The 91,097-nt window shown below is 53.8% G+C and carries 85 protein-coding genes and 3 riboswitches (1 of these 88 only partly in view); of the genes, 62 read left to right on the forward strand and 23 right to left on the reverse strand.

The genetic code is table 11. The annotated features are described in order from the left end of the window. From pgeF to B5F80_RS03305, 32 genes are all read left to right on the forward strand, one after another. Positions 1–680, forward strand: the 3' portion of a protein-coding gene (gene pgeF, locus B5F80_RS03150) for a peptidoglycan editing factor PgeF (RefSeq protein WP_087477363.1). It extends 148 nt beyond the left edge of the window; only the last 680 of its 828 coding nucleotides appear in the window; the start codon falls outside the window, past its left edge; the stop codon is at positions 678–680. Positions 681–684: 4 nt separating this feature from the next. Then, positions 685–2,817, forward strand: a complete 2,133-nt coding sequence (locus B5F80_RS03155; RefSeq protein WP_087477364.1) for an ASKHA domain-containing protein — start codon at positions 685–687, stop codon at positions 2,815–2,817. A gap of 36 nt (positions 2,818–2,853) precedes the next feature. Then, the gene (locus B5F80_RS03160) at positions 2,854–5,313 is read left to right on the forward strand and encodes a homocysteine S-methyltransferase family protein (protein WP_087477365.1); all 2,460 of its coding nucleotides are present in this window, start codon (positions 2,854–2,856) and stop codon (positions 5,311–5,313) included. 12 nt (positions 5,314–5,325) lie between these two features. Further along, on the forward strand, positions 5,326–6,147 hold the full coding sequence (locus B5F80_RS03165; protein WP_087477366.1) for an MBL fold metallo-hydrolase: 822 nt from the start codon (positions 5,326–5,328) through the stop codon (positions 6,145–6,147). Between the two features lie 9 nt (positions 6,148–6,156). Then, positions 6,157–7,137 carry a Gfo/Idh/MocA family oxidoreductase gene (locus B5F80_RS03170; protein WP_087477367.1) on the forward strand — a complete coding sequence of 327 codons (981 nt, stop codon included), beginning with the start codon at positions 6,157–6,159 and terminating at the stop codon, positions 7,135–7,137. Positions 7,138–7,342: 205 nt separating this feature from the next. Further along, complete coding sequence (locus tag B5F80_RS03175) at positions 7,343–7,879, forward strand: ECF transporter S component (protein ID WP_087477368.1); 537 nt, start codon at positions 7,343–7,345, stop codon at positions 7,877–7,879. A 16-nt stretch (positions 7,880–7,895) separates the two neighbouring features. Continuing rightward, positions 7,896–8,723 (forward strand): pyridoxamine kinase, encoded by an 828-nt coding sequence (locus B5F80_RS03180; RefSeq protein ID WP_087477369.1) that lies wholly within the window; start codon positions 7,896–7,898, stop codon positions 8,721–8,723. A gap of 13 nt (positions 8,724–8,736) precedes the next feature. Continuing rightward, positions 8,737–9,393 carry a TatD family nuclease-associated radical SAM protein gene (locus B5F80_RS03185; protein ID WP_087477370.1) on the forward strand — a complete coding sequence of 219 codons (657 nt, stop codon included), beginning with the start codon at positions 8,737–8,739 and terminating at the stop codon, positions 9,391–9,393. 235 nt (positions 9,394–9,628) lie between these two features. Then, positions 9,629–10,087, forward strand: a complete 459-nt coding sequence (locus B5F80_RS03190; protein WP_087477371.1) for a low molecular weight protein-tyrosine-phosphatase — start codon at positions 9,629–9,631, stop codon at positions 10,085–10,087. A gap of 54 nt (positions 10,088–10,141) precedes the next feature. Further along, positions 10,142–10,861 carry a TraX family protein gene (locus tag B5F80_RS03195; protein ID WP_087477372.1) on the forward strand — a complete coding sequence of 240 codons (720 nt, stop codon included), beginning with the start codon at positions 10,142–10,144 and terminating at the stop codon, positions 10,859–10,861. A gap of 109 nt (positions 10,862–10,970) precedes the next feature. After that, positions 10,971–11,327 carry a molecular chaperone Hsp90 gene (locus B5F80_RS03200; RefSeq protein ID WP_087477373.1) on the forward strand — a complete coding sequence of 119 codons (357 nt, stop codon included), beginning with the start codon at positions 10,971–10,973 and terminating at the stop codon, positions 11,325–11,327. Between the two features lie 91 nt (positions 11,328–11,418). Continuing rightward, positions 11,419–12,327 (forward strand): PHP domain-containing protein, encoded by a 909-nt coding sequence (locus tag B5F80_RS03205; protein ID WP_087477374.1) that lies wholly within the window; start codon positions 11,419–11,421, stop codon positions 12,325–12,327. Further along, on the forward strand, positions 12,324–13,070 hold the full coding sequence (locus B5F80_RS03210) for an N-acetylmuramoyl-L-alanine amidase (protein ID WP_239386293.1): 747 nt from the start codon (positions 12,324–12,326) through the stop codon (positions 13,068–13,070). Before B5F80_RS03205 ends, B5F80_RS03210 begins: the two co-directional genes overlap by 4 nt. Before the next feature lie 138 nt (positions 13,071–13,208). Then, positions 13,209–16,499, forward strand: coding sequence for a transcription-repair coupling factor (gene mfd / locus B5F80_RS03215; protein ID WP_087477376.1), 3,291 nt, complete (start codon positions 13,209–13,211; stop codon positions 16,497–16,499). After that, on the forward strand, positions 16,492–18,075 hold the full coding sequence (locus tag B5F80_RS03220) for a polysaccharide biosynthesis protein (protein ID WP_087477377.1): 1,584 nt from the start codon (positions 16,492–16,494) through the stop codon (positions 18,073–18,075). Before mfd ends, B5F80_RS03220 begins: the two co-directional genes overlap by 8 nt. A gap of 30 nt (positions 18,076–18,105) precedes the next feature. Then, complete coding sequence (gene mazG, locus B5F80_RS03225; protein ID WP_087477378.1) at positions 18,106–19,113, forward strand: nucleoside triphosphate pyrophosphohydrolase; 1,008 nt, start codon at positions 18,106–18,108, stop codon at positions 19,111–19,113. Between the two features lie 44 nt (positions 19,114–19,157). Continuing rightward, a complete protein-coding gene (locus tag B5F80_RS03230) occupies positions 19,158–19,436 on the forward strand; it encodes an HU family DNA-binding protein (protein ID WP_087477379.1) in 279 nt (92 codons plus the stop codon). Positions 19,437–19,546: 110 nt separating this feature from the next. Then, entirely contained in the window at positions 19,547–20,707 is a 1,161-nt protein-coding gene (locus B5F80_RS03235) for a glycosyltransferase (protein WP_087477380.1), read from the forward strand. Positions 20,708–20,776: 69 nt separating this feature from the next. Continuing rightward, a complete protein-coding gene (locus B5F80_RS03240; RefSeq protein WP_087477381.1) occupies positions 20,777–22,153 on the forward strand; it encodes a divergent polysaccharide deacetylase family protein in 1,377 nt (458 codons plus the stop codon). A gap of 12 nt (positions 22,154–22,165) precedes the next feature. Further along, positions 22,166–22,951 carry a TSUP family transporter gene (locus B5F80_RS03245; protein ID WP_087477382.1) on the forward strand — a complete coding sequence of 262 codons (786 nt, stop codon included), beginning with the start codon at positions 22,166–22,168 and terminating at the stop codon, positions 22,949–22,951. Positions 22,952–22,970: 19 nt separating this feature from the next. Then, positions 22,971–23,720, forward strand: coding sequence for an SDR family oxidoreductase (locus tag B5F80_RS03250; protein ID WP_087477449.1), 750 nt, complete (start codon positions 22,971–22,973; stop codon positions 23,718–23,720). A gap of 53 nt (positions 23,721–23,773) precedes the next feature. Continuing rightward, positions 23,774–24,694, forward strand: coding sequence for a hypothetical protein (locus tag B5F80_RS03255; RefSeq protein ID WP_087477383.1), 921 nt, complete (start codon positions 23,774–23,776; stop codon positions 24,692–24,694). Positions 24,695–24,709: 15 nt separating this feature from the next. After that, positions 24,710–25,048 carry a DUF1232 domain-containing protein gene (locus B5F80_RS03260; RefSeq protein ID WP_087477384.1) on the forward strand — a complete coding sequence of 113 codons (339 nt, stop codon included), beginning with the start codon at positions 24,710–24,712 and terminating at the stop codon, positions 25,046–25,048. Between the two features lie 133 nt (positions 25,049–25,181). After that, positions 25,182–25,607, forward strand: a complete 426-nt coding sequence (locus B5F80_RS03265; protein WP_087477385.1) for a thioesterase family protein — start codon at positions 25,182–25,184, stop codon at positions 25,605–25,607. Between the two features lie 14 nt (positions 25,608–25,621). Beyond that, on the forward strand, positions 25,622–26,425 hold the full coding sequence (murI, locus tag B5F80_RS03270) for a glutamate racemase (RefSeq protein ID WP_087477386.1): 804 nt from the start codon (positions 25,622–25,624) through the stop codon (positions 26,423–26,425). A 59-nt stretch (positions 26,426–26,484) separates the two neighbouring features. Next, complete coding sequence (locus tag B5F80_RS03275; RefSeq protein WP_087477387.1) at positions 26,485–27,027, forward strand: hypothetical protein; 543 nt, start codon at positions 26,485–26,487, stop codon at positions 27,025–27,027. Positions 27,028–27,040: 13 nt separating this feature from the next. Then, positions 27,041–27,715 (forward strand): coenzyme F420-0:L-glutamate ligase, encoded by a 675-nt coding sequence (locus B5F80_RS03280; RefSeq protein WP_087477388.1) that lies wholly within the window; start codon positions 27,041–27,043, stop codon positions 27,713–27,715. A 17-nt stretch (positions 27,716–27,732) separates the two neighbouring features. Beyond that, positions 27,733–28,323, forward strand: coding sequence for an XTP/dITP diphosphatase (locus B5F80_RS03285; protein WP_087477389.1), 591 nt, complete (start codon positions 27,733–27,735; stop codon positions 28,321–28,323). Next, positions 28,320–28,811, forward strand: coding sequence for a metallophosphoesterase (locus B5F80_RS03290; RefSeq protein ID WP_087477390.1), 492 nt, complete (start codon positions 28,320–28,322; stop codon positions 28,809–28,811). Before B5F80_RS03285 ends, B5F80_RS03290 begins: the two co-directional genes overlap by 4 nt. Positions 28,812–28,848: 37 nt before the next feature. Then, positions 28,849–29,625: an adenosylmethionine decarboxylase gene (speD, locus tag B5F80_RS03295; protein WP_087477391.1), complete on the forward strand. Its 777-nt coding sequence runs from the start codon at positions 28,849–28,851 to the stop codon at positions 29,623–29,625. Between the two features lie 129 nt (positions 29,626–29,754). Then, the gene (locus B5F80_RS03300) at positions 29,755–31,359 is read left to right on the forward strand and encodes a DUF4153 domain-containing protein (RefSeq protein ID WP_087477392.1); all 1,605 of its coding nucleotides are present in this window, start codon (positions 29,755–29,757) and stop codon (positions 31,357–31,359) included. Positions 31,360–31,420: 61 nt separating this feature from the next. Beyond that, positions 31,421–32,050 carry a class II aldolase/adducin family protein gene (locus tag B5F80_RS03305; protein ID WP_087477393.1) on the forward strand — a complete coding sequence of 210 codons (630 nt, stop codon included), beginning with the start codon at positions 31,421–31,423 and terminating at the stop codon, positions 32,048–32,050. A gap of 152 nt (positions 32,051–32,202) precedes the next feature. Here B5F80_RS03305 and B5F80_RS03310 read toward each other — a convergent pair whose 3' ends face one another. Further along, positions 32,203–33,918 carry an NFACT family protein gene (locus tag B5F80_RS03310; RefSeq protein ID WP_087477394.1) on the reverse strand — a complete coding sequence of 572 codons (1,716 nt, stop codon included), beginning with the start codon at positions 33,916–33,918 and terminating at the stop codon, positions 32,203–32,205. A gap of 213 nt (positions 33,919–34,131) precedes the next feature. Between B5F80_RS03310 and B5F80_RS03315 the strand changes: the two genes are divergently transcribed. From B5F80_RS03315 to ribE, 19 genes are all read left to right on the forward strand, one after another. Further along, positions 34,132–35,007 carry a YicC/YloC family endoribonuclease gene (locus B5F80_RS03315; RefSeq protein ID WP_204246335.1) on the forward strand — a complete coding sequence of 292 codons (876 nt, stop codon included), beginning with the start codon at positions 34,132–34,134 and terminating at the stop codon, positions 35,005–35,007. A 10-nt stretch (positions 35,008–35,017) separates the two neighbouring features. Continuing rightward, a complete protein-coding gene (locus tag B5F80_RS03320; protein ID WP_087477396.1) occupies positions 35,018–35,296 on the forward strand; it encodes a DUF370 domain-containing protein in 279 nt (92 codons plus the stop codon). A 17-nt stretch (positions 35,297–35,313) separates the two neighbouring features. Beyond that, positions 35,314–35,928, forward strand: a complete 615-nt coding sequence (gene gmk, locus B5F80_RS03325; RefSeq protein ID WP_087477397.1) for a guanylate kinase — start codon at positions 35,314–35,316, stop codon at positions 35,926–35,928. Positions 35,929–35,962: 34 nt separating this feature from the next. Continuing rightward, positions 35,963–36,172: a DNA-directed RNA polymerase subunit omega gene (rpoZ, locus tag B5F80_RS03330; protein ID WP_087477398.1), complete on the forward strand. Its 210-nt coding sequence runs from the start codon at positions 35,963–35,965 to the stop codon at positions 36,170–36,172. 20 nt (positions 36,173–36,192) lie between these two features. Then, positions 36,193–37,407, forward strand: coding sequence for a bifunctional phosphopantothenoylcysteine decarboxylase/phosphopantothenate--cysteine ligase CoaBC (gene coaBC, locus B5F80_RS03335; RefSeq protein ID WP_087477399.1), 1,215 nt, complete (start codon positions 36,193–36,195; stop codon positions 37,405–37,407). A 77-nt stretch (positions 37,408–37,484) separates the two neighbouring features. Continuing rightward, a riboswitch (SAM riboswitch) is annotated at positions 37,485–37,587 on the forward strand. A gap of 55 nt (positions 37,588–37,642) precedes the next feature. Then, positions 37,643–38,833, forward strand: a complete 1,191-nt coding sequence (gene metK, locus B5F80_RS03340; RefSeq protein WP_087477400.1) for a methionine adenosyltransferase — start codon at positions 37,643–37,645, stop codon at positions 38,831–38,833. Between the two features lie 125 nt (positions 38,834–38,958). After that, the gene (gene priA, locus B5F80_RS03345) at positions 38,959–41,319 is read left to right on the forward strand and encodes a primosomal protein N' (RefSeq protein ID WP_087477401.1); all 2,361 of its coding nucleotides are present in this window, start codon (positions 38,959–38,961) and stop codon (positions 41,317–41,319) included. Between the two features lie 92 nt (positions 41,320–41,411). Then, positions 41,412–41,870 carry a peptide deformylase gene (gene def, locus B5F80_RS03350; RefSeq protein ID WP_087477402.1) on the forward strand — a complete coding sequence of 153 codons (459 nt, stop codon included), beginning with the start codon at positions 41,412–41,414 and terminating at the stop codon, positions 41,868–41,870. Further along, positions 41,870–42,811 (forward strand): methionyl-tRNA formyltransferase, encoded by a 942-nt coding sequence (gene fmt, locus B5F80_RS03355; RefSeq protein ID WP_087477403.1) that lies wholly within the window; start codon positions 41,870–41,872, stop codon positions 42,809–42,811. The genes def and fmt overlap by 1 nt, the downstream gene beginning before the upstream one ends. A gap of 4 nt (positions 42,812–42,815) precedes the next feature. Next, a complete protein-coding gene (locus tag B5F80_RS03360) occupies positions 42,816–43,580 on the forward strand; it encodes a DUF116 domain-containing protein (protein WP_087477404.1) in 765 nt (254 codons plus the stop codon). Beyond that, complete coding sequence (gene rsmB / locus B5F80_RS03365) at positions 43,577–44,908, forward strand: 16S rRNA (cytosine(967)-C(5))-methyltransferase RsmB (protein WP_087477405.1); 1,332 nt, start codon at positions 43,577–43,579, stop codon at positions 44,906–44,908. Before B5F80_RS03360 ends, rsmB begins: the two co-directional genes overlap by 4 nt. A gap of 1 nt (position 44,909) precedes the next feature. Beyond that, positions 44,910–45,938, forward strand: a complete 1,029-nt coding sequence (gene rlmN, locus B5F80_RS03370) for a 23S rRNA (adenine(2503)-C(2))-methyltransferase RlmN (protein WP_087477406.1) — start codon at positions 44,910–44,912, stop codon at positions 45,936–45,938. Between the two features lie 69 nt (positions 45,939–46,007). Further along, entirely contained in the window at positions 46,008–46,715 is a 708-nt protein-coding gene (locus tag B5F80_RS03375) for a Stp1/IreP family PP2C-type Ser/Thr phosphatase (RefSeq protein ID WP_087477407.1), read from the forward strand. Positions 46,716–46,754: 39 nt separating this feature from the next. Further along, positions 46,755–48,680, forward strand: a complete 1,926-nt coding sequence (gene pknB, locus B5F80_RS03380) for a Stk1 family PASTA domain-containing Ser/Thr kinase (RefSeq protein WP_087477408.1) — start codon at positions 46,755–46,757, stop codon at positions 48,678–48,680. Between the two features lie 13 nt (positions 48,681–48,693). Then, positions 48,694–49,551: a ribosome small subunit-dependent GTPase A gene (rsgA, locus tag B5F80_RS03385; protein WP_087477409.1), complete on the forward strand. Its 858-nt coding sequence runs from the start codon at positions 48,694–48,696 to the stop codon at positions 49,549–49,551. Positions 49,552–49,553: 2 nt separating this feature from the next. Beyond that, a complete protein-coding gene (gene rpe / locus B5F80_RS03390) occupies positions 49,554–50,198 on the forward strand; it encodes a ribulose-phosphate 3-epimerase (RefSeq protein ID WP_087477410.1) in 645 nt (214 codons plus the stop codon). Between the two features lie 57 nt (positions 50,199–50,255). After that, positions 50,256–50,392, forward strand: a riboswitch (FMN riboswitch). Positions 50,393–50,491: 99 nt separating this feature from the next. Beyond that, positions 50,492–51,628, forward strand: coding sequence for a bifunctional diaminohydroxyphosphoribosylaminopyrimidine deaminase/5-amino-6-(5-phosphoribosylamino)uracil reductase RibD (gene ribD / locus B5F80_RS03395; protein ID WP_087477450.1), 1,137 nt, complete (start codon positions 50,492–50,494; stop codon positions 51,626–51,628). Next, positions 51,609–52,250, forward strand: a complete 642-nt coding sequence (locus B5F80_RS03400) for a riboflavin synthase (protein WP_087477411.1) — start codon at positions 51,609–51,611, stop codon at positions 52,248–52,250. The genes ribD and B5F80_RS03400 overlap by 20 nt, the downstream gene beginning before the upstream one ends. A gap of 32 nt (positions 52,251–52,282) precedes the next feature. After that, positions 52,283–52,747 carry a 6,7-dimethyl-8-ribityllumazine synthase gene (gene ribE, locus B5F80_RS03405; RefSeq protein ID WP_087477412.1) on the forward strand — a complete coding sequence of 155 codons (465 nt, stop codon included), beginning with the start codon at positions 52,283–52,285 and terminating at the stop codon, positions 52,745–52,747. A 67-nt stretch (positions 52,748–52,814) separates the two neighbouring features. Here ribE and B5F80_RS03410 read toward each other — a convergent pair whose 3' ends face one another. Next, on the reverse strand, positions 52,815–53,249 hold the full coding sequence (locus B5F80_RS03410) for a DUF6173 family protein (protein ID WP_087477413.1): 435 nt from the start codon (positions 53,247–53,249) through the stop codon (positions 52,815–52,817). A gap of 189 nt (positions 53,250–53,438) precedes the next feature. Here B5F80_RS03410 and hslO point away from each other — a divergent pair, with 189 nt between their 5' ends. The 8 genes from hslO to B5F80_RS03450 all read left to right on the forward strand — a co-directional run bounded on the left by hslO (position 53,439) and on the right by B5F80_RS03450 (position 62,314). Continuing rightward, positions 53,439–54,323, forward strand: a complete 885-nt coding sequence (hslO, locus tag B5F80_RS03415; RefSeq protein WP_087477414.1) for an Hsp33 family molecular chaperone HslO — start codon at positions 53,439–53,441, stop codon at positions 54,321–54,323. A gap of 4 nt (positions 54,324–54,327) precedes the next feature. Next, positions 54,328–55,122 carry an S-methyl-5'-thioadenosine phosphorylase gene (gene mtnP, locus B5F80_RS03420; RefSeq protein ID WP_087477415.1) on the forward strand — a complete coding sequence of 265 codons (795 nt, stop codon included), beginning with the start codon at positions 54,328–54,330 and terminating at the stop codon, positions 55,120–55,122. Position 55,123: 1 nt separating this feature from the next. Further along, positions 55,124–56,179 (forward strand): S-methyl-5-thioribose-1-phosphate isomerase, encoded by a 1,056-nt coding sequence (gene mtnA / locus B5F80_RS03425; RefSeq protein WP_087477416.1) that lies wholly within the window; start codon positions 55,124–55,126, stop codon positions 56,177–56,179. Positions 56,180–56,196: 17 nt separating this feature from the next. Then, on the forward strand, positions 56,197–57,438 hold the full coding sequence (locus B5F80_RS03430; RefSeq protein WP_087477417.1) for an adenosylhomocysteinase: 1,242 nt from the start codon (positions 56,197–56,199) through the stop codon (positions 57,436–57,438). Between the two features lie 21 nt (positions 57,439–57,459). Further along, positions 57,460–58,740, forward strand: a complete 1,281-nt coding sequence (locus B5F80_RS03435) for an amidohydrolase (RefSeq protein ID WP_087477418.1) — start codon at positions 57,460–57,462, stop codon at positions 58,738–58,740. A gap of 262 nt (positions 58,741–59,002) precedes the next feature. Beyond that, positions 59,003–60,502: a metallophosphoesterase family protein gene (locus B5F80_RS03440; RefSeq protein ID WP_204246332.1), complete on the forward strand. Its 1,500-nt coding sequence runs from the start codon at positions 59,003–59,005 to the stop codon at positions 60,500–60,502. Between the two features lie 6 nt (positions 60,503–60,508). Further along, complete coding sequence (locus B5F80_RS03445; protein WP_087477420.1) at positions 60,509–61,642, forward strand: YibE/F family protein; 1,134 nt, start codon at positions 60,509–60,511, stop codon at positions 61,640–61,642. Positions 61,643–62,062: 420 nt separating this feature from the next. Further along, positions 62,063–62,314: a hypothetical protein gene (locus B5F80_RS03450; RefSeq protein ID WP_087477421.1), complete on the forward strand. Its 252-nt coding sequence runs from the start codon at positions 62,063–62,065 to the stop codon at positions 62,312–62,314. Between the two features lie 888 nt (positions 62,315–63,202). Here the strand turns inward: B5F80_RS03450 and B5F80_RS03455 are convergent. Beyond that, on the reverse strand, positions 63,203–64,537 hold the full coding sequence (locus B5F80_RS03455; RefSeq protein ID WP_087477451.1) for an S-layer homology domain-containing protein: 1,335 nt from the start codon (positions 64,535–64,537) through the stop codon (positions 63,203–63,205). A 576-nt stretch (positions 64,538–65,113) separates the two neighbouring features. Continuing rightward, positions 65,114–66,352 (reverse strand): [Fe-Fe] hydrogenase large subunit C-terminal domain-containing protein, encoded by a 1,239-nt coding sequence (locus tag B5F80_RS03460; protein ID WP_087477422.1) that lies wholly within the window; start codon positions 66,350–66,352, stop codon positions 65,114–65,116. Positions 66,353–66,653: 301 nt separating this feature from the next. Between B5F80_RS03460 and B5F80_RS03465 the strand changes: the two genes are divergently transcribed. Continuing rightward, positions 66,654–67,640, forward strand: coding sequence for a site-specific integrase (locus B5F80_RS03465; protein WP_239386294.1), 987 nt, complete (start codon positions 66,654–66,656; stop codon positions 67,638–67,640). A gap of 56 nt (positions 67,641–67,696) precedes the next feature. On the opposite strand, the gene B5F80_RS03470 is transcribed toward B5F80_RS03465, so the two are convergent. Then, complete coding sequence (locus B5F80_RS03470; RefSeq protein ID WP_087477424.1) at positions 67,697–67,990, reverse strand: LysM peptidoglycan-binding domain-containing protein; 294 nt, start codon at positions 67,988–67,990, stop codon at positions 67,697–67,699. Positions 67,991–68,188: 198 nt separating this feature from the next. Between B5F80_RS03470 and lexA the strand changes: the two genes are divergently transcribed. Beyond that, entirely contained in the window at positions 68,189–68,809 is a 621-nt protein-coding gene (gene lexA / locus B5F80_RS03475) for a transcriptional repressor LexA (protein ID WP_087477425.1), read from the forward strand. A 116-nt stretch (positions 68,810–68,925) separates the two neighbouring features. Here the strand turns inward: lexA and B5F80_RS03480 are convergent, their stop codons facing one another. From B5F80_RS03480 to B5F80_RS03555, 16 genes are all read right to left on the reverse strand, one after another. Continuing rightward, entirely contained in the window at positions 68,926–70,236 is a 1,311-nt protein-coding gene (locus B5F80_RS03480) for an MFS transporter (RefSeq protein WP_239386295.1), read from the reverse strand. Positions 70,237–70,350: 114 nt separating this feature from the next. Then, positions 70,351–71,622 (reverse strand): hypothetical protein, encoded by a 1,272-nt coding sequence (locus tag B5F80_RS03485; protein ID WP_087477427.1) that lies wholly within the window; start codon positions 71,620–71,622, stop codon positions 70,351–70,353. 192 nt (positions 71,623–71,814) lie between these two features. Further along, positions 71,815–73,545, reverse strand: coding sequence for a proline--tRNA ligase (locus tag B5F80_RS03490; RefSeq protein ID WP_087477428.1), 1,731 nt, complete (start codon positions 73,543–73,545; stop codon positions 71,815–71,817). A 4-nt stretch (positions 73,546–73,549) separates the two neighbouring features. Beyond that, positions 73,550–74,617 carry a flavodoxin-dependent (E)-4-hydroxy-3-methylbut-2-enyl-diphosphate synthase gene (gene ispG / locus B5F80_RS03495; RefSeq protein ID WP_087477429.1) on the reverse strand — a complete coding sequence of 356 codons (1,068 nt, stop codon included), beginning with the start codon at positions 74,615–74,617 and terminating at the stop codon, positions 73,550–73,552. 15 nt (positions 74,618–74,632) lie between these two features. Continuing rightward, the gene (rseP, locus tag B5F80_RS03500) at positions 74,633–75,655 is read right to left on the reverse strand and encodes an RIP metalloprotease RseP (RefSeq protein WP_087477430.1); all 1,023 of its coding nucleotides are present in this window, start codon (positions 75,653–75,655) and stop codon (positions 74,633–74,635) included. Between the two features lie 15 nt (positions 75,656–75,670). Beyond that, the gene (locus tag B5F80_RS03505; RefSeq protein ID WP_087477431.1) at positions 75,671–76,816 is read right to left on the reverse strand and encodes a 1-deoxy-D-xylulose-5-phosphate reductoisomerase; all 1,146 of its coding nucleotides are present in this window, start codon (positions 76,814–76,816) and stop codon (positions 75,671–75,673) included. Positions 76,817–76,830: 14 nt separating this feature from the next. Continuing rightward, positions 76,831–77,658: a phosphatidate cytidylyltransferase gene (locus tag B5F80_RS03510; protein WP_087477432.1), complete on the reverse strand. Its 828-nt coding sequence runs from the start codon at positions 77,656–77,658 to the stop codon at positions 76,831–76,833. Positions 77,659–77,676: 18 nt separating this feature from the next. Next, entirely contained in the window at positions 77,677–78,444 is a 768-nt protein-coding gene (locus B5F80_RS03515; protein ID WP_087477433.1) for an isoprenyl transferase, read from the reverse strand. Next, the gene (locus B5F80_RS03520; protein WP_239386296.1) at positions 78,441–78,620 is read right to left on the reverse strand and encodes a hypothetical protein; all 180 of its coding nucleotides are present in this window, start codon (positions 78,618–78,620) and stop codon (positions 78,441–78,443) included. The genes B5F80_RS03515 and B5F80_RS03520 overlap by 4 nt, the downstream gene beginning before the upstream one ends. 65 nt (positions 78,621–78,685) lie before the next feature. Then, positions 78,686–79,246 (reverse strand): ribosome recycling factor, encoded by a 561-nt coding sequence (gene frr / locus B5F80_RS03525; protein ID WP_087477435.1) that lies wholly within the window; start codon positions 79,244–79,246, stop codon positions 78,686–78,688. A 52-nt stretch (positions 79,247–79,298) separates the two neighbouring features. Continuing rightward, positions 79,299–80,024: a UMP kinase gene (gene pyrH / locus B5F80_RS03530; protein WP_087477436.1), complete on the reverse strand. Its 726-nt coding sequence runs from the start codon at positions 80,022–80,024 to the stop codon at positions 79,299–79,301. Positions 80,025–80,116: 92 nt separating this feature from the next. Then, entirely contained in the window at positions 80,117–80,764 is a 648-nt protein-coding gene (gene tsf / locus B5F80_RS03535; RefSeq protein ID WP_087477437.1) for a translation elongation factor Ts, read from the reverse strand. Positions 80,765–80,870: 106 nt separating this feature from the next. Then, entirely contained in the window at positions 80,871–81,620 is a 750-nt protein-coding gene (gene rpsB / locus B5F80_RS03540) for a 30S ribosomal protein S2 (RefSeq protein ID WP_087477438.1), read from the reverse strand. Between the two features lie 204 nt (positions 81,621–81,824). Next, complete coding sequence (locus tag B5F80_RS03545; RefSeq protein WP_087477439.1) at positions 81,825–82,802, reverse strand: 3D domain-containing protein; 978 nt, start codon at positions 82,800–82,802, stop codon at positions 81,825–81,827. A 372-nt stretch (positions 82,803–83,174) separates the two neighbouring features. Beyond that, positions 83,175–85,274: a polyphosphate kinase 1 gene (ppk1, locus tag B5F80_RS03550; protein WP_087477452.1), complete on the reverse strand. Its 2,100-nt coding sequence runs from the start codon at positions 85,272–85,274 to the stop codon at positions 83,175–83,177. A 6-nt stretch (positions 85,275–85,280) separates the two neighbouring features. After that, positions 85,281–86,825 (reverse strand): hypothetical protein, encoded by a 1,545-nt coding sequence (locus tag B5F80_RS03555; protein WP_087477440.1) that lies wholly within the window; start codon positions 86,823–86,825, stop codon positions 85,281–85,283. Positions 86,826–87,126: 301 nt separating this feature from the next. Here B5F80_RS03555 and B5F80_RS03560 point away from each other — a divergent pair, with 301 nt between their 5' ends. Continuing rightward, entirely contained in the window at positions 87,127–88,659 is a 1,533-nt protein-coding gene (locus B5F80_RS03560; protein WP_087477441.1) for a Ppx/GppA phosphatase family protein, read from the forward strand. A 98-nt stretch (positions 88,660–88,757) separates the two neighbouring features. On the opposite strand, the gene thiC is transcribed toward B5F80_RS03560, so the two are convergent. Beyond that, positions 88,758–90,059 carry a phosphomethylpyrimidine synthase ThiC gene (gene thiC / locus B5F80_RS03565; RefSeq protein WP_087477442.1) on the reverse strand — a complete coding sequence of 434 codons (1,302 nt, stop codon included), beginning with the start codon at positions 90,057–90,059 and terminating at the stop codon, positions 88,758–88,760. A gap of 92 nt (positions 90,060–90,151) precedes the next feature. After that, positions 90,152–90,259: riboswitch (TPP riboswitch) on the reverse strand. A 129-nt stretch (positions 90,260–90,388) separates the two neighbouring features. Then, a partial coding sequence (locus B5F80_RS03570) for a UPF0236 family protein (RefSeq protein ID WP_204246334.1) occupies positions 90,389–91,097 on the reverse strand: 709 nt, incomplete at its 5' end.

Genomic DNA, 91,097 nt, shown 5'->3' on the forward strand with positions numbered 1-91,097 from the left:
ATCCGCGGCATGTCCTGGAAAACCGCCGCCGCTATTTGTCGGCCCTGCACGTCGTGCCGGAACACATCATCTGCTGCAATCAGGTACACGGCGTCAACGTCGTTCAGGCCGGACGAGCCGACCGGGGCCGGGGGGCCTTGGAGCGGGAGAGCGCAATTCCGTCGTGCGACGGCCTGATGAGCGATGAAGCCGGCGTGCCGCTGACGATGAATTTCGCCGATTGCACGCCCTTGCTGTTCTGCGATCCCGTGCACCATGCTGTCGCCGTAAGTCACGGCGGCTGGCGGGGAACGGCGGGAAACATCGCGGCAGAGACGCTGCGGCGCATGGGCGAGGCCTACGGCACGAAGCCGGATGACGTGCTGGCTGCCATAGGGCCGGCTATCGGGCCCTGCTGCTTTGAAGTAGGGCAGGAAGTCGTCGATGCATTTGCCAAGCTGTTTTCTCCCCTGGAGATGGAAGAACTGACCCGGCCGGCAGGGAATAAATACTATTTCGATTTGCCGAAGGCGAATCGGCTGCTTTTGCTGCGCGCCGGCATTCGGGCGGAGCATTTGGAAGATGCAGGCCTTTGCACCTATTGCCGCGACGACCTCTTTTTCTCGTACCGAAAAGCCAGCAAGGCCGGCGAACAGACGGGTCGCCATATGGCGGTTATCATGTGGAACGAAGGAGACTGAGGCCGTGAAGGATATTCGCATCATTGCAGGACGAGATATTCGGCCTGACGCTGCTACGTCCCTGGCCTTGGCCGGATATGGAACGGACGCAGCCAGTCAGGCCCAGGGCAAGGCCTTATTCGCCGAGCTGGAACGCCCCGTCCGTCAGGCTGTCCGGCCGAAAGCCGCCCTGGCCTTTGCCGACGACGGACAGGGCCGCAGGGGATTGTATGCCGTCCTGACCGCAGGGCCTGCCGTAAGCCGCCAGGCCGCTATGTACGTCGCCCGCAAGGAGTATTCGGAAGCCGTCCTGTTCAGCGCGATGGCGGACAGCTGCTTGTTTTCTTTTGAGAAACAGCTGGGTGAAACGATACGCAGCATTTGCCGTGAACAGGGCTGCGGCATTGCCAGTCGGCATGAGGCCGGCGTGGACTGCGGCTTTTCCCTGCAGGAACAGGCGGTGCAGGCCGTCGAAGCTGGACGTACCTTAGGCGTGACCCTGACGGAGCATCGTATGCTGCAGCCCGAGAAATCCATGGCAATTTTATATGAATTGACAGATGACCCGGACGTATTTCATATAGAACACGATTGCCGGCGCTGCGGCAATGCGTCCTGTGCCTTGCGGAAGGAAGAGACGCAGGAAGAGTATATTCGTTGTCCCAAGGGCATGCGTATCAGCCGATGGCTGCGGCAGCAGGGATATATGGACAGCTTTCCCTGCGGTGAAACGGGCCGGTGCGGAAAATGCCGCGTCCGCGTCGCAGAAGGGACGGTCGCCGTATCGCCGGAGGACCGCGAACTGTTTACGCCTGCTGATTTGGCTGCCGGCTGGCGGCTGGCCTGCAAAGCCGTGCCGTCAGAAGACGTGCAGATTGTGATTCCTAAAAGAAACCGCGGAGTTCTGGCGGCTCTTGGCCGCGACGGCGACGATTATGAAGCGGATATCGGGCACTCGTACAGCCTGGCCGTCGATATCGGCACGACGACGCTGGCCCTTTCCCTGGTAGATACGACGGCAAGACGCACGGTTCATACGATTACGGCGGCCAACAGCCAGCGGGTCTTCGGCGCCGATGTCGTCAGCCGCATACAGGCGGCGAAGAATGGCAAGGGGCCGCAGCTTCGCAAGGCCGTCTGCCATGATTTGCAGCAGATGCTTCGTCAGCTGTGGAATGCCTATCCCCAGGCCAAAGACCGCTGCCTGAAGGCTGCCGTTGCCGGCAACACGACGATGCTCCATTTGCTGATGGGCTGGGACTGCGGCGGGTTAGGTTCCTGGCCGTTTCGTCCCGTATCTTTGGGCGGAGATTGGTACTCGTGGAAGGACGTATTCGGCGAGTACGACGGGTTTTCCAATCAGCCTGTCGCCTTGCTCCCCTGCATCAGCACCTATGTAGGGGCTGATATAACGGCCGGCATTTGGGCCTGCGGCCTCATGAAGCCGGAAGAAACAACGCTTCTGATCGATTTAGGGACGAACGGCGAAATGGTTCTGCGCAGCGAAGCAGGCCTCCTGACGACGGCGACGGCTGCCGGCCCGGCTCTGGAAGGGGGAAGCCTGCAATGGGGAACGGCCAGTGTGCCTGGGGCCATCTGCGGTGTAACGATGAACGGCGTCTGGCCGAAGGTGCGGACTATTGACGGCGCGCCGCCTGTCGGCATTTGCGGCACCGGCGTTATCGAGGCCCTGGCGGGCCTCATTGAAACAGGTCTTGTCGATATGACGGGCAAGCTGAAGGAACCGTATTTTCGGCGGGGCTTTCCTTTGGCGACGACGCTGGACTGTGAGCAAATCGTCATGACGCAGAAGGATATCCGCGAGATTCAGTTAGCGAAAAGCGCCATCCGTGCCGGTATAGAGACACTTCTCTGCGAAGGCCGGATGACATACGAAGATATAGACCGCGTGTATATTGCCGGAGGGTTCGGCTATTATTTGCAGCCGGCCAAGGCCGCGGCCATTGGATTGCTGCCGCCGCAGCTGGTTCATAAGACGGCAGCGGCCGGCAATACGTCCCTGGCCGGCGCTGCCGCCGTACTGGCAGACGAATCGGTTTTGGACGATATGAAGAAAATCTGCCGTCATGCCGGCGAGGTCATACTGGCCAATAATGACTTTTTTCAGTCGGCATACATCGAACACATGAATTTTTAACGCTGCGGCGTTATGTATATATAAGGGGTAATGAAAATGACACGAGAAGAATTTCGCCGCCTGCTGGAGCAGGGAATCGTAGTCCTGGACGGGGCGACGGGGACGAATTTGCAGCAAGCCGGCATGCCTGTCGGCGTATGCCCGGAGCAGTGGATATTGGAACATAAGGAAGCCCTGCTGGATTTGCAGCGCCGCTTCGTGGAGGCAGGGACGCAGATCCTCTATGCGCCGACCTTTACGGGAAACAGGCTGAAGCTGGCCGAATATGGTCTGGAAGACAAGCTGACGCAGATAAACGGAGAACTCGTCGCCCTCTGCAAGGAAGCGGCCCAGGGCAAGGGCTATGTTGCCGGCGACATGACGATGACGGGGCAGCAGCTCTATCCGATGGGCGAGCTGACGTTTGACGAATTAGTATCTATTTATAAAGAGCAGGCGAAGGCCTTGTATGACGGCGGCGTCGACTTGTTTATTGTCGAAACGATGATGAGTCTCCAGGAGACGCGGGCCTGCGTGCTGGCCATTAAAGAAATCTGCGATTTGCCGATTATGGCCAGCCTGACCTTTGAAAAAGACGGCCGCACCCTGTACGGTACGCCGCCGGAAGCAGCCGTCGTCGTGCTCCAGTCTCTCGGCGTCGACGCCGTCGGGGTGAACTGCTCGACGGGACCGGAAGACATGGCAGCTATGATTCGGACGATGTACGATTACGCTGATATTCCCTTGCTGGCCAAGCCTAACGCTGGATTGCCGGAATTGGAAGACGGCCGGACAGTGTATCGCATGACGCCGGAAGAATTTGGCCGCGACGGCAAACTTCTCGTCGAAGCGGGGGCCCGCATCGTCGGCGGCTGCTGCGGCACGACGCCGGAACACATCAAGGCTTTGAGCGGCGCCGTGCGGGATATGCCGCCCCGACCGATTCGGGCCGTACGCCGCCGTGTACTGGCCTCGGAACGGCAGGTAACGGAAATTTCCTTATCCGGGCCCTTTCAGATTATTGGCGAACGCATCAATCCGACGGGGAAGAAGGCCCTGCAGGCGGAACTGCGCCAAGGGAAGCTGTCGTTAGTCCGCCAAATGGCCCGGGAACAGGAACAGAACGGCGCGGCGATTCTCGACGTCAACATGGGCACGAACGGCATCGACGAAAAGGCTATGATGGTCAAGGCTATTTATGAAATCACGGCCGTATCGGGATTGCCCCTGAGCATCGACTCGAGCTATCCTGAGGTCATTGAAGCAGCGCTGCGCATATATCCCGGCCGTGCCCTGATCAATTCTATTTCCTTTGAACGGGAGAAGATCGACAAGCTCCTGCCGATTGCCAAAAAATACGGAGCCATGTTCATCGCCCTGCCCCTGTCGGACGAAGGCATCCCCGCTACGTTGGAAGAAAAGCATGCCGTATTGGATTCTCTGCTGGCGGAGGCCTACGCCCAGGGCTTTACGAAAGAAGATATCGTCGTAGACGGGTTAGTCGCCACTGTCGGCGCGGCGCCGACGGCGGCCCTCGACTGCCTGGCGACGTTTGTCCACTGCAAACACGGCCTGGCCCTGCCGACGGTATGCGGCTTATCCAATATTTCCTTCGGCCTGCCTGGCCGGGCCTACGTCAACATGACCTTTTTGGCGATGGCGATTGCCAGCGGCCTGACTATGGCGATTGCCAATCCGTCGCAGGACATGCTCATGAACGTCGCCGCGGCATCGAATATGCTCATGAATAAAGAGGGCGGCGATATGGCGTATATCAAGCGGATGCAGTATTTTACCGCAAAGGAAGAAGAGCGGAAACGGCAGGAAGCGGAAACGGCACAACGCTCTCAGGCAACTGGAGGGCAAGCTGCCATCCTCTCTTCCGACAAAGCGGCTGCCGATCCAGTATATCAAGCCGTCCTCGATGGGGAACGCGACGCCGCTGTCCGCTATGCTGAAGAAGCCGTGGCTCGGGGCATGTCGCCGGAGCAGGTTATCGACGAGCTCCTGATTCCGGCCATTAACCGCGTCGGCGAGCTGTACAACCAGCAGGTGTATTTCCTGCCCCAGCTCATCGCCAGTGCCAGCGCTATGGAACGGGCTATTGCCCTGCTCGAGCCGCTTATTGAAAGGAAAGGCCAGAAAGAATCGGCTACGGTCGTCATCGCGACGGTAGAAGGCGACGTCCACGACATCGGCAAGAACCTCGTCGGCCTGATGCTGCGCAACTACGGCTACCGCGTCGTTGATTTGGGAAAAGACGTGCCCGCTTCGGCCATCGTCGCCGCGGCGCTGGAAGAAAAGGCTTCGATTATCGGTTTATCGGCCTTGATGACGACGACGATGATGCGCATGAAGGACGTCATCGCCGAAGCGGCGGCGAAGGGCTACGGCGGCAAGATCATCATCGGCGGGGCCGCCGTAACGGCCAGCTTTTCCGACGAAATCGGCGCCGACGGCTATTCGAAGGATGCGGCGGACTGCGTCAAGCTCGTGTCGGATTTGTTGTCCTGTTAGGAGGAAACGCCTGTGAAGCTGCGAATATTAGTAGACAATTATACCTTTATCGACCAGTACTACGTCGGTGAGCCCGGCCTTTCCTACTATTTGGAAGAAGACGGCAAGACTTGGCTGTTTGACGCCGGCTATTCGGATATATTCCTGAAAAATGCCTTTGCCATGGCCCTGCCGATGCATGCCCTCGACGGCGTCATCATTTCTCACGGCCATAACGACCACACGCGAGGCCTGCTGTACCTGAATGAGTGGTATGAGAAGCTGGGACGCTACGGCGTGCCCCTGCTGGCCCATCCGGCAGCCTTTGCGCCCAAGCGCGTCAGGACGCTGGACATCGGCTCGCCCATGACGGCTGAAGCCCTTTCAGGCGTCTTCGCCCTGCGCCTGGAAAAGAAGCCCTTGTGGCTCAGCCCTAAGCTGGCGTATTTGGGAGAAATCGAAAAGACCAATTCCTTCGAAGGACATCATCCTATCGGCAAGACGAAGGTCGGCGGACAGTGGGAAAGCGATTTCGTTTGCGACGACACGGCGCTGGCCTATCGGTCGGAAGAGGGGCTGGTCGTCATTGCCGGCTGCTCTCATGCCGGTATCTGCAATATTATCGAGCAGGCTAAGCGCGTCTGCCGGGACGAGCGGATTGCCGCCGTCATCGGCGGATTCCATTTGATGAATCCGGATCCAGATGTATTGGAGCAGACCGTCGCCTATTTTAAGGCCCTTCAGCCCGGCGTCGTCTACGCTGCCCACTGCTGTGATTTCCCGTCGAAGTGTGCCTTAGCCGACGTCGTGCCGGTCAGGGAAGCCGGCGTAAATTTGGCGTTGGAATGGGTATAGGAGGTCGTCATGAATCAACTGCGGTATAACTGGGCGATAATCGGCTGCGGTACTATCGCCCATGAATTTGCCCAAGGTGCGGAACGCCTCGGCGGCCGCATATATGGCGTAGGGAACCGGACCCGGGAGAAGGCCGTAGCCTTTGCCTGGCAGTACGGCATAGAAACAGTGTACGACCGGCCGGAAGACGCGGCGCACGATCCCAACGTAGACATCGTCTATATCGCCACGCCCCATAATCGTCATATCGAATACATCCTGCCGGCGCTGCAAGCGGGAAAGCACGTCTTATGTGAAAAGGCCATTACCCTCAACAGCGGCGAGCTGAACCAGGCCATGGAAGCGGCACAGGAAAATGGCTGCATTTTAGCCGAAGGCATGACATTATATCACATGCCTTTGTATGAAGAACTGCGGAAGCGCTTCGAAGGGGGAGCGTTAGGCCGGCTGCGCCTGGTGCAGGCCAGCTTCGGCAGCTATAAGCCGTACGATATGACCAATCGCTTTTTCAGTAAGGAACTGGCTGGGGGCGCGCTCCTCGACATCGGCGTGTACGCCTTGTCCTTTGCCCGCTGGTTTTTATCGTCCAAGGCGACGCAGGTCCTCTCGCAGGTCTCCTTAGCGCCGAGCGGCGTAGACGAGCAGTCCAGTATCCTCCTGCAGAATGAAGCGGGAGAAATGGCCGTGTTATCTTTATCGCTTCACGCCAAGCAGCCTAAGCGGGGCACGGCTGTTTTCGACAGGGGATATATAGAAATCTATGATTATCCCCGCGGCAGTAAGGCTGTCGTTACGTATACAGATGACGGCCGCCAGGAAATCATAGAGGCTGGCTATACGGACATGGCTTTATGTTATGAAATCCTGCACATGGAGCAAGCCGCAGCAGGCGAAGGCAACGCCATGTATTTGCAGTATACGGCCGACGTGATGGAAACCATGACGACGCTGCGGCGGCAATGGGGATTGACTTATCCCGAAGAAGTATAACGATATTCATGAAAAAGGCTCTGATCAGGGCCTTTTTTTGTATGCTTTTTGGCAGCAAAAACAAAAAATATGGGAATGTCTGAGTGATTTGACAGAAAAAACGCAATCTGTCCTATTTACTGTGGTGTTTTATTGTAATAAAATTAGGTACAGATTAAAGAACATCGTCTTGTGCCGGCGTCGAGACCGAAAGGAAGGATGCGTTATGTATTCGCATACAACAAGAAGACAACAACCTGTTTCGACAAAATCACTTTGCATGACTGCCGTTTGTATGACTGTCGTATTTATGATGACGTTTATGGCGCGTATTCCCATTCCCTTTGGCTATGCACACTTAGGCGACGCCGTTATTTTTCTGCTGATCCTGTTTCTTCCGCGCCGTCAGGCTGGATTCGCCGCATCTATCGGCTCGGCCTTTTCGGATTTGTTAGGCGGATTTCCTGTATGGATTGTTCCGACGCTGGTCATTAAATGGGTTATGGTAGAGATAGTTTTCCGTATGGCTGCAATGCCGGCAAAGGGAGAAGGTCTCTCGGTCTTGTCCCTGCGGACGCTGCTGGCCTTTTCTGTATCGGCGTTGTGGATGGTCGTTGCCTATGCCGGATCGGGCGCCTTGCTATACGGTAGTGCCGGCGCCGGCTTGCTCATGACGCCGGGACTTATCGGCGAAGGCATTGTCAACGTCGCGGCGGCCGTGGCCGTCGGAGCGGCATTGCAGAAGGCGGCGGCGTGTTTTTAGGGAAACGAGGTAGCGTATGAAGCATCAGAAAAAAATTGCCTTGATCAACGACGTGACTGGCTACGGACGCTGTTCCGTCGCCGTAGAGCTGCCGATCATTTCGGCGCTGAAAATACAGGCCTGCGTATTGCCGACGGCGATCTTGTCGGTTCATACGGGATTTCCGACGTACTACATCGACGATTATACGGACCGGATGAAGTCGTACATGGAAAACTGGAAGGAAAACAATTTGACCTTTGACGGCATATCGACGGGATTTCTCGGCTCGGTGCAGCAAATCAAGCTGGTGCTGGACTTTCTGCGGAACTTTAAGAAGGAAGGCACGACGGTCATCGTCGATCCTGTCATGGGGGATTACGGCAAGCTCTATTCCTCGTATACAGAAGAACTGTGCCGCGGCATGCGGCATCTGCTGCCCTATGCCGATGTCATCACGCCGAACCTGACCGAAGCATGCCGACTTTTACAGATTCCTTATCCTGAAGATGGCCGTACCACGCTGGCAGAGCTGCGCGATATGGCCGGAGCATTATCGGGGTTAGGGCCGGGAAAACTGGTCATTACGGGGATTCACTGCGGGGAAGACATCGGCAATTATATTTATGAACGCGGCGCAGAGCCGCAGCTGCTGAAGACAAAGAAAATCGGCAGCGACCGATCGGGAACGGGCGACGTTTTCGCCGGCATCGTGTCAGGCATCGTCGTGCAGGGCCGTCCGCTGACAGAAGCCGTCCGTACGGCCGCCGATTTCATCACTAAGACCATGATATACACGGAAGAATTAGACTTGCCGCACAACTGCGGCTTGGCTTTTGAAGAATTTTTGACAGAATTGAAGTAGGGAGGAAAAATTCATGATAGTGTATGCCTATGACAAGGGAGAATACATCACTCTCGAAGAAAGCTTAAAACGCCAGCCGGAAGGAAAACGCGCTATATACGTGAACCTGACCAACCGCTGCACGTGCTCGTGCACCTTTTGTCTGCGCAGCATGAAGAAGATGGCCGAAGAAACGACGCTGTGGCTTAAAAAAGAACCAACTGTCGCCGAAGTACAGGCCTTGCTCGACGCTGCGCCGTGGGACTACGTGGGCGAAGTCGTATTCTGCGGATTCGGCGAACCGACAGAACGGCTGGAAGATTTAAAGAATTTGCTGGCTTATGTAAAGCAGACCCATTCCGATGTGCTGACGCGGCTGAATACGAACGGCCTGTCTGACCTGTCCTATGGCCGCGATACGGCACCGGATTTTAAGGGCCTCCTCGATACCATTTCTATCAGTTTGAACGCATCCAATAAGGAACGCTATTTGGAATTGACCCGCAGCCGCTTCGGCATACAGTCCTATGACGCCATGCTGCAGTTTGCCCAGCGATGCAAGCAATACGTGCCGAACGTCGTCCTAACCGTCGTCGATCACGTCGAAAACAGCGAAGAAATCGCCAAATGCCGGGCCATATGCCAGGAACGAGGCCTGACACTGCGCGTGCGCGTCTACGAAGACTCGTAAAAACGTGCCGGTTGCATAATTTATATATCTAAGAATCAATATACTGTTCGGTTTCGGCCGGGCAGTATTTTTGTATGGAAATTATTATTTTGTAGAAAAATATATTTAGTACAGATAGCAATGACAATCGTTTGACAATCAGAAATATGATATGCTATTCTCAATACGTGCAGCAGCTTATAGTAACGGTTCAATATTTTCAAAGAAATATGCTGACTTCAGGAGGAGAGAATAGATGATAAAGGTGCTTTTTGTTTGCCATGGGAATATTTGTCGGTCTACCATGGCGGAGTTCGTTATGAAGGAATTGGTGCGGCAGCGGGGGTTTGCCGATTCGTTTTATATTGCTTCGGCGGCGACGAGCCGGGAAGAAATCGGAAACGATACCCATTGGGGAACGAAGGAGAAACTGCGCGAGCAGGGAATTCCTTTTACGAAGCGCAAAGCCGTGCAGATTACCAAGGCCGATTACGAGGCGTACGATTATATTGTCGGCTTTGACCGGGAAAACGATTATGAAATTCGCCGCATTTGCGGGCCAGACGATGACGGCAAAGTATACTCTCTCTTGTCCTTTGCCGGTCTTGACCGCGAAGTGGCCGATCCGTGGTATACGGGGAATTTCGATAAGACCTATGAAGATGTCGATATGGGCTGCCGGGCGTTATTAGCGTATATATTGCAGAATAAGTAGGTGGAAACTTTGAGACGATGGTGAAGCTGATGTTTTCATGAGGGAGGGAAGAAGATGCGGGAGGTAAGCTGTTGGGACGGTTTGTGTGTCGGAATCAGCGGGACGACGCTGAAATGGCTGGCCTTGATTTCCATGACCATCGATCATATAGGCGTGTTTTTCTTTCCCGGATGCATGGAGCTGCGTATGATTGGCAGGGCAGCGTATCCTATCTTTGCCTATATGATAGCCGAAGGCTGCGCTCATACGCGTCGTAAGCAGCGATACTTTCTTTCTGTTTTGGGAGTAGGACTGCTGTGCTCTGTCGTCAGTTATATAGCCGATGGTAATTTGTACCAATCTATTTTCATTACCTTTGCCTGTTCGATTGCCCTTATTTTCGGATTATCTTATGTGACGCAGTACCGTCAGGTCCGACGGAGCGCTTGCCTGGCGATGTTTGGAACGGCAGGAGGCCTCGTTTTCTTATATGTTCTGTGTCATGCTTCCTTTGTGCCGGGCTTTGCTATAGATTATGGGTTTTGCGGCGCCGTTACGCCCGTCATGATTTGGCTAGGAACGACGAGGACGCAGAAACTGGCTGTTCTGACGTTCGGGCTGTGCTGTATTTCTCTGGAGCTGGGCGGCGTTCAGGCCTTTTCCTTAGCGGCACTGCCTCTTTTAATGTTATATAACGGCCGGCGCGGAACGAACGGCGGGAAATATATATTTTACCTGTATTATCCGGCTCACTTAGCCATTTTGTACGGCATTGTCCAAAGGCTTCGGCTATGATACCGGGATTGGCTGTTGTATAATATGCGTAAATTGTCTTTTGTCTCTTTTATGATGTGGTATAATATGTATATGTAAGGATATTCCGTTATAGAAAGAGGTGCCGTATATGGATAAGCAAATATTGGATTTTGTAGTAGAACAGACGCATGCGCTTATGGCCGCCCCGTCATGCAGCCAGGAAGCGAAAGCCGCGGCCCAGGCTTGGCTTGATGCCGTTGGGACAGACCGGGAAGCGGAAGAAACGAAGAAGTATATTGCCGAGCTGGAAGGGGATATCATGCCGATCGACATGCTGATCCAGTTTGCTGAATCAGACGGCGGCGTCCAGGTTTTCGGCGAAGAAACGGCGAAAGCTATTGCAGCCCATGCCAGAGACATTCAGTCTAAGGGCGCTGTATATTGTGATTGTCCGGCCTGTTCGGCGGCTGCTGCAATTTTGGAAAAGAAAGACAGCCTGTTATAATTCAATATAGTTTTCTAAATGACACCTATCTACGGTGTCATTTTAGTATTCGGATATAAATTGATATATGAGATTGGAAGGATGGTACATTGTGGAAACATGGCTTGATTTGCATATGCATACGAAATACAGCATGGACGGGGAGTTTGAGCCGGCTGATTTGATGCGGCAGTGCGCTGGCGCCGGTCTGCGGGCGGCAGCCGTTACGGATCACGACGCCGTAGGCGCTCTGGACGAGGCAAAAGCCGCGGCGTCAGCCTTGCAGCTATCCTTTATTCCGGGAATCGAAATCAGCTGTCAGCATAAGGGCAAGAATTTCCATTTGCTGGGATATGGCATTCGCTATCAGGCTCCGGTCTTTGCCGAATTGGAACAGGATCTGCACGCCCAGCGACTGGCTATTTCCGAAAAGGTCCTCGATGCCGTCGAAGGATTAGGCATCTATCTGAATCGGCAGGCCATATGGGACATGGCTTCCAGCGGCGTCGTCGCTTCGGTCAATATTGCTAAAACGGCGTTAGAAGACCCGCGCAATGACGGGAATCCCCTGCTGGCCCCCTACCGGCCCGGCGGCGCTCGCAGCAATGCGCCGTATGTCAATTTCGGCTGGGATTTCTGCGGCCAGGGAGGGCCGGCCTTCGTTCCCATGGTTCTCATGCCGTTCTCCCAAGCCGTCTGCATCATACAGGAACACGGCGGCGCTGCCGTGCTGGCCCATCCGGGAGCGAACATGAAGCAAAATCGGGACATAACGGAAGACTTAATCGCTCAAGGCATAGACGGCATCGAAGCGTACTGCAGCTATCACGACGACGATACGGCGGCTTTTTATGCAGCTATCGCTAACGAGCACGATTTGCTTGTTACGATTGGCAGCGATTATCACGGGCGGGCTAAGCCGCATATTCGCTTGGGGCAATACGGTCATCCTGCGCCGCAGGCTACGTTCGACGCGCTGTGCCGCATCATTCAGGACAGAGACGGGGACGTATGCCTATGAGCCAGATGAAATTTTATATACACGCGCTGGTTTGCTGTATCTGCTGGCTGGGCGCTCTAACTGTCGCCGGTGCTGAGGCGAAGCCGGCAGATGCAGCTGCTGTACAGACAGAGGCAGTACAAGCCATTCCGGACAAGGAAAAGCTGCCGCATGCTAACAGAAAAGAAGAAATGCGCCGATATGATCCCGCTGCTGACAGAAGCCCAGCTGAAGACATTCCCGTTGTCGAAACGAATTTTTCCTTTGCCGAACCGCTTCTGGTGCGGCCCGATACGAAAGGGATCGTCATCCATCATGTAGGCGTGCCGTCCGGCGACACGTCGGCAGAGGCCATTCACAAGGCCCATTTGGCGAAAGGCTGGGCCGGCATTGGCTATCATTACGTAATCCGAAAGGACGGTACGATTGAACGAGGCCGTCCGCTGGTCACCGTAGGCGCTCATGCTCAGGGCCATAATTACGATACGGTAGGCATCAACGTGACGGGCAATTTCGATACGGAACGGCCGACACCTGAGCAGATTGCCTCGCTGGAGCAACTTCTGGTTTTTTTGTGCCGCATCTACGATATCGAGGCGGGCGTTACGACGATCGAAGGCCATCGCGACGTGAACGCGACGGATTGCCCCGGCGACAACTTATACCGTCTGCTGCCGCAGATACGTCGCGACGTCAAGGTGCAGACGGCAGAAAAAGAGCTGGAAGACGCCGATATATGGGAGCTTCTCAAGAAAGACCGGTAATCCCGGCAAGTCATGCCTATGCGTTTAGCAGGAAAATATGATATAATACAAACCGTGTATATAGTAAGACAACGTAAAACATTACTAAATAGGGCTTTAGCGTACTGTCTAAAGCCCCATTTTCTATGAGGTCAAGCAATGAATCAAGTATTTCAATGGATGAATGACGATGAAAATATTAAAAAGGCAGCGGAGCAGTTTCATCAGCCTGGACGGCACAGCATTTACGGGCTGGGCGGCTCGGCAAAAAGCGCCTTTACGGGAAACGCGCTGGCAGACATAAAGGGGCCGGCGCTGCTCGTCGTGCCGGGAAAAGAACAGGCCGCGGCCTGGCAGACCGATTTGCAGTTCTGGCTGCCCGACATGGCGGTTTTGGATTTTCCTTTTGTCGACAAAGCCGTCTTTACGACGACGGCGAAGAGCATCGAACGGTCGGCGCAGCAGATGCGCGTTCTCGGTTTTCTGCGCGAAGGCCGGCCCGGCGTCGTATTGGCGACGGCGGAGGAAGCTTTTCAGTATGTACTGCCGCCGCAGCGCATTGACGACGGCGCAGTCGATATAAAGACCGGCGCGGAGTACGAACGGGACATGCTCCTGCAGCGTCTCGTAGACGGCGGGTACGAGCGAGTCGATCTCGTCGAGCGGCGCGGTCATTTTTCCGTTCGCGGCGATATTATTGATATATATGCGGTCAACCAGCAGGACCCGCTGCGCGTCGAGTTTTTCGGCGACGACATAGACAGCCTGCGCTTTTTCGACGTCAACAGCCAAAAGTCGAAGGAAGCGGTGGAACAGGTCCGCCTGCTGCCGATTTCACTGGAAGAAGAACAGGACGAACGGGCCTGCACGGTTCTCGATTACATCGGCGACGGCGTCATAATCTGGGACGAGCCCAACCGGATACGGGAAAGCCTGAAAAAGCTTTTGAAGGAGTCCGACGATTATAAAGGCCGCCTCTGTCCCTGGCAGAAGGCTGTGACGGCAGAACGGGCGGCTAGTCAAATCATGCTGTCCCTTATGGCCCAATCCGTGCCGGACATGCCGGCTGACTCTTCGTCGAGCTTCGCCGCAAAGATGATGGCAAGCTTTCAAAAGCAGTTTACCCTGCTGAAGGATGAGCTGAGCCACTGGCAGAAAAACGGCAATACGGTTCTCTTCGTATTGGGGAGCCGCGAGCGGACGGCGTCTTTGACAGCTTGGCTCCGTCAGCAGGACGTGGAGCCGCAGTTGTATGCCGCAGACAAACCCTTGCAGAAAGGGGCCGTGTACACAGCAGACGGCGAAATCCGCAGCGGCTTCGAGCTTCCCTACGCCAAGCTCGTCGTTTTGGCCGAGCGGGACGTATACGGCATGCAAAAGCGCCGCCTCCGCCATCATGCGGCCAAGGGACAGGAAATCAACGTATTTACGGACCTGAAGCCCGGCGACTACGTCGTCCACGAGTCCCACGGCATCGGCCGGTACGAAGGCATTAAGACCATCGAGCTGGACGGCGTGCATAAGGACTATTTGGAAATCCATTATGCCGGCCAGGATATCCTGTACGTGCCGACAGATCAGCTGAAACTGCTGCAGCGCTATATCGGAAATGAAGGGACGACTCCGAAGCTGCACCGAATGGGCGGCAACGAATGGCAGAAGGTGCGGAAAAAGGCCCAGAAATCGATTACTGATTTGGCGGAAAAGCTCGTCGCTTTGTACGCTAAGCGGGAAATCGTTCCGGGATATGCTTTTCCGGCCGATACGTCCTATCAGAAGGAGTTTGAAGACGCCTTTCCCTATGAAGAAACGGACGACCAGCTGCGGGCTGTCCAGACGATCAAGAAGAGCATGGAAAAGCCCTTTCCCATGGATTGCCTCGTCTGCGGCGACGTAGGCTTCGGCAAGACCGAGGTCGCCATGCGGGCCATTTTCAAGGCCGTCATGGGGGGCAAGCAAGTCGCCGTCCTCGTGCCGACGACCGTATTAGCCCAGCAGCACTTTCAGACCTTCAGCGAACGGTTCGGCCCCTTCGGCGTAGCCTGCGACGTACTGAACCGTTTCCGCTCGTATAAAGAAAAGAAGGACATCTTGGCCCGTACGCTCCGCGGCGACGTCGACGTCCTCATCGGCACGCACAGCCTGCTGAACAAAAAGGTAAAATTTAAAGACTTAGGCCTGCTCGTCGTCGACGAAGAGCAGCGTTTCGGCGTGGCCCAGAAGGAAAAATGGAAGGCCTGGGCCGCCAATATCGACGTGCTGACCTTGAGCGCGACGCCGATTCCCCGGACGCTGCACATGTCCTTGGTCAACCTGCGGGAAATGTGCATTATCGAGACGCCGCCGACAGACCGCCTGCCGGTGCAGACCTATGTGACGGAGTACAACGCCCGTATCGTCCGCGACGCAGTCATGCGTGAAAAGCGGCGGGGCGGACAAGTATTTTTCGTCTACAACCGCGTCGAATCCATCGAGACGATGAAGGACGAGCTGCAGGCCCTGCTGCCGGATATTACCATCGGCATCGCCCACGGCCAGATGGCAGGGACGCTGCTGGAGCAGATCATGTTTGATTTTTACGAAGGAAGATACGACGTGCTCCTGTGCTCCAGTCTGGTAGAGAATGGGCTGGACGTGGCTAACGCCAATACGATTATCGTGTACGATGCCGACCATTTCGGCTTGTCCCAGCTGTACCAGATGCGCGGCCGCGTCGGCCGGAGCCATCGCATGGCTTACGCCTATTTCCTGTATCGCCGCGATAAGGTGCTGTCGGAAGTGGCAGAAAAACGGCTGCAGGCTATTAAAGAATTTACAGAGTTGGGATCAGGCTTTAAGATTGCCATGCGGGATTTGGAAATCCGCGGCGCCGGCAACCTGCTGGGCCGGGAACAGCACGGCAACATTGCCAGCGTCGGGTTCGCCATGTACTGCCATATGCTGGAAGAGGCTATTGCCAAGGCCCAGTCCGGCAAGCCCGCCGAGCCGGAACGGCAGGATACGGTCATGGAAATCCATGTCGACGCGTTTATTGACGACGAGTATATCAGCAACGGCGGCCAGAAAATCGAAATGTACCAGCGCATGGCCCTGCTGCGGACTGAAGAGGAACTCAACGCCCTGGCGGCAGAGCTGGAAGACCGGTACGGCAAGCCGACGAAGCCCGTGCAGACGCTGCTGCAGGCGACGAAGCTGCGCTTGCAGGCCCAGGATCAGCACATCGTGTTGATTTCGCAGAAGAGGGACGTGCTGGAACTAAAATGGCAGTATCCCAACCTGCTTCCCAAAGCGAACCAGCTGGATATATCCCTGCGCCGCCGCGTGCGGCCCGTGCCGGGTAATCCGCTGATGCTGCGCGTGTCCCTGGCTAATACGCCGGATATACTGACGCTGCTCTCCGAGCTGCTGACTACGTTTTCGAAGCTGAGAAAGGGGAATCCCCTTGAGTAAAACTTCTTTTTTGCAAGGCGCTATGGTTCTGACCGTCGCCGGTATCGTCGTAAAGATACTCGGCGGCGCGAACCGCATCCTGTTGTCCCGGCTGTTGGAAGGCGAAGGCATCGGCTTATATCAGATGGCCTATCCCTTGTATATCTTATTTCTCAGCATTGCCGGCGCGGGCATACCGATCGCCGTCTCCATCATGGTAGCCGAACAGACGGCTAAAGGGAACTACAGCGGCGCCAAGCGTATTTTCCATATTACCCTGGCCGTCATGACCTTGGCAGCCTTAGGCTGCGGCGTCGTCATGGCTTTTGGGGCGAAGGCCCTGATTGCCTACGGACTGGTCCGCGATGACCGGGCGTACCTGCCCCTGCTGGTGCTCGCGCCGGCCCTGACAATTTCCATCGTAACGTGCTGTTTCCGCGGCTACTTCCAGGGGCTGCAGCTCATGACGCCGACGGCAGTGTCGCAGATGGTCGATCAGTTTGTCCGCGTGTGCACGATGCTTGTCCTGGCCTGGCTGCTGTTTCCGTACGGATTGGAAATCGCGGCGGCTGGCGCTACCTTCGGCGCCGTGCCGGGGGCGGCGGCCGGATTGGCTGTCATAGCCTTCTTGTATTACCGTCACAGCCGCGCGCCCTTGCCGGCTGACGAGGGGCAGTTTGCGCCCTGCCGGGCCGTTTCGGTTATCCGGCGGCTTGCCGTCCTGGCCGTCCCCGTCGCAGCGGCGAACATGCTGCTGCCGGCCGTAGCGAGCATCGACCTGTTTATCGTGCCGCAGCGGCTGGAGGCGGCCGGATATACGATACACGAGGCGACGACGCTGTTTGGCTATCTCACCGGCATGGCCAACGGCCTTGTCCAGCTGCCGACGATATTGACGATTTCCCTGGCGACGAGCCTGGTGCCGGCCGTTTCGGCAGCCTATTCCAAGGGACAGACTGATCTGGTCTTGAAGCGGGCCCATACGGCTATGCGCATCGCCAACATCATCACGGTGCCGAGCTGCTGCGGCCTGGCCGTATTGGCCGTGCCGATTTCGCAGATGCTCTACGCGACACCTGAAGCCGGCCCGGCTATCTGCGTGCTGTCCATATCCGTCTTTTTTATCGGCGTGCAGCAGATTACGAGCGGCCTGCTCCAAGGCATGGGGCATACGGCCATTCCTTTGCTCAACATGGCCGTTGCCGCCGTATTTAAAATCTTATTCAGCTGGCATTTGACGGCGATTCCCTGGCTGGGGGAAGTCGGTGCGGCCTGGGCTACGAATATTGACTTAGCCGTGGCGACGATTTTAAATTTGTATTTTGCCCATCGGCTCATTGCGTACCACGTGCAGTGGGGATATGTTGCCCGCTTGTTCCTGTCGGCTGCGGCTATGGCCGGGACGGCCTGGTTTGCATATCACGGATTATTGCTGTTTTTGGGCAATACGGGGGCAACGCTCGCCGCGATCAGCTCGGCCGGGGCCGTATACCTCCTCTGTCTGTTCTTATTCCGTGCCGTCGCCGCCGACGATCTTCGCCGCGTGCCTGTCGTAGGCGCGAAGGTGTCATCGCTGCTCGGCAGGCTGGAAAAATAACTTGGAAAAAGCCTGAAAGGGGGATACGTCATGGGAACTATTGAAATCATTCCGTTAGGGAAGGATGCGGCTGGCTGGGAGCGTTCGTTTGAAGAAACGTACCGGCCTGTCGTGGACTATTTAGTCAAGACGTCGTATGTGAGAGATGTCGTGCATACCGTGCCGGGCGGACCGGCTATGGCCGAAAAAGTCCGCCAGATGATCGATGACGCGCTGAAGGAGGAAGCGGCGCAGGGGCACATGCCCTTCGATATGGCGCCTATCGTAGACGTCATGGCCAGGCTGCGCGGCCCGAATGGCTGCCCGTGGGATATTGCCCAGACCCATCGGACGCTGCGCCGGTTCCTACTGGAAGAAGTATACGAAATGCTCGACGCCATCGACCAGGGCGACGACGCGGGAATGCGGGAAGAACTGGGCGACGTGCTGTATCAGGTCGTCATTCACTCCCGCATCGGCGAAGAAGAAGGGCTTTTCTCCGCCCAGGATATCGTCCGCGATATTACGGAAAAGATGATTCGCCGCCATCCCCACGTTTTTAGCGAAAAAAGCCTTGAAAACAAGGGTGAGAGTGTGTTAAACTGGGATAGATTAAAGCAGGGCGAAAAGCGCCAGCATCATGACCAGATGCTGGACGGCGTCGTCAAAGGACTTCCGTCTCTGCTGCAGGCCTATAAGCTTCAGGAAAAAGCGGCCAAGGTCGGCTTCGACTGGGATAAGGACGAAGACGTGCTGGCTAAGCTGGACGAAGAATGGCAGGAGTTTCAGGAGGCCCTGCAGGAGCAGGACGGAGACCACGCGGAAGAAGAAGCGGGCGACGTGCTATTTGTCTTTGCAAATGTATGCCGGCATTTTCATATCGAGCCGGAATGCGCGTTACATCGAGCGAACAGCAAGTTTCGCCGCCGGTTTTCTCACGTCGAGCAGCGCGTTAAGGAATCGGGCCGTTCGTGGAACGAGTTTTCCTTAGACGAACTGGATTCCTTTTGGAAGGAAGCCAAGGACTTGGAACGGCGCGGCTGCGGCGACGGGGAATAGGTTGGCTGTGAAGATAGATGTAACCAAATAAAGGAGGACTTGTAATGAACAAAACAGAATTAATTGCGAGTGTCGCACAGAAATCTGATCTGACGAAAAAAGATGCTGAAAAAGCGGTAAAGGCTGTATTTGAAGCCATCAGCGAAAGCTTGATCGAAGGCGATAAAGTACAGATTATCGGTTTCGGCACTTTTGAAGTTCGCCAGCGCAAAGCCCGTGAAGGCCGCAATCCGCGCAACAACGAACCGATTCAGATCGAAGCTTCCAAGACACCGGCATTTAAAGCTGGCAAACAGTTAAAAGACTTGGTCAACAATAAATAATGTCGTAAAACGAGGGCCGCATAGTACACGGCCCTTTTCTTTACTTGATTTTTGTCGTAACATAGAGATAGTAAGGTAATCGTATCTTCTACCCAAAAGAAGGGATTTGTATGACGAAGAAAAAAGTCCTGATCATGTCGGCGTCGATCGGCACAGGACATACGCAGGCAGCGCGCGCAATAGAAGAATATGTGAAAACGATTCCTGCCGACTGGGAGGTAGAGCACGTCGATTTTCTTTCTAACGACGTCTTGTCTATCGATAATATCGTCAAGGAGACGTATATCAAAATCCTGGACTTATTCCCTTTATTATACGATTTGATGTACTACTCTTCTCAGGGCTATAAGAAGGGCATGGCAGTTAAGACGCTCATTTCTTGGGGGCTGAAGCGCCGCATGCTGCGCGTTTTAGCCGACAAGAAGCCGGACGTTCTCGTCTTCACCCATCCGTTTCCGGCCGGCGCGGCGGCTCTGCTCAAGCGTCAGCGCCGCTTAACGATTCCCCTCGTCGGCATCATTACGGATTTTGCCATTCATCAGCTGTGGGTATACCCGCAGATCGACGCGTATTTTGTTGCCGCGTCTCCCCTGAAAAAGCTGCTGACCGAGCAGGGCATCGACGGCCGGAAGATTACCGTGTCGGGAATTCCCGTCCGCAGCGCCTTTAAGCAGGGCACGTGGCGCTGGGATGAAGACCATCAGCGCAACAAAAACGTCCTCATCATGGGCGGCGGATTGGGCATGGGGTCTATCCGCCAGTCTCTGGTACGCCTTGACAAGCTGGACGATGTCGATAGCTTTACTGTCGTTACGGGATATAACGCCGATTTATACGATGAAATTTATCAGCTTCGCCGCGAACTGCGCCATCCCGTCAAGGTGCTGGGCTATACGAACCGTATTGCCGAACTCATGGCGAAGGCGGCCCTTCTGGTCACGAAGCCGGGAGCGCTGACCTGTACGGAAGCGGCGACGGTTCAGGTGCCGATGGTGCTGTACAGCCCTATTCCCGGACAGGAAGAGGCGAACGCCATGTACATGCAGGAGAAGGGCTGCGCCCGCTGGGCGAAGGGTCAGGAAAATCTGGCCGTCATTACGGCAGATTTGCTGCGGCACCCGGAAAAACTGCAGGCTATGTCAGAGGCCAGCGTGTCGTGCCACCGCGATGGAGCGCGTATTATTGCGACTCATATTCGTCAGATTGTATTTCCGGACGATGAGGAATCCCTGTCGGTCTGCGGCAGCGAATATTCTCACGAATCAATATAACGAAGCCGGATGGCCCATAGTCTTCGCTATGGAGGCAGCATCCGGCTCTTTTTATAGGAGGAATGGCAAGTGAAACAGACTACTACACGGCGGCCCCGCCAGACCCGGCAGCCGCGCCGCCCCAAACGCTCGTCATCGCGGCCGTGGATCGTCCTGCTGTGTCTTATCGCCTTATGCATCGGTGCGTATTGGCTCGCCGGCGACAGGGACACGGGCAGGGAGCCGTCGTCGGATCGGCAGATGGAGCAGATTGAAACGGTTCGCGACGACGGAAAAGACGCCGTATATACAGATACTTCTCAGGAATTAAGCGACGCTGTCGCCGCTTGGCTTAAGGAACAAGGGGCCGACATACAGGAGCTGAAGCGCGAAGAGCGAAGCGAAGATCGGCAGGCGACGGGCGGCACGATTTACTGGACGACGCGCAGCACTGCCGTAACGCCGTCAGAGCCCTTTTCCCGGGAAAAACTGGAAAAATTCCTGCAAAAGAGCGGCGGCAAAGCGTCTATATACCGGGTGACACAGACGAAGCTCGACGGGCAGGACGCTGTAGAATACGATATCGCTTACTTCGATATCCTCGACGGCGACCCACTGTACCTGGTGACGGACAAGCTGTACATTTTGCCGGTACAGGAAAAGGGCGGCTTAGTCAAGAATATAAAGGATATATTCACGGAATCGTCTTCGCCTGACGAAGAAACAGATAAACAGGCGGAACCGAAGAAAGCCGTAACGGAATCGAAGCCGAAGCAGGCTGAGCCGAAGCAAAGCCATCCGGCACAAGTACAGGGACGGCTGGCCATCGTTATTGACGACTGCGGCGTCGACCTCGATACGTTGTCGCGTATGAATTCCATTCCCGTCCCGCTGACATATGCCGTCATGCCGTATAAGGCTCATACAGCCGAAGCCGCCGCCAGCGGCTACAGCGCGGGACGCAAGATATTTGTGCACATGCCCATGCAGCCTCTGAACACGACGTCGTCGGAAGAAATATTTATCGGCGGCGACATGAGCGACAGCAAGATTCAGGCTACGGCTAATGAAATCCTCGATCAGGTGCCCTATGCCGTCGGCATGAACAACCACCAGGGATCAATGGCCACGGCAGACGAACGCATCATGAAAAGCGTCATGTCCGTTATGAGGCAGCGCGGGCTGGCCTTCCTCGACAGCCGCACGAACAGCGCCTCCGTAGGCGAGCAGACTGCCTCGGCTATGGGCGTCATGACAGGCCGCAATAACCTGTTCATCGACAATGATTCCGATGTGGCTTCTATTAAAGAACGGCTGCGTCAGGGCGGAGACATGGCGATACGAAACGGCAGCGCCGTCGTCATCGGCCACTGCCGGCCGAATACGGCGCAGGCTCTCAGCGAAATGGTCGATGAGCTCCATGCCAAGGGCGTCGACATCGTATTTGTAACGGACTTGATGTCGTAGCGGGGGAAGACTATGGATATAGGGGATAGTACGATTTCTATATACATTCTGATATTCGTCATGGGCGGCGGATTTTTGGCAGGCTTCGTCGACGCCATTGCCGGAGGCGGAGGCCTTATTTCCCTGCCGGTGCTGCTGGCGACGGGCATGCCGCCCCATCTGGCTATCGGTACGAATAAATTTTCCGCTACCTTCGGCGCCGTCATGAGCGCCTGGCAGTTCTGGCGGGCCGGCAAGGTAGACGTCCACCTGATGAAGATAGCCCTGCCCTGTACCTTCGTTGGAGCCGTGCTGGGCTGCGCCTGTATGCTTCACCTGTCGGCCCAATGGCTCCAGCCGATTATCATCGCGGCCCTGGTGGCGACGATTCTCTTTGTTTTCAGCCGGGGAAGCTCTATGGGAGCGGTCAATACGTATCAGGGCGAGACGAAGAAGAACCTGGCCTTAGCCATGGCCGCAGCCGGCGCTATCGGATTTTACGACGGTTTCATCGGTCCCGGCACGGGAACCTTTCTCATCGTGGCCTTTGTTTCCCTGGGCTTTGATTTCATCATCGCCGCCGGCAACGCCAAGGTGCTGAACCTGATGAGCAATCTGACCAGCTTCGTCCTCCTCGTATACTGGGGAAAAATATTGTATATTTACGGCGCGGCGATGGCCGTTTGCCTGTTTGCCGGCGCATATTTCGGCTCCCGTCTGGCGATACGGCGCGGTACGGCCTTTGTCCGGGCGATTATGCTCGTCGTGACGACCGTGTTAATTGTTAAGCTGGCCTTGGATTACGCCGGATTACTATAGCGAAGGAGGAAATGCGATGATGGAATCTGCTCAGAAAACGGTCTTCATCAGCGGCGGCACGTCGGGCATCGGCCTGGCGGCAGCGGAAATTTTACTGAAAAGAGGCTGGACCGTCGCGGTCAGCGGCCGCAGCGCTGAGCGGGGCAAGGCGGCTCTGGACTATTTGAACGCCGGCAGCCGTGCCGTATATATGAGCGGCGACGTAGGCAATGACGAGGACTGCCGCCGCATGATCGGCGAAACGGTTCGTCAGTTTGGACGGCTGGACGGCCTCGTTACGTCGGCAGGATATTATGAAGAATGCCTGCTGGAATATACTGACGATGAACAGGTGCGGAAGATGTTTGCTGTCAACGTGTACGGCACGATTTCTTTGTGCAGATATGCTCTGCCGTATCTCAAAAAGACCTGCGGCAGCATCGTCACCGTAAGCAGCGACGCCGGCCTGCAGGGAAACGTGGCCTGCTCGGTTTACGGCGCGACGAAGGGGGCCGTCGTGGCTTTTTCGAAATCCCTGGCACTGGAGGCGGCGCCCCATCAGGTGCGGGTTAACTGCGTTTGTCCCGGCGACGTAGAAACGCCGCTCTTGGAAAAGCAGCTGCAAGGCGACCCGTCCCGGACGATAGAATCCATGAAAGAACAGTACCCCTTGTACCGGCTGGCGAAGCCGCAGGAAGTGGGGAAGGCTATCGCCTTTTTGCTCAGCGACGATGCGTCGTTTATCACCGCTGCGGCACTTCCCGTCGACGGCGGTTTGACAAGCTGGTAAAAACATGGGAAAATAAATTAACTCATCAAATTTGCGCAAATGAGGTGGTATATATGTCAGAAGAAATGAAAACAGTAGAACAGCTGCAGGAAGAAATTGCCAAGCTGAAACAGGAATTGGCCGATTTGAAATCCAGTCAGGCTCCGGCTCAGGAAGCTGAGCCCGTCGCTGCGGCCGACCAGGAAATTCCCGGCGGCGAAAGCGAAATGGCCCTGCAGGTCCTCCAGACCATCGAGCAGTCTACGGACGACGTAGACGTCAAGGTTGAGACGCTGTGCCGCTGGGCGGCAGCCCGTGCCGGCGCGATTGTCGTCGCGCCGCTGCTGGGAACGGTAGCTCTCATGGCGAACGAAGTATATCTCGTCAGCCGCATCGCCCGCATTTACAACGTCAAGCTGACCGAACGGGCTCTCATCGCCTTCCTCGGCGCCGTCGGCAGCCGCATGATCGGCACCCTGCTCACGACGCTCATCCCGTTCAGCGTCATTCAGGTTCCCGTAGCCGTAGGCATTACGTACAGCCTGGGCCGCGTAACGCAGCGCTGGATGAAGGACGGCATGCCCAGCGACATGACGCCGTACGTCGAAATGATGGGCGAATGGAAGGACAAAGCCCGCGAACAGGTCGACCGCCTGCGTGAAAATCCCTTGAAGAACGTTCCTCTCGGCGACGAAACCGTCGACTTCATCAAGCGGTGGGGCGGCACGGCTGCGGAAAAATTCCAGGACGTCAAGGAAAAGGGCCAGGAATTATACCACAATGTCCGCCATAAGGACGATTTAGTAGAAGAAATTATCGAAGAAAAAGCGGCGGAAGACGCGGCGAAGGCCGTCGAAGCAGAAACGGCGGACGAATCTGCAGACGACATAGCGGAACAAGCTGCTGCAGCCGAAACAACGGAAGAAGATAAGAAGACTACGGTAGAAGAACAGGTCAAGGCCGCCGTAGAAGACGCCAAGATTCCGCTGGATTAAAAAAGGACGATGCGTATGTGGAAACTGCTGAGCTTTTTCGCCCGTTTTTATACGCCGGGAAAATTTATTCGCTTTATACGGGGAACGGGACGGCGCCTTCATTTCCTGCCCAAGCTGATGACGATTTTTTACTGCATGCAGGATAAGGATACGCCGAAGTTCGTCAAGCTGGCCCTGATGGGCGCCCTGGGGTACGTCATACTGCCTCTGGATTTGGTGTCCGACGCCTTTATCGGTATCGGCTGGCTCGACGACGCCGCCGTCGTAGCGGCGGCCCTGCGCTTGGCCGGAACGTACGTCAAGCCGGAGCACCTGGAAAAGGTACGCCGCATGTTTCCCTTTGCTAACGTGTGACGACATAGACAATTCCGATACGGACATCCGTGTTGGGATTGTCTATTTCTCATGAATTGGCGAAATTCCTTTGACAAACATACGCACTCATCGTAAAATGATGTGAGTGTGCTATATAGGAGGATGAATTGGCATGGTTACTGTTACTGAAAAAGTGCGGTTTTATGAAACCGATATGATGGGAATTGCCCACCACTCCAACCACATCCGCTGGTTTGAATGCGGCCGCTGCGAGTATTTAAGGCAGGCCGGCATAGACTTGTTCGAGCTGATGGACGAAGGCATATTATTTCCCATAAAGAGCGTCTCCTGCGAGTACGTCAGCCCCATTAACTACGCCGATACCATCGTGATTGAAACGCGTCTGACCCGTCTGTCGCGGGCCCAGATGACGTATTCATACCGCATTGTGCGCAAAGAAGACGGCGTCCTGCTGGCCGTCGGCACGTCGCAGAACGTGTTTACTCATAAGGATACGGGGACAGTGGCCCGTCTGGACGACAGGCACTACAATAAATTGAAAGCATGGTATGAGCGGGAGGAAGCTTCTGCCCAATAATGGAGGAATGACAAGTGGAGCGGAATAGACAGCCTATCGGCGTATTCGATTCCGGCGTCGGCGGTTTGACTGTCGTAAATAAACTGCGCATGCTGCTGCCTCATGAAAATATCATTTATGTCGGCGATACGAAGCGCAATCCCTACGGTTCGCGTACGCCGGAAGAAATATTTTCATATACGAGAGATATACTGCGTTTTATGAGCGAAAAAGAGGTCAAGCTCGTCGCTATCGGCTGCAATACCGTCACGGCCGTCGCCTACGAGACGGTGCGGCAGGAAGTGCCGTATCCCCTCATCGGCATGAGCCGCGGCATTCGTACGGCTCGGGAGATCAGCGCCAAGAAAAAAATCGCCGTCTTCGCGACGGATTTGACGATTGCCAATCACAGCCATAAAAAAATGGCTGCGGCCATCGATCCGGACATCGAAATTGTAGAACAAGCCTGCCCGGCCTTGGCCAATCTCGTCGAGCGGGGCGTCCTGTCCGGCGAGGAGATCATGGAGCCCCTTCGTCGATATACGGCCCCGGTCATTGCGTCCGGAGCTGATACGGCCATTTTTGGCTGCACGCATTTTCCCTTTGTGCAGCCTTTATTCGAAGAGCTGTGCGGCGATACGATTGCCTTTGTAGACCCGGCTCACGAAATGGCCTTGCAGACGCTGGAAGTGTTAAAGAAGGGCGGCCTTCTCAATCACGACCGCCTGCCGGGATATCTGCGCCTTTGCTTTACCGCCGAGGCCCGGCGCGGCGGCAAGCTGGCCGAGCATCTCATTCCGGCCAACGAATTTACAGTTGAAGAAATATCCTTTGCCTGAGGGCGGAGAAAATTACGGCCTTATCGGATAGATAAGGCGTCGAAAAGGAGTCTTGCGCCGTGTTATTGTATGTATTGATCAACATCGTCATTGCTGTTATCGGCATCGTCGCCGTATTGTATCTTCTGTTCCGCTTATTTGCCTGGAGACAGGGCGACGCCCGCTTCGTCATCGAGGCGCGCCGCCGCAAGCCCTTTGAGCTGAAGCAGATGACCGCCGATACGGCTGTCTTTGAAACGGAAGTTCCCTTTCATAACGCCGGCCGTCAATTAGGCACGATTATGGACTTTTATCCCCGGACGCTTCTGCCGCGGGAACAGTACGACAAGTGTGTCGTCCATTCGCAGCTGGCCAATAAAGAAGCCGAACGGGACGACAACTACTGGGAATCTGTCATTTACTATCCTGGAAAGGGAAGCAGCCTGCGCGTTACCATCGCCCTCGTCAGCAAGAGCGGCAACATCCGCGAAGATTTGAAGACTTTCCCCGACATGCCCATCGATTTGGTATATCAGGTCGTATCGAGAAGCGAATGGTACATCCACAAAGCCCGCATTACCCTGAAGGCTTCGGAAGTACAGCACGCATTGGAACTGCATTAGGAGGTATATAAAAATGGCAGAATTAGAACTTGTACCGATTAAGACGAGAATCCTTACGGATAAAGATGACATTGTCGATGCCATTGAAGAATATGCAAAGGATATTGTCGGGCCCGACGATATCGTATGCACGGCCGAAAGCGTCGTAGCGATTACGCAGCGCCGCTATACGCGCCCGGAAGAGCTGACGCCGTCGTGGCAGGCCCGCCTCATGCGCCGCTTTGTTCCCGGCGAAGGCAGCATGGCCAGCCTGTACGGCATGCAGGCCGCCATGGAGCTGGAAGGGGAATGGAAGATGCTCTTCTGCTTCATCATCGGTTTCCTGGCCAAATTAATCGGTAAAAACGGCGTTTGGTACCAGCTGTGCCGCCAGGCTTCCCTGACGGACGACGTTACAGGCACGATGCCGCCTTTTGACAAATGCATCGTCTACGGACCGGCTGAACCGGATAAGGTAGCAGAAAAGATTAAGCAGCGCCTGGGCTGCTACGGTGCCTGTGTCGCCGACGTCAACGACTTGAAGCGCTCTGCCGTCCTCGGCCATTCAAAGGGCCTCAATCCCAGCGAAATTGCCCGCATTCTTATCGACAATCCCTTTGGAAACGCTTCGCAGAAAACCCCTATCGTCGTCATCAAGAATTATGCGAAGTTCGTTCATCAGAAGCCCGAACCTGCGGCGGCAAACTAAGGAGTGACGACGGAACTATGAAACAGACTATCGTCCTGGCAACGCATAACGCCGGAAAAATACGGGAATTCAAAAGCGTATTGGAACCCTTGGGATATACGGCGACAGCCGTCCGCGACTTGTGTCCTCAGCTGCCGGAGCCGGAAGAAACGGGGACGACCTTTGAAGAAAACGCCCGCCTGAAAGCGGCGTATTATATGAAGGCCACCGGGCTTCCCTGTCTGGCCGATGATTCCGGCATCATCGCTGACGCCTTAGGCGGACGCCCCGGCGTCTATTCGGCCCGCTATGCCGGCCCGGAATGTGACGATGAAAAGAACAACCAAAAGCTGATCGACGAATTGTCGGCTTTCCCGCCGGAAAAGCGGACGGTTCATTACGCCTGCGTGCTGGCCCTGCTGTTTCCCGACGGACGGGAAATCGTCAGGGAAGGCCGCTGCAGCGGCGTGCTGCGCGATTTTTATGCTGGTACGAACGGCTTCGGCTACGATCCGTTGTTTTACGTGCCGGAAAAGGGCAAGACCATGGCCGAGATGACGATGGAAGAGAAAAATGAAATCAGCCATCGGGGCAAAGCTCTGGAGCTGCTCGTCGAGGCCCTGTCATGAAGCCCGTCCTCATAGGTGTCGTCAGCGACAGCCACGGCCGCTTTCGTCCGCTGGAACGCATGGTATCGCAGGCGCCGGACGTAGCGGCGTGGATACACTGCGGCGATTACAGCGACGACGGCGACGATTTAGCCATATATACAGGCGTGCCCGTATATTCCGTCAGGGGCAACAACGATTTTATGAGCGACGCGCCGGCGTGCCGCAAGGTGACCATCGGCGGCGTGAATATTATCGCCGTTCACGGGCACCAGTGGTACGGCGAAGCGCGGCTGGCTAAGCTTCGGCAGCTCGGAAGAGAACACGAGGCCCGGCTCGTCCTGTTTGGACATACGCACCGCCGCTTTTGCCAGCGTGACGACGATATGACCATCGTCAATCCCGGCAGCGTTTCCCTGCCCCGCGACGGCAGGGTGGGCACGTATGCCGTGTGCGCCATAGCCGACGGCGTGCTGACGGATATACAGTTTTATGAACTGACAAAGTAACTTTTATTTGGAAATTTTATTGAAAAGGTATGATGAAATGGCAACGAAAACGAATAAATTAAAATTGTATGGCTTCAATAATCTGACCAAAACGCTGAGCTTCAACATATACGACATTTGTTATGCCCTCAGCGAAGAGTCGCGCCGCCAGTATATCGAATATATTGATGAACAATATAACGCAGAACGGCTGACGAATATTTTAAAAAATGTCTCGTCTATTATCGGCGCAAATATTTTGAATATTGCCAGCCAGGATTACGATCCCCAGGGGGCCAGCGTGACCATCCTCATTTCGGAAGAGCCTGTCGAACCGGCCGACGCCGACGTAGTTTGTCATCTGGATAAGAGCCATCTGACAGTTCATACGTATCCGGAAAGCCATCCCCAGAAGGGGATTATGACCTTCCGCGCCGATATTGACGTATCGACGTGCGGCCGTATTTCTCCTCTCAACGCGCTGAATTACCTGATTGACAATTTCGACTCCGACATCGTAACCCTCGACTACCATGTCCGCGGCTTTACCCGCGACGTGAGCGGCAAGAAGCTGTTCATCGATCACCGCATTAATTCCATCCAAAACTACATTTCCCAAAGTACGCGCAGCCGTTATAATATGATAGACGTCAACGTATATCAGGAAAATATTTTCCATACGAAAATGATGCTGAAGGATTTTGACTTGAACAACTACCTGTTCAACATGACTGCCGACCAGCTGACGGAACGGCAGCGCAATCAAATCCGCAAGCTCGTATATCAGGAAATGCTGGAAATATTCAACGGCCACAATATGCCGACGATGCGTTAATTTTTTATCTCTATGAACAAAACTGCCTGTTGTCTTAAATTAAGACGGCAGGCAGTTTTTCTTTTATAATCTTGATACTCGTGGTATAATACCTGTAACATCATGTAAACAGAAAGGAGCTGGCTTCCTGTGAATATAGTACTGCAACTCCGCCGGCGAAGCGTCGACAGTATCCGCCGCTTTACGGTGCCGTTCCTCATTTCCATCTTATTGTTTGCCGATTTGGCCTATCTGACTTGCTGGCCGTCGGACGAGAAATGGCCTGTCTATGGAGCCATATCTTTGTGTATTGCTGCTATGTTTTCTGTCTGGTGGCAGCTGGTATTGGAAGCGCGCCGGATCACAGGGACGAAGGCCTGGCTGTGGCAAGGCGCGTCCCTTGTCGTATGGGCTGGCTCGTACGGTACGTGGATGGCCGTACAGGACATGACCTATATCATCTTATATGGCTCCGGTATATTTCTGGCCTTGACAGCCGGTATTTGGGCCTGGCTGACGTATTATGCCGGTGAAAGCGCCTTTAACCGCATATTCTGCGGCGCCCTGCAGGCCGTCGGTGTCGCCGTCGTCGCTGACATATCCCTGTCTATTTGCGCCCTGGCTTTGCAGACGCTGCTTCAGCTGTCCCTTTCGTTTTCCACCTTGTATGCATTGATTTTCTATGCGTCGTTTTTGGTCGTCGGATGGAACGTATTCCTGTCGTCTGTTCCCAGGCCGGGATGTCCGGCTGTGCCGTCCAAGCCCTTTGGAACTGTCATGGCCTACGTCGTCGTGCCGGTCTACGGCGTATTGTTGGCGATTCTGTACATATACATCGCCATGATTTTCTTTAAGGGAGAAATGCCTGTAGGGAAAATGAACTGGTTTGCTTCCATTGCGCTGCTGGTATACGCCTTTTGTTATTTGACCTGCAGCGGCTATGACAAGCATACCTGGCTGCTGCGTTACCGCCGATGGGGCGGTTTGCTCCTCCTTCCTGTCGTAGCCGTACAGCTTTGGGGCGTGTATATTCGTCATGAAGCCTATGGATTGACAGAGCTGCGCTATTTGTCCATGGCCTGCACAGCCTTTGGTATTGCCGTGATTCCGGCGGCCCTGCGCCGTCTGTCCGGAACCTGGCTGTTTCTGTTGGCCGCTGGTATGACGCTCATCATTTCCGTAACGCCCCTAAATGTGCTGGATACGCCGTACCGCAGTCAGGAAAAGCGGCTATTGGCGATGATGGAAGAAAAGGGAATGCTTCAAAACGGCGTGGTCTCAGATGCCGCGGATTTATCTCACGAAGACAAAGAAGAACTATACAGCACGTACTGCTACGTGAAGAGCTATACGGGCCAGAGGGACCCAGCTGTCGAAGCCGTTCTGCAGTCTCCAGTCATGGAGTCTCTCCGCTATGCCGGCCCCCATTACCGGTCGCGGTATTTCATCAATGACAGTACAGCCGCGCCAGTATCCGGATACGCGACGATGTACGTCGTGGAAAGGACGGCCGGTAAAGACGGCATGCTCACGGTTCAAACGCAGAGGGGAGACGTAGCGATTTCCCTGCTGCCCTATGCCGAACAGCTGTGCCGGCAGTACGAAGGCGCCGGTCAGGTGGCCAACCGAAATGTAGCGAATTTGTATCTCCTTCCCGACGATGGCCATTATCTCTTTATACGCACGATGAATGTCGATTTGGCCGACGATGTCGTTCAGAGCATTTCCATATCGGCCATCTTGTTGGAAAAATAAAGTTGCCTCAGGCCGTAGTCATGGTATAGTATACATAGATGGACATGAAGGAGTGTTATATATGGATACGAAGAAAAAATTGTGCAAAATCGGTGAAAAAATGAAGGAAGCCGGCCTCGTCGCCGCCTGCGATGGCAATATCAGCTTCCGCAATCCCAATGGAACGATCGTCATCACGCCGTCGGGCCTTCCGAAGGGCGAATTGAAGCCGTCTCAGCTTCTGGTCATGGATATAAACGGCAAGGTGATAAAAGGAGAAGGCAAGCCGTCGTCGGAAACGCCTCTTCATTTAGAAATCTATAAGGCTCGTCCCGATGTCAACGCCATTATCCATGCTCATCCCATCGTCGCTACCGCCGTAACCGTCGCCGGGCTGGCCTTTCCCAGCACCATTGTAACCGAAGGCGCTATCGTCTTGGGGAAATCCGTGCCGACCGTGCCGTACGCTGCGCCGGGCAGCGCCGAATTGGCCAAGGCCTGCGCCGAATACGCCAAGAAGGTCAACGTATTTCTCATGGAACGCCACGGCGCGACAGCTCTGGGTAAAGACCTGAAGGAAGCCCTGTACCGCATGGAAACGCTGGAGGCCGTTGCCAAAGTCTACCGGGCGTCGCTGGCCTTCGCCGTCAATTCCCGGGCTTTGCAGGATATCAGCCGTAGCCAGGAGCTGGCATCGTTTTTCCTGCGCTAGTCAATTCAGATTAACTTATACAATACAAAAAGCTGTTCAACCTATCATCGGCTGAACAGCTTTTTGCTGTTTTTATGTGCCCAGTTATTTTTTAGATTTTTTAATAAAATGCCTCTTTCATCAGCGGATTCACAGCAGGGGAGGTGTTTCAGTTACTTGCTCCAATCCTTCGGCTCTACGACGTAGGTCGTCTGGTTTTCAAATACGACGAAGCCCGGTGCGGCGTGGGCCGGCTTCTTGACGTTGCGCACGAGGGCGCAGTCTACTTCGGCCTTCGACGTGCCGCGGGCCTTACTGTAATAGGCGGCCATCTGGGCGGCCATTTCGATTTGCTCGTCTGTCGGCGTCACATTGTGGCAGGCTAATATGACGTGAGAGCCGGGCTGATTTTTGATGTGGAACCACAGGTCGTAGGGATGGGCTTTCTTCTGGGTCAGGAAATCGTTCTGCCTGTTGTTGCGGCCTACCCAGATGGGGATGCCGCCGGCGTCGGCTGTCAGGATTTGCTGGGAAAATTCCCGCTTCATCTTATCTTTGGATGTAGAGGAAATAAGCCCCATTTGCCGCATTTCGGCCTTGATATCGACAATTTCCGCCTTGCTGCCGATGTTGTCCAGGGCGTATTCCAGCGAGTAGAGGTACTGGAGATGCTGCTCGTTTTCTGCGATGAGCTCGGCCGATTTCTGCTTGCGGTTGCGCATCTTCGTGTAACGCTTGTAATAACGGTTGGCATTGTCCGTCATGGAATAGGCCGGGTCGAGGGGAATGGTAATTGGTTCCTGCTGCTCCGACAGGAGATTGGCGACGGTGACGCTTTTTTCATGGTCGTGCTTTTCGTAGGCGTAAATCATGAGCAAGTCGCCGTAAAGTTTGTAGGTATCCATTTTATCCGTTTCTTTCAATTCGGACGAAATGCGCTTGATCTTTTTCTTTTGCTTTTCAATGAGCTTGGCGACGCGCTTCTGCATGTCTTCCTGCTCGCCGTTGAGGCTGCCCTTGCTGGCGGCCTGATAGTCGTCGAGGTATTCTTCGATGGACGAGAAGCGGCGGCGCGGATAGGCAGACAGGCTTTGCAGCTCCAGGGGGAAGATGATTTCCTTTCCCTTGACCGTATAGACGAAAGCCCCCGATACGCCGTCAAGCTCTTGGCCTAGGCGTTCGATACAGCGGCACCAGGAGAATTTGTCGGCCGGCGACAGATCCTGGACGAGGGCGTTTTTATCGAGGCCGCTTCGGACGGCTAATTCGTCGAGGACGACGGTGCTCATGCCGTTGAACCGCTTGAGCATCCACTTTCCCAATGGTTCGTCCGTGCCCGTTTCCATCATGGCGGCTAATTCTTCAGCGGAAAAGTCGAAGGGGTTCATGCGCATGAAGTTGGGTGGGAAATCATAAGGCTCCTTGGGGAAGATAGTGCGCAGGGCCTGCTTATCCTTGCGGGTCTTGATGAGGGCTTCGATGATGACGCCGTCTTCAGTGAAGATGACGTTGCTGTATTTGCCCATGAGCTCGACATGGATCTTCCGCGTCGCCAGCTGGCCCGACGTGTCTAGGACGTCGACGGCAATTTCGATGAGCCGGTCCATGTGGAGCTGGCTGATCGAGGCGATGCGGCCGTTTTCATAATATTTGCGCAGAAACATGCACAAGCCTGTCGGTACGTCCGGCGTCGGCGGCATCTGCCGCGCGACGTACAGCCGCGGCGAATCGTCCAAGGTCATGATGAGGTGGTGGACGCCCGTGTCGTTGAACACGCGGAAGTAAAGAGAGCGGTTGTCCAGCTGGTATATTTTGGAAATCTGACCGCCTTTTAATATATCTTTTAATTCATTGGTAATGCAATGAAGCGTAATGCCATCGAGATTCATAATGACAACTCCTATTCTTTCACAAAATTACTCTATTCTGACATCATACCATAAATACGGAGCCGTGAGTAGATAGGCCTGCGGCTGGACGCGGATTTTTGAGGGGAAAAGTCGGCCTTTTGCGCAAAAGCATATAGACCTGCGGCCGGATTTACGTTATACTAATACATTAGATAGAACGATGCTGTAGAGGAGGTCATCATAGTGCGCAGCATGACCGGCTTCGGCCGAGGTACGTACAGCGATGAGCACGTCAGCGTGACCATCGAAATGCGTGCTGTCAACCAACGATTTTTAGAGTTAAACATCCGCATGCCCCACGCCTATCTGGCGCTGGAAGATAAATTGCGGAAGAGTATAAAAGAGACGCTGCACCGCGGCAAGGTCGACGTATACGTCACCGTTGGCGAACTAACGCCGGCGGCGCCTCAGATCCGCATCGACTACGCGGCTCTGGCAGCCTGCAAGGCGGCGCTGGACGACGTGAACCAGTCGCTGTTCGGCGGAGAAAAGACGACGCTGCCGCTGATCATGGGCTTGACTAAAGATTGGTTCGTCCAGGAACCGCCGGCAGTCGACGCCGAAGAGGTATGGCCCGTCTTCGCCCAGGCTCTGCAGGGCGCTTTAGACGGCATGGTGGTTATGCGTGATAAGGAAGGTGCCAATATCCGCCGCGACTTGCTGGCGCGGACCGACAGGATGGCGGCTATGATCGACGCCATTGAAGCGAAGAAAGAAGACGTCGTCGCCCGCTATAAGGAACGGCTGGAGAAAAAAATACTGGCCCTGTTCGACGCGGCCCGTCAGGTCCCCGACCAGGACCGGCTTCTGCAGGAAGTAGCCACATACGCCGACAAGGTGGATTTTACGGAAGAAGTTGTACGCTTCCGCAGCCATGTGGTACAATTAAAGGGTTTTCTGGAGCAGGACGGCGACGTAGGCCGCAAGCTCGATTTCCTCATTCAGGAAATGAACAGGGAAGTCAATACGATTGGCTCGAAGGCCAACGACACCGACGTGACGGAATATGTCCTGCAGTTGAAAAACGAAATTGAAAAAATTCGCGAACAGGTGCAGAATATCGAATGATGGTGAGGCTATGAATTTCAACTTATTGAATATAGGGTTCGGCAACATGGTAATGGGCTGTAAAGTCGTGGCCATTATCAGCCCCGAATCGGCGCCGATCAAGCGCATGGTGCAGGAAGCGCGGGAGCGCAATACGCTCATCGACGCGACCTTCGGCCGCAAGACCCGCTCAGTCCTCATCATGGACAACGGGCAGATCATCTTATCGGCCCTGCAGGCGGAAACTATTTCCCACCGTATTTTGCAGGTCGACGGGGAAGACCAGGAAGAACCAGAAGAAGATTTATAAGAGAGGATGGAGCGACCATGATCGATTCAGGTCTGCTTATCGTCGTCTCCGGCCCGTCCGGCGCCGGCAAGGGGACGATATGCGACGCACTGCGGGAGCATTTCCCCAATATCCACTATTCTATTTCCATGACGACGCGCCAGCCGCGTCCGGGCGAAGAAGACGGCGTCAATTATTATTTTACCGACAACGGCCGTTTTGAAGAGCTGCTGAAGGAAGACGCGTTTCTGGAACACGCCAAGGTATACGACCATTATTACGGCACGCCGAAGGAATACGTATACCAGATGCTCCGCCAAGGCAACCACGTCATGCTGGAAATCGACATTCAGGGAGCTATGCAGGTAAAGGAAAAGTATCCCCAAGGTGTCTTTATCTACATCGTGCCGCCGAGCAAAGCCGTCCTGGAAGAGCGGCTCCGGGGACGCCATACCGACTCGGATGAAGTCATCGCCGCGCGGCTGGCGAAGGCCCGGAACGAGCTGGAATGGATTGATAAATACGACTATGTCATCGTCAACGACGATCTGGGCGAAGCGATTCAGAAGGCCGCCGCCGTGCTGAAAGCCGAGGAGTGCAGAGTTATGCGCAACGCCAACTGTATCGAAGAGACCAAGCAGGCGTATCAATAGAAATTTGTATGCAGTAAAGAGGAGAGATGTTCTTATGTTGATCAAACCGACGTTGGAATCGTTAATGAAAAAAGTAGACAGCAAATACACCTTAGTCACGCTGGCAGCAAAACGGGCCCGCGAATTGACGGACGGCGACGAACCGCTCGTAGATGTAGAAACGACGCGCGTCGTTTCCATCGCGATGGAAGAAATCGATCAGGGCAAGATTACCTATGAAAAGCCTCAGGGCGGCATTAAATAATTGCGGAGGATATCATCGCCATGTTATTAGAAAACAAGAAAATCGTCTTGGGCATCAGCGGCGGCATCGCCGCGTTTAAGGCCGCTGAAATCGCCAGCATGCTGCGCAAGCGCGGCGCTGAAGTCAAGTGCATTATGACCGAACATGCGACGGAGTTTATTACGCCGCTGACGATGAGGGAAATTTCCGGCAACCCCGTCGCCGTATCCATGTTCAGCGATATTCCCGAATTTAACGTCGAGCACATCGCCCTGGCCCAGTGGGCCGACGTGTTCGTCATCGCTCCGGCTACGGCCAACGTCATCGGCAAAATTGCCGGCGGCATCGCCGACGATATGCTGACGACGACGGTCATGGCTACGACGGCTCCCGTCGTCATCGCCCCGGCTATGAACAGCAACATGTATATGAACCCCATCGTACAGAAAAATATCGCCGCCCTCAAGGAGTACGGCTATGAAATCATCGAGCCCGCTACAGGTCATTTGGCCTGCGGCGTCACCGGCGTCGGCCGTCTGCCCGAACCGGAAGACATTGTCGACTACGTCGAATTTACAGCCTGCCGGACGAGCCTGCTGAAAGGGAAGAAGGTCATCGTCACGGCCGGCGGCACGCGCGAACCTATCGACCCGGTCCGCTTTATCGGCAACCATTCCAGCGGCCGCATGGGCTTTGCCATCGCTAAAGCCGCAGCCTTTGCCGGCGCAGACGTCACCTTGGTCGCCGGCAGCAACGACCATCTGAAGACGCCGGCCGGCGTAGCGCGCCGCATCGACGTAGGCAGCACCAACGACATGAAGGCCGCCGTCGATTCGTATTACGACGACTGCGATCTGGTCATCAAGTCGGCTGCTGTCGCCGATTACCGTTCGGCTCATCCGGCAGCGAATAAGATCAAGAAATCCGACGAAACGCTGACCTTGACGATGGCTAAAAACCCGGACATCCTGTACGGCTTGGGCCAGCGCAAGGCCCATCAGGTTCTCATCGGCTTTGCTGCCGAAACGACGAACCTCATCGAGTACGGCACGGCTAAGTTAAAGAAGAAGAACCTCGACATGCTCGTCGCCAACGACGTCAGCGCCGAAGGGGCCGGCTTCCAGGGCACGACGAATATCGCCACCTTCCTGTTCCCTGACGGCTCGATGGAAAAGCTCGAGAAAATGGACAAGGAAGACCTGGCGGCGGTCATCGTAGAACGGGCCGCGGCGATTTTAGCCAAAAAAAATCAGTAATCGAGGCCATGATTTTTCGAATAGGTCTTGCATAATTCCTCTTGTTAGTATACAATAGGTCAAGTGAATAAAATATTTAACCATCAAGAGCTGTGGAGGGATTGGCCCGATGATGCAGCAGCAACCTTCAGTGAATGAAAGGTGCTAAATCCAACAGTGTAGCGTACTGAAAGATGGGCTGATACATACCCCTCTTTTCAGAGGGGATTTTTTTTGAACGCATAAGGAGGATATAATGGCAAAGAATCGTGAATTTTTTACGTCTGAATCCGTAACCGAAGGCCATCCCGACAAAATGGCCGACCAAATCTCTGACGGCATTTTGGATGCAATTTTGGAAAAAGATAAAAACGCCCGCGTCGCCTGCGAAACTCTCGTAACGACGGGCATGGTACACGTCGTAGGCGAAATTTCCACGACGTGCTACGTAGATATTCCGCACATCGTGCGCGAAACGGTCCGCAGCATCGGCTATACCCGCGCAAAATACGGCTTTGACTGCGATACGTGCGGCGTCCTCGTCTCCCTGGACGAACAGTCCCCGGACATCGCCATGGGCGTCGACGAAGCGCAGGAAAAGAAATCCGGCACGACGGATAAATTCGATTCGATCGGCGCCGGCGACCAGGGCATGATGTTCGGCTATGCGACGAACGAAACGGACGACTACATGCCGCTGCCGATTTCTCTGGCTCATCGCCTGTCCCGCCGTCTGGCCAAGGTCCGCAAAGACGGCACGCTGCCGTACCTCCGTCCGGACGGAAAGACGCAGGTAACGGTTGAATACGAAGACGGCAAGCCCGTCCGCATCGACACCATCGTCATTTCGGCTCAGCACAGCCCGGAAGTTACGCGCGAACAGATTGAAAAAGATTTGCTCGAATACGTCATCAAGCCGGAACTTCCCGAAGGGTTGTTCGACGACCAGACGAAGCTGTTCATCAACCCGACAGGCCGCTTCGTCATCGGCGGTCCTCAGGGTGACTCCGGCCTTACGGGCCGCAAGATCATCGTCGACACCTACGGCGGCATGGCTCGTCACGGCGGCGGCGCTTTCTCCGGCAAGGACCCCACAAAGGTAGACCGCTCGGCAGCTTATGCAGCCCGCTATGTGGCGAAGAACATCGTAGCCGCAGGCTTGGCGGATAAATGCGAAATCCAGCTGGCCTATGCCATCGGCGTAGCCCATCCCGTTTCTATCCACGTAGAAACCTTCGGTACGGGCAAAGTCGAAAACGAAAAGATTGTCGAATTGATCCGCAAACACTTCGACCTCCGTCCGGCCGGCATCATCGAAATGCTCGACCTGCAGCGCCCGATTTACAAACAGACGGCCGCTTACGGTCATTTCGGCCGCAACGATCTGAACCTGCCTTGGGAACAGCTCGACAAAGCCGACGTTCTCCGTCAGGAAGCCGGCTTATAAGACTGGACCATCTCAGAGGAATCATGCCTTCCAGGTGGCATGGCTGAATTAAATATGATACAATGTATAGGGGCTTGCTTCGTCAAGTCCCTATCTTTATGTTATACAAACGCAGGAGCAGGGCTATGGTAGCAGACATCATCATCAATACGACGGCCAAACGGCTGCAGCAGACCTTTTCCTATATCGTCCCGGACGGCATGGCTGTGCACGTCGGCAGCCGCGTGCAGGTTCCCTTTGGACGACGGCAGGAAGAAGGAATCGTCGTCGCCGTCAGCGAGAGAAATGCAGTCGAATATGCATACGAGCTCAAGCCGATCAGCGCCGTGCTGTCGGCGCAGGCGGGGTTTCAGGAAGAAATGATCGAAACGGCTTCCTGGATCAGCCGGTATTATCTCTGCAACCTTGCCGACGCCCTCCGCCTGTTCATGATAGAAAAGAAAGGGCTGGAAGTCCGTCTGTATGTTACGGTTGGAACGAAGGCTCCCGCGTCGGCGGAAGACGCCGATGTCGCCGCGTACGTCCAAGCGAAGGGCCAGGTGGAAAAAGCGGCGCTGGCGCGGAAATTCGGCGCCAGGCGAGTAGACGCTCTGCTTGAGGCAGGCGTACTGCAGGTAGAGAAGGGCTGGAAAAATAAAATATCCGATAAAACGGAAAAGTGGCTGTCCTTTGTGCGGGACGACGCCGACGGCCTGCTGGCGAACCGGCGGCGGCAGGCGGCCTTGCTGGCTGAATTGAAGCAAGCAGGCAGCGCGCCCGTATCTGCTTTTATTGGAAAAGGATACAGTGCCGACGTCATCCGCCGCCTCTGCGGCACGGGACTGGCGGCTATCAGTGAAAGAAATGTCCGGACGAGGCAGCTGCTGCCGACGTTGGAACAGAGCCGTCCTCTGACGCTGACAGACGAGCAGGCCCGGGCCGTACAGGCCGTCCGCGGCGACACGACGGGACGCACTTATGTGCTGCACGGCGTTACGGGGAGCGGCAAGACCGAAGTGTATATGCAGCTGGCCGAAGACGTATTGCGGCAGGGAAAGCAGGTCATCGTCCTCGTGCCGGAAATCGCCCTGACCGGCCAAATCGTAAGGCAGTTTGTCCGCCGCTTTGGAAACGACGTCGTCGTCATGCACAGCCAGCTCTCGAAGGGCGAACGGAAAAACAACTGGCTCCGCATGCTCCGCGGAGAAAGCCACATCTGCATCGGAGCCCGTTCGGCCGTCTTTACGGCGGCGCAGCATCTCGGCCTCGTCATCGTCGATGAAGCTCACGACAGTTCGTACAAACAGGAAGAATCGCCGCGCTATCATGCCGTCGCCGTAGCGCAGAAGCGCGCCGCCTATTACTGCTGCCCGGTCATATTGGGCAGCGCCACGCCGTCGGTCAGCGATTACTACGCAGCCCTGCAGGGAGAATATACGCTGCTGGAGCTGAAAGAACGCATCCACGGCCGGCCTTTGCCGACTGTAACCATTGCCGACATGCGCGACGAACTGGCCAGGGGCAACTACCGCGTCGTGTCGGACGCCATGGTTTCCCTGCTGGAAGAAACGCTGGTAGCCGGTCAGCAGGCTATCATCCTGCTGAACCGCCGCGGATTTGCCACCTTCGTCATGTGCCGCAAGTGCGGCTACGTCGTCAAATGCGACACCTGCGACGTGCCCATGGTCTACCACAAGCAGAGCGACCACCTGCAGTGCCACTACTGCGAGGCGTCCAAGCCGATTCCGACGGTATGTCCGGCCTGCGGCAGCAAGTATATCAAGTTTTTCGGAACGGGAACAGAAAAGGTCGAAGAACAGCTGGGCGAGCTGTTTCCCAGCAGCCGCGTCGTCCGCCTGGACCAGGATACGGCCAGCCGCAAGTACAGCGGCGAGCAGATATTGGAACGGTTCCGGCGGCATGAATATGATATCCTCTTAGGGACGCAGATGGTAGCGAAAGGCCATGACTTTGCCAACGTCAGCGCCGTCGGCATTTTATCTGCCGACAGCCTGCTCAACCTGCCGGCCTATTGGGCTGGCGAACGGACCTTTCAGCTCCTGACGCAGGCCGCCGGACGGGCCGGACGGGGAGACGCGCCGGGCCGGGTCGTCATGCAGACCTATGCGCCGGAGCACTACGTCATTCAGTGCGCGCAGAAGCAGGATTATCACACTTTCTACGAGCAGGAAATCGAATTTCGCCGCGCCCTGCAGTACCCGCCCTTCCATCGCATCATAAAAATCATCCTTACAGACGAAGAGGAGCAGCCCCTGTGGCGGCGGGGAAACGACTTAGCGGCGGCGCTGCAAAGCTGGACGCGCTGGGAACACAGTCCCGTCGAAGTCATTGGCCCTTTTGCCGACATCATCAAGAGGATACGCGGCAAATACCGCCTGGTTATCTTGATAAAAGGCAAATCCCTGGATGATATCAAAGACTATATGCGCCGTGAGCCCCAGTGCTGGGCTTCCGGCGTCGTCATTGACGTGGACCCGTCCTTCTAAAACGAAAAAGCCGTATCTGTAGAGATATGAAAAAATATGATATAATAAAGAGAAAAATGTAAATATACTATAGTAAGCTATGAGGTGAGAGAATGGCAACGCTAAAAATCATTGAAGCCGGCGCGCCTATTTTGAAAGAAACGGCAAAACCGGTTGAACATATTACGAAACACATTAAAAAACTGCTCGATGACATGGCCGAAACGATGTACGCTGCCGAAGGCGTCGGCCTCGCAGGCCCGCAGGTCAACGAATCGCTGCAGCTCGTCGTCCTCGACGACGGCAACGGCTTAATCGAGCTGATCAATCCGGAAATCATCGAGCGTTCGGAAGAAACGGACGACGGCGACGAAGGCTGCCTGAGTGTTCCCGGCTATTACGGCACGGTAAAACGGCATCACCGCATCAAGGTCAAGGCCCTGAACCGCCGCGGCAAAACGGTGATCTACGAGCCTGAAGGATTCCTGGCTCGTATTTTCCAGCATGAAATCGATCATTTATACGGTACGCTTTTTATTGAAAAAGCAGAAAATTTACGGAGAATAGGCTAATGGCATCGTTACGAATCGTATTTATGGGGACGCCCGATTTTTCCGTGCCGTCCCTGCAAGCACTGCACGATCAGGGCTTTGACATCGCCGCAGTGTACAGCCAGCCCGATAAGCAGCGGGGCCGCGGAAAAAAGGTATCCTTTTCGCCCGTAAAAGAAAAAGCCCTGGAATTGGGAATTCCCGTGCTGCAGCCAGACACGCTGCGGGACGAACAGGTCGTAGCCGAATTGGCGGCATTTCAGCCCGATGTCATCATCGTCATTGCCTACGGCAAGATTTTGCCCAAGGCCGTACTGGATATTCCTAAGTACGGCTGCCTGAACGTGCATGGCTCGCTTCTTCCGAAGTATCGGGGAGCCGCGCCGATCCAGTATGCCGTCAAGGACGGCGAGGCCGTAAGCGGTGTGACGATCATGCTCCTCGACGAAAGCATGGATACGGGGGCCATCCTGAAGAAAGCGGAAATAAAGCTGGACCCGAAGGAAACGACGGGATCGCTTTTCGATAAATTGTCCGTATTGGGCGCACAGACGCTGACGGACGTATTGGCCCATATTGAAGAGTATGAACGAAATGCCTGCCCCCAAGACGAATCTCAGGCTACGTATACGGCAAAAATCGACAAGGAAACGGCGCAAATCGACTGGACGCAGGACGCTATTGTCATCGAGCGGCTTATCCGCACCCTTGATCCTCATCCCGGCGCTTATACATGGCTCGACGGCAAACGCCTCAAGGTGTGGAGCGCCGACGTCGTTGACGGAGCCGACGCTGAACCGGGGACGATCATCGCCGTTACTAAGAAGACCTTTACGGTACAAACCGGCAGCGGCGCGCTGTGCGTGCGTGAAGTACAGCCGGAAAGCCGGAAGCGCATGCAGACGGCCCAGTTTCTCCAAGGCATTTCCTTGCAGCCTGGCGACGTCTTAACGAGGGAGTAACCCCGTGAAGGCAGCGTACAGGCAGACGATTTTATTTTTAAGCGGCGGCGGTATCGCTGCCGCCGTCTTTTTAGCTGGATTTGCCGCCGTCTGCGCACTGGTCAAACCGGGATTGGCCCTGTATGTACCGGTTGCAGCGGCTTGGTGGGACTGGGCCGTCCGGCTGTGCTTGGCGGCGGCCGCTGCAGCTTATGGGTTTACGTGGGTCTGTGTACTGGCCGGAACGCCTTCAAACAAGCGGCTTCGCCAGTTGTTATTTGTCTGCCTTCGCGTCCTCTTTTCCCTCGTGCGCTGTATCGGCAAGCTGCTGTATGCGGAAAGCGCTATAAGCCGGGCCTATATCCAGGTCCTGAATCACTTGGTTTTGCGCCGTCCGCTCTGCCTGCCGCCGCGGCAAGTCCTGCTGCTGGCGCCGCACTGTCTGCAGTGGGACCAATGTCCGCATAAAATCACGCGGAACGTGCAGAACTGCCGGCGGTGCGGCCGCTGTCCCATCGGCGAGATGACAGCCCTGTCGGAACGCTTGGGCATTTCTTTTGCCGTTGTTCCCGGCGGGACGCTGGCCCGGCAAGTCGTCGCGGCCTGTCGTCCGAAAGCGGTAGTAGCCGTCGCCTGCGAGCGCGATTTGATCAGCGGCATGCAGGACGTAGCGCCCCTGCCGGCTGTCGGCTTGCTGAACAAGCGGCCGAATGGCCCATGCTTCAATACCGACGTCGATATACAGGCCTTAAAAGAAATTTTATCTGCAATGATAGGAGAAGATGCATGAACGTACGTGAAATAGCCCTGCGCAGCCTGCTGGCTATCTGCAAAGACGAAGGATACAGCAATATCGTCGTATCGCAGGCTATCCAAAAATATAAAATGGAAGACCGGGATCGCCGGTTTTACACGGAATTAGTATACGGCACGCTGCGGTATATCAATTACTTAGACTGGATCGTGTCAAAAATCAGCACGCGCAAGCTCAATAAGCTCGATCCCTTGTGTCTGGCCATCGTTCGCTTAGGCTTGTACCAGATATTCGGCATGACCAAGGTGCCCGAGTCGGCGGCATGCAACGAATCGGTCAAGCTGGCGACGCGCCTCGGCAATAAAGGCATGGCCGGCTTCGTCAATGCCATGCTGCGCAGCAGCCTTCGCCGCCGGCAGGAATTTTCTATTCCGACGATGGAAGAAGATCCGCTGCTTCATCTGACGCTGACGTATCATCAGCAGGATTGGCTGGTAAAAGCATGGATTAAAGAGTATGGCTTGGCCGAAACGGAAGCGCTGTGCCGGTATTTCGACAGTATACCGGTGCTTTGCCTGCGGACAAATACGGCCCGCGTCAGCCGCGACGAGCTCATTGCCCAACTGGCGGAAGAGGGAATTCAGGCTGAAAAAGCCGCCTATGCGCCTGAAGGCGTATATTTGCCGGAAATCCCTAACATCGGCAGCGTCAAAGCCCTGAAAAAAGGGCTGGCTATCATTCAGGACGAGCCGTCTCAGCTCGTCGCCCATGTACTGGACCCTCAGCCTCACGAGCTCATTTTTGATGTCTGCGCCGCGCCGGGAGGAAAGACGACGCACATCGCCGCCTTGGGCGGACCGACCTGTACGGTCTACGGCGGAGATATTTACGAGCATAAGCTGCGCCTCATCGAAAGCAACGCCAAGCATCTGGGCTTGGCCAACGTGTGCACGATTTTGCAGAACGCCTGTACTATCGGTCAGTCCTACGCCGGCCGTGCCGACCGGGTGCTCGTCGACGCGCCGTGCTCCGGCCTGGGCGTGCTGCGTCATAAAATCGACTTGCGGTGGCGCAAGAAGCCCAGCGACTTACGGACTCTGCCGGTACTGCAGAAGCGCATCCTGGACAGCGCATCCCAATGCGTCAAGCCCGGCGGCGTCCTCGTGTACAGCACCTGCACGATGCACGATGAAGAAAATATCCAGATTGTACGGCAATTTTTGCAGGATCACGGCGACTTCCACTTGGAAAACGCTGCAGATTTCTGCCGCCTGCCGAATCACGACGGGCCGTGCATCCAGCTGCTGCCGCAGCGCGACCACCTGGACGGCTTTTTCATCGCCCGCATGAGAAGAGGAGAGTAATATGGCCGATATATTCGATATGACCAAAACAGAGCTGCAGGAGTTCCTCGTAGCCCGGGGCATGAAAAAATTCCGGGCAGACCAAATCTTTCACTACATCTATAAGCAGCATATTTTTTCCTGGGACGACATGGTCCTGCTGCCCAAGGGCGACAGGGAGAAGCTAAAGGCCGAGCTGCCCATCTATTTTCCCGAAATCCTGTCTAAGCTGGAATCGCCGGACGGTCAGACGGTCAAGCTGCTTTTGAGCCTGCACGACGGCAACACCGTCGAAACAGTCCTCATGATGCACGACTACGGCAATTCTATCTGCTTGTCGTCGCAAGTGGGCTGCGCCGTAAACTGCGCCTTCTGCGCTTCGGCTAAAAACGGCTTCGTCCGTAATTTGACAGCCGGTGAAATGGTAGCCCAGCTCATGGCGTTCCGCAAATACGTAACGCCGGAGCTTCACTCTATCGTCATCATGGGGACAGGCGAGCCCCTGCTGAACTATGACAACGTCGTCCGTTTTATGAAGATGATCCATGAAAAGGACACGCTGTATCTGGGATACCGCAACATGGCCCTGTCGACGTCGGGCATCGTGCCGCGCATGTACGACCTGGCCGACGAAGGCATCCCTATTACGCTGGCCGTGTCGCTCCACGCGCCGAACGACGATCTGCGCCGCCGCATCATGCCGATTACGGACACCTATCCCGTCGCCGACGTGCTGAAGACGGCAGACCATTATTTTCAGAAAACAGGCCGCAAGGTGACTTTTGAATACATCCTGATACAGGGCGTAAACTGCAGCACGGCCTGCGCCCGCGAGCTCGCAGAGCTGTTCAGCGGAAAAAATATCCTGATTAACGCCATTCCCATAAACGATAATTACGACGTCGGCCTGTATCGTCCGTCAGCAGGAGAAATCAATTCCTTTATTGCGTATTTGCAGAAACGCGGCATAAACGTCACGCTGCGCCGCGAAATGGGAAGCCAGATCCAGGCCGCCTGCGGGCAGCTGCGTATCAAGCGTGAAAACATTTGACATGTCCTAGGGAATATGATATGAATTATGTGTATGTAATAACAACGCACCGCGAGAGGACGTGAGACTTTGGGCACATACGGCGAATCACGAATCGGTCTGGTGCGCAAGGTAAATGAAGATTCTTTTTATATAAGCCGCGAACGAAACGTCTTGGCCGTCGCCGACGGCATGGGCGGGTACGTCGGCGGCGAAATAGCCAGCAAGACGGCCGTAGAAGCCATCGCCTATTATTTTAAGAACTTTACCTTTGCCGCGCCAGTACAACTGGAAAAAGCCATTCAATACGCAAATTCCTGCATTATCAGCAAGACGATGATCGACCCGTCGCTGGAAGGCATGGGAACGACCATATCTCTCGTAACCCTGGCCAAGCAGCACGCCTTTTGGGGTCACGTCGGCGACAGCCGCATTTACTTGTACCGCGGCGGCCGGCTGCAGCAAATATCCGTAGACCATACGATCGTCCAGGAGCTGCTGGAACGGCATAAAATCACGTCAGAAGAGCTGCAGAACCACCCGCAGCGCCACGTCCTGACCCGCGCCGTCGGCGTCGATAAGACGCTGCTTGTAGACAGCGGCGCCTTTGCCGTAGAGCGGGGAGACCGGATACTCATTTGCTCCGACGGCCTGACGTCGTTTTTGGACGAGCAGGTCCTGCGCGACGCCGTCGGCGATTACAGCCGCAGTGAACGCGATATTATCAACGATCTTTTTGCCCAGGTATACGATAACGGCGCAAAAGACAATGTTACTGCAATTTTAACAACCATATAATCGGGATTGACTACTATGAAAGTGGTGGAGAATCTAAAAATGATTGGTCATATATTAGACAACAGATACAAGATATTGGAGGAAGTAGGCACCGGCGGCATGGCCGTCGTCTACAAGGCCCAGGATATTTTGCTGGACCGTATCGTCGCCGTCAAGATCCTTCTCGCAAAATACGGAGACGACCACGATTTCGTCGTCCGGTTCCGTCAGGAAGCGCAGGCGGCGGCCAAGCTGTCCCATCCCAATATCGTAAATATATATGATGTTGGTTATGACGAAAATGTGCATTACATCGTCATGGAATACGTCCGCGGCGAAACGCTGAAGGAATATATTGAAAAGCACGGCCATCTGCCGATCAATACGTCCATACAGATTACCTTCGATATCGGCGAGGCTTTGGAAAATGCCCATAAAAACGGCATCGTCCACTGCGACATCAAGCCCCATAACATCCTGGTGACTGAAACGGGACGCATCAAAGTCGCCGACTTTGGCATCGCCAGAGCTATAAATTCCAGCGCGACCAACAAGGATGACCACGCCGTGCTGGGCTCCGTCCATTATTTTTCGCCGGAACAGGCCAGCGGCGGCCCCGTAGACGAACGGACGGATATCTATTCCCTGGGCGTCGTCATGTACGAGATGATGACCGGCGTCGTGCCCTTCGAAGGCGAGACGGCGATCAGCGTCGCTTTGCAGCACGTACAGGATGATATTCCCTTGCCGACGAAGTATAACCGCCGCATTCCCCGACTGGTGGAACAGTGTATTTTAAAGGCCATGGCCAAGAATCCCGACGACCGGTTCCAGTCGATTGCCGAAATGATGTCGGAGCTTCGCTTGTCCCAGGGATTCGTCAATACCAATAAAGGGGCTATGCCGATTATCAAAAATAATTTTGCGACTCAGAAGATTCCGCCGCTGAAATCGCCGGAAGAGGAGCAGAAGAAAAATATCTTTTCCCGCATGCTCGATTCCATCAGCAGCCATTCGAAAAAATCCATTATCATCGGTATGCTTGGCGTCTTTGTCGTCGCGTTTATGTGGGCTTTCTTTTCCTTCGGCAATTTCTGGAGCACCCAGGATATTACCGTTCCCGACGTAACGGGCAAGCAGGTGGAAATCGCCAAGGAAATACTGTCCAAGGAACACCTCAACGTTTCGGTCAACGAAATAGAAAGCGACGAAGTACCAGTCGGCGAGGTCATTACCCAGACGCCGTCGGGAGGGGCCGTCGTCAAGGAAAACCGGACTATTTACCTGACCGTCAGCAAGGGCAATCAAGGCTCGGAAGTCCTCATGCCCGACCTGCGGGACCTGACGCTGGATGAAGCGAAGAAAAAGCTGTCTGAAATCGGCCTGACCATCGGCTCCGTCCATTACGCCGAAAGCGAAAAATATGAAAACGGCAAGATCATCAGCCAAAGCCCGGCCTCGCCGCGCAAGGTAGCGAAGGGCTCGTCGGTCGACGTCATTATCTGCCGCAAGGCCGAAAAGAAGAATGACGCTAAAAACGGACAGGATGCGCCGACCGTCAGCGGCATGACCTTGGATACGGCTATGAAGACCTTGGAAAACGCCGGATATATCGTCGGCAACGTGACCAATCTGGATGCGTCCAAGGACAACGCCCTAGCTAAGGTTGTCAAACAAAGTCCGCGCAGCGGCAACGTCGTCGATTTGACCGTCGAATACGGCACGGCGGCAGCCGTCCCCGACGGCAGCGCCAATAATCAGGAACCGGCCGGCACGCCTCATTACGGCACGGTGAATATCAGCGTTCCTTCCGGCGCGTCGAGTCAGCACGTGCAGATCGTCGTGACGGACGACAACGGTACCCGTGTCGTCTATGACAAGAACCAGTCCGGCGGCGACAGCATTACTAAAAATATCAGCGGCGTAGGCAAGACTCGCGTCAAGGTATATATCAACAATTCGTTAGTACAGGATCAGTACATTTAATTGAAGGAGGATCATGACTACAGGCCGCGTTATAAAAAATTACAACGGATATTACTACGTAGATATCGGCGCCGGACAGCTCGTCGAATGCCGTCGCCGGGGAAAGGTCAAGGCGAAGATACTCGTCGGAGATGAGCTGGAAATTACGGAATTAGGCGGCGGAAAGGGCGTTGTCGAAAAGCAGCTGCCGCGGCGGAACAGCCTCCGCCGCCCGGCTGTGGCCAACATCGATCAGATGTTTGTCATCATGGCGGCGCAATCGCCGGATCCCAATCAGTTTCTCGTCGACAAGCTGCTCATGACCTGCGAATACGGCGGCGTTCATCCGAAGCTGTGCTTTAACAAGTGCGATTTAGACCGTGAAACAGCGGAAGCTTATAAAGCCTTTTATGAAACCTGCGGCTATGATGTCTATCTTGTGTCTGCCGTTACCGGCGAAGGGCTGGACTCCATCAAGGCTTTGCTTCCTCATAAGATGACCGTATTTGCCGGGCCGTCCGGCGTCGGGAAGTCGAGCCTGCTGTCTCAGATTTTAGGGCGGGACCTGTCTGTCGGCTCAGTCAGCGAAAAAATAAAGCGGGGCCGCCATACGACGAGGCACTCGGAAATCATGCAGCTGGAAGGCGATACGTATGTCATCGATACGCCGGGATTCAGTTCGCTGGAATTCGAACATCTCGACAAAGGGGAGGTCTTCGCCTTATTTCCTGACATGACGCCTTACGGCGGACGCTGCCGCTTTTCGTCATGCCTCCACTTGTCGGAGCCGGACTGCCCCGTAAAGGATGCCGTTGCCGAAGGCAAGATACAGAAAGAACGGTATGAAACGTACTGCAAAATCGTCAATTCTATTCTCGAAAGGAACCGATAGGTATGATACACATTTGTCCTTCTATTTTGTCCGCCGATTTTTCCCGGCTGGCTGAAGAAATTAAAGACGTAGAATCAAAGGGAGCAGACTGCATCCATCTCGATATGATGGACGGCCATTTCGTGCCGAACCTGACGTTCGGCGTGCCGATCATCGCCGCCTTGCGGAAGCACGTTTCCATTCCCTTCGACGCCCATTTGATGGTCGAACATCCCGACGTATACGTAGACGGCCTGGCAAAAGCCGGCGTGCAGTACGTTACAGTCCATCAGGAAGCGTGTCCTCACCTGGACAGCACGCTGCAGCATATCCGCAGCGCCGGCATGAAGTGCGGCGTTGCCTTGAATCCGGCTACGCCCGTATCGTCTTTATCCTGCGTGGCGGCGCAGCTCGATATGATCCTCATCATGAGCGTCAATCCCGGTTTCGGCGGCCAGAAATTCATTCCTTATTCGCTGGATAAAATCCGTGAAGCCAGGGCGCTGCTCGATTCCGTCGGCAACACGGAAGCCGTCGTAGAAGTAGACGGCGGCGTCAACGCCGATACAGTACAGGCGGTCAAGGAAGCCGGCGCTACCTTCCTCGTTGCGGGAAGCGCCGTATTTGGAGCGGCAGACCGGGCTGCAGCCATCGCCGCGCTGCGGTAAGAAGTCTGTACTTGTATTTCTATCCCTTATGTGCTAAAATCATAGGTGGATATGAATAATAGTCTTTGGGGCAAGGTGAGAAAGGGCAGCTTTCAATTCCTGACCGGCGGTATAGTCCGCTAGCCTGGCGTAAGCGGGGCTGAACCGATGCGATTTCGGTACCGACAGTATAGTCTGGATGGGAAAAGACGACGTTTCGTTTATTTTTGTTGTGCGCAAAAGGCTATTGGGTTTCCATACCCGTAGCCTTTTTATTTTTTATAACAAAATCTATCAGGAAAGGAATGACAGATTTGGAACCGGTAGATTATATGAGAAAAGCCCTGGAGCTGGCAAAGCTGGCCTTAGGGTATACAACGCCGAATCCGGCCGTCGGCTGCGTCATCGTAAAAGACGGTGAAATCGTCGGCACGGGCTACCATCGCCAGGCCGGCACGCCCCATGCGGAAGTATGGGCCCTGCGCGAAGCCGGCGACAAGGCAAAGGGCGCGACGGTATACGTTACGCTGGAACCCTGCGCGCATTACGGGCGGACGCCGCCCTGCGCCCGCACGCTCGTGGAAAAGGGAGTCGGCAAGGTCGTCATCGCCATGCTGGATCCCAACCCTCTCGTAGCGGGAAAGGGAGCGGCCATTCTCCGGCAGGCCGGCATACCTGTCGAAATCGGGCTGCTTTCCAAGGAAGCCGCTCAGCTGAACGAAGTATTCATTAAAAATATGATGGTGCAGAAGCCGTTTATCGCCGTCAAAATAGCGCAGAGCCTCGACGGCTGCATCGCCTCGCGGACGGGAAAATCCCAGTGGATTACGAATCAATGGGCCCGCAATTACGGCCACTACCTGCGCTCTATCTACGACGGCATCCTCGTCGGCATCAATACGGTCAAGCTCGACAATCCGCTGCTGACCTGCCGCATCCGCCGCGAAGCCCACGACGAACCGCACCAGCCGGTACGCATCATCATGGATTCGCAGGGGCATATTCCCCTCAATTCCCTCGTCCTGACGGATAAGACGTCGCCGACCATCGTCGTGACGACGTCCCTCTGCCCGGTAGAAAAGATGAGAGAATTGAAAAACATGGGCGTCACCGTCCTGCTGGCTCCGCTGAACAAGGATCGCCACATCGATTTGCCTGCCGCCCTGGACTTGCTGTACAAGCAGGGGTTGCAGAGCATCCTCGTCGAAGGGGGCAGCAAGATTCAGGGAACCTTCTTCGACCACAAGCTCGTCGATAAGATATACGCCTTTATCGGCGACAAAGTCATCGGCGGCGAACAGGCCCTGTCGTCTGTCGGCGGCCACGGCGTCGATTCCCTCGACGAATGCCTGCCCCTGTCTTACGATTCGGTCGAGCTGCACGACGGCAATATTTTGATTACAGCGTATAATGCGAACAGGGAGGGAGCTTATGTTCACTGGCATCATTGAGGAATTGGGCACCGTCGGCCAGATGGACCGCCGTCCCGACTCGATAAAGCTGACGATTCAGGCCCGTAAGGTACTGGAAGGGACGCAGCTCGGCGACAGCATCGCCGTCAACGGCGTCTGCCTGACGGTGACCTCCATGACGGATTCGTCCTTCACGGCCGACGTCATGCACGAAACGATGCGCCGTTCGTCCCTGAGCGACATCAAGAGCGGCTCGAAGGTCAATTTGGAACGGGCTATGCAGGTCGGCGGCAGGCTGGGCGGCCACATCGTCAGCGGCCATATCGACGGCGTCGGCCATATCGCCCGCATCGCCGCCGACGGCATCGCCCGGGTCATTACGATTTCCATTCCCAAGGACATGGAGCCGTTCATCGTCGAAAAGGGCTCTATCGCTATCGACGGCATCAGCCTGACCGTCGTTTCCGTAGGCAACAGCCAATTTTCCGTTTCCATCATTCCCCATACGATGGCCAATACGACGCTCATCGACAAGCATCCCGGCGCCGTCGTCAATTTGGAAACCGACGTAATTGGGAAATATGTCCATAGCTTTACAACAGCCCATACGGGCAAACGTTCCGGCATCACAATGGAAACGCTGTTGGAAAATGGATTTTAAAATACTATTTCAGAATAGGAGAGTGTTCTACTATGGCACACATTAAAGAAGGTCAATTAATTGGTTCTGGTTCTAAGTTTGGTATCGTCGTAGCGCGTTTCAACGAATTTATCTGCAGCAAGCTCCTCGGCGGCGCATACGACGCCCTCCATCGTCACGGCGTAAGCGACGACGATATCACGACGGCCTGGGTTCCCGGCTCCTTTGAAATTCCCCTCATCGCCCAGAAAATGGCCGAATCGGGCAAATACGACGCCGTCATCTGCCTCGGCGCAGTCATCCGCGGCGCGACGAGCCACTACGACCTGGTCTGCAATGAAGCAGCCAAGGGCATTGCTCAGGCGTCCCTGAAGACAGGCGTGCCTATCATGTTCGGCGTCATTACGACGGAAAATATCGAACAGGCTATCGAACGGGCCGGCACGAAAGCGGGCAACAAGGGCTTCGACGTAGCGACAGCGGCTATCGAAATGGTCAACCTCATAAAAGAACTGTAAGAAAACGCAAGAGGCTGATGCCGAAGAATTTCTTCGCGCACCAGCCTCTTTTATACGCCGTATGCAGTTATTCTGCCGCAGGCTCCGTATCGGGCTCATCTTTCGTCGTAAAGCCGATGATCCGCCGCGGCTTGTCCGTATCGTCGGTCCGCTTGACGGCGACGAGAAGCAGGTTCAGCTGAGACAAGTGCTGAACCAATTCGACGTGAGAGCCGTCAGATAGTTCGCCGTAGAAGACGATCATGTTCGGGTCCCAAAAGCCTACGTCCTGAATGCTGAAGGTAATGTTGCCGGCCGATACGAGGCGGCCGCCGGCCTGCATATCGTCGGGCATGTCCGATTCAAAATTGTTGATGAGCGCGACGATGCGCCGGTACATATCCGAAGCCAGGTAGGGCGTTTCCGGATCTTCATCTTCTGCCGTATCCAGCGGCGCCGACGGCGGAATGATCAAGATATCCCGGCCGTCTGCCGCCGTATATTCCTTCTTTTCGTCTGCCATAGTAATGCCCCCTTTTTCCGTTTCTTATATACATAATTCCATGCGGAAGGGAGAAATCCTGCCGGCACGGCGAAAGAGTCCGGCAGCGGGCAGCACAGTTTTTCCGACCTGCCAAATTAGTAGTGAAAAATACTCGCAGGTGTAGTATAATTAGATTCAGATTTTATGTAGAAAGGATATCAGAACAGGATGCATATTGAAGACCAGATCGTCCATTATACATCAGACGAGTTAATTCGCGTTTCTATCGCCCAGACGCGCCGCATAACCGAAACGGCGCGGCAGCGGCATCATTTGTCGCCTGTGGCCTGCGCCGCCTTGGGCCGGGCCATGACGGGAGCGCTCCTCCTGGCCGGAGACTATAAAAATCATGAAGGCGTTTCCCTTAAATTTGCCGGCGACGGCCCATTAGGAGCCGTTCACGTCGACGCCTTCGATTCCAATAAAGTACGGGGCTATATCGACAATCCCGCAGTGGATTTGCCCCTCAAAGCAAACGGAAAATTAGATGTAGGAGCCGCTGTAGGCCAGCACGGCCAGCTGACGGTAACGCGCTTTACGCCGGAGCAGATGACCTATACGAGCCAAGCCGACCTCGTATCCGGCGAAATTGCCGAAGATTTGGCTTATTACTTATACACGTCGGAGCAGATTCCCTCGACGATCAGCTTAGGCGTCCTCGTCGACCGGGACTATACGATTGCCGCGTCAGGCGGCTTTCTCGTCCAGGCGCTGCCGGGAGCGAAAGAAGAAGACTTAGCGCGGGTCGAGGCCAACATTACGCAGATCGGGCCGATTACGACGTATTTGAAGAATCATCCCGATGGAGAAGGGCTGATCGACATTATTTTAAGCGGCATGCATTTTAAAGAATTATTCCGCAAGCCTGCCTGGTGGCAGTGCACGTGCTCGCGCCAGCGCATTGAAAACGTCCTCCTGTCCCTGAGAGCCCAGGATAAGGAGGAACTGCTGCAGGACCCGCAGGTAGAGATGACCTGCCATTACTGCGGTGAAAAATACGTCATCAGCCACGACGAATTAGTTACTTTATTCGAAAACGCACATAAGGAGTGATAGTATGGGCTTAATTGCCATCATCGGCGGTACGGGCGTCTGCGATATCAAGATGCTGAAAAACGCCAAAGAGCATCACATGGACACCTTTTACGGCACGATCCATTATGTCCGCGGCACATATGAGGGAAAAGAACTGATTTTCCTTCCCCGTCATGGTAAAACCCATTCCATACCGCCTCATCTGATCAACTACCGGGGCAACATGCTGGGCTTAAAGCGGTTAGGCGTTACAGCCGTTATTTCGACGACGGCCGTCGGGTCCCTGAACCGCGACTTTAAGCCGAACGAATTTGTCCTGCCCGACCAGTTCCTCGATTTTACGAAGTCGCGCCATACGTCTTTCTTTGACGGCGGGGAAAACGGCGTCGTCCACGTCGATATGACCGAGCCGTACTGCCCGACCCTGCGCCGTACCCTCATGGCAGCGGCTGACGAACTGGGAGGATACGCCCTGCACAACGGCGGCACCTACGTATGCACGGAAGGACCACGGTTTGAAACGCCGGCGGAAATCAAGATGTACGAAACGCTGGGCGGCGACCTCGTCGGCATGACCAACGTGCCGGAAGTCTGCCTGGCCCGGGAAGCTGAAATCTGCTACGCTACGGTTTCCATGGTTACGAACTTTGCCGCCGGCATTTCTCCGTCCGCCCTGACTCATTCGGAAGTCGTAGACTGCATGGCGGAAAACTCTCTCCGCCTGCGTACCCTGATCATGAAAGCCGTCGAACTGTACGGCGACGACGATTGCCTGTGCCGCCACGCCCTGCAGGAATACGGCGGCTTTACGGTGTAATATGGATACGCTGCGCTGGCAGAACGGCCAGCTGGTCCTGCTGGACCAAACGAAGCTTCCCCTGGAAGAATCCTATATTACGTGCACAAAATGGCAAGACGTATACGACGCCATTTCCATCCTCGCCGTACGGGGCGCGCCGGCTATCGGCGTAGCCGCGGCTTACGGCTCGGTCCTGGCGGCCCGCATGCTGGCCGATACGCACGACTATGAGTCGACTGCGGAGTTCCTTGCCGATTTCTCCGAATGCTGCCGCCGCCTCGACGAAGCCCGGCCTACGGCGGTCAACCTGCACTGGGCCCTGGAAACGATGAAAGCCGCGGCGTATGGAGCAGAGGAACAACCGGTCTCGTCTATTCTCCAGCTGCTGGAAGACAAAGCGAAATCCATGCAGGCCGAAGATGTGGCAATCAACACGGCCATGTCGGAATACGGCGCTGAAGAGTTAGCCGCGGCAGGTAAGCCTCTGACGATATTGACGCACTGCAATGCCGGGGCGCTGGCTACGGCCGGCGTCGGCACGGCTCTGGGCGTCATCCGCTCTCTTCACAAACGGGGGCTGATCCGCATGGTTTATGCCGATGAAACGCGGCCCCTCCTGCAGGGAGCGCGCCTCACCGTATCGGAGCTCATGGCCGACGACATTCCCGTGACGCTCATTACGGACAACATGGCCGCCTGGGTCATGAAGACGAAGGGCGTCGACGCCGTCATCGTCGGGGCCGACCGCATTACAGCCAACGGCGACACAGCCAACAAAATCGGCACCTACGGCGTGTCGATTTTGGCGAAGGAACACGGCGTTCCCTTTTACGTCGCCGCCCCGATTTCGACCTTCGACCTGTCCCTGGACAAGGGGGAACAAATTCCCATTGAGGAGCGAAATCATGACGAAGTGCGTTCCATTCAGGGAGTACCGACGGCGCTGCCGGAAGCCGCCGTCTTTAATCCGGCCTTCGACGTAACGCCTCACGAGAATATCGCGGCTATTTTTACGGAAAAAGGGGTTATCCGCAAGCCTGACACTGCGCAGGTTCATGCATTTTTCAATATATAGAAAGGAAGTCTTATCGTATGGAATCTATTATTCGCGACATCAAATTGGCTAAGAGCGGTCATGAAAAAATCAGCTGGGTTGACCACTACATGCCGGCGCTGAACGCTATCGGCGACGAATTAGCTAAAGAACAGACCTTTAAAGGCAAGACGGTCTGCGTCAGCGTCCATTTGGAAGCTAAAACGGCGTACTTGGCCGAAGTCCTGCACCGGGCCGGCGCCAACGTCATCGTCACGGGAAGCAATCCCTTGTCGACGCAGGACGACGTCGCCGCAGCTCTCGTAGAAGACGGCCTGACAGTCTATGCCTGGTATGGCGCGACAGAGGAAGAATATTTCAATTTCCTCAACAAATCTCTGGACCATCATCCGGATATCATCATCGACGACGGCGGCGACCAGGTTCATCTGCTCCATACGACGCGGACCGACGCCCTGGAAAACCTTCTCGGCGGCACGGAAGAAACGACGACAGGCGTCAACCGCCTCCATGGCCTCGATAAAGCGGGCCAGCTGAAATTCCCCATGATCGCGGCAAACGATTCGTACTGCAAATACCTCTTCGACAACCGCTACGGCACAGGCCAGTCCACGTGGGACGGCATCATGCGCACGACGAACCTCACCGTTGTCGGCAAGAAGGTCGTCATCGCCGGCTACGGCTGGTGCGGCCGCGGCTGCGCTATGCGGGCCAAGGGCCTGGGCGCTCACGTCATCGTCACGGAAGTAGACCCCATCAAGGCTATCGAAGCCGTATTCGACGGCTTTGAAGTGCTGCCGATGGCCGAAGCCGCCAAGGTAGGCGATATCTTCGTCACCCTGACAGGGGACAAGGACGTCATCCGCGGCGAACACATGAAGAACATGAAGGACGGCGTCATCTTGGCCAACGCCGGTCATTTCGACGTAGAAATCAACCGTCCCGAACTGGAAGCATTGGCTGTGCGCCATTTTGAAGCCCGTCATAATATCGAAGGCTACGAACTGCCCGACGGCCGCATTATCAACCTGCTGGCCGAAGGCCGATTGGTAAACCTCGCTGCCGGCGACGGCCATCCGGCGGAAATCATGGATTTGTCCTTCGCCGTACAGGCCCTGGCAGCCAAATATATTCTGGAACATCACGCCGAACTGGGCAATCACGTATACGTCCTGCCCCGCGATATCGACATGGAAATCGCTAAGATCAAGCTGCGCTCCATGGGCTACAGCATCGATACCCTGACGGAAGAACAGCGCAAGTACTTAAATCTGGACTGATAAGGCAGGGGAGGACAGCCGATGAAAACGTTGATCAAAGACGTGGCCTTGTACAAAGACCACGTCATCACAGAGCATCAGAATATTGAAGTGACAGACAGCGTCATTACGGGATTTCCGATGGCGCCCCAGGCAGGGAATTACGACGAAGTCCTCGAAGGCCGTTCTATGCTGGCCCTGCCCGGCTTCGTCAATACGCATACGCACATCGCCATGACGGTGTTCCGCAGCTACGCCGACGACATGCAGCTCATGGATTGGCTGGAAAAGAAGATCTGGCCGGCAGAAGACAAGCTGGACAGCGACGTCGTATACGCCCAAACGATGCTGGGTATCGCCGAAATGATCCGCTGCGGCACGACGAGCTTCGCCGACATGTATTTCTTCATGGACGACGTAGCCAGAGCCGTAGAAGCCTCAGGCATCCGGGCCGCCCTGAGCCGCGGCTTGACGGGCGTGACGCCCAACGCCCAGCAGGCGCTGCAGGAAAATAAGGAATTTTACAAGACATGGCATGGAAAGGCGGACGGACGCATTACAGTCATGTTCGGCCCCCATGCGCCCTATACGTGCCCGCCCGATTACATTCGCCAGGTCGTCGAAGCCGCCGGCGAATTGGGAGCGGAAGTACATACCCATCTGTGCGAAACGAAGGGCGAAGTAGACAACATCGTCAAGCAGTACGGCAAATCGCCTATCGCCCTGATGGACGAACTGGGACTGTTCGACTGCGGCTGTTTAGCGGCCCACTGCGTGTGGGTCGACGATGCCGACATGGATATTATGGCTAAAAAGGGCGTCCGCGTCGCTCACAATCCGGGCAGCAACTTAAAGCTGGCCAGCGGTATCGCTCCTGTCCAGGACATGCTGAAAAAAGGTATCGTCGTAGGCCTCGGCACGGACGGCGCATCGAGCAACAACAACCTGGACATTATGGAAGAAATGCATTTAGCCGCCTTCATCCATAAGGCCCATACGCTGGACCCCTTAGTCGTCCCGGCCGAATCGGCCGTCAACATGATGACCGAAGCCGGCGCGGCATGCCTCGGATATACGGATATCGGCAAGTTAGAAACAGGGTATAAAGCCGATATTACCCTCGTCGACAGAGAAGGGCTCCATTGGTATCCGAAAAACGATTCCATGTCCTTGCTGGCATACTCAGCCAACAGCTTTGACGTCGATACGGTCATGGTAAACGGCAAGGTATTGCTGAAAGGCAAGGAATTTACGACATTGGACATTGAAAAAATCAAAGCGGAAGCAGAGCGGACGAAAGAAAAGCTCTTTTCCGCCTTATAATCCCATCTCAAGACGGCCGTTCCCTGAAAGGGGGAGCGGCCGTTTTTGCATGCCTCCTGTGACAGAGGGGATAGGGCGCAGTAGTTTTTTACATATATTTCACATAATCGCCTGCATTTCTTTACACAAAAGGCCTAAAGTAAAAGCAGTTAGTATACCTTTGCTAGTTTATAGCTCAATAGGAGATGTTGCAATTATGTGTCCATTTCACGTCAAAAAGAGTAAGAAAGTTGCTGCTGCGTATGTGGCAGCAGTATTATGTATGGCTTCTTTCGGCGTATTTGCTGCGACCGAGCATTGGAACGATGCGTCCCTTACGCCGCAAGTGACGACGAGAACGACCGTTTCAGAAAATACGGATTGGCAGCAGTGGAAAGACAATTGGGATGCCATTAAGACCAATTACGAACAAGTATCCATTGCTCCCGGCGCCGACGCCTCTCAGCTGAATTTCGGCTGGTACTCCAAGGAAAAAGCCGACCGCGCGCAGGTTCGCATCGCCGACAATCAGGCAATGAAACACGCCGTAACCTTCGACGGCTCCTGCCAGGATGGTACGGTAATCAGCGGCGTACCCTATTACACCAACAAGGTTACGGTAAAAGATCTGAAGCCGGAAACGACATACTGGTACCAGGTAAGACTCAATGGCAAATGGCAGGAAGCCCACCAGATTAAGACGGGCAACCCCGATGATTTCACAATCATGTACGTCGGAGACCCGCAGATCGGCGCGTCGTCCGGCCAGATTCCATCAGAAGGAACGGCAAAACAGAACGGCGACATCGCGGCCCGGAACGACTCGTATAACTGGGCAAAAACCTTGAATTACGCCTTGGCTCAGCATCCGGAAATCAACTTCCTCGTATCGCCTGGCGACCAGATTAACGAACCAGCAGAAGACCAGAGCGCCGCTAAGATTCAGATGCAGGAATATCAATATGCCGGCTACTTGTCTCCTGCCGCGCTGCGCAGCCTGCCTGCCGCTACGAGCATCGGCAACCACGACTGCATGACGTCGGGCTATCAGAATCACTTCAACGTTCCGAATCCCTTTACGGAAGAAACGAATTCGACTAAAGCCGGCTACGGTTACTACTATACCTACGGCAGCGCGCTGTTCATCGTCATCAACGCCAATAACTACAACGCCGCCGACCATCAGGCCTTGATCGAAAAGGCCATCAAAGCCCATCCGGATACGAAATGGCGCATCGTCGTCATGCACCAGGATATTTACGGCAGCGGCAAAGACCATTCCGATTCGGACGGTATCCTGCTCCGCACGCAGCTCACGCCGATTTTCGACGCCAATAAGATCGATGTCGTCCTGCAGGGCCATGACCATACCTACGCCCGCACCTATCAGCTGAGCAGCGACGGCAAGGCTCATGCAACCTTTGACCAGTTCAAAGCAGACGGCCAGTGCGGCCAGAAGCATAACTTGCTGGATGCAGCCCTGAAAAATCAGGAATTTAAAAACAATTACGTATCCCAGAACATGTGCTATACCATTGCCGACATGAGCCAGGGCGTGCTCCGCAACCCGAAGGGCGTATTCTACATGTCGTCCAACTCGGCGACAGGCTCCAAATTCTACGAGCTCATTCCGCAGCAGCAGGATTACGTCGCCGCCCGCAGCCAGACATGGCGTCCGACCTATTCGGTTATCCGCATTACGAATAACAGCTTCACCATCAACACCTATGACGCTGAAACAGGGACACCTATCGACAGCTCGTACAGCATCATAAAGGACTAAGGACAGATGATACATTCTAAATGGTTTCGCTTGCTCCTCGTCATCGTCTGTATCGTCGCCGGAGGGTACTTCCTTCAATCGTACAATCAGGTCGACAAACCGCAGATGGTCAACACAGACGGCCGTACCTTTGAAAAGGCTCAGGTCATAGAAATCATTCAGGATAACGTACAGGAAAACGGAAGCCGCGTCGGCGACCAAATCGTGTCGCTACGCATTGAAAGCGGCGTCCATGCCGGGAAAACCGTTCAGGCAAATTGCCCGAACGGTCTTCTCTTTGGCACGGTCTGCAAACCGGGGATGGAAGTCGTCGTCATATCCAGTACGATCGGCCAGCTCGATCTGCACACGGTATATAACGTCGACCGTTCCCTGCCGATTTACCTGTACATTGCAGCCTTCCTGATTTTACTGAGCGTCGTCGGCGGCAAAAAGGGCGTCAAATCAGCCGTCGCCTTAGTATTTACCTTTATCTGCTTTGTGTTTCTCTTTTTCCCCATGATCCTGCGGGGTACAGGCCCTGTCGCCGCATCGATCCTCACGTCGGGCATCGTCCTGGCGGCGACGATGTATCTCATCAACGGCTGGTCGAAAAAGAGCGTTACGGCCTTTTTAGCGACGCTGGGAGGCATTCTGACTGCCGGCATTTCAGCTATCATCTTTGGCCAGGCTGTCAATCTGTCCGGCTACAACGTATCGAACATTGAAAGCCTCATGTTTGTCGCTCAGAATACGATGATCGACATCGGCCAGATTCTCTTTGCCGGCATCTTATTTGCCAGCTTAGGAGCCGTCATGGATATTGCCATGGACGTGACGTCGGCCTGCGCGGAAATCGAAAAGCATAATCCGCAAATCAGCCGCAAGGCCCTGTTTCAGGCGGGAATGAACGTAGGCCGCGACGTCATGGGGACCATGTCGACGACGCTTATCCTGGCGTTTTTCGGCGGTTCCTTGGGAACATGGGTATTAGATTACGTGTACGATTTGCCGTATTTGCAGCTCATCAATTCCAATTCGATCGGCATCGAAATTATGAAGGGCTTCTCAGCCAGCTTCGGCGTTATATTCACCGTTCCTATTGCAGCGGCCCTGAGTGCCTTTACCTGGCGTAAGGAAAACGGCAAAAAAAAGCTGTAAAGCTGTAACAATCAACATCATATGTACTAAAAGCCTCATTTCAATAGGATTACAAGCCTGTGAAATGAGGCCTTTCTTCATATATACTGCAAATAATTTGCAAGTATCTTTCTACAAATATCATTCTAAAAGAAAGATATCTCCTTATGAAAAACAGGGCATGAACCTATGGCAGAGCTTTTTAAAATACGGACAAAACCGACTGGTCAGGAAGATAGTAGTCAACGCCGAAAAAATAAATGTCTTTCCGGCTCAAAGGTAAGCTGGGCCTCGTAAAATCCGTTGACTTTTACTTAGGGATGCAGTATATATAAAGAGGGGAGAAATCGCTTGTTTTAGCGGTTTATTTAATCTAATCTATATTAATTTATGTTTATTTAGGTTTATTTAGGCTAAAAAATAGAAAAGGAGAAATGAAATATGCAATTTGAAGAGGTTCCAAAAAGAAAAAGGATCATTGACTTTTTCCCCGAAGAAAAGGAAGTGCCTCAAAAAAAGAAGAGAGGCGCCGCTAAAAAAGACGATGAGAAAAAGAAACGCCATCGAATTTCTACCTATTTGACAGATAAGCAATATAAGCAATTTATGGCGTACTGCGAAGACCAAGATCTATCTCCGGCCGAAGCCGTCAGGATGGCCATTCGCGAAACGATTGGCAAGGTCAATAAATAGATTGTTATTCTCAATTTATAAAATTCACACCAGCAGCCAGCTGTAAAACCAATTCTGATATAGTTTGTCGGGCTTATAGATATATTGCCGTTTCACGAAACAACTGAAATAAGTTTTAGTAAAATTTACAGATATGCATGTAAATCCGTATGGAATTACATGTTTATATAGGATAATTGCCGCGCATACGCTGTATGCCAGGACTGAGGACTAATCACGGCAGCCAAAATATATGGTATGGATGTATTAGAAAAAAATTTAGGAAGGGTAATCATCCCGGGATATTGCTTCATGTATTGCTGCATAAATTTATTGCTGCTACACATTATAGCAATCAGGACATCGACGGCCGTATCGGGGAATGCATTTAGTTCCGATAACGTTAAATTATCGGAACTAAATAAAAAGAGAAAAATCCGGCAAGTTATAGCTCTTTTAATTGCTTAGTATCTGTCTGCCAAGTCTGTACCTCTCTTCAAATGCAGTGCTTTTCGGCATTCTATTGTCGTTTAGTAAATTCGTTACTGATTGATATACAAACAAGCTGGATTACATGATATACATACAGATGTCGCTGCACATCAGATTCAAACTTTCAACTTGACATGATATTTCTATCATACCGGTGCTGATTTATACTTCTGTAAAATTCTCTTTGCAGTTTTCTGCAGACAATCTTCATATTTTTGCTTTTAAGCCCCGTTTTGCCCCTTCTATATAAGTTTTATAAGTTTATATATGACTTTGTCGTTTTTGCATGTAAAAACGCTTTTATAAAGGCAAAACTGTCAGGTGCTGCTGATAATTTCATAAGCAAAGACCGAAGCCTTCTCATGAGAGAAAGGCTTCGGTCTTTTGTAATCAGGTGATTTTTTTGTTGTTCAGCAATTAGAAAGTAAATACGAACTGTGCCCGTGTCTGTTCTTCCGGATCGGCATCAGGACCATCTTTCGTCTGGCTGCCAAAGGACTGCATAACGCTGAACATAGCATTTTTAGCGAATACGTAGTCGATGCCGGCACCCCAGGATTTGATATTATCCATCTGGCCAAAGCGCCAGCTGTTCGTGGAGCCGCCTAAGAACGCGCCGTCTTCAGCGTCGAGGTATTCAACCCAGAGATCCCAGGACTTCGGAGTAGCCATGCTGGTTTTGCCGTATGTAACGCGGCCAATCCATACGTTGGCATTGTCATCGCCATTAATATTTTCTTCGCCGTTGACGAAGTTTACGTTTTCATAGTTAGCGAGGACATTCCATTTGGAGCCGAAGTTTACGCTGGCATATGCGCCCCAAAGGTCATCGGCAAAGAAGTCGCCGCCTTCGACAGCCGAATTGCCGCCGCCGACGAAGTTATTGTAATAGACGCCTACAGCCGTATTGTTGCTGAAGAATCCTTCGACTTCGCCATATGCCGTTTTTACGCCTTCCATTTCAACTTCTTCGCCGTCCCATTTTTCCAAGCCGCCGGCGATATCGCCTTCTTTAAATTTACCATAGCCGCCTGTTACAGCAAATTTGCCGTTGTTAAACTGCAGCTGAGCGCGGTCGAATACATCGCCGTACTGGTAGCCATAAGAACGGGGGCCGCCGAGAATGTATGCAGAAGTACGGCCGGCGCTGACTTTCCAGTTGGAACCGAAGGCGTAGTCTACATTGATGATGTCGGCAAACACATCGTTGCTTCCGTCATGAGCCTGACCGTTAGCGCCAAAGTTCTGATTGTCTGTGCTGAGACCGACCGTAGCCGTTACGCGGTCGTTAACCTGGGCCGTGCCGCGGAGGCGAATACGGTAATCCCAGGAGTTGTCGTCTTCTTTAGATTTATTGTCGTTCTGATAACGGTAACGAAGACGAGCGTCGCCAGTAAACTTAATATTGCCGACTTTATTTTCCAAGTTCGATACGCGGACACCGAGATTGTTCAATTCATCAGCATATTCGTCAGCTAATTTGTTGATCAGGGCGCGCTGTTCTACCGTAGCGCGATCCATGTGAGCCATGGCTTTAGCTACCATTTCAGCAGCTTCGTAACGAGTAATGTTGCGGTTACCTTCGAAATATTTGCCGTCTACGCCCTGAACAATGCCCGAGTCGGCCAGTTCTACAACGGATTTGTAGGCCCAGCTGTCGGTCGGTACGTCTACAAACGGGTTGGCGGCAAAGGCGTACGTTGCGCTTACGGCCATCGTTGCTGCTAATGCTGCTAATACTTTTGCTTTCATCATTAACTACCTCTCTTCTTGAATAAAATAGAAAATATCTTGCTTTGTTACAGGCAGATAGTCTATTTTCTCAAAGAGCATTTGGCGAGTCTCCCTAGTTTCCTCTCTTTTGCTGCATTGAGAAATTCACATAGTCTATCTTAATTTCGTTGTGCCTGCGGCACTGGTTTCGATGCCGCACCTCAACTTGATGTTCATTGTACAGTATAATATATTCTAATGTCAATAAAGGCTTGCTTTGTAATTTATTAAACTTATATAGTTATAACAAATAATTATATTATGTGTTATTTGTTAATTATTTTCTAGTAAAAATAAAGATATTTCAAAATAATTATGATGTATTTTCGAGATATTTATAAAGTATTTAAGAATAGCGAGAAACCCAATTCTATTTCCTGCGTCGATATCTGACAATTCATCCTTGTACTTACTCAATTATTTAATAATATATAATTATATATTATTAGGTGATGGCATAAAACAAACGACCCTTTTCTGCTGATTCCAGCGAAAAAGGGTCGTTTATGCGTATGTTTTTTTTAGTCAGCCCTATTCAATAACCGCTATGTGTCATTACGTATCCATATCCCGATCATACAGGCGACTGTTCTCTAAAAATTCTTCGACTGTTGAAAAGCCCAATTCCTTCAGCAGCTCGATGACATAAGGATTCTCTGCCGGCGTTTTATACAGAGCTTCCTTTCCATAAGCCTGGACCTGCTTTTTGCCTTCTTCTTTAGAAATAATAGCTCGCGGGCCGCCGACACAGCCGCCCTTACAGCCCATTCCTTCGAAGAAATTGCCGCCGCGGTTTCCTGCCAGAATATCGTTGATCATGGCTTTACATTCCGGCACGCCATCGGCGCGACGGGTCTGAATGGTCACGCTGCGGTGCGGATTTAGTTGCCCTACCATTCGGGAAACGGCTTCCGATACGCCGCCGGCATAGGCGTATCCGATTCCCGCTTCAGATGCATGAGGAACCTTGTCCTCTGGCAGAGACGCCAGATCTATGTTGGAAACGGAAAATAAATCGGACAATTCCTGATAGGTCAGTACGTAATCAATAGCGCCAACTAAATCTGACTCTTTCTTTTCTGCCTTTTTAGCTAGGCAGGGGCCGATAAAGACGGTTTTCGCCGTCGGATGCAGCCTTTTAACCGTGCGGCCGCCGGCAATCATAGGCGACACTGAGCCGGGAACGTTAGGAAGCAGCTGATGATATAATTTTTTTATCATGGCAATCCACATAGGACAGCAGCAGCTCGTCAGCTGGAATTGGGTTTCGTCGCGGATATTTTTGTCAAATTCCAGCGCTTCTTTTAACGTCAGGATATCGGCAAACACGGCCACTTCCAGCATTCCCGTGAACCCAAGGCATTTTAAAGCGGTGCGCAGCTTGCCCATCGTTACATCCTTTCCGAATTGGCCCGATATGGCCGGCGCAACCAGCGCATAGACCGGTCCGTCATATTCGCGCAGTTCTTGAACGACAGGGATGATTTCTTTACTTGTTTTCAGCGCATCTAATTTGCAGGCGTCGACGCAAGCCTGACAGCCTACACATTTTTCATCGTCAATCACAACGCCCTCGTCTCCGAGCGCTACAGCGTCCCACTCGCAGGCGGTCTGACAATCCCTTGGGCTGTCTGGCGGACAGAGACAAGGCTTCACGCGCCAAATCAGCGGCTTGTCCTCAGGATGGATCAGGCAACCGATCAGTTTCGGGTCTGCATCGCCGCCGACTGCTAAGGGTTTGCCGTCGGCCCCTTGTTTCAGCAAGTGCCAGTATAGTTCTTCTAACGTCTGCATAGTCAACCTCCTTATAGCTCACAGTCAAGCATAATCTATTTTTATGTATATCATAGCAAATTTTATTGATATTGGCATCTGTTTTTTATATTTTCTTCGTATATATTCCGGCGTCGCCATGATAACTCTATTCGTATGAACATGATACAAAATGTTTGTTCGGCTAGAAAGAAATACATCGTCCAAACAAATGTTTACGGAAGAAGCCTTTCGGGCCGCCGTTCATATGTTTGACTTTTCTATTATTTCATGATAAGGTTATCATGAACCTGTATATTTCATGCAAAGGAGGACTGCGGCTTTGAAAAAAGAATTGAAGCATTTCTACATTGGCCGGGCCGACATCATCGCCAATAATGATAAGCTGACCGATAAAGCGCGGCAAAGCATTTATACGGCGCGGGCCGACAATACGATCGACGCCTACGAGTCGGACTGGAATGATTTCTGCGATTGGTGCGAATATCATCAGCTGTCGTCCTTCCCTGCCCAGCCAGAGACGATTGTCAACTACATCAACGATTTAGCCGACAATGCGAAGGCCAATACGGTCGCCCGGCGTATCAGCGCCCTGACGGAAAATTTCGACGCCGCCGGCATAAAGGATAATCCCTGCCGATTCCCTATCGTCCGAAACGCCCTGCGCGGTATCAAGCGCATGAAAGGTACGATACAGCGCGGCAAGCTGCCGATTTTATTTGACGATATCAAGGAAATGCTGACCTATCTCGAAGGAGATGAATTGCAGCAGGCCCGCGATAAGGCCATCTTGCTTATCGGATTTTACGGAGCTATGCGCCGTTCAGAAATCGCCAATCTGGAAGTAGACGACTTGCAGTTTACTCGCCTTGGGCTCCTGCTTACACTGCGCAAATCCAAGACCGACCAGTTTGACCGCGGCCAGATGATCGCCATTCCCCTGGTACAAGATGAAGAAATCTGCGCCGTACGGGCTTTAAAGCATTGGCTGAAGCTCAGCGGCATCTCGTCGGGTCCCGTATTCCGGGGCTTTACGCGCAGTCATACGATTCGCAAGACGAAGATCTCCGATAAAACCATCGCTCTCATCGTCAAGCATTATGTCGGACTCATGGGCATGGACCCGAAGGATTACGGAGCTCACAGCCTGCGGCACGGTTTTGCCACGTCGGCAGCCCAGCACCAGGTCGATGAACGGCAAATCATGAGACAAACCCGTCATAAATCGCAGGCTATCGTGCGGCGGTATATTGACGAAGCAGACCGGCTCATCGACAATCCCATTTTCAAGATAACGGAAACTAAGTGACCATACATACAAAAGAGCGGCGAATAAAGCCGCTCTTTTGTATGTATTCCTTGGCCTCAGTCGTCTCCAGACGGAACGGGGACGTTGAGAATTTGTCCGGGATAGATATCCTGCGTATCTGATAAATGGTTCGTTTCCATAATATCGCTGACGACGTAGCGAATATCCGTTTCGTCGTTCGTACTGCGAGAAGCGATTTCCCACACGGTATCGCCTTTCTCCACGCGAACCGGCGTATATTCTGTTTCTCCGCGATATACCCAGCCCAGCTGAGTGCTGGCGATGGCCAGCAGTCCGAGAAGCAATATATAGCCAAACAGGCGCTGTCTAATATTCTTTTTCTTTTTCATATGGCGTCACTCCTATGCATGCAAAAACAAATGTTTTTACAAACGTTCGTTCGTCGATGGTTATATTATATCGCCAAACAGTTGTTCTTGTCAAGATAATTATGGAACAATCGTTCTAAATCATTCTGTTGAAACGGGCTTGAACAAACGTTTGAATTACGGTATAATATAGACAAACTACTCTGGAGTGATGAAACCATGCTGATGAATGATAAAATGCTGACGACGCGTCAAAAACAAATTTTGGAATATATTCGGGAATGCGTGCATAAATTTGGCTATCCCCCGTCGGTACGGGAAATCTGCAAGGAAGTCGGATTGAGTTCTACGTCTACGGTCCACGGGTATTTAAACCGCTTGGAAGAACAGGGCTTTATTCGCCGCGACCCTTCCAAGAACCGGACGATCGAGCTTCTCGACGAAGGCTCCTGGCGTTCTAAAAAGATCATCCCCCTGCCGCTCGTAGGCCAGGTTCGGGCCGGCGCGCCGGTTTTGGCAGAAGAATGCGTAGAAGACGTATATCCCTTTTCCGCAGAATTTATCGGCAGCGACGAAGATTGCTTCTTATTGACGGTAAAGGGCGACAGCATGAAAAACGCCGGCATTTTTGAAGGCGATATTCTTGTCGTACGCCAGCAGCACACGGCAGAAAACGGCGAAATCGTCGTAGCCCTTTTGGACGATGAAGCTACGGTCAAGCGGTATTTCCGCGAAGCCGACGCCATTCGCCTGCAGCCGGAAAACGACGACTATGCGCCAATTTATACGCAGAACTGCACGATTTTGGGAAAAGTAACGGGCTTATTCCGTAAATACTAGGGAAGGCGTTTTTTTCCTGATTACATACTCACTTTTAATATCCTAAAAAATTACATCCCCGCTTTACAGCAGAAATCTTCTGTCGTAAAGCGGGGATGTATTTTGTCCTGATATTCTTATTTTTTGCTGCGGACCATCGACGGAAGTATTCCGACGATGCAGAGAATCGTAAAAATGATAAAGGCGAGTTGAATATTATCGGTCAGCATAGCTTCTCCGCCCTCCCCGGTCCGCGACATGACCAGCGTAACGATGGCCACGCTGAGGACCTGGCCGACGAGCCGTACCGTGCCGATCATAGAAGAGGCCATACCGACGTATTCTTTCGGAACCGATTCCATGATAGCGTTGTTGTTGGGCGCGGTGAACAGGGAAAAACCGATGCCGATGATAATCAGGCAGGCCAGCAGAACCCACACGGACTGCAAGGGCACGTCATAAGCCAAGAATGCCAGCCCGACGGCAATGCAGCCCATGCCGGCCGAAGACAACAAGGCGGCCGATACATGGTCGGACAGCGAACCCGTGACCGGCGACAGGACGGCCATCAGTATGGGCTGAAGTAGCAGTACCAATCCGGCGTCGCGGGACGTAAAGCCCAAAATACGCTGCAGATACATGGACAGCAGAAAGCTGATAGCAAAGGTCGCACTGTAGTTCAGCATCGCCGCAAAGGATGAACAGGAAAAGGTCCTGTTGCGGAGAAACAGCTGTATGGGTATGATGGGATTGGTCTGCCTTTTTTCCCAGCAGAGAAACAGGGCGAACAGCGCCATGCCGCCTAACAGGACGTATTTGGCATATCCTAAATTCAGGATTTCCGACAGGCCGAACATCATAAGAACCAAGGCGATGGAATAGGCAATCGCTCCTGCCGTATCGAATTTTCCCTTGGCGTCGGCAATCCACTCCTCTTTCATGAAGGCTATCGTCGAAAGGACGGCGACGGCGCAGAAAAAGGCGATAAAGTAGAAAATGCTCTTCCAGCCGCAGTAGTAATTCAGGAAGCCGCCGATGACTGGCCCCAGGGACAAGCCGCAGTATACGGCGCTGACCGTAAAGCCCATGGCTTTTCCACGACGCTCCGGCGGATAGACCAGCGTGATGATAGCGAAGCTCGTAGCGAAGATACAAGCGCTGCCTATGCCCTGCAGCACGCGCAGGGCGATGAGGCCGTAAATGGACGAAATAAGGGAAACGCCTAAGGATGATATCATGAAGATAGATGCGCCCCAGAGAAATACGCGCCGCTTGCCGAACTTATCGGCTAGCTTGCCGATCGGCATGATGCATATCGTCGAGGCGATGAGAAATACTTCGATAACCCATCCCAAGTGGGATTCTGTTACCTTATACGTCAGGCCGATATCCGGCAGGGCTAAATTCAAGGCGCTGCTCGTAAAGGGATTGATAAAAGAAACAATCATGACAATTGCTAAAATGCGGTTTTCATATGAAAGATGAGGAACCATATGCTATCATCGATCCTTTGCTGTCGTTTTTTTTTATTATAGCATAGGTTTGCCGCAACGCGTAAGTTTTTATCCCCTGCACAGAGACATATACGGTTCCTGCCGGCTGATTTTATCTAGCTGCTGCATCTGAAACGGCTTATATATCCCCTGTAATCCGGTTGTACTGCCGCTGATGGCTACCTGAACCATGTCCTGCAGGACGACAGCTCGCCGTACAACGCTATGACTCCACTGCCTCTCCTGCAGCTGCGCCGCCAGGTAATGCCGGGCTGCCTCGTATTCCTTGCGGATGATGAGCCAGCGAGCCTGCGATAAAAAGTGAAACTCGGCGGAAAAACCGACGAGCGGATGGTATTGCTCCCATGCGGCGTAAAACTGGTCTTCCCGGCGATGACGCTGATAAAAGGTCAGCAATGCCGTATACATGTGCTGAAAGCCGGGGACCCGTTGCTGAGCCCGGCGTCGGGCTGCGTCTATTTCACAGGCATAGCTGTAATAACGTTCTGCCAGGCGACGGGCGCTTTCTTTGTTATGGCAGAGGGAAAATTGGCCGGCGCAGTCGAACAGCTTACCTAAGAGGTAGTATATATCCCACGATTTCTCGTAGGCCTGCTTGGCCTGTATGACGGCGGCCATGTCTTCGATATGGCGCGGCAAGCCTTCTATTTCCAGCACCCGTTCCAAGCAGTCATAGATGCGGCGAAGCCGGGCCAGATGGCCGCCGCGGCTGCCGTATACGCTGCTCGGTACGGAAAATACGAGCATCAGCTCTTCCAGTACGAAGGAGTTAAGGGAAAACGATTCCAGGCCGCAGCGGGACAAGCCGTAGCAGGCGCGGCAGTACAGCCCTTTATCGGCTGGGCCCCATTTTTCCAGCAAGGATACCGTTTCGTCATACACCCTATAGGCTTGCTCCTTTTGCCGGCAGAGAGCGGCAAAATCGCCTTGTCCTTGTCCATCTTTGGCGTTTCTGTATAATATCTGCGCATAGCGGTACAGCTGCTCCGGCTGCCGCCCCTTTTCCAGCAAGAGTTCCAACGTATCCCTAGCCTTCTGAAAGCACTCTTGTTTGTCATAGGGCAAGGCGCCGAAAGGCCGGCTCGTAAATCGTACCATATAATCCCGATAGTATAACGAGGCCAATCCTTGGAGCGCGCATCTGTCATCCCGACGGGCCGGATCTGCCAATACGGCGCAGTAGGCCTGTTCTGCCAGCTGAAGCAGACGTTTCTCTCCGCTTTCTTTACGCAGCTGCTCCGCCAGCTGCAAGCACTCATTCCAGCGCTTCTGCCGGATGTGCTGCATCAGCTGTTGTTCCTGCCGTTCTATCTTGTTCATGCTTGTCGCCTCCTTGTCGATGAAAGGTTATTCTTATCTATAGTATGACGAATAATGATTAAACTTTGACAAGAAAGGCATTAAAGTTATATTAAATTGGATTGGCCTTATCATTTTGCATTTGTCAAGAGGCAACAGAAAAGAGACGATATGCGGTAGTATCCGTTTATCGTCTCTTAGTATGTACAGGTATTACATATTGTTAGCGCGGAGTTCGTTTAAAATAGCTTGCACGCGGGCGGCGCTGTCGGCGATGGCGGCGACTTCTTCATGGCCCGTACGGCGCACCTTAATTTCTACGGTCTGATCGGCGGCGCTCTTCTTGCCTACGGTGATGCGGACGGGATATCCAATAAGGTCGGCGTCGTTGAATTTTACGCCGGCCCGTTCGTTCCTGTCGTCAAAGAGGACGTCGACGCCCATGCCTTTCAGCTGCGTATACAGCCCTTCGGCAATCTTCATCTGTTCTTCGTCCTTGCTGCTGACGGGTACGACGACGACTTCGTACGGCGCGATGGCTACGGGCCACATGATGCCCTTGTCGTCGTGGAACTGTTCGATAGCCGCGGCAATCGTCCGGGTTACGCCGATGCCGTAGCAGCCCATGACATAGGGCTTGGCCTTGCCGTTCTGGTCGAGGAAAGTCGCATTCAGGGCTTCGGAGTATTTCGTGCCCAGTTCAAATACCTGGCCGACTTCAATGCCCCGGACGATGTCGATAGGCGCGCCGCAGTGCGGGCAGACGTCGTCTTTAGTCATGAGGCGGATCGTAGCAACCGTGACGTTTTGGAAATCCCGTTTGGGATTGACGTTCTTATAATGATAGCCGTGCTTATTAGCGCCGGTCACGCCGTTCGGTACATTCATTGCCGTCGGGTCTACGATGACATAAAAGCTTTCATTATCCGGCGTATCTGCGCCCATGGGGCTCATATAGCCGGGCTGGAGGCCGTGAGCCTTCAGTTCTTCGTCTGTCGCCGGTTCAATCGTATTGCCGCCGACAAGATTCTGTACGGCTACGTCGTTTACTTCATGGTCGCCGCGAACCATGCAGAGGACCGTTTTTCCGTCTACGTCGAAGGCTACGGCTTTAATCGTCTTTTCTACGGGAATTTGCAGGAAGTTGGCCAGATCTTCGATGGTCGAGCAGTTCGGCGTTTCGATGAGCTCTACGTCGGCTGCGTCTTCAGCTGCCATGTCCAGCGTATTGGGGACGGCCTTTTCAATATCGGCGGCATACTGGCACTTCGAGCAGGAGACGACTTCGGCTTCGCCGGCTGCGGCCAGGGCCATGAATTCATGGGTGTGGCTACCGCCAATCTGGCCGCTGTCTGCTTCTACAGGCTTGAAATTCAAGCCGCAGCGCGTAAATACACGGTCGTAAGCGTCATACATAATCTGATAGGTCTTATGGAGGCCTTCTTCGTCAACATCGAAAGAATAGGCATCCTTCATGACGAATTCGCGGCTGCGCATGAGGCCGAAGCGGGGACGGATTTCGTCGCGGTATTTGTTCTGCATCTGCCAGAGGATCAGGGGCATCTGCTTGTACGAACGCAGCTCGTTGCGGAGAAGCGTCGTAATCAGTTCTTCATGAGTCGGCCCGAGGCAGTAGCCGTTGTCGTGGCGGTCCTGCAGCTTAAACATTTCCGGCCCGTAAGCGCTCCACCGGCCCGATTCATGCCAGATTTCGGCAGGCTGCATGATGGGCATCATGATTTCCTGGGCGCCGGTAGCGTCCATTTCTTCGCGGACGATCTGTTCTACCTTCAGCGTCACGCGGCGGCCCAAGGGCAGGAAGCTGTACAAGCCGCTGCCGTTTTTCCGCAGCATGCCCGCTTTCAGCATATATTGATGGCTGGCAATCTCAGCGTCTGCCGGAATCTCCCGCAGCGTAGGACTATATAATTTTGATGCTAACATAGACTTAAGACTCCTTTGTAATAGATTTATGTATTTCTTCCAGCAAAGCCGGTACGAGCTGATTTTCAGGCACGCTCTTCAACACCTTGCCGTGGGAAAAGACGATGCCCATTCCCTTGCCGCCGGCGATGCCGAAATCGGCTTCCCGCGCTTCGCCGGGACCGTTGACGACGCAGCCCATGACGGCGACCTTAATCGGCGCTGTGATACCGGATAAGGCTTCCTGTACTTCCTGAGCCAGGCCGATTAAATCGACTTGCGTACGGCCGCAGGTCGGGCAAGAAATCAGCGTCGGTCCGAAGGTCCTGAGGCCCAGGGCTGTGAGAATCGTCTGCCCGGCCGCGATTTCTTCCGCCGGATCGCCCGTCAGTGACACGCGGATCGTATCGCCGATGCCGTTGTACAAGAGATGGCCGATGCCGATGGCCGACTTAATGCTGCCCTCACGGACCAGGCCGGCTTCCGTCACGCCTAAATGCAGGGCGTAAGGAACCTTTTCGGCCAAGGCCGTGTAGGCTTCGATCATCAGCGGTACGTCGGACGCCTTCAGGGAAATGACCATATTGCGGTAATCCAGCCGTTCCAGGATACGGATATGGCGCAAGGCCCCTTCCACCATGGCTTCGGCCGTAGGATGGCCGCCGTTCGCTTCCAGCAGGTCTTCCGGCAGCGAGCCGGCGTTGATGCCGATACGGATGGGAATCTGGCGCGAACGCACCTTTTCCACCACCTTTACGACGTTTTCATCGGCGCCGATATTGCCGGGATTGATGCGCAGGGCATGGACGCCGCTGTCTACGGCCTCCAAAGCCAGCCGATAGTCAAAGTGGATATCGGCGACGATCGGCACGGGAGACGCGGCGGTTACGGCCTTCAAGCCCTTAGCGGCAGCCATATCGGGAACGGCAAACCGCACGATTTCCGCGCCGTAAGAGGCCAGACGGCGCACGTCGGCGACGGCCCGCTCCTCATCGGCAGGAGTAATCGTCGACATCGTCTGTACCGAAATGGGAGCCTCGCCCCCTATCGTAAGATTCCCGACAGTTACGGGAAGTGAATGTCTTCGTTTCATAGTAATCCGGCCTTTCTAAAAACGGCTGATGTCCTGGAACATGGCGAATAAGAACAGCGCTCCCAGAATTACCATGCCTGTCGCCTGGATGTACTGCAGCGCCTTTTTAGGCATGCGCCGGCCAGAAATTCCTTCTAAAATCAGCAGGATAATATATCCGCCGTCTAACAGCGGAATGGGCAGCAGATTTAAAATGCCCAGGTTGATGCTCAGGAAGGCCGTAAAGACGAGAAGGTTTACAAAGCCTACGGACGCTACCTGCCCAGCCAGCTGGGCTACGCCGATGGGTCCGGCCAGGTCAGCCTTCGTTTCGCCGGTAATCATTTCATAGATGCCGACGAGCATGAGCTGGCAAAGCTGCCCCGTCCGCTGAACGGCCATGCCGGCCGATTCAAAAAATCCATGGGACTGCTTCGTTATGACCGGCATGATGCCGAGGGTAGCGCGCTGCGACTGGCTGTCTACCTGAGGGATCATGTCCAGGCTCAGCTCCTTGCCGTCCCGTTCGACGACGACGGTGACGACGGCTCGGCTGTGTTCGGCTACGGCCTGAGAAATATCGCTCCACTGCGTAATAGCCGTGCCGCCGATAGATACGATGCGGTCGCCCTCCTGCATGTCAGCCTGGCTGGCTGCGGAGTTTTCAATGACCGAGCCGACGACGGCCTGAGGCGATACGGTCATCGTGCCTACGGCAAAGGTAACGCCCCACAAGATGAGAATCGCCAGCAGAAAGTTCATGATGCCGCCGGCGGCAATGACCAGCAGCCGGGACGGAACGGGCTTATTCAAAAACGACCGTTCGTTCAGCGGCTCGTCTTCGGTCATGCCGGCGATGCGGTTAAATCCGCCCAAGGGCACGGCCCGCAGGGAATACAGCGTCGAACCATAGGTGCAGCTGTAAATCTTGGGGCCAAAGCCGATGGCAAATTCGTCGACCTGCATGCCCGTTAATTTTGCTGTAATGAAATGTCCAAATTCATGGACAAATACGATGAGACTGAATACAAATACAGTCGCTGCAATGGTAATACCCAATGTCCCAACACCTTTCTACAGTAAAGACGCCGCGCAGCGACGGGCCCAGGCGTCGGCGCTGCGAATCGCGTCTAAGGAAACGTCGCGGCATACCGTATGGCGTTCCATGACGGTGCGTACGACGTCAAATATGCGTGTAAAAGAAATTTCCCGCCGCAAAAAGGCGTATACGGCGACTTCGTTCGCCCCGTTCAGCACGCAGGGCATCGTGCCTCCCGCCTTCCCTGCTTCATAGGCCAGGGGCAGGGAGGGAAATTTTTCAGGATCCGGCGCGAAGAATTCCAGGCTGCCCAACGTTTTCCAGTCAATAGCCTTAGCTCCGCGCACGGGATAGCGCTGCGGATAGGTAAAGGCATATTGAATCGGCAGCCTCATATCGGGCATTCCCAGCTGAGCCAGGACGGAGCCGTCCGTAAATTGTATCATCGAGTGGATGATGCTCTGGGGCTGGACGACGACTTCGATGCGGTCGTAGGGCATATCGAACAGCCAGTGCGCTTCGATGACTTCCAGGCCCTTATTGAACATCGTCGCCGAGTCAATCGTAATCTTGCCGCCCATATTCCACGTCGGATGCTTGAGGCACTGCTCTACCGTAATGGACGGGAATTCTTCCAATGGCCGGTGAAAATGGGGGCCGCCTGAGGCCGTAATCAGCAGCTTGTCGACTTCACTGCCGCTGCGTCCTTCCAGACATTGGAAAATCGCTCCATGCTCGCTGTCGACAGGCAGGATGCGGACGCCGCGGCGCGCAGCCTCGGCCATGACCAGCTCGCCTGCCGCCACGAGGGTTTCCTTGTTGGCCAGGGCAATATCCAGCCCCTTCTCGATGGCATGGAGCGTCGGCTCAATGCCGGCAGCCCCGACTAAGGACGTCAGCACCATATCGGCTTCGCATTCGTCAATGAGCTTGAGCAGACCTTCAGGCCCGGAGAAAACCGTGCACCTTTCGCCTACTTCCTGCCGCAGCTTTTCGGCTGCCGGCTCGTCGGTCATGCAGGCAAAGGCTGCGCCGTGGGCCTGAATCTGGCGAGCTGCCAGCTCCCAGTTCGAATGAGCGGCAACGGCGGCGAGGGTAAACAGCTGCGGATGAGCTTCAATGACGTCGACGGCCTGGGTGCCGATCGACCCCGTACTGCCGAGGATGATAATTTTCTTCAATGCAGGGCCTCCTCTCAGGCGATGAGCATGAGATATACATATACGGCCGGAGCGGCGAACAGCAGGCTGTCAAAGCGATCCAGCACGCCGCCGTGCCCCGGAATCAGCGTCCCCGAATCCTTTACCTGGCAGACTCGTTTCAGTATCGATTCTACCAAGTCGCCGAGAGGAGCCGCCACGGCGACGATGATGCCGATAGCTAAGGCGTGGATGAGGGAAAACTGGAAAATAAGCGAAAAGACGAGGGCTGTGACAACGGTGCCGATAAAGCCTCCCAAGGCCCCTTCCTGCGTTTTGCCGGGGCTGATGGACGGGCACAATTTATTTTTCCCCTTAACTTTTCCTACGGCAAAGGCAAAGGTATCGCTGGCCCACGTGGAAAAAATCAGGAGAAACATGAAAAAGCGCGCCGGCTCCAGCATGACGGACGAAAAAGCGTCGGTCATATACGATGCAATCTGCCCGTTTCGCAGCGCCAGCATAGCTAAAAAGCCTCCGCTTACGTACAGCAGGCCGTACAGCGTATAGGCGCTGTCTACAGGCTTTATCTTCCCATGAAACAGGACGGTCTGCAGCAGCAGCCACAGCATGGCGGCTACGGCCAGCAGCATCATCACCTTTACGCTGCCGAACCAATAGGCGGCAAAAAAGCAGACGATCCATCCCGCTCCCATCCGTTCCGACAGATTCGCGCCCAGTTTGCGGACTAAATTACAATACTCATGCCATCCCAAAATAGCCAGCAGGATTATCATGAAAAAAAACAGCCAGTCCCCTTCATAGATAATCCCTATCGTCAGGGCGCCGCCTATGACGCCGGTTATAATTCGTTTTGCCAACATATGTTTCGTTTACCTACCTTATTTCAAACCGCCAAAGCGGCGTTCTCTGCCCTGAAAGGCGAGAATCGCCTCTATGAGCGTCTCTTTTGTAAAATCAGGCCAGCACAAATCGGTATACCAGAATTCGGCGTAAGCCATCTGCCACAACAGGAAATTGCTGACCCGTTTGTCCGCGCCGGGCCGGATGAGCAGGTCCACGTCGTTTTCCGGCGCCGTATACAAATACGAAGCCAGGGAGTCTTCCGTAATATCCTCCGGCTCCAGACGGCCGGCCTTGACGTCGGACGCCAGCTTCTGCATGGCCTGGGTCAGTTCCAGGCGGCCGCCGTAATTGACGGCGACGTTTAAAATCAATCCCGTGTTTCCGGCCATGTTCCGTTCCGCTTCGTCAAAGGCCTGGCGGAGCGACGGGGAAAGGCGGCTCAAATCGCCGATAAAGTGCAGGCGCACATTATGCTCGTTCAGTTCCAGAAGGTTTTTGCTCAGGTACTCCTTCATGAGCTTCATAATATAGGAAACTTCCTCGTCAGGCCGTTTCCAGTTTTCCGTCGAAAAGGCGTATACCGTCAGCACCTTGATTCCTAATTCCCCGGCGGCGGCGACAATTTTCTTCAGCGTGTCCGCGCCGGCCCTGTGGCCGTAGCTGCGCGGCATGCTCCGCCGTTTAGCCCAGCGGCCGTTGCCGTCCATGATGATGGCGACGTGGCGGGGAATGTTGTTCGTATCGAGCAGTTCTATTCCTGTATGCCGTTCTTCCTTCTTCTTTTTTCCTAAAAAGTTAATCATTCTTGCACTTCTCCACCTTGCAGCATGCGAGTTACGCTTTCGCTTTTCTTCAAATTCGCGTTTACCAGAAGATATACGACGCTGTCCCGCTCGCGGGCCCGGACGACGTAGGGATCTTCTTCATCGCGGGGAAAAAAGCGGCTTCGCGCCGTCGTGCGCTCTACTTCATACGGCACGTTTTTTTCCTGTAATACAGATATGGCATACCGTAACGGCATGCCAATAAAATTTCGTATATCCATTATACTTCCATGACTTCTTTTTCTTTTTTCGCTTTGATTTCGTCGATCAGCTTGATCTTCTTGTCCGTCAGCTTCTGGATATTTTCCTGGGCTTCCTTGCTGTCGTCTTCCGTGATTTCCTTCTTCTTTTCCATCTTCTTGATGGCGTCGTTCGCGTCACGGCGGATATTGCGGATGACGACCTTAGAGTCTTCGGCGTCCTTGCTGACCTTCTTGCTTAATTCTTTACGGCGTTCTTCCGTCAGCTGGGGGATTTCCAGGCGGATCATCGTGCCGTCGTTGTTCGGGTTTAAGCCCAGATCGGATTTCAAAATAGCCCGTTCGATGTCGCCGAGCATTTTCCGTTCCCAGGGAACAATCGTAATGAGGCGCGGTTCCGGGGCGGATACGTTTGCAACCTGCTTGACCGGCGTAGGCGTACCATAGTAATCAACGCTGATACGGTCCAGGAGCGTCGTACTGGCCCGGCCAGTGCGAATCGAAGCCAAATCGCGCTTCAATGCTTCTATGGTCTTATCCATCTTTTCTTCGTTCTGCGTTAATAAGGTCTTTACGTCCATACTATTCACTTCCTTAATCGTAATAATGGTATATATGTATATAATACAGCTTTTAGCCTTCTTTGTCGACTAATGTCCCCAAATCTTTTCCGCTGGCGGCGGCGATGATATTGCCTTCGACGTCGATGTTGAATACGACGATGGGAATGTTATTGTTCATGCACAGCGTCGTAGCCGTCGCGTCCATGACTTTGAGCTCTTTATTGATGACATCCATGTAGGACAAGCGGCGGAACATCTTCGCGTCGGGATTGAGCTTCGGGTCGCTGTCGTATACGCCGTCTACTCCGTTCTTTGCCATGAGGATTGCGTCGGCTTCGATTTCTGCAGCCCGCAGTGCCGCCGTCGTATCCGTAGAGAAATAGGGATTGCCCGTACCAGCGCCGAAGATGACGACGCGGCCCTTTTCCATGTGGCGGATCGCCCGGCGGCGGATGTACGGTTCTGCAACCTGCTGCATGTTGATAGCCGTCTGTACGCGCGTCGCAACGCCGTTCTTTTCCATAGCGTCCTGCAGCGCCAGGGCGTTCATGACCGTTGCCAGCATGCCCATGTAGTCAGCTGATACGCGGTCCATGCCTTTTGCGCTGCCCGACAGGCCGCGCCAGATATTACCGCCACCTACGACGATAGCTACCTGAATGCCCAGCTTATTTACTTCTACGACTTGCTTGGCAATCGTTTCGACCGTTTCCGGGTCGATGCCGTATCCCTGGGCTCCCGCCAACGCTTCGCCGCTCAATTTCAATACAATGCGATTATATTTTTTCGTTTCCATACCAAGGCCTCCTGCTCCCGGCGCTGCCGCGCCGTATAAAGTCACATTAGAAAATAAGAGAACACGAAAATGGTGTTCTCTTATATGCAATCTTATTTAGCTTGTGCCATAACTTCGGAAACGAAATCGTCGTTGCGCTTCTGGAGGCCTTCGCCCAATTCGTAGCGGGTGTAACGGCGGATGTCGATTTTTTCACCGATTTTAGCGATATTTTCAGTAATAACCTGCTGAATCGTCTTGTCGGAATCTTTGATGAATTCCTGGTCGAGCAAGCAGTTTTCTTTGTAGAATTTTTCGATACGGCCGACGATCATCTTTTCGACGATTTTTTCCGGTTTGCCTTCGTTCAGAGCCTGCTGGCGGAGAACTTCTTTTTCATGTTCGAGAACGTCTTCCGGAACGTCTTCTCTCTTGAGGTATGCCGGGTTAGCTGCGGCAATCTGCATTGCAATGTCTTTGCAGAGGTCTTTGAAGTTGTCCGTCTGGGCTACGAAGTCCGTTTCGCAGTTGATTTCTACGAGAACGCCGATGCGGCCGTTGCCGTGGATATAGGAGTAAACCAAGCCTTCAGCTGCGATGCGGTCTGCTTTTTTAGCAGCGGCTGCCAAGCCTTTTTCGCGAAGGAAGTCGATTGCTTTTTCCATATCTCCATCCGTAGCTGCGAGCGCTTTTTTGCAGTCCATCATGCCAGCGCCAGTTTTTGTTCTTAAATCTTTTACCATGCTTGCTGTAATAGCCATCTTAGATATTCCTCCTAAACATAATATACAGTTTGAATAAAGGTAAGGAATGAAGCACTCCTTACCTTTATATAATGAGCCATGTAGTTCTCAAAGGGCCGATGTCTTAGTTTTCTTCAGCGACAGCTTCCGTTTCAACGGCTGCTTCTTCAGCGGCGCCTTCTTCAACCTGTTCGCCCTGGTTGCCTTCCAAAACGGCGTCGGCGATTTTGCCGGTCAGCAGTTTTACGGCGCGGATAGCGTCGTCGTTTGCCGGAATCGGGTAGTCGATGAGGTCGGGATCGCAGTTCGTGTCAACCGTAGCGATGATGGGGATGTTCAATTTGCGGGCTTCCGATACGGCGATTTCTTCTTTTTTCGGGTCGATAACGAAGAGAGCGTCCGGAAGTTTCTTCATGTCTTTGATGCCGCCGAGGTATTTCTGGAGTTTTTCCATTTCGTGTTTCAAAATGGTAACTTCCTTCTTCGGCAATACGTCGAACGTGCCGTCTTCAGCCTGTTTTTCCAGCGTCTTCAAGCGTTTTACGCGTTTTTCAATCGTCTGGAAGTTGGTCAGCATGCCGCCGAGCCAGCGTTCGTTTACATAGAACTGATTGCAGCGTTCGGCTTCGTTTTTAATGGATTCCTGAGCCTGTTTTTTCGTGCCGACGAAAAGGATCTTGCCGCCTTCAGCAGCCAGGTCGCGTACGAAATTGTAAGCTTCGTCCATTTTCTTTACGGTTTTCTGCAAGTCGATGATGTAGATGCCGTTGCGTTCCGTGAAGATGAAACGAGCCATTTTAGGGTTCCAGCGGCGAGTCTGGTGACCGAAGTGAACGCCTGCTTCCAATAATTGTTTCATAGATACTACTGCCATAATTGTTACTCCTCCTGTTGTTCCTCCGCCCGGTCATCGCCTGCCGTCACTGCCGAGCAGCACAGCTGCAGGCTCACCAAGCGTGCGTATTTTTAAGCATAGTACTTAAACCTTTGCTATTATATCACATTGTCTTCGACTGCACAAGCCGTTTTTACGCAAAAAAAGCCGCTCCTGCATGTACTGCCCGGAGCGGCTCCGCCTCTATTCCAAAATATATACCGGCACGGTGCGCCGTCCGAAGACCATGCAGGAATTGTAATCTTCCATGCACAAGTCGATGCGGTTTCCTAAAATATCTCCGCCCGTATCTTCGGCAATGGCTACGCCGTATCCCGGGATATACACCCGCGTTCCCAGCGGAATGACGTTGGGGTCTACGGCGACGACGCCGTAACGGGCGACGGTACCCATCTTGGTAATGCCCGCGCCGTTGCCGTCCGACGGCAGGTACGCTGTCGCTTCCATCGTAAAGACTTCCTTATACTTGGACACGTCGCCCGTATTGAGCGTTACGGTCTCCTGCGTGCCTACGCGGCGGATCAGGGGCTGCATTTCCGTCACCAGCGTCGTAGAGACGACTTCCTTCCCGACGACCTGGCCGTCGAGGCTGATGATATGAACGGTGACCTTCTTGCGGCCGTTCATCCCTTCCTGGACGATTTCTTCCTGACCCTGGCTCAGATTTTCATCAGGGATGCTTTCAATGGCAAAGGGAACGACTTCGTCTTCCGTGATGGCCTTGCGGGAAATATTCCCAATGCGTATCGTCATATCAGGAACGACCGGCGCGGACGTATCGCCGTAGGGACGATAATTCTCCGCGTCGTATCCATATTGTTCGGCTACTTCCTGTACGGTCTTTTTGGCGGACATAACAGTTTGTTGTTTACCCTTATGTTCCAATATGACGGGAACGGCCCGGCGAACCGTAACGGCAGTTCCTTCTAATAATTCGGATGTGGACATTTCAATTTCATCATATGACCCGAGCGCAATATTATTTTCGCGCATCAGCGCGTCAGCATTGACGGCGTGCGTATAGACAGAACGAGTCGCGCCGTCGGTCTGGATTGTGACGGATTTTCCTTTGTCAATAAATCCAGCTAAGGAAACTATGATTAATAAAGCGACTAAGGTTGCATACATGCGAGTAATGGGCCCTTGATATCGTTTGTTCATCAAATCCCTCCTAACTGGAAATCATTCTATCAAAGGCCTGTTACCCTGTCAATTTTTATCAGTTAACAATAACAGCAAAAATGAGGTAAATATCATATCTTCAGCACGATTGTCAACATTAAAGGGCCTGCGAAAAGGCTGTTTATACTGCGTGATAAGGGCGATTTTGAGAGAGCTTTACATGGTTTCCCACATTAAAGTAAAATTTTTTCAAAAAAGTATATTTTTGTGGTGAAAAAATCCTGTTTTTCTTGCAAAATATATCCTGTCCCCCACTTTCCTCATATGCCGTCCCTTTTATATTGGTTTTCTGCTCCATGAAAGCGCAAAAAACGTCCCCTCCGCAGGGAGGGGACGTCGAAGGCACGGCGCTTAACGGCGCTTGCTTTTCTTATGCTTTTTGTGTTTTTCTTCTGCTTCATGCTGGAGCATCATCTGGGCGTGAATCGGCGCTGCATCGGTCGGCCGTTCGTCGGCAATGTAGCGATACGTGCCGTCGGAATTCATGGCGTAGGCTTTTACATTGTCGTTGAAATACAGCGACAGGATTCCCTTGATGCGTTCCTTATGGGGACCGTATTCGACGGGAATCATCAGTTCCACCCGTTCGTTCAGGTTGCGGGGCATCCAGTCGGCCGACGAAATGAATACGTCTTCTTCCCCGTTATTGTAGAAGTAGAATAAACGGCTGTGTTCGAGGAACCGGCCGACGACGCTGTGCACTTCGATGTTTTCGCTGATTCCCGGCAGTCCCGGCCGCAGGACGCAGATCCCGCGGACGATGAGATGGATTTTAACGCCGGCAGCCGACGCTTCGTACAATTTAGCGATGACCTCCTTGTCAAGGAGGGAATTCATCTTGGCGACGATGAAGGCTTTCTTGCCCTTTTTAGCCCAGGCCGTTTCCTGTTCTATCTTTTCATAAATCCGTTCGCGCAGATTCAGCGGCGCGACGGCCAGCTTGTTCCACTGCGGCGGGTCAGAATATCCCGACAGGAGATTGAAAAAGGCTGAGGCGTCGACGCCGATGAGCGTATTGGCCGTCAGGATGCCTACGTCCGTGTAAATGCGGGCCGTCTTGCCGTTGTAGTTGCCCGTCGCCAAATGGACGTAACGGCGGATGCCTTCTTCTTCTCGGCGGACTACCAGGGTGATTTTCGAATGGGTCTTTAATCCCATGATGCCGTAAATAACGTGGCAGCCGGCCTTTTCCAGCTTGCGGGCCATGAAGATGTTGTTTTCTTCGTCAAACCGGGCCTTAACTTCCATGAGGACCGTGACCTGTTTGCCGTTTTCTGCAGCTTCCGCCAATGCGGCGATGATGGGAGAGCGGCTGCTGACGCGGTACAGGGTCTGCTTGATAGCCAGCACATCCGGGTCTGTAGCAGCTAATTTGATAAAGTTCTCTACAGTATCAAAGGTTTCGTACGGATGATGTACCATAATATCCTGCTTAGCAATGGCCGTCCACATATCAGGTGCGCCAAGTTCTTCCAATTCATACGACGGCTGAGGCGACGCGGCAGGATAACGGAGATGATCATACCCCTCGATTCCCGTAAAGGAGAAAAATACCTTGCAGTCCAGGGGGCCGGGTATCATATACAAGTCCTTGTCTTCCAGCTGCAGCTCGCCGCGCAGGAATTCCCGGACCATACGGCTCGCCGACTGGGCCAGTTCCAAGCGGACGGCTGCGCCCTTGCGGCGTTTTTTCAGGGATTTTTCCACTTCTACGAGCAAATCTTCCGCTTCGTCGTCAATATCTAGGTCGGCGTCGCGGGTTATGCGGAACGGCACGGCTTCGAGGATATCGCAGCCCAGGAAGAAACGGTTGGCATAGGCGCCGAGGATGTCCTCCAGAAAGAGGAACTGCTTCGCGTCGCCGGCAGCTACGGGCACCTTGATGATGCGGGGAATGATCGGCGACGGCACGGGCAAAATGGCCGTCTTTACCGACGTATCGCCCTGTTTCTTGCGCAGCAGGACGGCCAGATTCAGATTCAGGCTGGCGAGGAAGGGAAAGGGATGGCTCGAGTCGACGGCCATAGGCGTGACGACGGGGTAAATTTCCCGCTCGAAATAGCTGTCCAGCCAGATGCGCTGCTCTTCATTCAGCTCGTCGACGCTGACAAAATGAAGGCCTTCCTGCTGCAGCTTGTCCTGAATGACCGAATAATATTCGTACTGCTGGTCCACCAGCGTGTGTACCATAGACTGGATGGCTTCAAACTGCTCTTGCGGCGTCATGCCGGCAATGTCGATATGCTTAACGCCGCTTTCGATGAGGTGTTTGACGCCGGCCACGCGGATCATAAAGAATTCGTCCAGATTTGACGCGGCAATAGCTACGAAATTCAGCTGTTCCAGCAAGGGATTGGACGGCACGATGGCTTCCCGCAGAACCCGTTCGTTAAACTTGATCCACGTACATTCCCGGTTTAAATAATTTTCTGGTTCTGTATACTTCAAAATAGTCACTTATCCTTTCAGTAATTTAGGCGAAATGCCGAAGACTTCGGCGAAATTGACGGCCGTCTTCATGAACGTCCACCGTTCCAGGGAAATATCCAAATCGGAATGGTAGCGGACGATGAGTTCGTTGCCGACCAATTCGGCCTGTATGCGCTTTATCTTTCCTAAATGGCTCTTGTCGAGGGAGTCGGCCAGGCTGAAAATCGCCGCGAGCTTGGCCGCCGTAATCTTCTGCTCCGGCGACAGGACGTCGTACATGTCCGACGAATCCTGTATCACGCCGCCGTCGGCGTAATAGGCAATGTTGGCCAGCACTTCCTTTTCTTCGTCTGTAATGCCGAATAAGTCCGTTTCCATAATAAGGTGATACGTGCAGAGATTGTGCTTGCGGATATTGACGTATTTGCCCGTTTCATGAAGGATCGACGCCAGCTGTAGCAAGTAGCCGCACGAGAATTTCAAGCCGATTTCCTTATACACGGCGTTGAACAAAATACCGCAGAACTCGCCTACGCAGGCGGCATGTTCCGGCGCGTACCAATACTTGCCGGCAATGCGGCGCGTCAAGTTGAGCAGCAGCCCCCGCTGATGGGCTACGTAGGAATTATCGGTCTGCTCGGCTACGTAATGCATGGAATAGCCCTCCGTAAAGGTCGTGCTCATCATGACCAGCAGGTCGACGTCGATGATGCGCAGGAGCTCGTAATACAGGAGCAGCGTCGGCATGATGACGTTGGCCAGATTTTCCGAAAGCTTGCAGCGCTGCATGAGCTTAAAGGGCGTAATGCCGTGGAAGGAATTGACGAACTGGCGCAGCTCGTCGGCCTTGATGAGGCGGACGCCGTTCGTTTCTTCCTTATGCATGAGCTTGCCGATGAGCGTTGCCGCCCGGCCCGACAGGACGATGTATTTAATATCGTGATGGCGCACGCTGGCCCACAGGGGGGACAAGGCGCCGTAGATGTATTCGCGGGCTGCCGTCGGAAAGGTCAGCTCTTCCCGCTGCTTAGGCGTGAAGTTTTCCAAAATGCGCAGCGAGCCGATGTGGACGTTTTGCTGAAACAGGAGCTCGTCCGATTTCCAGCAGGTCAGCCCTACGCCGCCGGACGTAATATCCAGCAGGAGGACGGCCTTGTCGGCAAAGTTGAATTTCCCCTTCAGCACGTGATAATACAAGCCGAAGAATTTATAGTAAATTTCCTTGGCCATGCGCACGACAGTGACGCGGAAGCCCGTGCGGAAATAGATTTGATCGATGACGTTGAGCAGGTTGTCGGCTTCGCGGATAGCTGTCGTCGATAAGACGCGCACGTCTGTGACGTCGTAGTCCCGCAGGAGCTGCTTGAATTTATTTAAAATCGTGCAGATTTCGTTGAGAGACTGGAAGCTGACGTGATGGCGCGTAAAGACTTCCCCGCCGTACTGGACTTCCCGCGATACATTTTCAATGACCTCCATATCGTCCAGGGACGAATACGCGATGATTTTCAAGGTCATATTGACCGTGCCGATATGTATGATGCCAAATTGCCGCTTGGCCTGATATTCCATAGTAGTTCCTCGCCTTCCTTGCTGATGACGCGAAGACTCTCTCCCCGCCGTCTCTTCATATATTATACATGAAATACCGGCGATGGTGGCGATCTTTTTGTATAATTTGTGTAAAAAATGAAAAAAGCTTGTATAATAGGCGGCTCTGCAAAAAATACGGAAGAATCCTCCCCATTTTCTTTAGTCATACGAATTATTTCCATTTCGTTTTAACGGCAAATTTTGCAAAATCGTTTCATCGTCTCGGCAAGATGTAGTATAATAACAGAAGATTATGGATTACAAAGAAAAGAGGTATACAATGGAAAAATTAGCCATCATCGACATGGGCTCCAACTCCATCCGGTTTGTCGTCCTCCAGATAAACGACAACAAATCGTATTCCTTCCTGTATCAGGAAAAAGAATCCATACGCCTCGGGCAAGGCCTTACCCAGACGGGCGAACTGAGCGACGCCGGCATGGAACGGGCCATGAAATGCTTAAAGGTATATAAGCACATTATGGAGGTTATGGAAATCCAAAACTGCATCGCCGTCGCCACCGCCGCCGTGCGCAACGCCTCGAACGGCGACGAGTTTCTGAAGCGGATTTACGCGGAAACGGGCGTAGCCATGACCGTCATTACAGGTGAACGGGAAGCCTATCTCGGCTATTTGGGCGTCATCAACACCATCGCCATGAAGGACTTTCTCCTGTTCGACCTGGGCGGCGCCAGCGTCGAGCTGACTCTGGTACAAGAAGGCGAACCAGTTCATTCCGTTTCCATCCCCATCGGCGCCGTAACGGTTACGGAAAAATTCAATCTCCAGGGCAACGTAGATGCAATCGCCCTGCAGGACTGCCTGAAATTCGTACGGAAAAAGCTCCTCGCTGCCGACTGGATTAAAAATCTGCGTCTCCCCCTCGTCGGCATCGGCGGCACGGCCCGTACTTTTGCCAAGATGGATCAGCGGACAACAAATTACGAGCTGACGAAGGTGCATAATTATATCTTACCGGCAGACCACTTCGACGCCCTGTATACGGAAATTACGACGCGGACCAGCGCCAACCGCAAGAAGATCCCCGGCCTGTCGAGCGAACGGGCCGACCTCATCGTCGCCGGCGCCGCCGTCATTAAGACCCTGTTCGATACGGCAGGCAGCCCGGAACTGGTCGTCAGTGGCTGCGGCCTGCGTGAAGGGCTGTTCTTTGAATACTATACCTCTTACTTCCACCTGCCTGCGCCTCGCTTCGACGATATCCTGAAATTCAGCATCCGCAACTTCGTCGGCACCCTAGGCGGCATCGTCAACGAATCCCACTGCCAGCAGGTCACCCATACGGCAGGCCTTCTCTTCGACCAGCTGAAAGACCTGCACGGCTACGGCGAGCGGGAACGGCTGTACCTCACGACGGCGGCCCAGCTTCACGACGTAGGCAAAATCATCAATTTCTACGATCACGCCCGCCATTCGGCCTTCATGATCGGCCACGCGCCCCTGTACGGCCTGACGCAGCGCGAGCAGCTCATCGTCAGCTTCATCGCCGGCTTCCACCACGGCATCAGCCGCAAGACCCTGCGGGCCTACCGCTACGCCAACATGGTCACGGCAGAAGACTGGGCGATGGTCCGCAAGCTCTCCACCTTCCTGGCCTTGGCCGAAGCATCGGACATTACGTACGAGCAAGTCGTCCAGGATATTCACGTCACCACTGCGGAAAACGTCGCCGTCGCCGTCATTACGACGGCTCCCGGCGTAGCCTACAACGCGGCGGACTACGAAATGAACCAGCTGACCAAGCAATTCAAAAAGGAATTCGGCATCTCCCTGCTCCTCGTCTGGAAGTGAGCCTGTAAGGAGGCCATGTAATAGTATAAAGAAAGACACTTTCCAACGACATGTCAGAAAGTGTCTTTTTTTATGTCTGTATATCAGATAGTTTCAGGTTAGCGGATCGATACGTCTTCTCCGGCGAGGATTTTCTTCATCGTCCGGGCCGGGCACATTTTGCCGCACATCGTGCAGGTGCCTTCGCATTCGGGCTTGCTCGATTCATAGTAGCGGCGAGCCTTTTCCGGGTCGATGGACAAGGAAATCATCGTTTCAAAATCTACTTCCACGCGGGCCTTGCTCATAGCGTCGTCCCATTCCTGCGCGCCGGGGATGCCCTTGGCCAGGTCGGCGGCGTGCGCAGCGATGCGGGCGGCGATGATGCCTTCCTTAACGTCGTTTACGTCGGGCAGGCGAAGGTGTTCGGCCGGCGTAACATAGCACAGGAAGTCGGCTCCGGATGCGCCGGCAATGGCCCCGCCGATAGCGCTTGTAATGTGGTCGTAGCCCGGAGCGATATCCGTGACGATGGGGCCCAATACGTAGAAGGGCGCGCCGTGGCACAGGCGTTTTTCAATCTTCATGTTGGCGGCGATTTCCGTCAGGACCATGTGGCCCGGGCCTTCGATCATGACCTGGACGTTGTGTTCCCAAGCCCGTTTCGTCAATTCGCCGAGGGTAATGAGTTCTTCGATCTGGGCTGCGTCCGTCGCGTCGTGGGTGCAGCCGGGACGGCAGGCGTCGCCCAAGCTCAGGGTAACGTCGTATTTTTCGCAGATGTCGAGGAGGCGATCATAATATTCATAGAAGGGATTTTCCTGATTGTTCATTTCCATCCAGGCAAACAGCAGCGAGCCGCCGCGGGATACGATATTGGTCAGGCGGGGGTTCTTCTTGATACGTTCAGCCGTCTTGCGGTTCATGCCGCAGTGGATGGTCATGAAGTCTACGCCGTCTTCTGCGTGCTGTTCGACGACGGAGAAGAATTCATCTACAGTAATATCCTTCAAGTCTTTTTCCAGCATGCCGACGGCGTCATACATGGGAACGGTACCGATCATAGCCGTAGACATATCGACGAGCTTGCGGCGGAATTCGCGGGTCTTGCCGAAGTTGCTCAAGTCCATGATGGCTTCAGCCTTCATGTTGATGGCGTTCTGCACCTTCTGCAGTTCCAATTCATGGTCGTTATGTTCCGGCGATACGCCGAGGTTGACGTTGATTTTCGTGCGGCAGTCCTGGCCGACGGCTTCCGGCGAAAGGCTGGTGTGAAGCTTATTGGCCGGGATAGCGACCTTGCCTTCAGCTACGAGCTTCATGAGCTTTTCCATCGGCATTTTTTCTTTTTCCGCAACGATTTTCATCTGCGGCGTAACGATGCCTTTGCGGGCTGCGTCCATCTGAGTTGTGTAAGTCATAAAACGTACCTCCTGCTAATGAGTTTAACCTAAATATAGAAAGAAATGATAGAAACAGGTAAATAAAAAAGCTCACCTCCGCAGGTGAGCTTTATAATCCCGTAAAGCTTCCCTACGTCGGCATTATCCGAATCAGGTACATGAGGGACAAGCGCGAATCCAAACGCTTTCTCAGCCTTGCGGCGCCCCTAGCTTTTTTAGTTATCTTGTCTTATTATAATATACTTGCGCAGGGAATGCAAATATAAATTGCCATACGACAGTGTCAAGTTGTTGTGGGTATATATTTGACAGAAACATCTTGGCATGTAAATCCGGCCTTTTAGTATCTAATGTATATGGTGATATCCACTGTTTTGGATATCTTTCATCCATCTTCCGTGTAATGCGCCTTCGCTCCCCGGCATACGGCAGCTGTGCTCTGCATCATACACGCAGTACGGCAGCCGCCGGCGTCGGCATTGCCTCGTCAATTCCTGTTCATTCAGGTCTAGTACTGTATCGGAGTGTTTCTTCGTCAGGCAATCTAAGGCATAGCGCCACACGTCGCCACCGTTTTCTGCCAGCGTCCGCAATCGGGCAATCCGTTCCGCCCCGTCTTTGCTCCAGCCCATTCCACGTGAGCTCAGCCGGGCCGACAGGATATGGCTGACATGCCCTTCCGTACTGCTGGCGAATGTCTCCCGGTTCTGCAGCCAGTCCCGAATCCCTTCCCAATGGTTCAGGATATATTGCTGACCTCTTCGAATCGCCTTTCTCCGATACGGACGGTGCCGTATCTTCTGTTCAGCTTCCCAGCAGAATTGCTCCCGGTCATTGGCCAGCAAGGCGTCATACAGAGGTTGGATCGTTTCCGTCCCCGCTATCTGCCGCAAGTATTTGACAACATGAAATCCGTCCGTGACGCAGCGGCTCTTTTCCAAGTACGCCGTCGCGCTCTGTATCCACGCCGCCCCGTCTCCCAGAATCGTAATCTCTGGACTGTCGTATACGGTTTGGATATATTCCTTGATTTCCTTCCAAGGCATCCCATATCCC

The sequence above is a fragment of the Megasphaera sp. An286 genome (assembly GCF_002163455.1).
In the GTDB taxonomy this organism is placed as follows: domain Bacteria; phylum Bacillota; class Negativicutes; order Veillonellales; family Megasphaeraceae; genus Megasphaera; species Megasphaera stantonii.

Coding starts and splice junctions, on each gene's coding strand:
- B5F80_RS03160 (WP_087477365.1), top strand. CDS start 2,854: ATGACACGAGAAGAATTTCGCCGCCTGCTGGAGCAGGGAATCGTAGTC.
- B5F80_RS03170 (WP_087477367.1), top strand. CDS start 6,157: ATGAATCAACTGCGGTATAACTGGGCGATAATCGGCTGCGGTACTATC.
- B5F80_RS03175 (WP_087477368.1), top strand. CDS start 7,343: ATGTATTCGCATACAACAAGAAGACAACAACCTGTTTCGACAAAATCA.
- B5F80_RS03180 (WP_087477369.1), top strand. CDS start 7,896: ATGAAGCATCAGAAAAAAATTGCCTTGATCAACGACGTGACTGGCTAC.
- B5F80_RS03185 (WP_087477370.1), top strand. CDS start 8,737: ATGATAGTGTATGCCTATGACAAGGGAGAATACATCACTCTCGAAGAA.
- B5F80_RS03190 (WP_087477371.1), top strand. CDS start 9,629: ATGATAAAGGTGCTTTTTGTTTGCCATGGGAATATTTGTCGGTCTACC.
- B5F80_RS03195 (WP_087477372.1), top strand. CDS start 10,142: ATGCGGGAGGTAAGCTGTTGGGACGGTTTGTGTGTCGGAATCAGCGGG.
- B5F80_RS03200 (WP_087477373.1), top strand. CDS start 10,971: ATGGATAAGCAAATATTGGATTTTGTAGTAGAACAGACGCATGCGCTT.
- B5F80_RS03210 (WP_239386293.1), top strand. CDS start 12,324: ATGAGCCAGATGAAATTTTATATACACGCGCTGGTTTGCTGTATCTGC.
- mfd (WP_087477376.1), top strand. CDS start 13,209: ATGAATCAAGTATTTCAATGGATGAATGACGATGAAAATATTAAAAAG.
- mazG (WP_087477378.1), top strand. CDS start 18,106: ATGGGAACTATTGAAATCATTCCGTTAGGGAAGGATGCGGCTGGCTGG.
- B5F80_RS03230 (WP_087477379.1), top strand. CDS start 19,158: ATGAACAAAACAGAATTAATTGCGAGTGTCGCACAGAAATCTGATCTG.
- B5F80_RS03235 (WP_087477380.1), top strand. CDS start 19,547: ATGACGAAGAAAAAAGTCCTGATCATGTCGGCGTCGATCGGCACAGGA.
- B5F80_RS03245 (WP_087477382.1), top strand. CDS start 22,166: ATGGATATAGGGGATAGTACGATTTCTATATACATTCTGATATTCGTC.
- B5F80_RS03250 (WP_087477449.1), top strand. CDS start 22,971: ATGGAATCTGCTCAGAAAACGGTCTTCATCAGCGGCGGCACGTCGGGC.
- B5F80_RS03255 (WP_087477383.1), top strand. CDS start 23,774: ATGTCAGAAGAAATGAAAACAGTAGAACAGCTGCAGGAAGAAATTGCC.
- B5F80_RS03260 (WP_087477384.1), top strand. CDS start 24,710: ATGTGGAAACTGCTGAGCTTTTTCGCCCGTTTTTATACGCCGGGAAAA.
- B5F80_RS03265 (WP_087477385.1), top strand. CDS start 25,182: ATGGTTACTGTTACTGAAAAAGTGCGGTTTTATGAAACCGATATGATG.
- B5F80_RS03280 (WP_087477388.1), top strand. CDS start 27,041: ATGGCAGAATTAGAACTTGTACCGATTAAGACGAGAATCCTTACGGAT.
- B5F80_RS03285 (WP_087477389.1), top strand. CDS start 27,733: ATGAAACAGACTATCGTCCTGGCAACGCATAACGCCGGAAAAATACGG.
- B5F80_RS03290 (WP_087477390.1), top strand. CDS start 28,320: ATGAAGCCCGTCCTCATAGGTGTCGTCAGCGACAGCCACGGCCGCTTT.
- speD (WP_087477391.1), top strand. CDS start 28,849: ATGGCAACGAAAACGAATAAATTAAAATTGTATGGCTTCAATAATCTG.
- B5F80_RS03305 (WP_087477393.1), top strand. CDS start 31,421: ATGGATACGAAGAAAAAATTGTGCAAAATCGGTGAAAAAATGAAGGAA.
- B5F80_RS03310 (WP_087477394.1), bottom strand. CDS start 33,918: ATGAATCTCGATGGCATTACGCTTCATTGCATTACCAATGAATTAAAA.
- B5F80_RS03315 (WP_204246335.1), top strand. CDS start 34,132: ATGACCGGCTTCGGCCGAGGTACGTACAGCGATGAGCACGTCAGCGTG.
- B5F80_RS03320 (WP_087477396.1), top strand. CDS start 35,018: ATGAATTTCAACTTATTGAATATAGGGTTCGGCAACATGGTAATGGGC.
- gmk (WP_087477397.1), top strand. CDS start 35,314: ATGATCGATTCAGGTCTGCTTATCGTCGTCTCCGGCCCGTCCGGCGCC.
- rpoZ (WP_087477398.1), top strand. CDS start 35,963: ATGTTGATCAAACCGACGTTGGAATCGTTAATGAAAAAAGTAGACAGC.
- coaBC (WP_087477399.1), top strand. CDS start 36,193: ATGTTATTAGAAAACAAGAAAATCGTCTTGGGCATCAGCGGCGGCATC.
- metK (WP_087477400.1), top strand. CDS start 37,643: ATGGCAAAGAATCGTGAATTTTTTACGTCTGAATCCGTAACCGAAGGC.
- priA (WP_087477401.1), top strand. CDS start 38,959: ATGGTAGCAGACATCATCATCAATACGACGGCCAAACGGCTGCAGCAG.
- def (WP_087477402.1), top strand. CDS start 41,412: ATGGCAACGCTAAAAATCATTGAAGCCGGCGCGCCTATTTTGAAAGAA.
- fmt (WP_087477403.1), top strand. CDS start 41,870: ATGGCATCGTTACGAATCGTATTTATGGGGACGCCCGATTTTTCCGTG.
- rsmB (WP_087477405.1), top strand. CDS start 43,577: ATGAACGTACGTGAAATAGCCCTGCGCAGCCTGCTGGCTATCTGCAAA.
- rlmN (WP_087477406.1), top strand. CDS start 44,910: ATGGCCGATATATTCGATATGACCAAAACAGAGCTGCAGGAGTTCCTC.
- pknB (WP_087477408.1), top strand. CDS start 46,755: ATGATTGGTCATATATTAGACAACAGATACAAGATATTGGAGGAAGTA.
- rsgA (WP_087477409.1), top strand. CDS start 48,694: ATGACTACAGGCCGCGTTATAAAAAATTACAACGGATATTACTACGTA.
- rpe (WP_087477410.1), top strand. CDS start 49,554: ATGATACACATTTGTCCTTCTATTTTGTCCGCCGATTTTTCCCGGCTG.
- B5F80_RS03400 (WP_087477411.1), top strand. CDS start 51,609: ATGTTCACTGGCATCATTGAGGAATTGGGCACCGTCGGCCAGATGGAC.
- ribE (WP_087477412.1), top strand. CDS start 52,283: ATGGCACACATTAAAGAAGGTCAATTAATTGGTTCTGGTTCTAAGTTT.
- B5F80_RS03410 (WP_087477413.1), bottom strand. CDS start 53,249: ATGGCAGACGAAAAGAAGGAATATACGGCGGCAGACGGCCGGGATATC.
- hslO (WP_087477414.1), top strand. CDS start 53,439: ATGCATATTGAAGACCAGATCGTCCATTATACATCAGACGAGTTAATT.
- mtnP (WP_087477415.1), top strand. CDS start 54,328: ATGGGCTTAATTGCCATCATCGGCGGTACGGGCGTCTGCGATATCAAG.
- mtnA (WP_087477416.1), top strand. CDS start 55,124: ATGGATACGCTGCGCTGGCAGAACGGCCAGCTGGTCCTGCTGGACCAA.
- B5F80_RS03430 (WP_087477417.1), top strand. CDS start 56,197: ATGGAATCTATTATTCGCGACATCAAATTGGCTAAGAGCGGTCATGAA.
- B5F80_RS03435 (WP_087477418.1), top strand. CDS start 57,460: ATGAAAACGTTGATCAAAGACGTGGCCTTGTACAAAGACCACGTCATC.
- B5F80_RS03440 (WP_204246332.1), top strand. CDS start 59,003: ATGGCTTCTTTCGGCGTATTTGCTGCGACCGAGCATTGGAACGATGCG.
- B5F80_RS03445 (WP_087477420.1), top strand. CDS start 60,509: ATGATACATTCTAAATGGTTTCGCTTGCTCCTCGTCATCGTCTGTATC.
- B5F80_RS03450 (WP_087477421.1), top strand. CDS start 62,063: ATGCAATTTGAAGAGGTTCCAAAAAGAAAAAGGATCATTGACTTTTTC.
- B5F80_RS03455 (WP_087477451.1), bottom strand. CDS start 64,537: ATGAAAGCAAAAGTATTAGCAGCATTAGCAGCAACGATGGCCGTAAGC.
- B5F80_RS03460 (WP_087477422.1), bottom strand. CDS start 66,352: ATGCAGACGTTAGAAGAACTATACTGGCACTTGCTGAAACAAGGGGCC.
- B5F80_RS03470 (WP_087477424.1), bottom strand. CDS start 67,990: ATGAAAAAGAAAAAGAATATTAGACAGCGCCTGTTTGGCTATATATTG.
- lexA (WP_087477425.1), top strand. CDS start 68,189: ATGCTGATGAATGATAAAATGCTGACGACGCGTCAAAAACAAATTTTG.
- B5F80_RS03480 (WP_239386295.1), bottom strand. CDS start 70,236: ATGATTGTTTCTTTTATCAATCCCTTTACGAGCAGCGCCTTGAATTTA.
- B5F80_RS03485 (WP_087477427.1), bottom strand. CDS start 71,622: ATGAACAAGATAGAACGGCAGGAACAACAGCTGATGCAGCACATCCGG.
- B5F80_RS03490 (WP_087477428.1), bottom strand. CDS start 73,545: ATGTTAGCATCAAAATTATATAGTCCTACGCTGCGGGAGATTCCGGCA.
- ispG (WP_087477429.1), bottom strand. CDS start 74,617: ATGAAACGAAGACATTCACTTCCCGTAACTGTCGGGAATCTTACGATA.
- B5F80_RS03510 (WP_087477432.1), bottom strand. CDS start 77,658: ATGTTGGCAAAACGAATTATAACCGGCGTCATAGGCGGCGCCCTGACG.
- B5F80_RS03515 (WP_087477433.1), bottom strand. CDS start 78,444: ATGATTAACTTTTTAGGAAAAAAGAAGAAGGAAGAACGGCATACAGGA.
- frr (WP_087477435.1), bottom strand. CDS start 79,246: ATGGACGTAAAGACCTTATTAACGCAGAACGAAGAAAAGATGGATAAG.
- pyrH (WP_087477436.1), bottom strand. CDS start 80,024: ATGGAAACGAAAAAATATAATCGCATTGTATTGAAATTGAGCGGCGAA.
- tsf (WP_087477437.1), bottom strand. CDS start 80,764: ATGGCTATTACAGCAAGCATGGTAAAAGATTTAAGAACAAAAACTGGC.
- rpsB (WP_087477438.1), bottom strand. CDS start 81,620: ATGGCAGTAGTATCTATGAAACAATTATTGGAAGCAGGCGTTCACTTC.
- B5F80_RS03545 (WP_087477439.1), bottom strand. CDS start 82,802: ATGAACAAACGATATCAAGGGCCCATTACTCGCATGTATGCAACCTTA.
- B5F80_RS03555 (WP_087477440.1), bottom strand. CDS start 86,825: ATGGAATATCAGGCCAAGCGGCAATTTGGCATCATACATATCGGCACG.
- B5F80_RS03560 (WP_087477441.1), top strand. CDS start 87,127: ATGGAAAAATTAGCCATCATCGACATGGGCTCCAACTCCATCCGGTTT.
- thiC (WP_087477442.1), bottom strand. CDS start 90,059: ATGACTTACACAACTCAGATGGACGCAGCCCGCAAAGGCATCGTTACG.